85 protein-coding genes and 2 tRNA genes (2 of these 87 running past the window's edge) are annotated in these 115343 nt (G+C 64.3%); 46 read left to right on the forward strand and 41 right to left on the reverse strand.

Annotated elements, in window-relative coordinates; genetic code table 11:
- Positions 1-247, reverse strand: the 5' portion of a protein-coding gene (locus tag SR858_RS22995; protein ID WP_019923236.1) for an amidohydrolase. The gene continues 1433 nt to the left of window position 1, outside the view; the window shows 247 of its 1680 coding nt (coding positions 1-247); it begins with the start codon at positions 245-247; its stop codon lies beyond the left edge, outside the window.
- 96 nt (positions 248-343) lie between these two features.
- Here SR858_RS22995 and msbA point away from each other — a divergent pair, with 96 nt between their 5' ends.
- Positions 344-2191: a lipid A export permease/ATP-binding protein MsbA gene (gene msbA, locus SR858_RS23000; RefSeq protein ID WP_019923237.1), complete on the forward strand. Its 1848-nt coding sequence runs from the start codon at positions 344-346 to the stop codon at positions 2189-2191.
- On the opposite strand, the gene SR858_RS23005 is transcribed toward msbA, so the two are convergent.
- Positions 2176-2991 carry a 2OG-Fe(II) oxygenase gene (locus tag SR858_RS23005; protein WP_019923238.1) on the reverse strand — a complete coding sequence of 272 codons (816 nt, stop codon included), beginning with the start codon at positions 2989-2991 and terminating at the stop codon, positions 2176-2178. The genes msbA and SR858_RS23005 overlap by 16 nt on opposite strands.
- A 6-nt stretch (positions 2992-2997) precedes the next feature.
- Positions 2998-4095 (reverse strand): bifunctional DNA-binding transcriptional regulator/O6-methylguanine-DNA methyltransferase Ada, encoded by a 1098-nt coding sequence (ada, locus tag SR858_RS23010; protein WP_019923239.1) that lies wholly within the window; start codon positions 4093-4095, stop codon positions 2998-3000.
- Positions 4096-4225: 130 nt separating this feature from the next.
- Between ada and hutC the strand changes: the two genes are divergently transcribed.
- From hutC to SR858_RS23040, 6 genes are all read left to right on the forward strand, one after another.
- Positions 4226-4957, forward strand: a complete 732-nt coding sequence (gene hutC, locus SR858_RS23015; protein ID WP_019923240.1) for a histidine utilization repressor — start codon at positions 4226-4228, stop codon at positions 4955-4957.
- 219 nt (positions 4958-5176) lie between these two features.
- Complete coding sequence (locus SR858_RS23020) at positions 5177-9472, forward strand: PAS domain S-box protein (protein WP_019923241.1); 4296 nt, start codon at positions 5177-5179, stop codon at positions 9470-9472.
- A gap of 199 nt (positions 9473-9671) precedes the next feature.
- Positions 9672-9998 carry a thioredoxin TrxA gene (trxA, locus tag SR858_RS23025; RefSeq protein ID WP_019923242.1) on the forward strand — a complete coding sequence of 109 codons (327 nt, stop codon included), beginning with the start codon at positions 9672-9674 and terminating at the stop codon, positions 9996-9998.
- A gap of 171 nt (positions 9999-10169) precedes the next feature.
- Positions 10170-11432, forward strand: a complete 1263-nt coding sequence (rho, locus tag SR858_RS23030) for a transcription termination factor Rho (RefSeq protein WP_026637540.1) — start codon at positions 10170-10172, stop codon at positions 11430-11432.
- A gap of 168 nt (positions 11433-11600) precedes the next feature.
- A complete protein-coding gene (locus SR858_RS23035; RefSeq protein ID WP_019923244.1) occupies positions 11601-11870 on the forward strand; it encodes a type B 50S ribosomal protein L31 in 270 nt (89 codons plus the stop codon).
- A 115-nt stretch (positions 11871-11985) separates the two neighbouring features.
- Positions 11986-13710: an ArnT family glycosyltransferase gene (locus SR858_RS23040; RefSeq protein WP_019923245.1), complete on the forward strand. Its 1725-nt coding sequence runs from the start codon at positions 11986-11988 to the stop codon at positions 13708-13710.
- A gap of 45 nt (positions 13711-13755) precedes the next feature.
- On the opposite strand, the gene SR858_RS23045 is transcribed toward SR858_RS23040, so the two are convergent.
- Positions 13756-14148, reverse strand: coding sequence for a hypothetical protein (locus SR858_RS23045; RefSeq protein ID WP_019923246.1), 393 nt, complete (start codon positions 14146-14148; stop codon positions 13756-13758).
- Between the two features lie 497 nt (positions 14149-14645).
- Here SR858_RS23045 and SR858_RS23050 point away from each other — a divergent pair, with 497 nt between their 5' ends.
- From SR858_RS23050 to SR858_RS27795, 3 genes are all read left to right on the forward strand, one after another.
- On the forward strand, positions 14646-16565 hold the full coding sequence (locus SR858_RS23050) for an AAA family ATPase (protein ID WP_019923247.1): 1920 nt from the start codon (positions 14646-14648) through the stop codon (positions 16563-16565).
- 79 nt (positions 16566-16644) lie between these two features.
- Positions 16645-16729 (forward strand) — tRNA-Leu (locus SR858_RS23055).
- Between the two features lie 176 nt (positions 16730-16905).
- Positions 16906-17019 carry a hypothetical protein gene (locus SR858_RS27795; protein ID WP_407654683.1) on the forward strand — a complete coding sequence of 38 codons (114 nt, stop codon included), beginning with the start codon at positions 16906-16908 and terminating at the stop codon, positions 17017-17019.
- Here the strand turns inward: SR858_RS27795 and SR858_RS23060 are convergent.
- Genes SR858_RS23060 through nhaR form a run of 3 tightly spaced genes read right to left on the reverse strand, consistent with a single transcriptional unit; the run spans position 16999 to position 19192 of the window.
- Positions 16999-18042 (reverse strand): hypothetical protein, encoded by a 1044-nt coding sequence (locus SR858_RS23060; RefSeq protein ID WP_019923248.1) that lies wholly within the window; start codon positions 18040-18042, stop codon positions 16999-17001. The genes SR858_RS27795 and SR858_RS23060 overlap by 21 nt on opposite strands.
- Before the next feature lie 26 nt (positions 18043-18068).
- Complete coding sequence (locus SR858_RS23065; RefSeq protein WP_322534007.1) at positions 18069-18254, reverse strand: hypothetical protein; 186 nt, start codon at positions 18252-18254, stop codon at positions 18069-18071.
- Positions 18255-18271: 17 nt separating this feature from the next.
- On the reverse strand, positions 18272-19192 hold the full coding sequence (nhaR, locus tag SR858_RS23070) for a transcriptional activator NhaR (RefSeq protein WP_019923250.1): 921 nt from the start codon (positions 19190-19192) through the stop codon (positions 18272-18274).
- Between the two features lie 142 nt (positions 19193-19334).
- Between nhaR and SR858_RS23075 the strand changes: the two genes are divergently transcribed.
- Both SR858_RS23075 and SR858_RS23080 read left to right on the forward strand, forming a co-directional pair.
- On the forward strand, positions 19335-20291 hold the full coding sequence (locus tag SR858_RS23075) for a TerC family protein (RefSeq protein ID WP_026637541.1): 957 nt from the start codon (positions 19335-19337) through the stop codon (positions 20289-20291).
- Between the two features lie 55 nt (positions 20292-20346).
- Positions 20347-20757, forward strand: a complete 411-nt coding sequence (locus tag SR858_RS23080) for a TerB family tellurite resistance protein (RefSeq protein WP_019923252.1) — start codon at positions 20347-20349, stop codon at positions 20755-20757.
- A 16-nt stretch (positions 20758-20773) separates the two neighbouring features.
- Here the strand turns inward: SR858_RS23080 and SR858_RS23085 are convergent, their stop codons facing one another.
- Positions 20774-23539 carry a M16 family metallopeptidase gene (locus SR858_RS23085; RefSeq protein WP_019923253.1) on the reverse strand — a complete coding sequence of 922 codons (2766 nt, stop codon included), beginning with the start codon at positions 23537-23539 and terminating at the stop codon, positions 20774-20776.
- A gap of 102 nt (positions 23540-23641) precedes the next feature.
- A complete protein-coding gene (locus SR858_RS23090; protein WP_154820032.1) occupies positions 23642-25258 on the reverse strand; it encodes a M28 family metallopeptidase in 1617 nt (538 codons plus the stop codon).
- Positions 25259-25454: 196 nt separating this feature from the next.
- Between SR858_RS23090 and SR858_RS23095 the strand changes: the two genes are divergently transcribed.
- Positions 25455-26258 (forward strand): DNA-formamidopyrimidine glycosylase family protein, encoded by an 804-nt coding sequence (locus SR858_RS23095; RefSeq protein ID WP_019923255.1) that lies wholly within the window; start codon positions 25455-25457, stop codon positions 26256-26258.
- On the opposite strand, the gene SR858_RS23100 is transcribed toward SR858_RS23095, so the two are convergent.
- Positions 26200-27612, reverse strand: coding sequence for a GntP family permease (locus SR858_RS23100; protein ID WP_019923256.1), 1413 nt, complete (start codon positions 27610-27612; stop codon positions 26200-26202). The genes SR858_RS23095 and SR858_RS23100 overlap by 59 nt on opposite strands.
- 194 nt (positions 27613-27806) lie before the next feature.
- Between SR858_RS23100 and SR858_RS23105 the strand changes: the two genes are divergently transcribed.
- Entirely contained in the window at positions 27807-28964 is a 1158-nt protein-coding gene (locus tag SR858_RS23105; protein ID WP_019923257.1) for a branched-chain amino acid ABC transporter substrate-binding protein, read from the forward strand.
- A 76-nt stretch (positions 28965-29040) separates the two neighbouring features.
- Here the strand turns inward: SR858_RS23105 and SR858_RS23110 are convergent, their stop codons facing one another.
- Positions 29041-31056: an acyltransferase family protein gene (locus tag SR858_RS23110; RefSeq protein WP_019923258.1), complete on the reverse strand. Its 2016-nt coding sequence runs from the start codon at positions 31054-31056 to the stop codon at positions 29041-29043.
- Positions 31057-31206: 150 nt separating this feature from the next.
- On the opposite strand from SR858_RS23110, the gene SR858_RS23115 reads away from it, so the two are divergent.
- Both SR858_RS23115 and SR858_RS23120 read left to right on the forward strand, forming a co-directional pair.
- The gene (locus SR858_RS23115; protein ID WP_026637542.1) at positions 31207-32217 is read left to right on the forward strand and encodes a hypothetical protein; all 1011 of its coding nucleotides are present in this window, start codon (positions 31207-31209) and stop codon (positions 32215-32217) included.
- Between the two features lie 22 nt (positions 32218-32239).
- Positions 32240-32695: a hypothetical protein gene (locus tag SR858_RS23120; protein ID WP_019923260.1), complete on the forward strand. Its 456-nt coding sequence runs from the start codon at positions 32240-32242 to the stop codon at positions 32693-32695.
- A 119-nt stretch (positions 32696-32814) separates the two neighbouring features.
- Here SR858_RS23120 and SR858_RS23125 read toward each other — a convergent pair whose 3' ends face one another.
- The 4 genes from SR858_RS23125 to SR858_RS23140 all read right to left on the reverse strand — a co-directional run bounded on the left by SR858_RS23125 (position 32815) and on the right by SR858_RS23140 (position 42050).
- On the reverse strand, positions 32815-35964 hold the full coding sequence (locus SR858_RS23125) for a S8 family peptidase (RefSeq protein WP_019923261.1): 3150 nt from the start codon (positions 35962-35964) through the stop codon (positions 32815-32817).
- 15 nt (positions 35965-35979) lie between these two features.
- Positions 35980-36765 (reverse strand): NF038120 family PEP-CTERM protein, encoded by a 786-nt coding sequence (locus SR858_RS23130; protein WP_019923262.1) that lies wholly within the window; start codon positions 36763-36765, stop codon positions 35980-35982.
- A gap of 421 nt (positions 36766-37186) precedes the next feature.
- The gene (gene pepN, locus SR858_RS23135) at positions 37187-39823 is read right to left on the reverse strand and encodes an aminopeptidase N (protein ID WP_040378024.1); all 2637 of its coding nucleotides are present in this window, start codon (positions 39821-39823) and stop codon (positions 37187-37189) included.
- A 169-nt stretch (positions 39824-39992) separates the two neighbouring features.
- Positions 39993-42050 (reverse strand): S9 family peptidase, encoded by a 2058-nt coding sequence (locus SR858_RS23140; RefSeq protein WP_026637543.1) that lies wholly within the window; start codon positions 42048-42050, stop codon positions 39993-39995.
- 440 nt (positions 42051-42490) lie between these two features.
- Here SR858_RS23140 and SR858_RS23145 point away from each other — a divergent pair, with 440 nt between their 5' ends.
- The 3 genes from SR858_RS23145 (at position 42491) to SR858_RS23155 (ending at position 47104) form a co-directional block, all read left to right on the forward strand.
- Positions 42491-43075, forward strand: a complete 585-nt coding sequence (locus SR858_RS23145; RefSeq protein ID WP_019923265.1) for a hypothetical protein — start codon at positions 42491-42493, stop codon at positions 43073-43075.
- A 96-nt stretch (positions 43076-43171) separates the two neighbouring features.
- Positions 43172-44584, forward strand: coding sequence for an MFS transporter (locus SR858_RS23150; protein ID WP_019923266.1), 1413 nt, complete (start codon positions 43172-43174; stop codon positions 44582-44584).
- A 120-nt stretch (positions 44585-44704) separates the two neighbouring features.
- Positions 44705-47104: a S9 family peptidase gene (locus tag SR858_RS23155; RefSeq protein WP_019923267.1), complete on the forward strand. Its 2400-nt coding sequence runs from the start codon at positions 44705-44707 to the stop codon at positions 47102-47104.
- A 32-nt stretch (positions 47105-47136) separates the two neighbouring features.
- On the opposite strand, the gene SR858_RS23160 is transcribed toward SR858_RS23155, so the two are convergent.
- Positions 47137-47682: a DUF2058 domain-containing protein gene (locus SR858_RS23160; protein WP_019923268.1), complete on the reverse strand. Its 546-nt coding sequence runs from the start codon at positions 47680-47682 to the stop codon at positions 47137-47139.
- A gap of 147 nt (positions 47683-47829) precedes the next feature.
- Between SR858_RS23160 and SR858_RS23165 the strand changes: the two genes are divergently transcribed.
- Positions 47830-47905, forward strand: a tRNA-Phe gene (locus tag SR858_RS23165).
- A gap of 190 nt (positions 47906-48095) precedes the next feature.
- Positions 48096-48563 (forward strand): DUF2846 domain-containing protein, encoded by a 468-nt coding sequence (locus SR858_RS23170; protein WP_019923269.1) that lies wholly within the window; start codon positions 48096-48098, stop codon positions 48561-48563.
- Between the two features lie 21 nt (positions 48564-48584).
- Here SR858_RS23170 and SR858_RS23175 read toward each other — a convergent pair whose 3' ends face one another.
- The 3 genes from SR858_RS23175 to SR858_RS23185 all read right to left on the reverse strand — a co-directional run bounded on the left by SR858_RS23175 (position 48585) and on the right by SR858_RS23185 (position 50056).
- A complete protein-coding gene (locus SR858_RS23175; RefSeq protein WP_084670086.1) occupies positions 48585-48800 on the reverse strand; it encodes a GSU2403 family nucleotidyltransferase fold protein in 216 nt (71 codons plus the stop codon).
- A 189-nt stretch (positions 48801-48989) separates the two neighbouring features.
- Entirely contained in the window at positions 48990-49169 is a 180-nt protein-coding gene (locus tag SR858_RS23180; protein WP_322534010.1) for a hypothetical protein, read from the reverse strand.
- Positions 49170-49222: 53 nt separating this feature from the next.
- A complete protein-coding gene (locus tag SR858_RS23185) occupies positions 49223-50056 on the reverse strand; it encodes a hypothetical protein (RefSeq protein ID WP_154820012.1) in 834 nt (277 codons plus the stop codon).
- A gap of 149 nt (positions 50057-50205) precedes the next feature.
- On the opposite strand from SR858_RS23185, the gene SR858_RS23190 reads away from it, so the two are divergent.
- Entirely contained in the window at positions 50206-51861 is a 1656-nt protein-coding gene (locus tag SR858_RS23190) for a methyl-accepting chemotaxis protein (protein ID WP_019923272.1), read from the forward strand.
- Here the strand turns inward: SR858_RS23190 and SR858_RS23195 are convergent.
- From SR858_RS23195 to SR858_RS23205, 3 genes are all read right to left on the reverse strand, one after another.
- On the reverse strand, positions 51851-52495 hold the full coding sequence (locus SR858_RS23195; protein WP_019923273.1) for an NADPH-dependent F420 reductase: 645 nt from the start codon (positions 52493-52495) through the stop codon (positions 51851-51853). The genes SR858_RS23190 and SR858_RS23195 overlap by 11 nt on opposite strands.
- 75 nt (positions 52496-52570) lie before the next feature.
- Positions 52571-53017, reverse strand: coding sequence for an Rrf2 family transcriptional regulator (locus tag SR858_RS23200; protein ID WP_019923274.1), 447 nt, complete (start codon positions 53015-53017; stop codon positions 52571-52573).
- A 34-nt stretch (positions 53018-53051) separates the two neighbouring features.
- Positions 53052-53981 (reverse strand): LysR family transcriptional regulator, encoded by a 930-nt coding sequence (locus SR858_RS23205; RefSeq protein WP_019923275.1) that lies wholly within the window; start codon positions 53979-53981, stop codon positions 53052-53054.
- Positions 53982-54092: 111 nt separating this feature from the next.
- Here SR858_RS23205 and SR858_RS23210 point away from each other — a divergent pair, with 111 nt between their 5' ends.
- Positions 54093-54935 carry a pirin family protein gene (locus SR858_RS23210; RefSeq protein ID WP_019923276.1) on the forward strand — a complete coding sequence of 281 codons (843 nt, stop codon included), beginning with the start codon at positions 54093-54095 and terminating at the stop codon, positions 54933-54935.
- A gap of 20 nt (positions 54936-54955) precedes the next feature.
- On the opposite strand, the gene SR858_RS23215 is transcribed toward SR858_RS23210, so the two are convergent.
- Positions 54956-56422, reverse strand: a complete 1467-nt coding sequence (locus SR858_RS23215) for a Fic family protein (RefSeq protein WP_019923277.1) — start codon at positions 56420-56422, stop codon at positions 54956-54958.
- Between the two features lie 259 nt (positions 56423-56681).
- Here SR858_RS23215 and SR858_RS23220 point away from each other — a divergent pair, with 259 nt between their 5' ends.
- Together SR858_RS23220 and SR858_RS23225 are read left to right on the forward strand one after the other, a co-directional pair.
- Positions 56682-57938, forward strand: a complete 1257-nt coding sequence (locus SR858_RS23220) for a cupin domain-containing protein (RefSeq protein ID WP_019923278.1) — start codon at positions 56682-56684, stop codon at positions 57936-57938.
- 16 nt (positions 57939-57954) lie between these two features.
- Positions 57955-59226 carry an Nramp family divalent metal transporter gene (locus SR858_RS23225; protein ID WP_019923279.1) on the forward strand — a complete coding sequence of 424 codons (1272 nt, stop codon included), beginning with the start codon at positions 57955-57957 and terminating at the stop codon, positions 59224-59226.
- On the opposite strand, the gene SR858_RS23230 is transcribed toward SR858_RS23225, so the two are convergent.
- Together SR858_RS23230 and SR858_RS23235 are read right to left on the reverse strand one after the other, a co-directional pair.
- Positions 59189-60160 carry a LysR family transcriptional regulator gene (locus SR858_RS23230; RefSeq protein ID WP_019923280.1) on the reverse strand — a complete coding sequence of 324 codons (972 nt, stop codon included), beginning with the start codon at positions 60158-60160 and terminating at the stop codon, positions 59189-59191. The two genes, SR858_RS23225 and SR858_RS23230, sit on opposite strands and share 38 nt — an antisense overlap.
- 102 nt (positions 60161-60262) lie before the next feature.
- Positions 60263-61897 (reverse strand): methyl-accepting chemotaxis protein, encoded by a 1635-nt coding sequence (locus SR858_RS23235; protein ID WP_019923281.1) that lies wholly within the window; start codon positions 61895-61897, stop codon positions 60263-60265.
- Positions 61898-62220: 323 nt separating this feature from the next.
- On the opposite strand from SR858_RS23235, the gene SR858_RS23240 reads away from it, so the two are divergent.
- The gene (locus tag SR858_RS23240) at positions 62221-64281 is read left to right on the forward strand and encodes a S9 family peptidase (RefSeq protein WP_019923282.1); all 2061 of its coding nucleotides are present in this window, start codon (positions 62221-62223) and stop codon (positions 64279-64281) included.
- A 106-nt stretch (positions 64282-64387) separates the two neighbouring features.
- Positions 64388-65905 carry a BCCT family transporter gene (locus tag SR858_RS23245; protein WP_019923283.1) on the forward strand — a complete coding sequence of 506 codons (1518 nt, stop codon included), beginning with the start codon at positions 64388-64390 and terminating at the stop codon, positions 65903-65905.
- Here SR858_RS23245 and SR858_RS23250 read toward each other — a convergent pair whose 3' ends face one another.
- Both SR858_RS23250 and SR858_RS23255 read right to left on the reverse strand, forming a co-directional pair.
- Positions 65906-67783, reverse strand: a complete 1878-nt coding sequence (locus tag SR858_RS23250) for a glycoside hydrolase family 2 protein (protein ID WP_019923284.1) — start codon at positions 67781-67783, stop codon at positions 65906-65908.
- 26 nt (positions 67784-67809) lie between these two features.
- The gene (locus tag SR858_RS23255) at positions 67810-70560 is read right to left on the reverse strand and encodes an exo-rhamnogalacturonan lyase family protein (RefSeq protein WP_019923285.1); all 2751 of its coding nucleotides are present in this window, start codon (positions 70558-70560) and stop codon (positions 67810-67812) included.
- A 322-nt stretch (positions 70561-70882) separates the two neighbouring features.
- Between SR858_RS23255 and SR858_RS23260 the strand changes: the two genes are divergently transcribed.
- From SR858_RS23260 to SR858_RS23280, 5 genes are all read left to right on the forward strand, one after another.
- On the forward strand, positions 70883-73432 hold the full coding sequence (locus SR858_RS23260) for a S9 family peptidase (protein ID WP_019923286.1): 2550 nt from the start codon (positions 70883-70885) through the stop codon (positions 73430-73432).
- A gap of 306 nt (positions 73433-73738) precedes the next feature.
- Entirely contained in the window at positions 73739-74146 is a 408-nt protein-coding gene (rnk, locus tag SR858_RS23265) for a nucleoside diphosphate kinase regulator (protein ID WP_019923287.1), read from the forward strand.
- A 53-nt stretch (positions 74147-74199) separates the two neighbouring features.
- Positions 74200-74820 carry a TetR/AcrR family transcriptional regulator gene (locus SR858_RS23270; RefSeq protein WP_019923288.1) on the forward strand — a complete coding sequence of 207 codons (621 nt, stop codon included), beginning with the start codon at positions 74200-74202 and terminating at the stop codon, positions 74818-74820.
- Between the two features lie 62 nt (positions 74821-74882).
- On the forward strand, positions 74883-76040 hold the full coding sequence (locus SR858_RS23275) for an iron-containing alcohol dehydrogenase (protein WP_019923289.1): 1158 nt from the start codon (positions 74883-74885) through the stop codon (positions 76038-76040).
- A gap of 37 nt (positions 76041-76077) precedes the next feature.
- A complete protein-coding gene (locus SR858_RS23280; protein WP_026637546.1) occupies positions 76078-76755 on the forward strand; it encodes a type 1 glutamine amidotransferase domain-containing protein in 678 nt (225 codons plus the stop codon).
- Here the strand turns inward: SR858_RS23280 and SR858_RS23285 are convergent, their stop codons facing one another.
- The gene (locus tag SR858_RS23285) at positions 76756-77730 is read right to left on the reverse strand and encodes a glycoside hydrolase family 43 protein (protein ID WP_019923291.1); all 975 of its coding nucleotides are present in this window, start codon (positions 77728-77730) and stop codon (positions 76756-76758) included.
- A 195-nt stretch (positions 77731-77925) separates the two neighbouring features.
- Here SR858_RS23285 and SR858_RS23290 point away from each other — a divergent pair, with 195 nt between their 5' ends.
- Together SR858_RS23290 and SR858_RS23295 are read left to right on the forward strand one after the other, a co-directional pair.
- Positions 77926-78228, forward strand: coding sequence for a PsiF family protein (locus tag SR858_RS23290; RefSeq protein WP_019923292.1), 303 nt, complete (start codon positions 77926-77928; stop codon positions 78226-78228).
- Between the two features lie 162 nt (positions 78229-78390).
- The gene (locus tag SR858_RS23295; protein WP_019923293.1) at positions 78391-80937 is read left to right on the forward strand and encodes a chemotaxis protein CheW; all 2547 of its coding nucleotides are present in this window, start codon (positions 78391-78393) and stop codon (positions 80935-80937) included.
- On the opposite strand, the gene tcuC is transcribed toward SR858_RS23295, so the two are convergent.
- Positions 80914-82227, reverse strand: a complete 1314-nt coding sequence (gene tcuC / locus SR858_RS23300) for an MFS transporter (RefSeq protein ID WP_051120358.1) — start codon at positions 82225-82227, stop codon at positions 80914-80916. The two genes, SR858_RS23295 and tcuC, sit on opposite strands and share 24 nt — an antisense overlap.
- A gap of 222 nt (positions 82228-82449) precedes the next feature.
- Here tcuC and SR858_RS23305 point away from each other — a divergent pair, with 222 nt between their 5' ends.
- On the forward strand, positions 82450-83088 hold the full coding sequence (locus SR858_RS23305) for a head GIN domain-containing protein (RefSeq protein WP_026637548.1): 639 nt from the start codon (positions 82450-82452) through the stop codon (positions 83086-83088).
- 29 nt (positions 83089-83117) lie between these two features.
- On the forward strand, positions 83118-85016 hold the full coding sequence (locus SR858_RS23310) for a putative bifunctional diguanylate cyclase/phosphodiesterase (RefSeq protein ID WP_040377998.1): 1899 nt from the start codon (positions 83118-83120) through the stop codon (positions 85014-85016).
- Here SR858_RS23310 and SR858_RS23315 read toward each other — a convergent pair.
- Positions 85000-85872, reverse strand: coding sequence for a head GIN domain-containing protein (locus SR858_RS23315; RefSeq protein WP_019923296.1), 873 nt, complete (start codon positions 85870-85872; stop codon positions 85000-85002). The genes SR858_RS23310 and SR858_RS23315 overlap by 17 nt on opposite strands.
- 136 nt (positions 85873-86008) lie before the next feature.
- Between SR858_RS23315 and SR858_RS23320 the strand changes: the two genes are divergently transcribed.
- Positions 86009-86335: a nucleotide pyrophosphohydrolase gene (locus SR858_RS23320; protein ID WP_154820011.1), complete on the forward strand. Its 327-nt coding sequence runs from the start codon at positions 86009-86011 to the stop codon at positions 86333-86335.
- 66 nt (positions 86336-86401) lie between these two features.
- On the opposite strand, the gene SR858_RS23325 is transcribed toward SR858_RS23320, so the two are convergent.
- From SR858_RS23325 to SR858_RS23360, 8 genes are all read right to left on the reverse strand, one after another.
- Positions 86402-87283 carry an alpha/beta hydrolase gene (locus tag SR858_RS23325; protein ID WP_019923298.1) on the reverse strand — a complete coding sequence of 294 codons (882 nt, stop codon included), beginning with the start codon at positions 87281-87283 and terminating at the stop codon, positions 86402-86404.
- Positions 87284-87388: 105 nt separating this feature from the next.
- Positions 87389-89875, reverse strand: coding sequence for a TonB-dependent receptor plug domain-containing protein (locus tag SR858_RS23330; protein WP_019923299.1), 2487 nt, complete (start codon positions 89873-89875; stop codon positions 87389-87391).
- 53 nt (positions 89876-89928) lie between these two features.
- Positions 89929-90426, reverse strand: a complete 498-nt coding sequence (locus SR858_RS23335; protein WP_019923300.1) for a RidA family protein — start codon at positions 90424-90426, stop codon at positions 89929-89931.
- A 19-nt stretch (positions 90427-90445) separates the two neighbouring features.
- Complete coding sequence (locus SR858_RS23340) at positions 90446-90904, reverse strand: c-type cytochrome (protein WP_322534019.1); 459 nt, start codon at positions 90902-90904, stop codon at positions 90446-90448.
- The gene (locus SR858_RS23345) at positions 90862-92469 is read right to left on the reverse strand and encodes a flavin monoamine oxidase family protein (protein WP_019923302.1); all 1608 of its coding nucleotides are present in this window, start codon (positions 92467-92469) and stop codon (positions 90862-90864) included. The genes SR858_RS23340 and SR858_RS23345 overlap by 43 nt, the downstream gene beginning before the upstream one ends.
- Positions 92470-92817: 348 nt before the next feature.
- Positions 92818-94824 carry a Mu transposase C-terminal domain-containing protein gene (locus SR858_RS23350; protein ID WP_019923303.1) on the reverse strand — a complete coding sequence of 669 codons (2007 nt, stop codon included), beginning with the start codon at positions 94822-94824 and terminating at the stop codon, positions 92818-92820.
- Positions 94824-94961 carry a hypothetical protein gene (locus SR858_RS23355; RefSeq protein WP_019923304.1) on the reverse strand — a complete coding sequence of 46 codons (138 nt, stop codon included), beginning with the start codon at positions 94959-94961 and terminating at the stop codon, positions 94824-94826. The genes SR858_RS23350 and SR858_RS23355 overlap by 1 nt, the downstream gene beginning before the upstream one ends.
- Before the next feature lie 274 nt (positions 94962-95235).
- Complete coding sequence (locus SR858_RS23360; RefSeq protein ID WP_019923305.1) at positions 95236-97509, reverse strand: DEAD/DEAH box helicase; 2274 nt, start codon at positions 97507-97509, stop codon at positions 95236-95238.
- Between the two features lie 180 nt (positions 97510-97689).
- Here SR858_RS23360 and SR858_RS23365 point away from each other — a divergent pair, with 180 nt between their 5' ends.
- Positions 97690-98703 (forward strand): alpha/beta fold hydrolase, encoded by a 1014-nt coding sequence (locus tag SR858_RS23365; RefSeq protein ID WP_019923306.1) that lies wholly within the window; start codon positions 97690-97692, stop codon positions 98701-98703.
- A gap of 92 nt (positions 98704-98795) precedes the next feature.
- Here the strand turns inward: SR858_RS23365 and SR858_RS23370 are convergent, their stop codons facing one another.
- On the reverse strand, positions 98796-99098 hold the full coding sequence (locus tag SR858_RS23370; RefSeq protein WP_084670088.1) for a hypothetical protein: 303 nt from the start codon (positions 99096-99098) through the stop codon (positions 98796-98798).
- Positions 99099-99312: 214 nt separating this feature from the next.
- Here SR858_RS23370 and SR858_RS23375 point away from each other — a divergent pair, with 214 nt between their 5' ends.
- From SR858_RS23375 to SR858_RS23390, 4 genes are all read left to right on the forward strand, one after another.
- Positions 99313-100956 carry a M28 family peptidase gene (locus tag SR858_RS23375; protein WP_019923307.1) on the forward strand — a complete coding sequence of 548 codons (1644 nt, stop codon included), beginning with the start codon at positions 99313-99315 and terminating at the stop codon, positions 100954-100956.
- A gap of 80 nt (positions 100957-101036) precedes the next feature.
- Positions 101037-104390: a polymer-forming cytoskeletal protein gene (locus SR858_RS23380; protein WP_019923308.1), complete on the forward strand. Its 3354-nt coding sequence runs from the start codon at positions 101037-101039 to the stop codon at positions 104388-104390.
- A gap of 203 nt (positions 104391-104593) precedes the next feature.
- The gene (locus SR858_RS23385) at positions 104594-105295 is read left to right on the forward strand and encodes a dienelactone hydrolase family protein (protein ID WP_019923309.1); all 702 of its coding nucleotides are present in this window, start codon (positions 104594-104596) and stop codon (positions 105293-105295) included.
- Between the two features lie 8 nt (positions 105296-105303).
- Positions 105304-105747 carry a thioesterase family protein gene (locus tag SR858_RS23390; RefSeq protein WP_019923310.1) on the forward strand — a complete coding sequence of 148 codons (444 nt, stop codon included), beginning with the start codon at positions 105304-105306 and terminating at the stop codon, positions 105745-105747.
- Between the two features lie 135 nt (positions 105748-105882).
- Here the strand turns inward: SR858_RS23390 and SR858_RS23395 are convergent, their stop codons facing one another.
- On the reverse strand, positions 105883-106380 hold the full coding sequence (locus SR858_RS23395; protein ID WP_019923311.1) for a DUF3016 domain-containing protein: 498 nt from the start codon (positions 106378-106380) through the stop codon (positions 105883-105885).
- A gap of 213 nt (positions 106381-106593) precedes the next feature.
- On the opposite strand from SR858_RS23395, the gene SR858_RS23400 reads away from it, so the two are divergent.
- The 4 genes from SR858_RS23400 (at position 106594) to SR858_RS23415 (ending at position 113824) form a co-directional block, all read left to right on the forward strand.
- A complete protein-coding gene (locus SR858_RS23400) occupies positions 106594-108516 on the forward strand; it encodes a PhoX family protein (RefSeq protein WP_019923312.1) in 1923 nt (640 codons plus the stop codon).
- Positions 108517-108685: 169 nt separating this feature from the next.
- Positions 108686-110191 carry an HD domain-containing phosphohydrolase gene (locus tag SR858_RS23405; protein WP_026637550.1) on the forward strand — a complete coding sequence of 502 codons (1506 nt, stop codon included), beginning with the start codon at positions 108686-108688 and terminating at the stop codon, positions 110189-110191.
- A gap of 189 nt (positions 110192-110380) precedes the next feature.
- On the forward strand, positions 110381-112888 hold the full coding sequence (locus SR858_RS23410) for a TonB-dependent receptor plug domain-containing protein (RefSeq protein ID WP_019923314.1): 2508 nt from the start codon (positions 110381-110383) through the stop codon (positions 112886-112888).
- Positions 112889-112897: 9 nt separating this feature from the next.
- Positions 112898-113824 (forward strand): SAM hydrolase/SAM-dependent halogenase family protein, encoded by a 927-nt coding sequence (locus SR858_RS23415; RefSeq protein ID WP_019923315.1) that lies wholly within the window; start codon positions 112898-112900, stop codon positions 113822-113824.
- A 3-nt stretch (positions 113825-113827) separates the two neighbouring features.
- Here the strand turns inward: SR858_RS23415 and SR858_RS23420 are convergent, their stop codons facing one another.
- Positions 113828-115343, reverse strand: partial view of a PAS domain-containing hybrid sensor histidine kinase/response regulator gene (locus SR858_RS23420; protein WP_019923316.1) — the 3' portion only. Its footprint extends 626 nt past the window's final position; only the last 1516 of its 2142 coding nucleotides appear in the window; the start codon falls outside the window, past its right edge — the gene reads right to left on this strand; the stop codon is at positions 113828-113830.

Genomic DNA, 115343 nt, shown 5'->3' on the forward strand with positions numbered 1-115343 from the left:
CCTGGGCATCGACGTGCTTGGCGCCCGGCAGTGCGGCCGCTGTCTGCGCCTCGCTGCCGGCCACCACTACCTTGCCCTGGGCGTCGAACGCCAGCGACGTAAAGCGCTGCAAGGCGCCGGCCGCCGTCAGCGTGTAGCCGTTGGCGTGGTCGATGATGGTTTGGGCGTGAGCGGCCGGGGCCAGGGCGGTGAAGGCAAGCGCCAGGGCGGCGGCCAGCGGCAGGCGCCGCTTGAGGGTGGTGCGCATCGTTTTCTCCATTCGGTACCAGGCTGCCAGTGTAGCGAAGTTTGCAGATCGACAGGACGGGTACAATGGCGGTTTCGCCGAAATCACCACACCCCAGTGAACAGCCGCCAACTCTATCACCGCCTGCTCAACGAATTCCGCCCTTACCTGTGGATCGGGTTCTTTACCCTGTTCGCGGTGGGCCTGGCCGCCGCCACCGATGTGCTCCTGATCCGCCAGCTGCAAACCGTGATCGATGCGCTGGCGCCCTCGCACGTGGTCGGCGCCGTGCGCCCGCCTGCCACCGGCATGCTGGCCGTGGCGCAGCAATGGCTGACCGACATCCTGCCCAGGAATACTGCCGACGCGGCGATGTGGAGCATCCCCGCCGTGATTTTCGGACTGGCCGTGATGCGCATGGTGTCGAGTTTCATCGGCGAATACGGCGCTGCATGGCTCAGCAGCCGGGTGCAGGCCAACCTGCGCGAAGCCATGTTCGCCCGCATCATGCGCCTGCCCAACGGCTTTTTCGACCAGTCGTCCACCGGCACCACCCTTTCGCGCGTGGCGTTCGACGCCGCCCAGGTGGCGCAAGCCGGCCTCACGGTGGTCAACGTGGCGGTGCGCGATTCGGTGCTCACCATCGGCTACCTGATCACCATGTTCGTCTCGGACTGGCAACTGGCGCTGTTCTGCCTGATCCTGATGCCGCTGGTCGCCGCCGTGGTCACCTTTGCCGGGCGCCGCATGCGCCACCTGAGCAAGAGCGCGCAGGCGGCCATGGGCGAACTGACCAATGTGCTCGACGAGAGCATCAGCGGCCAGCGCGTGGTGAGAATTTTTGGCGGCCAGGAATACGAACAGACCCGCTTCGACCGCGTGGTCAAGCTCAATCGCCAACTGGCGGTCAAGCATGCGGCCACCTCCGCCCTGAACTCCGGCGTGATCATGCTGCTGATCGGGATTACGCTGTCGTCGGTGATCTATTTTTCGCTGCTGCGCCACCAGGCCGGCGCCCTCACGGCCGGCGACTTCGTCTCGTTCATCGTGGCGCTGATGGCGATGCAGTCGCCGATCAAGAACCTCACCAAGATCAACGAGCCGCTGCAACGGGGCCTGGCTGCCGCCGATTCGGTGTACAGCCTGATCGACACCGAAACGGAAGCCGACACCGGCCAACATACCACCACCCGCGCCCAGGGCCAGCTGTCGCTCAAGGACGTGAGTTTCCAGTACCTCGATGCCGACGGCAAGCCACTGGTGGCCGACGCCAGGCTGGCGCTCGATAATGTCTCGCTCGACATCCGCGCCGGCGAGACGGTGGCGCTGGTCGGCAGTTCGGGCAGCGGCAAGACCACGCTGGCGAGCCTGCTGCCGCGCTTTTACGATGTGAGCGGCGGATCCATCACGCTCGACGGCGTCGATCTGCGCGAGTATGCGCTCGCTTCGCTGCGCCGGCAGATCGCGCTGGTCAGCCAGGACGTGGTGCTGTTCAACGAAACGCTGGCCGCCAATATCGCCTACGGCGATCCGGCGCCGTCGCAGGAGCGCATCGAAGCGGCCGCGCGCGCGGCGCACGCGCACGAGTTCATCGTGCGCCAGCCGCAGGGTTATCAATCGCCGGTCGGAGAAAACGGCTTGCGCCTGTCGGGCGGCCAGCGCCAGCGCCTGGCGATCGCCCGCGCCATCTACAAGGATGCGCCGATCCTGATCCTGGACGAGGCCACCAGCGCGCTCGACACCGAATCGGAACGGCTGGTGCAGCAGGCGCTGGAGCGCCTGATGGAAGGCCGCACCACGGTGGTCATCGCCCACCGCCTGTCCACGATCGAGAACGCCGACCGCATCGTGGTGCTCGATGGCGGCAAAATCCGCGAAGCGGGCAGCCACGATGAACTACTGGCCAACGACGACATGTATGCGCGGCTGTACCACACGCAAAAAATCACTCAGGTCGCATCGTGAAAGATGATGCCCAGCGTATGGCGCGACCCGGCCCGTAGCCGGCTCACGCCGTGGCGCATGGCCACGCGATAGACATTGCCGCGTGCGCCCTGCACCGGCCGGTGGTTGACTGGGAAAATCACCAGGTCGCCGCGCTTGAGCGGCACCACCGCCACCCGCGACTGCATGCGCGGACGCTGCTCGGTCAGCACGAACTCGCCGCCGTCGAAATCGTCCCCGGGTTGACTGAGCAGCAGCGCCGCCTGCAACGGAAATACGTGTTCGCCATATAAATCCTGGTGCAGGCAGTTATAGTCGCCCGCGCCGTATTGCAGCAGCAATGGCGTGGGCCGCGTCTGCCCTGCCGCGTGGCAGCGCGCCAGGAAATCGGCATGGTCCTGAGGAAAGCGGGCGGCGATGTCGAGTACAGCGTGCCAGCGGTTGGCAATCGCCGCCAGCGGCCCGTAAAGCGACTGGCGCAGCGCAGCGACGACCGACGGCAGCGGATAACGAAAATACTGGTACTCGCCGGCGCCGAAGCCATGCTGCGCCATCACCACCCGGCTGCGAAACAGCTGCGGCTGCGCGTACTGGGCCGCCACGGCCGCGCATTCGGGCGCGGACAGCAGGCCGGGCACGATGGCGTAGCCATGCGCGGTGAGCTCGTCGGCGATGGCCTGCCAGTCCAGCGCCGCAACGTGCACCGCGATACCGGCCGCCGCGCCAACGCCCTGGCGACCGGCATCGAACGGTGCAGGCGCCACCTGGCGCGGCGCTCGCCCGGATTCACCTTCTTGAAAGTCGAATGTCCCGTTGGCCATGGCGCACTACTCCTGCCGTTCGCGGTCGAGCAGCGCCGCCTTGCGATCGACGCCCCAGCGGTAGCCGGAAATCGACCCGTCGTTGCGCACCACGCGGTGGCATGGAATCGCCACGGCCAGCGCATTGGCCGCGCACGCCCCGGCCACGGCGCGCGCGCCCTTGGGCAGGCCCACCAGGTCGGCCAGCTCGGCGTAGCTGACGGTGCGCCCGGCGGGAATCGCGCGCAGCGCCTGCCACACGCGCTGCTGGAACGCCGTGCCGCGCACATCGAGCGGCAGGTCCAGGCCCAGCTCCGGGCGCTCCACCATGCCCACCACGCGCGACACCACCTGCTCGTAGTCGGCCTCGGCGCCGATCAGCTCGGCGTTCGGAAAGCGGTCCTGCAGGTCGCGCACCAGGAAATCGGGATCGTCGTCGATCAGGATCGCGCAAATGCCGTGGTCCGTGCTGGCAACCAGGATCGCGCCCAGCGAGCACGCGGCAATCGCAAAGCGGATCTGCGCGCCCTGCCCGCCCGCGCGGAACGCCGACGGCGTCATGCCCAGCACCGCCGGCGCCTGCGCATAAAACCGGCCGCTGGAATTGAAGCCGGCCGCGTAGAGCGTGTCGGTGACGGAATCCTGCTGCGCCAGTCCCTGCTGCACCCGTCGTGCACGGCCGGCATTGGCGTAGGCCTTGGGCGTGATGCCGGTGGCCGCCTTGAAAATCCGATGAAAATGAAAACGGCTGACGCCGACCGCCGCCGCCAGCGCGTCGAGGTCGGGCAGGGCGTCGCCGGCCTGGGCGGCGGCATCGATCAGGGCGCAGGCACGCGCCGCGATGGCGGCCTGGCGCGCGGCCAGCGGCGGCTGGTCGGGCTTGCAGCGCATGCAGGGACGAAAGCCGGCCTGCTCCGCTTCTGCGCGGCTGGCGTGAAACGCGACGTTGCGGCGCAGCGCCGGGCGGGCCGCGCACGAGGGCCGGCAATACACGCCGGTGCTGCGCACCGAGTACCAGAACACGTCGTCGGCGCCGGCATCGCGCGCCTGCACGGCGGCCCAGCGCGCGGTATCGTCGGCATACGCCAGGTTGGACAAAGCTGAGTTACCCATCTCGACCTCCATGAATGAATGGCAATGCGGCCATGGTAGCCACCGGCGCCGGTACGCACACTCCGGCGCTTGCTTTCGAATTGTATGTCGATGCTAGAATGCCGGTCAGCCGCCTGCCCGGGGGCGCCTACGGAGACGCGGTTTGGACCAGCAAGCAAACAATCAACCATCTGACCATACCCCGATTTTCCAGCGGATCAAGGATTATTTACTGGCGCAGATCGGCGCCGGCGTGTGGAAAGAAGGCGACGTGATTCCGTCCGAGCAGGCGCTGGTCAAACAGTTTGGCGTCTCGCGCATGACCGTCAACCGCGCCGTGCGCGAACTGACCGCCGAACAGGTCCTCACGCGGCGCCAGGGTTCCGGCACCTACGTTGCTCAGCAAAAATACCAGTCCACGCTGCTGCAGATCAAGTCGATTGCCGAGGAAGTGCGCGCGCGCGGCCACGTCCACCGCAGCAGCCTGCAACACCTGGAACAGCTCAAGGCCAGCGACTTGATGGCCAAGCAGTTCGAACTGCCGTCCGGCCACCCGCTGTTCCACTCGGTGATCATCCATTTCGAGAACGGCGTGCCGATCCAGGTGGAAGACCGCTGGGTCAATCCCGACTGCGCGCCCGACTACATGGAACAGGACTTCGGCGCCATCACCCCCAACGAATACCTGATGCAGGCCGCGCCGCTGCAAGGCGCCAGCTACAGCATCGAAGCGCTGCCGGCGCCGCGCGAAATCGCCGACATGCTGGCCATCGAGGTGCGCCAGGCCTGCCTGGTGCTGCGCCGCCAGACCATGTCGGGCGGACGCATCGCCACCATTGCCACCATGTGGCACCCGGGACACCGCTACCAGTTCGCCGGCAGCTTTACCCAGTAGCCCAGCACAATAACTATCAAATAGTAAGTAACAGGTGCCCAAAAGCGCCTGGCGAATCTCACTCAATGTCACGAAAAACCGCAAAAATCCGGTCTTTCGCAACGGGCTTTTCACGTCCGCGCAACACATCTTGATCTGGATCATACGGCGGTAATTGCGGCCATTAAAGCTGATATAGTTGCCCGCAGACAGAATAATTCGCCCCCAGAAAGGCCTACCTTGTTCCGCACGCGCACCTGCATCGCTTCGCCATCGTGGCGCCAGATGGCGCGCCGGTGGGCCATATGCATGCTCATGGCGGCCGGCGCGCTCGCCGCCACCGGCGCGGTCGCAGCGGAAAAAGTGACAATCCAGCTCAAGTGGCAGCACCAGTTCCAGTTCGCCGGCTACTACGCGGCCCAGGACCAGGGCTACTACCGCGACGCCGGCCTCGAGGTGACGCTGCTCGAAGCGACCCCGGGCAACGACCCGGTGCAGGCCGTGGCCGAGGGCCGCGCCCAGTACGGCGTAGGCAACACCACGCTGCTGCTGGCGCGCGCGCTGGGCCAGCCCGTAGTGGTGCTGGCGTCGGTGTTCCAGCATTCCGGCGCGGCGCTGCTGGTGCGCCTGGGTCCCGACGGCAAGCCCCGCCCGTGGCCCGGCAGCCGCATCATGATGGCGCCCAACAACGAGGAACTGACCGCCTACCTGAAAAAGACCGGGGTGCGCTACGACAGCATGTACCAGCTGGCCCACACCTACAATTTCGACGACCTGATTGCCGGCCGGGTGGACGCGATGTCGTTCTACACCACCCAGGCGCCATTGGCGCTCGAACGCAGCGGGGTGCCGTTCGAGGTGCGCTCGCCGCGCAGCGCCGGCCTCGATTTCTACGGCGACGTGCTGTACACCACCGAGAGCGAGCTGCGCGAACATCCGGCGCGCGCCGAGGCGCTGCGCCAGGCCACCCTGCGCGGCTGGCATTACGCCATGGCCCATCCGGCCGAAATGGCCGACCTGATACGCGCGCGCTACCCCGCGCGCCACAGCCGCGAACAACTGATGTACGAAGCCGCGCAAATGGTGCCGCTGCTACAGCAGGACCTGGTGGAACTGGGCTACAGTAATCCGGAACGCTGGCAGGCCATTGCCCGGGCCTACCGGGAACAGGGCATGCTCCCGGCCGACTTCCGTCTCGACGGTTTCCTGTACCAGCCGCGCGTGGTGCACCCGCTGCTGCGCTACGGCTTGCCGATCGTCGGTGCGCTACTGCTGCTTGCGGCGGCCATCGCCGTGTGGCGCTTGCGCCGCCAGGCACAGGCGCTGCGGCGGGCGCGCCTGGAGCTGGCGCGCTCCGAGAGCATGGCCAGCCTGGCGCTGGAGGGCTCGGGTGAAGGCGTGTGGGAGTGGCAGATGGACACCGGCCAACTGGTCCTGTCGGCGCGCTCGCGCGAGCTGCTGGGACAGGACGAACATTACCCGGCCTCCATCGAACAATGGCGCGCCGACATCCATCCCGACGATATGGCGCGCGTGGACCGCAACGTGGCCGAATACCTGGCGGACAGCAGCGAGCACAACGCGCGTTTCATCGTCGAGCACCGCATGCGCTGCCGCGACGGCCGCTGGAAGTGGCTGCTGGCGCGCGGTACTGTCGTCGAGCGGGCAACGGACGGCCGCCCGCTGCGCGCCATGGGCACGTTTGCCGACATCACCGAGCGCGCCAACGACGAGGAGGCGCGCCTGTGCGCGGTGATCGCCGCCACACCCGGCGCCATGCTGATCGCCGACAAGGGTGGGCGCGTGCGCTACGCCAATCCGGCCTGCGCGCGCAGCTTCGGCGTCGAGGATAACCTGGCCGGGCGCAGTATGGACCAGCTGGCGCCCGACAGCATGCGCAGCACCGGTCGCGCGCGCGAGCTGTTCGCCCGTCCGGGGCTGCCGGGCCGGGTCATGAACGCCCACCGCGCCGACGGCAGCACCTTCCCCGCCATGGTGCATCTGGCGCCGCTGGACCTGGGCGGCCAGCAGCTGGTAGTGGTGACCCTGCGCGACATGACCCAGCGCCAGCGGGCCGAAGAAGCGATGCATGCCAGCTCCGAGCGCTACCGCCTGATCGTGCAGACCGCCGCCGAAGGCATCTGGATGACCGACGCCGACGACCGCACCACCTTCGTCAATCCCACCATGGCGGCCATGCTGGGCATGGACGTGGACCAGGTGATGGGCCACGGCATGACCGAGTTCATGGACGACGCCGGCCGCCTGCTGCTCAAGCAGCACCTGCAACGCCACCTGGCGGGCGAAGCGGTCCAGGGCGACATCCGCCTGCGCCGCGCCGACGGCAGCGCATTGTGGTGCCTGCTCTCGACCACCGTCATCAGCTCCGACGCGGGCCATTATGCGGGCACGCTGGCCATGCTCACCGATATCACGGCGCGGCGCGCCGCCGAGGATGCGCTGCGCCTGACGGGCCAGCGGCTCGCATCGATTTTCAACGCGGTCACCAACGGCCTGGTGATGGTCGATGGCGGCGGCGCCATCCTGGAGAGCAACGCCGCCGCCGCGCGCATGCTGGCACACGCGATGGAACTGGAGCGGCGCGGCGAATGCGACGGTTTGTGGTGCGGCGTGCGCGAGGACGGCAGCAGGTTTGACCGCGTCAGCCACCCGGTGCGCCTGGCCATCGTCACAGGCCTGCCGGTACGCGACGTGGTCATGGGCATCACCCAGCCCGACGGCGCCATGCGCTGGCTGTCGATCAACGCCGAACCGATTCTCGATCCTACCGGCGCCGTGCCGCTGGTGGTGGTCAGCCTGACCGACATCAGCGACCGCAAGCGCGGCGCCGACGAGCTGCGCGAGTGGAACGAGCATCTTGAAGAACGGGTGATGATGCGCACCCGCGAGCTGGAACAGGCGCGCCACCAGGCCGAGGAAGCGAGCCAGTACAAGGGCCAGTTCCTGGCCCACATGAGCCACGAGATCCGCACCCCGATGAACGGCGTGATCGGCATGGCGTACCTGGCGCTCAAGACCGACCTCGATCCGCGCCAGCGCGACTACCTGGAAAAGATCCGCTTCGCCGGCGAACACCTGCTGGGCATCATCGACGACATCCTCGACATTTCGAAGATCGAGGCCGGCAAGCTCGATATCGAGCAGGTCGATTTCGCGCTCGACCATGTGATCCAGACCCTGACCACGGTGGTGGCGCCCAGAGCGGTCAGCCGCGAACTGGAACTGGTGTTCGAACTCGACCCGGCGTTGCCGCGCGTGCTGCGCGGCGATCCGCTGCGCCTGGGCCAGGTACTGATCAACTACACCAACAACGCCATCAAGTTCAGCGAAAAGGGCCGCATCGACGTGCGCGTGCGCCAGGTGGTGGCCGACGCCAGCAGTTGCCTGCTGCGCTTCGAGGTGAGCGACTGCGGCATCGGCCTGTCGGAGCTGGAAATCGACCGCCTGTTCCAGTCGTTCCAGCAGGCCGACACCTCCACCACGCGCGAGCATGGCGGCACCGGCCTCGGCCTGGCCATCTGCAAGCAGCTGGCGCAGCTGATGGGCGGCGAGGTGGGCGTGCGCAGCGCGCCGGGGGTGGGCAGCACGTTCTGGTTCACCGCGCGGCTGGGCATTTCCGACGCCAGTGTGCCGCAGGTGATCGAGCGGGTGCAGGATGCCGCCGCCGAACTGCTGGCTTCCACCCAGACCGCCGCCGTCATCACCACGCTCAAGGACGCCCGCATCCTGCTGGTGGAAGACAACACCTTCAACCAGCAGATCGCGCTCGAGATGCTGGAAGACGTGGGCGCGTCGGTGTGCCTGGCGGCCAACGGCCAGGAAGCGCTCGACCTGCTGCGCCAGACCGCCTTCGATTGCGTGCTGATGGACGTGCAGATGCCGCTGATGGACGGCCTGGAGGCGACCCGCCGCATCCGCGCCGACCCGCGCCTGAACGGCCTGCGCGTGCTGGCCATGACCGCCACCGCCACCAGCGAGGACCGCGCCCGCTGCATCGCCGCCGGCATGGACGACTTCATCTCCAAGCCGATCCAGCCGGCGCTGATGTACCGCACCATCGCCAGCTGGCTGCCGGTGCACCGCCTGGGCCTCGCGCCCGAGCGCGAGCGGCCCGCCGTACGTCCCGCCTTCAAGCCCACCCTGGCCGGCGACCCGGCCGTGATCGACCTGTCGATCCTGGCCAAGCTGCTCGGCTACCACCCGGAAAAGGTGCGCAAGTTCGCCTTCAAGTTCCTGCACAATGCCCAGGAGGGACTGTCGGCGATGGAAGTGGCATTAAAGCGCGGCGACCTGGCCCAGGTGCGCGAACTGGGCCACCGCCTCAAGTCGCCGGCGCGCACGGTTGGAGCGCTGGGCATGGGTGAAATGTTCGCCAGCCTGGAACTGCTGCCGGCGAGCGCCAGCGACGCCGTCAACCTGGCCACCGCCCGCGCCAGCCTGGCCAGGCTATGGCCGCTGCTGGAGCAGATTACCGAGCAGATTATGAATAACACCACGTTTGCCGACGAAAATTGACGTCAAAACTCAATCTCCGCACATTTATAAAAAATGGGTTATGATTTGATCCATTCCCGCCTGCCGACCTTTGTTGCCTTCCCTATTCCAGACATTGAATTCGCGCACATAGTCGCCATGTATTCTCTGTAACTGGCTTAACGGCAACACTGGCATCATCCCCAGGCGTTATTGATCCCACACCTCGATTGAGGAAAATATGAGCGAAAATATCAAACACATCACCGATACTTCTTTTGATGCCGACGTACTGAAATCCGACCGCCCAGTGCTGGTCGACTTCTGGGCCGAATGGTGCGGTCCTTGCAAGAGCATCGCCCCGATCCTGGAAGAAGTCGCCAAGGAATACGACGGCAAGATCACCATCGCCAAGATGGACGTCGATTCGAACCAGGCAGTGCCTGCCAAATTCGGTATCCGTGGTATTCCTACCCTGATCCTGTTCAAGAACGGCGTGCCAGCGGCACAAAAAGTCGGCGCCATGGCCAAAGGTCAGTTGACTAGTTTCATCGACAGCAATATCTAAGTAAGATAGTATTGCGGACAGACGGCTGCTTCTGCGCCCGCAGAAACAGCCGCCTCAGATCCGGAAAACAGCGTACGGCCCGACCGCAACGCGTTTTATATAAATAAACAGACAACACCACGCAGTTCCCTCCCCTACCTTTACTTTCCCGTCACGGGACACTCAACACATATGCATCTATCTGAATTAAAGGCCTTACACGTCTCGGCGTTGCTGGAGATGGCCATCGGTCTTGATATCGACAACGCGGCCCGCTTGCGCAAGCAGGAGCTGATGTTCGCGATCCTGAAAAAGCGCGCCAAATCCGGCGAGCAGATTTTCGGCGACGGCGCCCTCGAAGTGCTGCCGGACGGCTTCGGCTTCCTGCGCTCGCCCGACGCCAGCTACATGGCTTCGACCGACGACATCTATATCTCGCCATCGCAGATCCGCCGCTTCAACCTGCACACCGGCGATTCGATCGAAGGCGAAGTGCGCACCCCGAAAGACGGCGAACGCTATTTCGCGCTGGTCAAGGTAGACAAGGTCAACGGCGAATCGCCGGAAGCCTCGAAACACCGCATACTGTTTGAGAACCTGACGCCGCTGCACCCGAACGAGCCGCTGCGCCTCGAGCGCGACATCAACGGCACCGAGAACATCACCGGCCGTATCGTCGACCTGATCGCGCCGATCGGCAAGGGCCAGCGCGGCCTGCTGGTCGCCTCGCCAAAGTCCGGCAAGTCCGTGATGCTGCAGCACATCGCCCACGCGATCACCTCGAACCACCCTGACGTTACCCTGATCGTGCTGCTGATCGACGAACGTCCGGAAGAAGTGACCGAGATGCAACGCTCGGTACGCGGCGAAGTGGTCGCATCGACCTTCGACGAACCGGCCACCCGCCACGTGCAGGTTGCCGAGATGGTGCTGGAAAAAGCCAAGCGCCTGGTCGAAATGAAAAAAGACGTGGTGATCCTGCTCGACTCGATCACCCGCCTGGCGCGCGCCTACAACACCGTGATCCCGGCGTCGGGCAAGGTGCTGACCGGTGGTGTGGACGCCAATGCGCTGCAACGCCCGAAACGCTTCTTCGGCGCCGCCCGTAACATCGAAGAAGGCGGTTCGCTGACCATCATCGCCACGGCGCTGATCGAAACCGGCTCGCGCATGGATGACGTGATCTACGAAGAATTCAAGGGTACCGGCAATATGGAGGTGCACCTGGAGCGCCGCCTGGCCGAGAAACGCGTGTACCCGGCGATCAACCTGAACAAATCGGGCACCCGCCGCGAAGAACTCCTGATCAAGCCGGACCAGCTGCAAAAAATCTGGATCCTGCGCAAGCTGCTGTACTCGATGGACGAGATCGAAGCGATGGAGTTCATCCTCGACAAGATGCGCGCCACGAAGACCAACACCGAGTTCTTCGACATGATGCGCCGCGGCGGTTAATTATCTCCGCCCCGACAGGCAACCCGAGTGGTTGCCTGTGTTCGTATACCGCTGTATAATCGGCGGTTGCACTATTTTTAATCACTGGCAAGTGATCAGCAATCGGGTCGAGAAGCAGTACAGACCGACGAAGTGCTGTTTGGCTACCAAACTCAACGAGGCTTCAAAATGAAAGCAAATACCCATCCAGATTACCGCGAAGTTGTTTTCCACGACCTGTCGTGCGACTTCAAATTCGTTACCCGTTCGACCATCGCCACCCGCGAAACGATCAACCACGACGGTAAAGACTACCCACTGGTCAAGATCGAGGTGTCGGCTGAATCGCACCCGTTCTACACCGGCAAACACAAAATCGTCGACACCGCTGGCCGCGTCGAGAAGTTCCGTCAGAAATTCGGTACCGTCGGTTCGAAAACCGCCGTTGCAGCTGGTTAATTCCCCCCGCTTCGATGCAAAAAGCAGCCTCTGGCTGCTTTTTTTATTTGTGGCTCCCTGCCGGGCGCCCGGTTTTCCTTCATACTCCCGTCTACCTCAATTTGCACTCTGATCGATGAAGCCAGTCCGTCTTCCCGCCGCCGCCACGCTGGCCCTGCCGCGCCTGGCCCTGTTTGCCCTGGGCCTGCTCTATATTCTGCCCGGACTGATCGGCCGCGAGCCGTGGAAGAATGACGACGCCGCCAGCTTCGGCATCATGTGGACCATGGCGCACGGCACCTGGCAAGACTGGCTGGTGCCGAATATCGCCGGCCTGGCAATTCCCGACGACGGCCCGCTGGCCTTCTGGATCGGTGCGCTCGGCATCAAGCTGTTCGGCTGGCTGCTGGGCGATGTGCTGGCCGCCAGGGTCGGCACGGTGGCCATCTTCCTGTTCGGCGTGCTGTCGCTGTGGTTTGCCACCTTCAACCTCGGCCGGCGCCAGGATGCGCAGCCGCTGCGCCTCGCCTTCGGCGGCCAGCCCGAACCCGACGATTTCGGCCGCACCCTGGCCGATGCCGCCGTCCTGATCTACCTCGGCTGCCTGGGCTTGCTGGTCCACAGCCACGAAACCACGGCCGACGCGCTGCGCGTCTCGCTCACGGCCTTCATGTTGTACCGCACCGTGCGCTACGTGGAAGCGCCGTCGCTGCGCAATGCCGCCCTCAGCGGCCTGGCCATCGGCCTGCTCACGCTCACCCATGGCTGGGTGACGCCGGTGTGCTTCATGCTGGCGGTGTTCGCCTGTACACGCTTGCTGGCCCAGCCCGTGGGGCGCGCGCTGCGCGACCTGGGCCTGGCGTTCCTGGTGGCCGCCGCCGTGACCGCGATCTGGATCGTGCCAGCGCACTTGCTGCAACCGTACAATCAGCACCCGGTGCAGGACTGGAGTGCGCTGCACCTGGCGCAGTTCGGCCTGCCGACGGTGGTGGCCTATAAATTCTTCTTCCGCGTGGGCGTGTGGTTCTTCTGGCCGGCCTGGCCGTTTGCCGGCTGGGCCATCTGGGCCTGGCGCCGCCAGCGCCTGGCGCTGCACATCGTGGTGCCGCTGGCGTTTGTCACCATGGGCGCCATCATGGCGCTGTGCGCCACCGCGCCCGAACAGGGACAACTATTGATCCTGCTGCCGCCGCTGGCGGTGATGGCCGCTTTTGGTTTGCTCACCATGAAGCGCGGCGCCATCAACGCCATCGACTGGTTCTCGGTGATGGCGCTGACCTTGTGCGCGGCCGTGATCTGGATCTTCTGGTTCGCCAAGCTGACCGGCTGGCCGGCGCAGGCGGCCAAGAACGCCCTGAAACTGGTACCGGGCTTTACGCCGGAAGTGGGCGCGGTCGCTTTCCCGGTGGCAGCGATTGCCACTGCCGGCTGGTTCGCGCTGGTGCACTGGCGCGTGGCGCGCCGGCCGACCGTGCTGTGGCGCGCAGTGGTGCTGTCGTCGGGTGGCCTGATCCTGATCTGGATTTTGCTGATGACGCTGTTCCTGCCCGATCTCAACTACAGCAAGAGCTACGCCGGCGTGGCGCGCCAGATCGCCGAGAAGCTGCCGCCAAACGCGGACTGCATCGAAACCAACGTGGGGCCGGCGCAGCGCGCCTCGTTCGCCTACTATGCGCAACTGCCGTTCACCGGCGTCGAAGGCGGGCGTTGCAGCCTGTTGCTGCTGCAGGAAAGCACGCGCGCGCGCGACAACCGCGACGTCGCGCCGCACCATCGTGGCAAGCAGTGGATACTGTTATGGGAAGGCCGGCGTCCGGCCGATCGGGATGAGCGTTTCCGCTTGTATCGGCGCGCTGACTGACAACTTACGCCAGGATCGGCGCGGCCGCCGATCCTGCGCGCCGCATCAACGGCGTGCCATGATGATGGTATTGGCCGGCAGGGCCTGCGCCATCGGCAGCTTTTCGAAATTGGTGATGCCCACTTCGTCGCCATAGTCGCGGAACACGATGCGGGCGCCTTCTTCGCTGATGAATTCTTTATTCGATACAGGTATGACCCGGACGCGACGGCCCTGGTCCACCTGGGTGTACAAGCGATCGCCGCTTAGGGTAAATCGCACGATCTGGCCATTGGTCAGCCGGTAAGCGTTGGCGTAATCGCCAAGCTCGCTCGGCGAAACATACAGATTGCTGCTCACTTTTACTTGCGGAATATTTTCCTGGATTTGCTGGGCGTGGGCGGCAGGCAGGGCGGAAAAAGCGAGGGCGGCGGCGAGGGCGATCAGGGTGGTTTTCATGGTGAGCTCCGTAAGTGGTTGAGGCAATCAAGGGATTTCGGCATCACCGCTGTGCTTCTTGTTTGCAGCGGCTGATGTAAGCACCTTAACAACCCCGGAGCATAAAATCCGGCGTTTGCGACCAGCCGCCAATCCGCCGGTATCAACTGCAAAATCGCGCGACGAATGGGAGCCTCCGGGAATTTCCAGGCAATGTCGACAAGTTGATAACACCGTCAACGCGCAACACGCCGAAATACTTGCAAGCCCTGCCACGAAAGGCGCCGTTGCTGTTGCGGGCGCCATTTTTTTTCGCCGCAGTGCGATACAAACGCCGGTAAGCCAGCTATAGTGCTGAACAGGACGAGTTGCCGCAGGGCATGTTATTTTCATAATATCCGTCCAGAAACGCACTTCCGGCAGCGCCACACCGCGCGCCGGCCCTTGGCGGCCTCGGCTGCTGCGCCCTACCCCCGCGCCCAGCCCGACACCAGCTGCCCACACTGGATAGCGCCCACATGTTTACACTGCATAAACTTCAAACTGCCTTACGCAACAACTACGTCCGTATTGCCCTGCTGATTGTCGCGATCGGGATCGCGGTGATCGTCGGCTGGCGCAAGGAAGTGCCGCAAGACACCAGCCCGCTGATGCGCACCCAGGACATATCGGTCATCACGGCGCTGGCCGGCCAGCGCAACAAGCTCGAGTACCTGCTGATCGCCGCACCGCTGTCCGAGGCGCCGCGCTACATCATCAAGCTCAAGGACGACCCGCTGCTGCGCGTGGTGAAAGTGCCCAGCACCTCGCACCTGAGCCTGGAGCGCGAAGTTCTGCTGCGTAATAACATCCCGTACGCCATCGCGCGCGAAGACTACCTGGCGTCGCACAAGGCCGTGCTGGTGGACGAGGAAGACAGCGCCATGGCGCGCGCCGGCGGCTTCCTCAAGCGCCACGCGATCGACATCCTGCTCGTCTGCGTGGTGCTGTTCCTGCTGCGCCACGGCTTGCCCGGCACCGGCGTCAACGCCACCGTACTCACCCCCGACCAGCTGACCGGCAGCATGGACGACCTGATCGGCATGGAAGACATCAAGCAGGAAGTGCTGCACCTGGAAGACATGATCCGCAACCGCGCCGTCTATCGCGAGCACGACATCGACAAGCCGTTCAACGTGATGCTGACCGGCCCGGCCGGCACCGGCAAGACCAAGCTGGCCGGCTACCTGGCCAAGCGGCTCGACATCCCGCTGATCCAGGCTTCGGGCTCGGCGCTGGAATCTGGCTATATCGGCGGCGGCTCCAAGGCGCTGCACGCGCTGCACCGCAAGGCATGCGCACGCGGCAGCTGCATCATCTTCCTCGACGAAGCACAGGGCCTGTTCATGCCACGCGGCCGCGGTGAAAAAAAATGGGAAGACGACACCGCCAACACGCTACTCGGTCTGCTCGACGGTGTGCGCAGCGACAAGGGCGCCGGCGTGATCTGGGTAGTGGCGTCCAATTTCGACGACGCTTCGACCAAGATGGACGAGGCGATGCTGCGCCGCTTCTCGGTCAAGATCAATTTCCGCCTGCCCAACAAGAACGAACGCAGCGAACTGCTGCGCTCGTTCCTGGCGCGCAAGGCCGACGGTTGCGTCGATTGGGACCACCTCAAGCTCGACCACGTGGCCGAGATCACTGCCAACCTCAGCCCGGCGTTGTTGCAAACGGTGGTCGAGCGCGCCAGCATGATCGCCATCCAGGAAAACAAGGTCATCGATACCGACCTGATGTTCCGCGCCTTCGAGCGCGCCACCATCGGCCTCACCGACCGCGCCACCACGGCCGAGAAGACCCGCCAGCGCGAGCGCGTGGCGCTGCACGAGCTCGGCCACTTCTTCATGCAGATCGACCCGTGGCTGCGCGAAGGCATGACCCTGGCCGAAGTGAAGGAACGCTCGCCGTTCCTCAAGATCAGCACCGAGTCGGTCTCCAAGCTGGGCGCGCTCGGCTATGTACTGTCGGCTTCGGACGACGTGGCGCTGCGTACGCTGGAAGAACTCGAGCGCGACGTGATCCAGCTATACGGCGGCGTGGCGGCGGAAGAACTGTTCTACGGCGCGCGCGGCATCTCGGTTGGTAGCCAGAATGACATCCAGAAGGCCACGTCGATGCTCGACATGATGGTGAACCAGCTCTCGATGTATTCTCGGTCCAAGCTCGATTACACCCAGTTCAAGCACAAGGACACCGACCTCGACCAGGTACAGGCCAAGTCGGACGAACTGTACACGTACACGCTGCAGGCAATCGCCGACTACCGCGAGCAGATCCTCGAACTGAAGGACGTGTTGATGGACCAGTACGTATTATCGAAAGACGCCATCTTCAGCCTGCTGGAAGAGCAGCAGCAGCGCCTGGCCCGCCAACCCGTCCTGGTTGCGCTAGCCTGATCGGTAAAATTTTCGAGCCACGAGCCTTGCGGCTAGGGGGGAAATGGGTGATAATATACATCGCATTGCATGCAGGCCTGCCTTGGTGGTGGAACTGGTAGACGCAGCGGACTCAAAATCCGCCGCCGAAAGGCGTGCCGGTTCGATTCCGGCCCGAGGCACCATTAGGTCGTAAGCAAGCGCAGCAGTAACAGTCAAAAACCCGCCCCTCTCCTCTGACGGCGGGTTTTTTTATGGCTCTGCTCGTCTCCCACTGCATCGCAGTCCCTTTGATTTTTGACGGTATATTTCGCGGTAGCAGGCGTTGTGCAAGACCAGCTTTCATTTGAAGGCGGCGTTCATGGCTAGCCATCAAAGCTACGGAAGTCGCCGACTGGTCACTGCGATGAAAAACCAAGGCTTTAAAATTGGTCGATACAAGGTGCGAACTGGACTAATGCAGGGCCTGCTTTAGTTCTTCGACGCGCTTGACAGTAGCGGCCATTTCAACGAGTGGAATGTCGACCGGGACGTTTCCATTTTCCTTTCCCGTCGTCAAAGTCAGGACGTCGTCGCTGCCCTCGACGTAGGTCGCCAGAATGGCTTTGAGCTGATCTTCAGGCAAGTCGAGTAGCAATTTCACAGTCGTGGCATCGTCCTCTTCACGCATGGTCGTGCTCTCCCTGGAGAGCCTGCGGCCAGTCAGGGTGATGAGGTTGCCGTTGAGTTGATAGGTCGCGTCGGCCGGTCGTACTGGTGCATGCCCTCCCAGTATCTGGCCAAGCGCACTGTCGATGGTTTTCAGTCTCCCCATCCGCTCATGGATTGTCGCGGTGGCGACAATCCTGTAGCTAGTGATACCCGTCTTGATGTCGGTGGTCGTGCTCATATAAGCGCGATTGGTGGTGACGTACTGTGGCGAGACATGCAGTAGCGGATACGCTGCATATGAGGTGAGGATCATTTTCTCGGCGGTTGATTCTTTGCTTTTGGAAAGCGCCGCAGCAACCTCTTCCACAGTTGACATACGAACGAAGCGGCCTAAGCGAGCTTTGCCATCGCGAACAAAAATGTGCAGCCCAACTAGCCCGTCCTTGGCCTCGCTTGAACCAATGCCCTTGCTCACTGCAAGCGGCAGGGAGCTTATATTCTCCATGCCCACCCGATCGATGCTGCCTTCTATCATTCGGAAGTGCTTGGTCTTGAAGGCAACCCCATAGGAAAGGGGGATCGTGAGAGGGCACTTACCAGCCGCATCCGTGATACAGCTGAAATTGATTTTGGTGTCTTTCTTTCCATCAAACAGGTAGAAGCCAAAAGTCGCGGCGGACCGGGTAAAGCTCGCTTCCAGTGGAATGTTCGGCACTGGTTGCATGTTTTCTCCGATCAGCACTAGCTCAATGGCTAACTGTTCCGGCATGGAGCTGGCAAAAGCTGGCCCGCTCAAGGACAGCGGAAGGAGTAAGGCGAGCGTGGCAAGGCAGGCGGAAACGCGCATGGGGTATTCCAAGAAAGAAACTCGCATTATATCAATGCAAGAAAATTAACTTCATTTTTTGCCCTGCCGAAGTGACTTATTTGGCATCGCCGATTTTCTGTTCCCTGGCCAGCATGCCTGTTGCCGCCGCCTTCCACAAGGCCAAACTCACGCAGCAAATCGGCCTCGGGGGCATTGCGTTTGGCGCGCAAAAATACGTGGTCTATCTTCATGAAACCTCCGTCCCTTTCTAGGAGGTGAGCGTCTGCCGCGCCGCCTGGCTGATCGCCTGCGTGGCCGGGTGGCTCAGTCGGCGCTCGGTCGTGATCGCATACACCTGCTCGCGCAGCGCCGGGATGGTGCCCACCAGCACCATGCCGGACTGGCCGTTGAACGCATCGGTCAAGGTCTCGGCAATGGCGACCGGGGCGAAGAACAGCCCCGCGCCCGACTCGCCGAAGGCCTTGATCATGGCGCTGTCGTCAAACTCGCCCACCACGTGCAGGCGCGGCACGTGGGTGTGCAGCCACTGCATCAGCTTGGCGCGTACGGCGAAGTCCTCGCCCGGCAGCAGCAGCGGCATATGGTTCAGGCAGGCGGGAAACTCGCCCGTCAGCGTGGCCGCCAGCGACGGCGCCGCGAACACCCCCAGTTCGCTCTCGCCCAGCAAGTGGTTGTAGCCGCGCACGCTCAGGTGGCTGGGCATGGGACGGTCGGCAATGATCATGTCGAGCCGGTGGATGGCCATGTCGGCCAGCAGCGCCGCCAGTCGCCCCTCGCGGCAAATCAGCCGGGTGGGTTCGGCCAGCGACAGCGCCGGCGCCACCAGCCGGCACGCCACGGCTTTCGAGACCGAATCGGACACCCCCACTCGGAAGCTGCCCACCTTGGTGGCGGACTGGTCGCGCACCACGTCGAGCAAGGCGTCGCCAGCGCTGAAGATGTCTTCGGCATGGCGCAGCACGCGGTTGCCGGTCTCGGTCAGTTCCAGCCGCCGGCCCACGCGGCGAAACAATTCCACCCCCAAGGTATCGGCAAATTCCGTCAACTGGCCCGAGATCGACTGCGGCGTCAGGTGCAGTTGTTCGGCCGCCTTGGCGATGCTGCCGCTGCGCGCCACCATCCAGAAATAGCGTAAATGCTTGTAGTTGAGTGCCGATACCGTCGCCATAGATTCCTCCGATTTTTCGATACATCGATATTTTCGATCAATTCATAAAGTATATTCGAATTGCACGAACAATCGTGCGCTCTTATGATGACTTCGGGTTAATCGAAAACATTCATCTATTTTCATGCAAGGAGGACCGTCAATGACAGGATTAGAAAATATTGCCACGGCGCCCATGTGGGCCGGGTTCGTGGCGTTCGTGCTGGTGATGCTGGCGCTGGACCTGTGGGTCTTCGGCGGCAACAAGGCGCACAAGGTGTCGATCAAGGAAGCGGGCGCGTGGTCGCTGGGCTGGTTCAGCCTGGCGCTGCTGTTCAATGCGGGCCTGTGGTACTACCTGAAAGGCACGGTCGGCCCGGAGATCGCCGAGCAAAAGTCGCTCGAGTTCCTGTCCGGCTACCTGATCGAGAAAGCGCTGTCGGTCGATAACGTGTTTATCTTCCTGCTGATCTTTACCGCGTTCGGCGTCAAGCCCGAATACCAGCGCCGCGTGCTGATCTACGGCGTGCTCGGTGCGATCGTGATGCGGGCCGTGATGATCCTGGCAGGCGCCTGGGTGGTCAACGAGTTCAAGTGGATACTGTACCTGTTCGGCGCGTTCCTGCTGTTCACCGGCCTGAAAATGCTCAAGGCGGTCGATGAAGAACCGGACGTCAAAAACAACCCGGTGCTCAAGTGGGCGCGCAAGCTGTTGCCGGTGTCGGAAGGCGACCACGGCGAGAAGTTCATCGTCAGCAAGGATGGCAAGCGCTACGTGACCACGCTGTTCCTGGTGCTGATCCTGATCGAAGTGACCGACCTGATCTTCGCAGTGGATTCGATCCCGGCGATCTTCGCGATCACCTCCGATCCGTTCATCGTGTTCACGTCGAACATGTTTGCGATCCTGGGCTTGCGGGCGCTGTACTTCCTGCTGGCAGACGTGGCTGACCGTTTCCACCTGCTCAAATATGGCCTCGCCCTGGTGCTCTGCTTCATCGGTCTGAAAATGCTGCTGCTGCCGTGGATCCACATTCCGGTGCACATTTCGCTGACCGTGGTGGCATCGCTGATCGCTGGTAGCGTCATCGCCAGCCTGTACGCCACTCGTAAGAAGTAACCATTGAAACATGCCGGGCAAGCCCGCTTGCCCGGCAAACCAAAAGGAAAAGACTATGCGACATTATGAAGAAAACACTGCCAGCGCCGCTGGCCGTATCGTGGCCCTGGCCATGGTGGTCGATGGCGCACTGGCGCCGTCCGAGCTGCGCGCCCTCACCCGCACCCGCCTGCTCGAGCACATCGACATCGATATCGACACCTTCCACGGCCTGCTGGAAGACCTGTGCAACGATTTGCTCACCAGCTCGGTCAAGCAGGGCCACGTGGAACTGGCACCGGCCACCATCGACAGCCTGCTCGGCGAAGTCACCGACCCGGACCTGCGCCGCCGCCTGTTGCGGGCCATGTGGGCGATCGCCGACGCCGACGGCGTGCTGGCCGACGCCGAAGCGACCCTGCTGGCCCGCGCCTGCGCCATGTGGTCGGCGGAGTCGCGGTTCATCAAGGAAAGCGTCGACGCCTGACGCTTACAGCTGGTCGTTACTGGACGTTGCCATCCGCATCGACTTTGCGCACTTCGCCCAGGTTGAGCTCGCGCACGCCGGCTTCGATCTTCTTCACATCGCCCACCACTACCCACACCAGCTTGCCCGGCTCGATCACGCGCTTGGCCAGTGCGTTGGCATCGGCTGGCGTCATGGCCGTGATCTTGTTGGTGAAAGTGTTGTAGTAGTCTTCCGGCAGCTGGTATTGCAGGATGGTGCTGTACGCGCCGCCCAGCTGGCCGGCGGTCTCGAACGAACCCGGCAGCGACAAGGTCGAGTTGTCCTGCGCTTCCTTCAATTCGGCTTCGGTGATCGGCTTGGCGCCGGCGATGTCGCCATACTCGCGCACCAGCTCCTGCAACGCTTCCTTGGTCTTGTCGGCTTGCACCGGCGACGTGCTCAGGTACAGGCCCTGGCTGCGCGCCGGCAGCACGCTCGAACGCACGCCGTATGACCAGTGCTTGTCCTCGCGCAGGTTCATATTGATGCGCGAACCGAAATTGCCGCCAAAGATGTTGTTGACCACGCCCAGCTGCACCGCTTCCGGCGCGTTGCGCGGCGGCGCCAGTTGTACCGCGTAAATCGTGCTTTGCTGCGCGCCCGGCTTGTCCATCAGGTACACGCTGGTTTTCTCCGGTTGCGCCACTTGCGCGATGTTTTTCTTCGGCACGTCGCCGGCCTTCCAGCCGCCGAACGCTTTTTCCAGCTGCGGCACCACCTCGGCCAGGGTGGTGTCGCCCACCACCAGCAAGGTCGCGTTATTCGGTTTGAACCAGCTCTGGTGATACTTGACCAGGTCGTCGCGGGTGATACGCAGCACCGATTGTTCGTTGCCGCTGCCCGACAGCGGCAAGCCGTAGGCGTGCTGCTTGCCATAGATCAGGCCCGGAATCACGCGCAGCGCCATGGCCGACGGATTGGTCTTTTCACGCGCGATGGCGGCGAGCTGGTCCTTGCGCAGGCGGTCCAGTTCCTTCTGCTCGAAGGCCGGATGCAGCACCACGTCGGCGTACACGTTCAGCGCTTGCGGCAAGGTGGCCTTGAGCGCGTTGAGCTGCACGAACGAACCGTCAAGGTTGTTGTAGCTGGAAATCTGCGCGCCCAGCGATTCGACTTCCTCGCTGATTTTCGCGGCGTTGCGCTTTTGCGTGCCTTCGTCCAGCATCGCCAGGGTCAGGCTGGCCACGCCGGGCAGCTCGTGCGAGTCGGACGAATAGCCGGCATCGACGATCAGCGACAGGTTCACCACCGGCGCCGCATGGCGCTCGGCCAGCACCACTTTCAGGCCGTTCGACAAGGTCGCCTTTTGCATCGCCGGCAGGTTCAGGGACTCGGCCTTGCCCAGCGCTGGCGGCTTGCTGCGGTCAAACTTGGCGGTGGTGGCGTAGTTGGTCGGGAACGGCTGCACGTCGAGCACGAAGTCGCCGTCGGCCAGCCAGGCGTTCATGGCCTGCTTGACCGATGCCGGCGTGGCCGCCTTGACCGCCTTCAGGTAGTCCTTGTAGCAGTCGGGATTGCCGGTGAAGGTCTGGCAGCTGGCCAGCAGATCGCTCTTGCCGCCAAAGCCGCCCACGCGTTCGACGATGCGCGTGTATTGCGCCAGGATCTTGGTCTTGGCAATCTCCAGTTCGGCAGCGGTGGGGCCGTTTTTGAGCAGCCCCTGCAGTTCCTCGTCGGCCTGGCGTTCCATTTTTCCGGAGTCGGCGCCAGGACGGGCCGTGAGCACCATGTAGAACTGGCCGGCGATCTCGGAAGTCGAATTGCTGGTGGCCACGCTGGTGGCCAGTTGTTCCTTGTACACCAGGCGCTTGTACAGGCGCGAGGTCTTGCCTTCGCCCAGCACGTAGGCGCCCAGGTCCAGCAGCGGTTCCGTGGCGCTCTTGGCGCCGGGCACGTTCCACACGCGGTAAATGCGCGCCTGCGGCACGCGGTCCTGCACCGTGCTGCGGTGGGTGCCGGTGCGCTTGGCGATCCACTCGCTGTGCTTGGCCAGCGGCGGCCCGGCCGGGATATCGCCGTAGTACTGCTCGACTTTTTTCAGTGCCTCTTCCGGCGTGATGTCGCCCGACAGCACCAGCGTGGTGTTATTCGGACCGTAGTTGGTCTTGAACCAGTCGGTGACGTCGGCCATGGACGCCGCGTCGAGGTCGGCCATCGAGCCGATCGTGGTCCACGAGTACGGGTGGCCGACCGGCCAGGTATTCTCGGTGAGCAGCTGGCGCGTCACGCCGTACGGCTGGTTCTCGCCCTGGCGTTTTTCGTTTTGCACCACGCCGCGTTGCAGGTCGAGCTTCTTCTGGTCGAGCACGCCGAGCAGGTGGCCCATGCGGTCGCTCTCGGCAAACAGCGCGTAGTCGAGCATCGAAGTCGGCACGTTCTGGAAGTAATTGGTGCGGTCGGGATTGGTGGTGCCGTTGAGGTCGGTCGCGCCGATGCGCTGCAAGGCGTTCAGGTACGTCTGGTTAAAATTGTCGCTGCCGCTGAACATCAGGTGTTCGAACAGGTGGGCGAAGCCGGTCTTGCCCGGTTTTTCATTCTTGGAGCCGACGTGGTACCAGGTGTTGATCGCCACCACCGGCGTCTTGTGGTCTTCATGCACCAGCAAGGTCAGCCCGTTCTTGAGCACGAATTTTTTGTACGCGATATCGGGGATGGCGATATCGGCCTTGGCCACCGGCTTGACGTCGGCCGCATAGGCCGAGGCAGCGGAGAAAACGGCGATGGACGCCGCAAGGATGGTGCGGCGAAGCGAAATGGTCATGCACAAGCTCCTGAAAGAAAAAGCGCACCGGCATCAGTGCCGGCGCGCTTTTATTTTATTGCAAATCGGAAAAAGTTAGAAATAATATAAACGATAGAACGATTATTTTCTATCTGACGCGCTCTTATCGCGCGCCGCGCGGAACTCGGCATCGCTGGCCCAGTTGGGCCACGACTTGCCATCGGCCAGGTCGCGGCCCAGCGAATACAGCATGCCCAGGTCGTGCGCCATGCCGGTGAATTGCCACTTGGCGCTCCACTCGTCCGACGGCTGGTGGTAGTTGTCGGTAGTGTAGGCCTGCTCGCTTTTCTTGCCAGCTGCGATGCCGCCGTCCACCCAGTCGTTACCCGAACCGTAAGAGAACGCCGGCACGCCGCGCTTGGCGAACGGGAAATGGTCGGAACGGAAGAAGTAGCCGGCTTCCGGTTTCGGATCGGGCGAATACGCCAGGTTCCACTGCCTGGCCTTGGCCACCAGCTGGTCGAGCAAGTCGAGCTTGGCGCTGCCGGAGATGGTGAAGTTGCGCGAGACGCCGTATGGGCTGAGCGCATCCATATTGATCACGCCCACCGTGGTGGCCAGCGGATACAGCGGGTACGACGCGTAGTATTCGGAGCCGAGCAGGCCCTTCTCTTCTGCCGTTACCGCCAGGAACAGCACGCTGCGCGCCGGCTTCGGCGCCTTGCCGTAGGCGCGCGCCAGTTCCAGCATGGCGGCCAGTCCGGTACCGTTGTCCACCGCGCCGTTGTAGATCTTGTCGCCTTTCGCATCGGGCAAGCCGACGCCCAGGTGGTCCCAGTGGCCGCTATAGATCACGGTGTCGTCGGGACGGCTGGCGCCCACCACGCGCGCGGCCACGTTTTTCGAGGTGATCACTTGCGCGTCCACCGCGTACTTGCCCGACAGCGTGACGTCCTTCAGTTGCACCGGCTTGAAGTCGCGCGTTTGCGCCAGTTTTTTCAGCGCCTCGAAATCCTGGCCGCCGCGCTTGAACAGGTCCGCCGCCAGGTCGCGCTGTATCCAGGCTTCCACCGGTGCATGGGCTTCGGCCGGATTCTTGCGCACGATGTCGTACATGACGTTGGTATTCGAATTTTTCACCGTGGCCCAGCCGTACGAGGCCGGCGCGGTTTCGTGGACGATGATGGTGCCCAGCGCACCGCGGCGCGCCATTTCCTCGAACTTGTAGGTCCAGCGGCCGTAATAGGTCATGGCCTTGCCGCCGAATTCGCCCTGGCCGGTTTCGAAATCGGGATCGTTGATCAGCACCACGGCCAGCTTGCCCTTCAAGTCCACGCCTTTGAAGTCGTCCCACTTGCGTTCGGGCGCGGTCACGCCATAGCCCACGAACACCAGCGGCGCATCCTTGAAGTCCACCAGCTTGCTGCCGCTCATCGACGCGCGCACGGCCAGGTCGTCGCCCTGTCTGAGCGCATGGGTACCCTTGGCGTCGCGCACCGACAGCGCGACGGGTCCCTTGATCTCGAAGCGGCCCAGCGGCACGTCCTGCGTCCAGCTGCGCTCGCCCGGCTTGCCCTTGACGGGATCGCCGCCAGGCTGCAGGCCGGCCGCCTTGAACTGCTGCACCAGGTAGTCGACGGTGAGGGTCTCGCCAGCGGTATTGGGGCCACGTCCTTCGAACTTGTCGGACGAGAGTACCTTGACGTCCTGCGACAGGCGCTTGGCGTCGAACTCGGGACCGGTGGCGGCGTGCACCATGCCTGCCGACAGCAGTGCGGCGATAATCAGCGTGTGTTTCAAATCTGGCTCCTCGGTAGTTTGCAACGAACAACGAATATGACATGATTTACTTGTGGTCGCAATGGCGGGGCGAATCGGCCTAGGTGACCCAGCGTACAGCCCGCGTGGCGCGCGCGGTCCACACTCGACGGCATACCGCCAGTGGAGACCCCCCATGCCCGAAGGACCATCGATCGTCATCCTGCGCGAACAGGTCGCAGACTTTGAAGGCCGCACCATTGTGCGCGCGGAAGGCAGCAGCAAGGATGTCGCGATGGACGAGCTGGCCGGCCAGCCCATCCTGGCGCTACGTACCTTCGGCAAGCATTTCTTGATACGCCTGGCCGACCGCGCGCTGCGCATCCACCTGCTGATGTTCGGCACGTACCTGATCAACGAAACCAAGGAGGCCGGCCGCGCCAAGCCGCGCCTGAGCCTGTTCTTCGACGACGACAGCGCGCTGCATTTTTATACGTGCTCGATCAAGACCCTCTCCGACGACCTGGACAGCGAATACGACTGGCGCGGCGACGTCATGAGCGACGCCTGGTCGCCGGCGCTGGCGCTGAAAAAACTGCGCGCCCAGCCCGACCTGCTGGCCTGCGACGCTCTGCTCGATCAAGCCATCTTTGCCGGCGTGGGCAACATCATCAAGAACGAGGTGCTGTTCCGCGTGCGCCTCCACCCACTCTCCAGGATGGGCGATATCCCGGCAGCGAAGCTGCGCGCACTGGTGGCGCAGGCGCGCGCGTACAGCTTCGATTTTCTGGCATGGAAAAAAGAGGGAACGCTCAAGCAGCACTGGCTGGCGCACACCAAGAAAATCTGCCCGCGCTGCAATATCTCGTTCCTGCGCGGGCACCTGGGCAAGACCGCGCGGCGCAGCTTTTATTGCGCGCGCTGCCAGCTGCAATATCCGCTTACACCAGCCCGGTCAGGTAATACACAGCGATCACGAAAAACACCGCCAGCGTCTTGATCACGGTGATGCCGAAGATCTCGCCGTACGACTGCTTGTGCGTCAGGCCCGTCACCGCCAGCAGGGTGATGACGGCGCCGTTGTGCGGCAAGGTATCCATGCCGCCGCTGGCCATCGACACCACGCGGTGCAGCACTTCGAGCGGAATCTGCGCGCTTTCTGCTGCACGGATGAACTGGTCCGACATGGCAGCGAGCGCAATGCTCATGCCGCCCGAGGCCGATCCGGTGATGCCGGCCAGCGTGGTCACGGAAACGGCCGCGTTGATCAGCGGATCGGGCACGCTTTTGAGTGCGCTGCTCACCGCCAGGAAACCCGGCAACGCCGCGATCACGCCGCCGAAGCCGTACTCGGACGCGGTATTCATCGCCGCCAGCAAGGCGCCGCCGACCGCCGCCTTGGTGCCTTCGGCAAACGCGGCGCGCACGCGGCCGAACGCGGTCACCACCACGAACACGATGCCAAGCAGCAGCGCGCCTTCTACGGCCCAGATACCGATCACGCCCTTGATGGGCAGGTTGATGGCGCTGTGCAGGCCGGGCAAGGCGTCGGCCGTGAGCGCGTAGTTGTCGCCGTACCAGTGCGGGATCATCTTGGTCAGCGCGAAGTTGACCACGCCGACCAGCACCAGCGGCGCGATCGACAGCAGCGGGTGCGGCAGCCCGCTGCGGGCAGCCTTCGGCTGGTGATCCGCATTGGCTTCGGCGGCGCTGCCGCCATAGCCTTCGCCGGTGGCCATCACGGTGCGGCGGCGCCATTCGAGGTAAATCAGGCCGGCGGTCAGCATGGCGACACTGCCGATCACACCGAGCCACGGCGCGGCCCAGCCGGTGGTCTTGAAGAACGTGGTGGGGATGATGTTCTGGATTTGCGGGGTGCCGGGCAAGGTGTCCATGGTGAACGAAAACGCCCCGAGCGCAATTGCCCCGGGCATCAGCCGCTTGGGGATATTGCTTTGCCGGTAAAGCTCGGCTGCGAACGGGTACACCGCGAACACCACCACGAACAGCGACACGCCGCCGTAGGTGAGCAGCGCGCACACCAGCACGATCACGGCATTGGCGCGGGTGCGGCCGATGTAGCGGATCGCCGCCACCACGATCGATTCGGAAAAGCCGGAAATTTCGATCAGCTTGCCGAACACCGCGCCCAGTAAGAACACCGGGAAATACAGTTTGACGAAGCCGACCAGCTTTTCCATGAAGATCCCGGAAAACACCGGCGCCACCGCGCCCGGGTCGGTCAGCAATACCGCGCCGAGGGCGGCAATCGGCGCAAACAGGATCACGCTGTAGCCGCGATACGCAGCCAACATCAAAAAGGCCAACGCTGCAAGAACAATGACGAACGACATGCCGACTCCATTGGGTATTGATCTGGGGATATTGTAGTCGTAAAAGCAACGGCCTCATCGGTGCACGGCGCCAGCCATGCAATAATTGAACATCAGCCGACCACCAAACAACACCGGCGGCTACCAGCGAGCACCGATGCGCGTGCGCCAGTACCGCCAGCCGTAAAACCGCCATAGACCGCTACAGGAACCTCATGCGCCTGCCCCTCCTCCTCCTGCTCTCCAGCCTGAACGCCGCAGCCCAAAACCAGTCCCACGGCAAGCCCCAACCGCAAGTGCCGCAAGTGCGCATCGGCGTTGTCGCGCCCTTGTCCGGCGCCAGCGCCCATCTCGGCAAGGACATCGAAAACGGCGCCCGCATGGCAATCGACGACCTCAACGCCACCGGCCCGCAGATCGGCGGGCGCAACGTGCAGTTCGTGTTGCAGGTCGAGGATGACGCCGGCGATCCCAAGCAGGGCACGGCCGTGGCGCAAAAACTGGTCGATGCCGAGGTGGCCGGCGTGGTCGGCCACCTCAATTCCGGCACCAGCGTGCCGGCCTCGCGCATCTACGCGGCGGCCGGCATTGCGCAGATCACACCGGCCGCCACCACGCCGCTGTACACGCGCCAGGGTTTCCAGACCGCGTTCCGGCTGGTGGCCAACGACAACAAGATCGGTGAAGTGCTGGGCCGCTACGCGGTGCACACGCTCAAGGCGCGCCGCATCGCCGTGATCGACGACCGCACCGCGTTCGGCCAGGGCCTGGCCGATGCCTTCCTCAAGGGCGTGCGCGCGCAGGGCACGGCGGCGGACGCCGTCAGCCGCCAGTACACCACTGACCGCGCCACCGACTTCAACGCCATCCTCACCCAGATCAAGGCGCGCCAGCCCGACCTGATCTTCTTTGGCGGCATGGATGCGGTAGCCGGCCCCATGCTCAAGCAGATGAAGACGCTGGGCCTGGACGTGCGGCTGCTGAGCGGCGATGGCATCTGCGCCGAACGCCTGCCGCAGCTGGCCGGCGATGCCCTGGCCGACAACCAGGTCACCTGCGCCGTGGCCGGCGGCGTGACCGGCAACTACGACGCCGGCTACCGCGCCTTCGTGGACCGCTACCAGCAACGTTTCAAGCTGCCGCTGCAAACCTATGCGCCGTACGCCTACGATGCGGTGATGCTGCTGGCCAAGTCGATGCAGGCGGCCGGCACCGCCGTGCCGAAACAGTATCTGCCCGAACTGGCCAAGATCAAGTACCAGGGCGTGACCGGCGCCATCGGCTTCGACCGCTACGGCGACCTGGCCAACCCGGCCGTGACGCTGTACACCTATCGCGGCGGGCGCAAGACCCGCATCGACATCCTGCACTAGAACCGAAAACAGTACGGCTGATCGGCCCCGCTGCCGAGGCGCGCAGGCAGCGCCTCATTCCCGGCCGGGACAGATTCTAGGGAAGTTCTGCCAGCGCCTGCTCGATCTCGCCCGGATGGCGCGCGCGATAGGCGCCGTAGTATATGGCGCTGCCGCCGGCGCCCAGGTGGCCGCGATCGTTATGTGCATACAGGCCGGTACCGGCCATGCTGGCGTGGCAACGCTGCGCATCGCACGGCACGTCATAGGTATGCAGCGTGGCGGTGCGCGGAAAGCGCGCGCGCATGTCGGCAAGGATGGCGTCGATGTCGCGATAGCGCGCATCGGCCTCGGCGCGCGGAAAGCTGCACTCGTCGTGCGCGCGGCCGGGCAGGTACACCCGATTCGAGACGCAGTTTTCCAGTCTGGCAGGCAAGAGCGGCAGGTCTTCGAGGAATACCACGCGCTTGCCTGCCGCTTCCAGCTTGCCGATGGTGCGCGCCAGCGCGGTATTGATCTGGCCAGGCAGGAAACCGTGGCCGGTCGGTTGCACGCCAGCGCCGGTGCCGGTGTTCTGATACAGGTCCCACACTGCCGACATGAACACCACCGATATCTCCGGCCGCGACAATACCCAGGCAATGGTGTTGCGGCCATGCGCGCGGCACTCCTGCGCGTGCTGCTGGAAGCCGGGGTCGCCGGCGCGCTCGGGACTGTCCTCGATCGGCGCACACATGGTGAAGGTCATGTCGTGGATGGCCAGACCATGTTCCTTGCCGAGTTGATCGATAAAATCGATCAGGTGGTAAGCATGGCTATCTCCAAGCAACACCGCCTTGCGCGGCGACGCGGCATCGCCCACCGTGCACAGCGCGTTCGGAGTCACCTCGACCTGGCTCCAGCACTGTTTGGCGCGCGGCCGGTCGAACACGGTACTGCCGGCATCGGCATTGTCCTGCTGGTAGTGCGCCGGATACCAGGCCATGAAATTGTCGGTCTTGCGGGCCACCTGCAGCAGCGCCAGCACCGTCAGCACCGGCAGCAGGAACAGCAGCGCGGCGGTTTTTACCGGCGACCAGCACGCGCGACGCAACGGGTTTTCCACGAAGTAGTGGGTGGCCACGGCCAGCGCCAACGACAGCCCCAGCGCGGCGGACATCGCACCCGCCGATTGCCAGCCCATGCGACCGAACGCGAAAATCACCGGCCAGTGCCATAGGTACAGCACGTACGAGATCTTGCCCAGGAAGACAGCCACGCGGTTGCTCAGCAAAACCCTGCAGTAATGCGCCCCCTCGATGCCGACGATTACCAGCACGGCGCCAAGGCACGGCCATAAGGCATTTATGCCCGGCATCGGCGTACCCGCGTTGTAGCGCAATCCGCACACCACGATCACGGCCAGTCCCGCCAGCAACATGGCGTCGTACCACACCCGCCTGGCCGTGACGGGAAAACGGTGCAAGGCAAATACCAGCACCACGCCGCACAGCAATTCGAACAGCCGTCCTTGCAGGAAAAAGTATGCGCCGGGCGCAGCGCGGCTCACGTCGTACCACGACCAGGCCAGGGCAGCAGCCCACAGCCCCGCCACCAGGGCCAGCGTGTAACCGGCGCGCAGCCTGGCCACCATCAGCAACAGCAGCGGCACGACCAGGTAGAACTGCTCCTCGACCGACAGCGACCAGGTGTGTAACAACGGGTGCTTATCGGCCTGCAAGTCGAAGTAGCCGGTCTGCCTGGCCAGGAAGATATTCGCATTCAATAACAATACAGCGCGGATACTTTTGAGCAGCGTGAGGTTGCTACCCGGGAAGTTGTACACCAGGCAGAACGCCACGGTTGCCGCCATCACCAGCAGCAGCGCCGGCGCCAGCCGCTTGAGCCGCCGCGTATAAAATTGCTTGAGGCTGAAGGTGCCGGCCTGCTGGCCGGCCAGTATCGAACGGCAGACCACGTAGCCGGAAATGACGAAGAACACATCCACGCCGATGTACCCGCCAGCCACCGCACTGAACCTGGCGTGGCATAACAGCACCAGCAACACGGCCAGGGCACGCAGGCCATCGATTTCAGGGAGGTAACGATTCGGCGCTGGCGCTGTGGCGGTCATCTGATGAAGCGTGTGGGCCGTAGCGCCAATTGCTTATTAAAATAAAGGCAGCATTATAGACTTGCTAATAGAAAAATTGCCAACAACAGAAGACGTGCGCCACGCCCGCCCGGGTGGGCCTATCCTGTCTTCATGTCTTGGAGGAACCCGATGCCTGTCGTCCGTTGCCTGATCGCGTGCATGACCTGGTGCTGCCTCGCCACCCCTGCGTTGGCCGCCAGCGACGAGCCCGCGCGCGTCACCATCGCCACCACCCGCGACCCGGTGGACAAGTCCTACCGCAAGATGGTCGCAGGCATGGACCGCTTCGAACGCCTGCATGCGCTGGCGCCGCAGGCCACCTTGCGCTTCCAGCTGCTGCCGCGCCTGTCCACCACTGAACTCGACGGCATCACCTTGCGCGTGGCCGGCGACAGCGTCTCGCTGCCGGTCACGGTCGCGCCCGATCACACCTTCACGCTGCCGCGCGACGCCCGCGCGCTGGCGCAGGACGCCGCCCTCGTGGCCAGCCGCAAGACCAGCACCCTCACCTGGCGCGCCCAGGTGCGCAGTCCCGGCGTACCGGCCGGCATGCGCCGCCTGGGCGACCTGCGCCTGGAATGCCAGGTGGGTGTGGCTGCCGGCCTGCTGTCGAACAATTCCGAGATGTTCGCCTGGCTGGGCGACCTGCTGACCGATGCCGACAGCATCTGCGGCGCTCCCGACGGCAACTACGTGTTCTTTGCCGAGCGCCCGATTTTCGGCGTCACCGCGCGCCATGGTGCGCGCAGCACCGCCCTGCCGTTCGACCTGCTGTATGCGGGCGGCACGCAAACCCCGGAGTCGCTGCCCTACTGCGACTGCCAGGTCCTGCTCGACCGCAGCTTTTATGCGCCGCTGTGGGACAAGTCCTGGCCCGACGACACCCTGCTGGCCTTCGAATACATGGACGACCCGCCCACCACCCTGCTTGCGCCCGGCTACGACACCACGGCCGCCGTGCGCGCCAGGCTGGGGCCAGCCACCGCGCTGCAATTCGACACCGGCATGCAAGTGTGGCGCTACCGCTACCCGCAGGCGGCCGGCAAGGGCAGCGACGGCCAGCCGGCGTATGCCGAGTTCGTTATTTTGTTCGGCCCGGATGGCGCGGCCCGCAAGGCGCGCCTGACCGAGCCGCTGTAGTTCCCCTACCCGGAGCGCCACCATGAAACTGTCCTCGTCCCTGTTTCTCTCCACGCGCCTGGCTGCGGCCGGCCTGCTGTTGCTGGTGACCAGCGCCTGCGCCAGTCCACCTCCGTCTGCACCGCCTGCCGCTCCTGCCGCCGCCACAGCGCCAGCCGCAGCCAGCAGCCTGTGGCAGCAGATCCAGGCCGCCAGCGCCAACCCGGTGTGCGACAACGACAGCCAATGCCACACGGTCGGCGTGGGCGCCAAGGCGTGCGGCGGGCCGCAGAGCTACCTGCCGTGGTCCAGCAAGCAGGACGATGGCGCAACCCTTAAACAACTGGTGGAACGCCACGCCGCCGTTCTGCGCGCCCAGGATGCGCGCGAGGCGATGATGTCCACTTGCTCGGTGGTAGCGGACCCAGGCGCCAGTTGCCGCGCCAACCGCTGCGTGCTCAATCCGGCCAGCGCCGGCGGCCAGCCCAACGTGCGCTAAGCCCGCGTCGTCCCCCGCCTTGGCGTGCGGGGCACCAAACGAAAAAAGGCCTGCGGCGCCGAATGGCTGCCGCAGGCCTTTTAATGCAGTAATTACTGCTTAGTAGGGCTTAGTAAGGCTTAGTAAGCCAGTTTGCCCTTGTCCGACGAGCTCTTGAACAGCGGCAGTGGATCGGTGGTATCCACATCGATCACCGTGGTGCCCTGCCGGACGCCGCCCACCAGGTAGTCCACCGCACCGACGTAGCGTTTGCCCACGTCCAGGTTGCTCCAGCTCATGCCGACCGACGCCGTGCCGCCCAGGGTGGCCGAGCTTGGCGACATCACCTTGAAGTTACCAGCGGTCGAGGTTGGCTGTACCAGCCAGCTCGACAGCTTGTAGGTGGCCTGGCCGCCAGCCGGGGCGTAACCGATCACGCACAGGGTGTAATTGCCTGCCGCCGGTGACACCAGCTCGATGCGCTCGTTCGACGTCAGTTCGCCGCTCTGGCCCACCAGGGTGTTGCCGCGCAACAGGATCAGGTCGAGATCGGAGTCGCCGGCGCCCGTGCCGGTGTTGTCCGAGTCGAACAGTGCGAAGCGCGCCACCAGCGTGCCAGCCGGCACGGTGAAGTTGTGCACGTTCACGCCGGCCGAAGCGCCGTTCAGGCACAGCGTCGCATTGTCCGCGCCGCCGGCCTGGCCGATGGTGCGGGTGGTTTGCGTTGCCGGCAGCAAGCCCTTGGCGGTGCTGAAGGCGCCGGCAAAACCGGTGCCCACGGTAAGCACCTTGGCGCCTGACGTGTTTTCGCTGTACACGTTGGCAGCTGCGGCAATGCCGGTGCCGCGCGCGGTCAGCGGGCTGCGTACCGTGTGCACGCCGTCGCTCCAGACCAGCGAACCGTAGGACCAGGTATCGCGTGCCGCAGTGGTGCGGGTGAGGCGGGCCGTGAAGGTGGCCTTGGCGCCCGGCGCCAGCGTCAGCGTGGCCGGCGAGATCGCCACCGTGAAGCCCGGCAGTGTGGCCGTGGCGTTATAGGTGGCGGTGGTGTCGCCAACATTGGTGACGGTGCGGGTGAGCGTTTGCGCGCCCAGCACGTTGGAGGCGGTAAGCGACGCCAGGTTCAGGTTGTAGGCTGCGATGCCGCCGCCGAACGCGGTGCACTGCGCCGCGCTGTACACCAGGCCCTGGCCACACAGGAAGCGTGCGTACTCGACCGGAGCGATGTCGTACACCAGGCCGGGATCGGCCGCCGTCGTCGGCGCAATGTGGCCGGCGCCCTGGCCGAACGGACGCATGCCCGCGTAGGTGGCCGAGGTGTCCCATGGCACTTTGGCGCTCTGGCCGTCGTTGAAGGTGTTGTAGGCGGTGGTCATCAGCGCCGACTTGATGGCAGCCGGGCTCCAGGTCGGATGGCGCTGCTTGAGCAGCGCGGCCACGCCAGCCACGTGCGGCGACGCCATCGAGGTACCCGACAGGAAGCCGAACTCGACCGTTTGCGCCGGGTTGCCGGCGGCGATCGCGTCGCGCTGGGCCTGGGTCAGGTCGGGCGTGAGCGCGGCCAGGATGTCGGTGCCTGGCGCGGTCATGTCCGGTTTCAGGATGTTGGCGTTGGCCACGTTCGGGCCGCGCGAGGACGAGCCGCTCATCACCGGCGCGACCACGGTGGTATCGACGGTAGGCTTCAGATTGCCCAGCGCAGCCGTGGCGCCGGTATTGCCCGCCATATAGCTTTTCAGGATAGCGCCGTTTTCCTTGGTGATGTGCACGGTGGACAGCGAGTGCGCCTGGTTCAGGATGGTGACTGCACCGTTCTCGACGTTGGCGATGATCGCGCCGACCGCACCGGCGGTCTTGGCGTTGGCGCTCTTGTTAACCAATACGTTGTTGCCACGGTCGCAGACCAGGATCTTGCCGGTTACCTTGGCCGGGTCGAGCAGGGCTGCCACGCTGTCGGCCGGGCCGAAGCACTGGAGCAGCGACGCCTGCTGGGCCGGCGTGAGGCCGGCCAGGCCTGCATCCCTGGCCAGGATCAGCGGCGACGAAGGGGTGTTGGCGTTGCTCGAAGCGCCAGTCAGCTTGACGCCGGTAGGCAGGATTACGTCGCCGACGTACAGGCGGTTGTGGGTGGAGTTGCCGACCGTGGACAGCCACGGGCTGATGTGGCTTACTGGCGCCGGCGCGGTGGCGGTCGGGCCCGAGTTGCCGCCCGAGGCGGCAACGAACACGCCGGCTGCCGCCGCACCCAGGAAGGCCTGCTCGGTGGCCTCGTCGAAGGAGCCGCCGCCGGCCGACGGGCCGATCGAGAAGTTGATCACGTTGACGCCGTCCTTGACGGCCTGGTTGATCGCCGAGACGCTGTTGGATGTGGCGCAGCCGTTGCGGCGGGTGGGATCGGTCCAGCACACCTTGTACGAGGCAATGCGGGCGCGCGGCGCCATGCCGGAAATCTTGCCCAGGTTGACGCCGTTGATGATGGCGCTGGTGCCGCCATTGCCGGCAGCGGTGGTGGACGTGTGGCTGCCGTGGCCGCCCTCGCCGACCGAGCCGCCGATCGAGTCGCGCGGCGAGGCGAATTCGGTCCAGTGCAGTTGCTGGTTGGCGGTCTTGTAGGCACGCGCGCCGATCAGCTTGTTGTTGCAATTGGCGACGGTAAAACCTTCGCCGGTATCGCAGCCGCCCTTCCAGCTGGCAGGCGGCGCATCGTAGGCCAGCGTACCGCCGCTGTGGGTGGGATTGCCGTTCTCGTCCACGCGGTCGGCGTAGCTGGGATTTTCCGGCCAGATACCGCTATCGACGATGCCGACGATGATGTCTTCGCCCGCGAGCTTTTGGCCGCCCAGTTGCGACCACAGGCCGCCCGGCTGGTCGAGGCCCAGGAAGGTCGGCGTGTAGCTGGTGTCGAGGATCATTTCGGAGTCGGCCGTGATGGCGGCCACGCCGGCGTTTTTCTTCAGTGCGCGCACTTCGGCGTCGGTCAGCAGCGCCGCAAAGCCATTGAACACCACGTCGTATTTGTGGGTGATCTCGGCAGCGCTGACGGTTTTGATGACGTCGTTCTGTTTGGCGTCGAGGTAGCTGATATAAGCCTGCACATTGCCCGCATCGACATTGAGGCGCTGGCCTGCAGCCGGCTGGGTGGCAGCCAGGCCGGCGACTTGGCCGGTGTAGGTGGCGACCGGCTTGTCGACCAGTTGCACGATGTAGGAGCGGCGCAGCTGTTCGGCGTGGGCGGCGCCCGACAGTGCAGCCAGCAGGACGATGGCGGAGCAGATAGGACGAAGTTTCATGGACGGGTTCCTCGATCAGGCGGCGATGGTGTTGGCAACGATGTTGGTGCGGGCAGCGCTGGCGGCACGCGAACGGCGGCGCGACATCCAGCCCACCAGGCCCAGGCCCAGTCCCATCAGGGCGTAGGTTTCCGGCTCGGGCACGGGCGTCACTTGCAGGTTGTCGATGGCGAATTGCGACTGGTTCTCGGCGCCCGCCAGCGGGCTGGCGCAACCGCCGTTACCGTCGAACAGGCACGAACCGATGGTCACGCTGCTGAAATAGTTGCCACCGAACGCAGTCAACGACAAGGTTTCGAACGGCGAATAACCGAGGCTGTCGAGTACCGGGAAATCGTAGGCATATGACACCTTAGTACCGTTTGACAACTCGCCCACCAGGGTCAGCTGGCCGTAGGTGTAGCCCCCCAGTCCCCCCACCGGCGCCAGGAACGCGTAGTCGAGACCAGTAAGCTGGAACAGGTGGTTGTCGGTGCGGGTGACCCTCAGGCTGCCATCGTTGACGCCGAGGTAGAACTGGCTTGCATTGCCGGTGGGACAAGCGGCCACCGTGCACAGGAACGGATCGCTGCCATCGCCGATGGCGCCGGCAAAACCGGTGCCGCCAGGACCGGCGGCAGGAGTATCGATCACGGTCAGGCTGTAGCCGGATTGGGTGATGACTTCGGTGCCGCCATAGATGTTCGGCGCGACCGACTCGAAATCGATCACCCCCGCCAGCGCCGGCGTGGCGGACATCACGGCAAGCGCGCCCACGGTGGCGGCAGTCAGTTGGCGCAGTTTCGATTGGAAGAATGTCATTTTCTGTTGCCCTTGTGGTTAAGTGGTGAGCGCGGGTCGCCGGGCGGGTTGCCTGTCGGCCCCATGTTCTACTTTTTTGGAAAGTAACAATGAATATAAACAAACAACTCTCGGTGCAGTAACATATTATTACAATTTATTATTCTTTTTATATTGATAAAGACTGAACAATATACTGATTCCTCTATGAAAGTATCAGATTTTCCAGACGCCAGACTTCGCTCAGATGAGACTGCTTTGCGTTGTATGCAAACAAACTTCCCATTTAGAAATTTAACATTCTCGTCGAAAATATCGCACCATTTTCGGCCTTTACCCGGGCAATGCCATGCCATCGTCGCGGTTCATGACGGTTTGATGACATGCATAAAAAAAGCCGGCGCAAGCGCCGGCTTTAACCCTACTACCAACAGGGAATAGATTATTCTGTGATCGCTTTCTTGATAGCAACGCAGCGCTCATCTTCCTGGTGCGTGACCAGCAGCGCACGGCGGGTGCCGGCCGACAAGCCGGTCTGCGACGCCACCGCCGCTTGCAGGCGCGCCACGCTGGCCGGCGTGCACGCGGCCGGTATCAGGGCTGCCGCGTAAGCGCGCATGTAGACCGGGCCGGCCGCTTGATCCACCTGCGCCAGGCTGTCCAGGCGCGCACCGGCGCTCTGTTCGGCCAGCGCGCCCTGCTCGGCCGGATACAGTCCGAACATGGCGGTGCGGATGCGCGAGAACGGCAGCTTGGTCTGCAGGTCGCCGATGGTGGCCAGCCATTCGGCCTTGACCTTGGCGTCCGGACGGGCCACGGTGGCGGCCAGTGCGGCGGCCTGTCCGCTGTCGGACTTGTCGCGCGCCTGCTCGGCGGTCAGCAGCGCGGCGCTGCCACGGACGTCGTAACGGTTCAGGCGGGCAACGATGTCCCAGCGCGCGTCCTGGCTCACGTTCAGGCCCGGCACCACCAGCTTGCCATCGAGGATGTCGGCCAGGCGCTTGAGCGCGGCCGGGCTGCTGGCCAGGTTGACATAGGTGGTGAACCAGCGGCGCTGGAAGTTGCTGTCGCCGCCGGCCGCGACCGTGGCCTTGAACGCCATGTCTTCCAGCTGCACGCCCACCTTGCTGCGGTACTTGGCGGCGGACGGGCCCATCTTGTCGAGGTAATACTTCGATTGACCGATCTTGCCGACGATATCGCCCAGCAGCGTGTAATCCTTCTCGGCCGGCGCGTTGGCCAGCACGGTTTTCAGGAAACTGTTGAGCGGCAGTTTGCCGTCGCGCACGCTATCCCACAAGCTCTGCCACAGCATCGCGCGCAGCAGCGGATCGTCCACCTTGCCCAGCGACGCCTGCGCAGTGGCAAACGATTTCTGGTCCAGCGCCACCTTGGCAAAACCCCAGTCCTGGTAGTTCGGATAGACCAGGTCCGGGCAGGCCGCGCCCACCAGCTCCGGCACTGGCGTCTCGGCGCCCTTGTAGGTGACCGCGACGTTCTGGCTCAGCGCCATGCCATCCTTGCCCTGCTTGAACAGCGCCACTTGCACGCGCTGTTCGCGCAGGGTCGGCATGTCCTTGCTTGGCGCGCTTTGCAGCAGTTTAAAACTGTTGACCTTGCCGCCGGCACAGCTGAGCGACGCCTCGATGGTGTTGACGCCCGGCTCGTACAACCATTCCTTCGTCCAGCCGTTCAGGTCGCGGTTGGCGGCCTCGCCCAGGCTGCCGATGAAGTCTTTCAGTTCGGCATTCTGGTACGAATACTTGACCAGGTAGTTATGTACGCCCTTGCGGAACACTTCCGCACCCAGCAGGTGGCGCAGTTGCATCAGGGTGGAGGCGCCCTTCGAGTAGGTGATCGCGTCGATATTGTCGAAGGCGTTGGCAGTCGAAGGCACCGGCGTTTCGATCGGGTGCGTGGTCACGCGCTCGTCCATGACGTACGCAGCCTGCTTGCCGCTCGAATAAAAGCTCTGCCAGGCGTTCTTGAACTCGGTGGCTTCGGCCGTACCCAGCGTGCCCATGAAGGACGCGAAACTTTCGTTCAACCACAGGCCGTTCCACCACTTCATGGTGACCAGGTCGCCGAACCACTGGTGCGCCATCTCGTGCATGATCACCGACGCCAGGCTCTGGCGCTGGGCGGCGGTCATGGTTTCCTTGTGCAGGAAGCGCCCTTCGGCAAAGGTGATGGCGCCGGCGTTTTCCATGGCGCCGTACAGGAAGTCCGGCACCAGGAGCTGGTCGTACTTGGCAAACTGGTACGGCACACCGAAGTACTCGTCGAAGAATTTCAGGCCCTGCGACGTGTACGTGAACCAGTCCTTGGGCGACACTTGCGCTGCCACCGACTGCCGTGCGAACAGGCGCATCGGGTACGGACCGCTGTTGTCTTCCCATACCTTATACGGACCGGCGTGCATCGAGAAGTTGTACGGGCTCAGTTTCTTGGTGCGCGGGAAGGTCCATTCTTTCGCACCAGCCACATCCTTGACGCCGCTCTCGCGCATGGTGGACACCGCCACCCAGTCGGCCGGCGTGGTAACGGTGACCTGGTACGTGCCTTTCAGGTCGGGCTGGTCGAACAGCGCGAACATCTGGTGCGCGGCGGCCGGCTCGAAGTGCGAATACGTGTACACGCGGCCATCGACCGGATCGACCATGCGGTGCAAGCCCTCGCCGTTAGTGCTGTGCAGGCGCTCGTAGGCGATGGTGACGCTGTTGCGGCCCACTTTCAGGTCTTGCGGCGCAATGGTGATGAACCACTGGTTGTACTGGGGCGCGACGGCCTTGCCGTTGACGACGAGCTTGCCAATGGTCGCCTTGTCGAGGTCGATGGTCAGCGACTGCTCGGTGTCTTTCAGGTCGAATTCCAGCGTGGTGGTGCCGGAGAAGGTTTCCTTGCCGGTCAGCGTGAATTGCAGCGTGTAATCGACGTTGGAGACGCGGGCCGAGCGCGCCATGGCGTCTTCCTGCGACAGGTAGGCGTTTTCGGCGCGCGGGGCCGGGGTAGCAGCAAACGCGGGATGGGCGGCGCCAAAGGCCAGCACCAGGGCGGCGGCGATCAGATGTTGTTTCATGGTGGTCCTTGATGTGGAAACGCCCGCGCGGCGGCGGGCGAGGATAAAGCTGGCGCCGTCATCCTCGCGCACGCGGGGATCCATGGACCGTTGGTGTCGCCAACTCAGCATGGATTCCCGCCTTCGCGGGAACGACGGCGCTTCGGCTAACGATGCCTATTTCTTCAACTTATTTCTTCAAATACGTATCGAGCCAGCCGATCACCTCGTGATGCCACAGCACCGAGTTGGCAGGCTTCAGCACCCAGTGGTTCTCATCCGGGAACATCAGCAATTTGCTCGGGATGCCGCGCCGTTGCAGCGCGGTGAACGTACCGAGGCCTTGCGCGGTCGGGATGCGGAAGTCGAGGTCGCCCTGCACCACCAGCATCGGGGTTTTCCAGTTTTTCACGAACAGCGCCGGGTTGAATTTTTCGTGCGCCTCCGGGTTGTCGTAGTAGGTGCCGCCGCTTTCCCATTCGGTGAACCACAGTTCTTCGGTCGAATAGGCCATGCCGCGCGTGTCGAACACGCCGTCGTGGTTGACGATGCACTTGAAGCCGTCGGACCAGTGACCCTCGATCCAGTTCATCATGAAGCCGCCGTACGATGCGCCCAGCGCGCAGCTCTTCTCGCGGTCGAGCCACGGGAATTTCTGCACGGCTGCCGCCAGACCTTTTTGCAGGTCTTCCAGCGGCTTGCCGCCCCAGTCGCCGCTGATCGAGTCGGTGAACTTCTGGCCGTAGCCGGTCGAACCGTGGAAGTCGATGAACACGGTGGCGTAGCCGGCGCCGGCATACACCTGCGGATTCCAGCGGTAGCTCCACGAGTTGCCGAAGCTGCCTTGCGGGCCGCCGTGCACCAGGAACGCGATCGGATATTTCACGCCCGGTTTCGCATCCCAGGGTTTCATCACGTGGCCGTAGACGGTTTCGCCGTTGGCGCCGGCGAACGAGAACTGCTCGTACTCGCCGAATTTCACGTCGGCCAGTGCGGCTTCATTGACGTTGGTCAGTTGCGTGGCTTTCTCGCCCGAGCCACCCAGCTTGAACTGGTACAGCTGCGCGCCTGATGCCAGGTTGGCTTGGGCGATGACGACGGTGTCTTTCACCACGTCGAAGCCGCTGACGTAACCGTTGCCGGTCAGCTTGCGCACCTTGCCGCTGGCAGCGTCGATGGCAAACAGCGGGTGCTGGCCGATGTCGTCGGCAGTGGCCAGGAGCGTCTTGCTGTCCGGCGTCCAGCGGTAGTCGGCGATCGAGCGGTCCCAGTGGTCGGCCACCGTGCGTTTTTTACCGGTGGCCACATCGACCAGCACCAGGTGGAAGCGGTCCGCTTCGAACGTGGGCTTGTCCATCGCCAGGTAGGCCAGCGTGCGGCCGTCCGGCGAATAGATGGCCTTGGTGTCCCAGGCCAGGTTGTCGGCGGTCAGGTTCTTCGGCTCGCCGCCGGTGGCCGGCACCGTGTACACGTCGAAGTTGGTGGACCACGCTTCGGTCTTGCCGGCGATGCGGGCGGAGAACACCACGGTCTTGCCGTCCGGGCTGAAGTGGTACTCGCCGTTGTCGCCGAACGGTTTCGATGGCACGTCGCCATCGAGCGTGCCCGACAGGGCTACCGGTTCGGCGCTGACCTTGCCGGCGGTGTCGATCGGTGCCGCGTACAGCACGTTGGTGCGGCCGTCGGCCCAGGTATCCCAGTGGCGCACGAACAGCTTGTCGTAGACCTTGCCGCTGGCCTTGTTTTTACCCTGCTCGTCGAGACGCTTCTTGGTGCAAGCCAGGTCCACGCAGTCGCGGAACACCGCCACGCTCAGCGCCAGGCGGTCGCCCTGCGGCGACAGGCGGAAGTTCTCGACGTCGAGCGGCAGGCTGGTGACCTTGGCGGCTTCACCGCCGGCCAGCGGCAGGCGCCAGACCTGCGACGAACCGCTGCGCCCGGACAGGAAATAAATGGCGTCGCCCTTGGGCGACCAGGTGGGTTCGCTGCTGCTGGCGTCCGCTTGCGTCAGGCGCACCGGTGCGGCCTTGGGGCTGCGCAGGTCGAGCAGGTAGAGCTGGGTATTGCCCCGGTTCTTGTCCATGTCGGTGGTGCGCACGGTGTACACCACGCGGGTGGCGTCGGGCGACAACACGGGCGCGCCCACGCGCTCCATCTTGACCATGTCTTCTACGGTAAAGCCGCGCGGCGCGGCCATGGCGCTCGAGGCCGCAACCGCGGCGCCCAGCATCAGCACAGGTAATCTCATTCGGGGATCTCCGACTGTTAACAAAAAGTACCGGCTGGTGGCCGGTCGTCGAACATCATACCAAGATCAGATAGTGCAAAGGGCAAATGTTACTTTACGCTACTTAAGGATATGACTGAAGGACATGAGCTGACCGGGAAAATATATTTCGATGACAAGCGTTTTACCGGTTCCACAGCGCTAAAAATGGGCGCATAATTTCCCACTCACCAGTTCAACCTTCCATGACTACCACCGGCATGTCATGTGAACAACGCGCTTTCCTGGCCGGTAAATGAACAGCACACAACATTGCAGTCTGAACAGTTGTGAACAAGTGTAAATCGGCGTTGAACGAGGCCAACCCGGCGCTAAGGTTATCCGACCGCCGCGCTGGACGCCCCCTCTGAACGCCACCCGCGCAGCCTCGTCTTACGATCCAGTCAGAAACGGGAAACGCTATGCTTACTGCCACCTATGTCATTCTTTCGCTGTCGGTAGAACAAAAGAAAGAACGCCAGTTCATTTCGCGCCTGCTGCAAACCGTGCAATCGGTCCGGCGCCGCCCGCAGGAAATCGATCCTGCCACCATCGAATCGCAACTCAAGCAACTGACCTCGTTTGCCGAGGCCCGCCACCAGCGCAAGGTGGAAGCGTGCCTGATGCCGGCCGTTTGCGCGGCCGCGCGCGCCACCGACCGCAACTGCGATGCACTGATCAACGATCTCGAATCGTTGAGCCGCCACGGCAGCGTCACCCTCAACGCCGTCAACAAGTGCATGCGGCGGGCCATGCGGCGCAGCGCCAGCCAGTGCCAGTTCCTGTGCCGCACCATCGACCTGTACTGCTACAACCTGCTCAAGCGGCTCGACCGAGAAGAACAGGACTTGCTGCCGCTGGCGCAAAAAGTCATTTCCAGCGCCGAGTGGTTCGAGATCGGCCGCGAATTGCTGGCGCAGGAAGACAGCGGCGCCGCCAACCAGCCATCGCTGCGTCCGCGCCATGCCGCCACCTACGCCGGCCGCCCGGTGGATATCCGCATCTGACGTTGTTGTTTTCGGCAAGGTACCGCCGGGAATGCTTGCCTAAGAAATTAGGCAAGGCTAATATCGACTCATGCCCACCAAGCTTGCCACCTCACCATGAGTCAAGGCGCCACCCTTCTGCACCTGCGCGGCGCGGCCGGCATGGATGCGATTTATCGCAAGATCAGCTGGCGCCTGCTGCCACTGCTCATGCTGTGCTGCGCGGTCGCTTACCTCGATCGCGTCAACGTCGATTTTGTCGCGCGCCACATCGGCGCCAGCCTGGCCTTCCGCGACCATGTGCACAGCTGGGGCATGGCCGCATTTTTCATCGGCTACTGCATGTTCGCCGTGCCGAGCAACCTGCTGCTCGAACACCTGGGCACGCGCAAGATGCTGCTGCGGATGATGCTGGGCTGGGCGGCATGCTGCGCCGCCAGCGCGTTCGTGCGTGCGCCGATCGAGTTCTACCTGATCCGCTTTTTGCTGGGCGTGTTCGAAGCTGGCTTCTTCCCCGGCGTGATTCTTTACCTCACCTGGTGGTTCCCGTCCGGACGGCGCGCACGCGCCATCGCCGTGTTTGCCGCCAGCACGCTGGCGGCCGTCATGCTGGCCACGCCGCTGTCAAGCGCCATGCTGCAGGCGCTCACGACGCTGGACCTGTTCGATGGCTGGCAGTGGCTGCTGCTGGCCCAGGCCGCGCCGCCGCTGGTACTGGGCGTGTTCGCCTGGTGGTATCTCGACGACCGGCCGGGTGATGCCGAGTGGCTGTCCAGCTTCGAGCAGCAAATGGTGGCGCAAGACCTGGCCCGCGACGAGGCGCGCCGCCACGGCGGCAGCGACAAGGATGTCGATATGGGCGATGCCGATGCACCGTCGGCGCTGGCCGTGCTGTGGGGCCTGCTGCGCGACCGCACCATGGTGCTGCTGGGCGCGGCCAACCTGCTGCTCACCGGCGCCAGCTTTGCCATCGTCCACTGGTCGCCGGCGCTGCTGCAGCGCTGGACCGCCAGCGATCCTGCGCACCTGGCGCTGCTGTCGCTGGTGCCCGGACTGGCCGGCATCGTCGGCATGCTGGCCATCGGCTACGACTCCGACCGAAGGCGCGAGCGGCGCGGCCACTTTGTCGCCAGCACCGTGCTGGCGGCCGGCGGCCTGGGACTGGCCATCGCTGCCGACGGCATGCTGGCCTGGTCGCTGGCAGGACTGGCGCTGGCCACTGTCGGCATCGCCGCAGCCACGCCGTTGCTGCTGGCGATCGCCACCGACCTGCTCACGCGCGGGCAGATGGCGATCGGTATCGCTGTTGTGACCAGCATGGGCGTGCTGGGCGGCGCTTTCGGCCCCGCGCTGGGCGCCCGCCTGCTGGCCTGGGGCGATACCGCCGCCATGCTGGCGGCGCTGGTCGGCACGTATCTCGCGGCCGGCCTGGTCCTGCTGCTGGCGCTGCGCCTCGCCTCCCGGCGCGGCGGACCGGCCTCGCAAAGCGGCCAGAACGACAAGCTGGCGCGCAATTCGGACCAGCGTTAAATCCGTGAGTTGGATGGCAGGTTGGACGATCGGTCTAAACTGTTAGGCTAGAATACCGTGCGCCGGTTGGTTACCCCGCGACCGGCGCTTCCGTCCACCCAACTTCAAAGCGAACCATCCATGCGTTTTGTCTTGCCTACTTCAACGCTGGCCGCCATCCTGGCCACCGCGCTTGCCAGCGGCCACGCCGCCGCTGCTGCCACCTCCCCCACCCCGATCACGCTGGACCAGGCCATGGCCAATCCGGACTGGATCGGCACGCCCGTCGAATCGGCCTGGTGGGGCTGGGACAGCCGCCAGGTTTATTACAAGCAAAAGCGCGCCGGCTCGCCGCTGCGCGACACGTTCCTGGTCAACGGCGGCGCCGCCAAACAGGTCGATGACAAGCAACTGGCCAACCTCGACACCGCCAACCCGGTGTACAACCGCGAGCACACGCGCGCCATCGTGCTGCGCAACGGCGACCTGTTCGAGCGCGATCTGAAGTCCGGCGCGCTGACGCAAATCGTGCGCGGCACCGCTGCCGCTGCCGATCCGCAGTACGCGGCCGACGGCAAGCATGTGCAATTCCGCATCGGTAACGACTGGTTCAGCTGGAGCCGCAGCGAGCGCCTGGTGACGCCGGTGGCCGTGCTGCGCACCGCCAAGGACCCGGACGCCAAGCCCGAGACCGATGCGCTGCGCGACCTGCAACTGCGCCTGATCTCCACCCTGGCCCGCGTCAAGGAAGAGCGCGACGCCACCCGCGCCCAGCGCGATGCAGAGCGCAGCGCCGACGCCACCCGCGCGCCGAAACCGGTGTACCTGGGCGAGAAGGTCGTGATCGCGTCGAGCGCATTGTCACCAAGCGGGCGCTACCTGCTGGTGGTCACCAGCGCCAAGGATGCCGACAAGCGCCGCGTGGGCAAGATGCCGCGCTACGTGACCGAATCCGGGTACGAGGAAACCGACGACGAACGCCCGCGCGTGAGCGACGCCGGCCCCGTGCCGCACCAGTTGAAACTGCTGGAAATCGCCACCGGCAAGGTGACCGACCTGTCCTTCGATACCCTGCCCGGCATCGCCACCGATCCGCTGGCCGACCTGCGCGCAGCGCAAAAGCTGGCCGCGCTCAAGGGCAACCGCCCGGTACGTTTCGAACACAGCGCCGAATCGATCCGCTGGAGCGACGACGGTGCGCGCGTGGCAGTGATGGCGCAATCGATCGACAACAAGGACCGCTGGATCGCCACCGTCGACCTGGCCGGCGCCACCTTGCAACCGCTGCACCGCTTGAGCGACCAGGCCTGGGTGAACAATCGTGGCAACGACTTCGGCTGGCAGCCGGACAACAGCACGCTGTGGTTCCAGTCGGAGGAAAGCGGCTACGCCCACCTCTACCTGAAAAACGCCCGGACGCCCGATGCGGCGCCGCGCGCGATCACCTCGGGCAAATGGGAAGCGAGCGACGTCACCTGGTCGGCCGACGGCAAGATTGCCTACTTCCTGTGCAATCCGAAGCTGCCGGGCACCTATGAAGTCTGCGCCAGCAACACCACCGACGCCAAGGTAAAGGAACTGACCACGCTTGGCGGCGTGGAGAGTTTCACCGTGTCGCCGGACGGCCGCAAGCTGCTGGTGCGCTACTCGACCTCGTACATGCCGGCGCAAATCGCCACCGTGCCTGCCACCGGCGGCGCGGCCACCCAGCTGACCGACACCCGCAGCGCCGATTACAAGGCCCGCAACTGGGTCGCACCGCAAATCGTGGCCGTGCCATCGACGCATGGCGCCGACCCGGTATGGGCCAAGCTGTACCGCCCGGCCACCCTGGAACCCGGTAAAAAATACCCGGTCGTGATGTTCGTGCACGGCGCCGGCTACCTGCAAAACGTGACCCAGCGCTTCCCCGTGTACTTCCGCGAGCAAATGTTCCACAACCTGCTGGTACAGCAGGGCTACATCGTGCTGGACATGGACTACCGCGCTTCGCTCGGCTACGGCCGCAACTGGCGCACGGCTATCTACCGCCAGATGGGCCACCCGGAACTGGACGACTACATCGACGGCCTGAACTGGCTGGTGGCCAACCACCAGGGCGACGCTAAAAACGTTGGCATCTATGGCGGCAGCTACGGCGGCTTCATGACCTTCATGGCGCTGCTGCGCGCACCGGACCAGTTCAAGGCCGGCGCCGCGCTGCGTCCGGTCACCGACTGGACCACGTACAACCACGAGTACACGTCCAACATCCTCAACACGCCGGAGCTGGACCCGCGAGCGTACAAGGTCTCGTCGCCAATCGAATACGCCGACAAGCTCAAGGGCCACATCCTGATCGCCCACGGCATGGTGGACGACAACGTGTTCTACCAGGACTCGGTGCGCATGGCGCAGCGCTTCATCGAACTGAAAAAGGACAACTGGGAACTGGCCTCGTACCCGCTGGAACGCCACGCGTACGTGCATGCGGAAAGCTGGTACGACCAGTACCGCCGGATTTACCAGCTGTTCGAGCGCACACTCAAAACCAAGGAGTAAAAAATGGCGGAACCTCGGTTCCGCCATTTTTTTCACCACATCAAATCATCGGGAATCTGGAACGCCGCGTACGGATCGTCCTCGTCCACCACCGCAGCGGACTGCTTGACGCGCACGACCAGCGACGCATCGCGTTCTTCGATCTTGTCGGCGATTACGCGCGGCACCAGTTCCACCGTCGCGCCCAGCACCACGATCACCAGCCGCCCCGCCACCAGGTGCTCGCGCACCGCCGGCGACACGTAGATCCGTTCGATCCTGGTGCCGTGGGTGAAGTTGTAGGCGATATCATCCTTGCCGTTCTTGGTCTTGTCCTGGCGATTTTGCTGCACCATCTGCACGATCTGCGCCATGATGGCTTTTTGCTGGGCGGCCGCGTCGCGCAAGGCATTCGCTTCGCGCGCCTTGTCGGCGTTCTTGCGCTGGATTTCCTGCGCCGCCAGGCGCGCTTCATCGACCGATTGCTCGCCAGTGCGGCGCTCGATTTTCTTCTGCTTGCTCTTTTCCTGGTTGGCCAGTTTGGCCTTGGTCTTGTCGACCAGGCCTGCTTTTAAAAACTGCTCTTGTAAGGAAACCATGTCCTTTGCTCCGTGTGGGGGGATTGCCGGCCGCGCCAGCGTCAAGCCGGTAGCATAGCAAAGTCGAGCGATGGGCCGACAGGAAATCTGGCCACCGCCAGCAAACATTTGGCAATTTCAAATCGGGCTGCTATAATTGCGCGCCTTGGCCTGGTAGCTCAGTTGGTAGAGCAGAGGATTGAAAATCCTTGTGTCGGTGGTTCGATTCCGCCCCGGGCCACCAAGAACATCGCTCAGTACGTCTTGAGCAGTCTAAGAAACCGCATTCTTCCCAGGAGATTGCGGTTTTTTTACGTCCCGAGGAATCCCGCAGAGTCCGCCTTTAGCCCACCATGCAATTTTAGTTGCCCAAAAAACATATTGTGTATAGGATGAGTACGCTTTATTTCATCCACCTTCGGACTCTCACCCTAATGAAAATCTTTTCCTTCCTCGCCATCGCTACCGCTTTCCTCGTCACAGGTTGTGCTTCGGTGAACATGGCGCCAAAAGAAGACTCGGCCAAAGCCAAGCAATTCAGCCCACCGGCTACCGCCAGCAATGCCGGCCTCTACGTGTACCGCAACAGCTTCGTAGGCCAGGCGCTGAAAAAAGATATCTGGATCGACGGTAAATGTCTGGGCGAAAGCGCGCCTGATGTATTTTTCTACACTGAAGTCCCAGGCGGAAAAGACATCAAGGTATCGACCGAGTCCGAATTTTCGCCCAACGACCTGGTCGTAAAAGTCGATGCAGGGAAAAATTACTTCGTCCGTCAATACATCAAGGTCGGTGCGTTTGTCGGTGGCGCCGGCGTCGAGGCGGTGTCCGAGGCTGTCGGCAAGAACGATATCGCCAAACTTGAAATGGCCAAGCCGGGCAATTGCAGCGGCGCCAGATAAATACGCCTGATATTTTTGTATTCAGTCCTGCGCCCACTGCGGCAGGTACTCTTGCACCACTTCCTCAACGGCCTCCGCCGGCAACGCATCACGCCGACGTTTGAGCGGGTCCCGTCGAGGTAGTGTGCTCATCCAGCGCTTAAAGCGGACAAACGCCATCGGCTCGAGAGTGGTCATACGGGCCATATCGCCATTGGTAGCTACGATAACAGCTGAAAATTGGGGCGCGTCCAGCAACTCCCGCGCATGAGGCGCCTGCGCCCCAAAAAATCTTCTTCGTTATCAACTGGATGGAATGCGCCGATTCGTACGCGTAGAACGCATGCGTGCCAACCACGTGAAAGTGCGGACCGAGGTTGGTGGCAGCCAGCCGATTCAAAATCTCCACGATAATCGGTGCCACTCGTCCAACCCGAAGCGCTCGGTTCATCCACAGGATGCACTGGTGCGCACCAGGCAGGCATTTTCAGGAGCAGCAGCGGGTCCCTTGTGCCAATACATGCCGCCACGCACCTTGGAAGCCTCTGCGAGCGCTTCCTCATATGCCTCATCAGTGGCCACTGAGTCGATATACTGCCGCGTGGCATCGGCTTGGCGCTCCAGCATAAAAATCTCTTGGTATGTTTTAGTGGTTTTAAATTTTATACCGAAAAACGCAACTATTCCCCCACCCGCTGCAACCTGCACCAGGCAACACCCCAGCTTGCCTCTGCATGGTAGTGCAACGCCGATTCGTACATGCCCGGTTGCAGCCACAGCAACGCGCCACTGGCGCCGGTCGCCATATCGAGTAATTGCCCGGGAAGTGACGGCGTCGCATCGGCTGCACTGATCGGTGCCGAGAGATCGCGGATGCTGTTGGGCGACCAGGCCGCCACGACCGGACCGGCGGTCACCCGGTAACGCTGGCCCGGAGCGGCGCTGCGCCAGTCGGCCTCCAGCGCGTGCCGGTGCGCGCCAAGCGCGTCGGCCTCGTCGTTGGCAAACTCGACCTGTGAGAGCACCAGGAAATCGCGCTGGTCGTCGACGCTGATGCGCACCATTCCTGGCGCCGCACTCCACAAGTATCCCATCGCATCGCCCTGGAAACCGTGCAGCGCCTCTTCGCCCAGGCTGCGGATGGCGCGGTCGTATTCGCTGTCGGGCGCCAAGGCGGCGTTCAATATCCGTCCATCCGGGCGGATGGCGCGCCATGTCGCTTCACTGCGATCAATCGTGGCGCCGGGCCACAATTCGAGCACGACCGACATCAGCGCTGCGCGCGCCGCCGACGGGTTGGCGCTGGCCAGGTACTGATGGCCGGTGGGTCCGGCCGGGCGCCAGATCTCGGGCAACTCTGCAGCAAACGGCGACCAGTGATGCAGCTCGGTGGCTTGGGATGCATCGTACGGCTCGCTGCCATACCAGCGGCTGAAATCAGCGAGGTTGGCAACGATCACGGGACCGCCTTCACAACCGATGTCTGCGCTCCAGGCGATATTTTTTGTGTTCATGGGATCAGTGACAGGGACAAGGTGGTGGGTATGTTACCTGCCTAACGAACGCAATTCAAAACCCCCACTAAGATATATCCATAGGGAAATACAAATATCTTTAATTCACTATTATTTCATCCTCACCGTCGTCTACCCCAGGAGCTTCCATGCGTTTGTCCAATCTGAAAATCGGTGTGCGCCTCTACATGGCGTTCGGTTTAATCGTTGCCATGCTGGCGACGCTGGTCGTTGTGGCCGAGGTCAATTTCAGCCGACTCGGCACGGCCAACAGCTGGAACGTGCACACCTACGAGGTGCTGGCTGAAGCCAACGCGCTGCAGGAAAACCTGATCAACATGGAAACCGGCCAGCGCGGCTTTTCGCTGACCGGTAACGATGCCTCGCTCGAACCCTTCGTCGCCGGCAAGGCCGCTTTCACCAACAACCTAGCAAAGATTGCCGAACTCACCAGCGACAACCCGGTCCAGCAGCAGCGGCTGAAGGACCTGGCGGCGGCTGAACAACAGTGGCTGCGCGAGGCGGTGGAACCTGCCATCGCACTGCGCCGCAGCGGTGGCGACCAGCCCGAGACCATGGCGGCGGTGGTGCAGCTGGCGCAGTCGAACAAGGGCAAAGCGGCCATGGATGCCATGCGCGCCCAACTTGCCGTGATCCGGGACGGCGAGCAGGTACTGTTGACACAACGCTCGGCCGACCTCGCCGCCCAGCGCACCCGCACCGACATCCTCTTGATCGGCGGCGGCATCCTGGCGACGGTGATCGCGGCGGTACTGGCGCTGCTGCTGACCCGCAATATCACAGTGCCGCTGCAAGGCGCGGTGGCGCTGGCCCAGCGCGTTGCCAAGGGCGACCTGAGCAGCCATGTGGTCGTGGCCAGCAAGGATGAAACGGGCGAACTGATGCAGGCGCTCAGCGACATGAATGCGGCGCTCTACAACATCGTGCAGGAAGTACGCAGCGGTACCGACACCATCGCCACCGCCTCGGCCGAAATTTCTGCCGGCAATATGGACCTGTCCTCGCGCACCGAGCAGCAAGCCGGCTCGCTGGAAGAAACCGCGTCGTCGATGGAAGAACTGACCGCCACCGTCAAGCAGAATGCCGACAACGCCCGCGAAGCGCGCGATCTGGCCAGCTCGGCTTCCAGCGTGGCCGTGCGCGGCGGCGCCATGGTGGCGGAAGTGGTCACGACGATGGGTTCGATCAACGATTCCGCGCACAAGATCGTCGACATCATCGGCGTGATCGACAGCATCGCGTTCCAGACCAATATCCTGGCCTTGAATGCAGCAGTGGAAGCAGCGCGCGCCGGTGAACAGGGACGCGGCTTCGCGGTCGTCGCCACCGAGGTGCGCAACCTGGCGCAACGCTCGGCCAGCGCGGCCAAGGAAATCAAGGTGCTGATCGACGATTCGGTCAGCAAGGTGGACGCGGGCAGCAAACTGGTGGACCGCGCCGGTGCGACCATGCAGGAAGTGGTGGACAGCGTGCAGCGGGTCAATCACATCATCAGCGATATCGCCGCCGCCAGCGCCGAGCAGCGCCAGGGCATCGAGCAGGTCAACGACGCCATCACCCAGATGGACCAGGTCACGCAGCAAAACGCCGCGCTGGTGGAAGAAGCTGCAGCCGCGTCGAACGCGATGCAGGAACAGGCCGCAGCGCTGGCGCACGCGGTCAGCGTGTTCCAGCTCGAACCTGCCCACCCTGCGCCGGCGGTTCGTCAAGACCGCCATCCGGTGCGCGAGCCGCACGCCCGCCCTGCGCGGCCGGCGGGCGGCATGGCCATGCTCAGCGCTTGATGAAGTTGCTGGCCGACAGCGCGCCAAACGGCAGCTGGGTCAGCGGGCCGCCGACATCAAGCGCGCCCAGGTCCACCGCGAAGAAGCCGGCCGCCTCGAGCAGCTGGCGCACTTCGGCCTTGGCGGCGGCGTCGTCGCCCGAGTAGAACAGGGTGCGCTGGCCCCCCGCTTCTTTCGGTTCGAGCAGCAGCTTGACGTCGAGGTGGTTGAGCGCCTTGACCACCCGGGCGCCCGGCGCGAGCTGGCTGAAGATCGCGCTCGAATGCTGGCTGCCGAGGTCGATGGCCTTGATGCCGTAGGCGGCTAGCGGGTTGGTCGGGTCCTTGGCGTCATCCGAATCGGGATCGAGGAACAGGACCGGGTTGGTGCCATCGACCACGATGCGGTTGTTCCAGGCCGGCAGTTGCGGCATCAGTTCTTCCAGGGTTTCCCAGCGCACGGCAACGAACACGATGTCGGCGCTGGCAGCCTGCTCGACGGTGCCGGCAGTAATGCTGGGGCCGGTTTCGGCCAGCAGCGGCGCCAGCGCAGCCGGACCCGATCTGTTGGCGATGACCGCCGAAAAGCCGGCGCCAGCCAGAATGCGCGCGATATTGCCACCAAGGGCGCCCGAACCAATGATTCCGATAGACATACTATTCTCCTGAGTAGGAACTGCATTAAATACTGTGTGACATACACAGTTACATTTAAGATGTAAAAAAAGCCGCTACCACACCAGCGGAATTGAAAACTTGCCGATCCGCGCCACCTCGGCCGCCATGTCGGCAATCGTCACCTTGGCCAGTTCCGCTTCAAACGCGGACTGGGCGCTGGCCAACGATGGCGCGATCGCCGCCTGGATATTGCCGCCAACGGCACAGTTTTCACAAGGCGGCGTGCGGTGCAAAGTGAACATCTCGGTGTCTTCCACCGCCCGGTACACGTCGAGCAGGCGAATCTGCGCTGCCGGCTTGGCCAGCAAGGCCCCACCGCCCGCCCCCAGTTGCGACGTGGTCAGTCCGGCGTCGCTCAACATCGACAACAACCGCCGTATCACCGCTGCCCCCGTATTGGCCGAGTACGCCACATCTTCCGACCGCACCGGCTTGCCACCCATTACTTCGATGGAGACCAGGGTGTGGATGGCAACGGCGAATCGGGAGCTGGTGGGCATACATTTCTTTTTTAGTAGTGTGTTAGCAACACTATCACACACTATTGTCGGGTGCGTCAATCTTTTTTTCGTGGATGGCATTGAGGCGATCGCGCACCAGGTCGATCAAGGCGGCCACCACCGCCGGCAAATGCTGGCGCGTGGGATACATCGCATGCAGGCCGAAGCTGGCGCTGCTGTACTGCGGCAGCACCGGCGCCAGCCGCCCGGCGTGCAGGTCGAGCCGCACCAGCGCGCCCGGCAGCAGCGCCACACCGAGTCCGGCCAGGGCGGCTTTGCGCTGCGCCTGCGCAGTGTTGGCGGCAAAGCGGCACGGCACGTGGACTTCCTGTTCGACGTTATCGGGACCGGCCAGGCGCCAGGTGGCCAAGCCGCTCGGATGGGCTACGCCGATGGCGTCGTGGCCGGCCAGATCCTGCAAGGAATTCGGTGCGCCGCGCGCGGCCAGGTAGGCGGGGCTGGCAACCAGATGGTTGCTGCCGGGCGCGAGGATTTCGCGGCTGACAAATCCCAGTTCCTGCGGCTGGCCGCCGCGGAACGCCACGTCGATCTGCTCGGTGATCATGTCGGCGCGGGTGTCGCTGAGCACGAAGTCGAGCCGGATGCCAGGGTAGCGCGCCATGAACTGCGCCAGCCACTGGGCGCGGAAGAAATCGAAGAAGTCGGCCGGCACCGCCACCCGCATCACGCCGCTGGGCTGCTCGCTGCCGATCATGCTGGCCTGGCTGGCGGCAGCGAGATCGTCCACCGCGCTCGCACAGCGCTGGTGAAAGGCCTGGCCGGCGCTGGTAAGGGTGAGCTTGCGCGTGGAGCGCAGCAGCAACCGCGTATTGAGCCGGGCTTCCAGTTGCTGGATGCGGCGGCTCACGGTATTCGGTGGCAGGCCCAGGCGGCGCGCCGCGCCGGCAAAGCTGCCACTGCGCACCACCTGGACAAACAGCGCGATATCGTTAAGATCGAGCACGTAATTCCCATTAAATCTGGATGAGTCAAATCCAATTATAGCGGCTAGTAAAGTAATCACCGGGGTCCTATTCTTCTTCCATTGCGATCTGAACCTGCCAAGGACATCACCATGAATACCGCCGCCGCCATCGTCGCGCCCCGCGCCATCATCCACCGTACCCGCGGCCGCGTGCACGGCCCGATCACCCGGCTTGCCAGCCCCGGCGACCTCGGCCATCATCTGAAACCGTTCGTGTTTCTCGACCTGTTCAAGCTCGACGATATGGCGCGCTTACCGAAGTTCGGCATGCATCCCCACTCCGGCATTGCCACGCTCACTTACCTGATCACCGGCGCGACCAGCTACGAGGACTCGACCGGCGAGGCTGGCGTGCTGTCCGCTGGCAGCGTCGAGTGGATGCAAGCCGGCAATGGCGTCTGGCACACGGGCGGCCCCGTCGGCACCGACCCGATGCTGGGCTTCCAGCTGTGGATCGCACTGCCGCCCGCACTGGAAAATGCCGCGCCCTACAGCATGTACATCGAACCAGGTGATATCCCGCAGCAGGGACCGGTGCGCGTGCTGCTGGGCAGTTACGGCGATCTGCACAGCCCGTTCCCGGCGCCGTCCGACATGTCCTATATCGCGGTCCACCTGCGCGACGGCGAGCACTGGCGCTATGATCCGCCCGCTGGCCACGATGTCGCCTGGCTGGCGCTCAATGCCGGCCGGCTCAATGGCGGTGTGCAGGCTGCCGCTGGCGAACTGGTGGTGTTCGAGGAGTCGGCACAAGCACTCGAGATGGTGGCCCGGGGCGAGACATCGTTCGTGCTCGGCTCAGCGGTCAAGCATCCGCACGACCTGGTGATGGGCAACTACTCGGTCCATACGAGCCGCGCGGCGCTGGTCAAGGGCGAGGCGGAGATTGAGCGGATCGGGGCGAGGTTGCAGGCGGAGGAACGGTTGCGGTAGCACAAACTGCCTCGACTTCCTCAATCGGCGCGATCGCGCTGACTGCGCCGGTATCTTTGCAACCGGCTCTGCGGCTTCTCCGGAACGGTCATTTCGATCAAGCCAGCATCGAGCGCTGGCTGCAAGTAATTGGCCCGAAAATGTTTATGGTCCTTTAAACCGAGCGCGCCTTGAATGTCCGTACGTTTCATTTCACCGTGCATGACCTCAAGTAACCGGCCGACTTCGGGGGTGACTTGGGGGGTGACTTGGGGGGTGACTTGGGGGGCGACTTGGGGGGCGACTTGGGGGGCGACTTGGGGGGTGACTTGGGGGGTGACCTCTTCGACAAACTGCCGCCTGATACGCACCACGAACTGGTTCGCTTCCACGTCATTGATCAGGTCGATGGAAGGCCAGTCCTGCAAAGCGCGTGGGATTCCGGTTCCCAAACCCCGATAAGGCAGTATATGCACCGCATGTTCGGTCAGCATGGGATTGCGACGATTGGTCGCCCCCCGGCGGATTGCCTCCGTGCTGAGGCTATCGGGCAGGTGGCCCGGACTGATAATTTCGATCCGATCCAAAAACAGCATCAAGCGGATGGAAGCGCTGGTGAAGTAGTCTCGATGAATCAATGCATTGACCAGTAACTCTTCCAGTGCCTGCTCTGGAATTTCCAGCACGCCCAGGGTATTGAATCCGCGCTGGTCCTGAATGTGCCGCAGGTTGCGACGCAGAAAAGCAAAGCTGCGCTGATATTGCTCCAGTAAAGGACCATCGATATCTTCACTGTCCAAATAACGCGTATCGTGCAACTCCTTGCCAGGAAAGGCGACCGCCTTGACTTCAAACGCGGGACGAAAATGCTGTGGATATCTGCCGAATAACAGAAGTCCTGCCAGGTTCAACTCCCGGCCGTCGCCCAGTCCAAGATTATGGAACAGTTGTTCCGGTGCTTGCCCTGAAAACTCGCTGCTCTGTCCATAGCGGCGATTGAAATACGTATTGAATGCCTTGTCGTCGATATCGGACGTCGAGCTTCCTGCAACCGGCACCACGTCGGCATAGACCAGTCCCGCACGCTGAAACATGCGCTGCAATTCCTCCCGGGACGTCACATGCCGTTTGTCGGCGCCATTTTTTACCCATACACGTCCTTGCAAATCCGTGTACGGCTTGTTCAGGCCATCGGGCACCGTCACCACCATCACGATGCCTTGCCCTACCTGGATGTTTTCAGTCAGGGGGTGAACCGGGGGACGAACATGCTGATTGGCAGCGTTGCTGAGCAACTGGTTGAGCCGCCTGATGGTTGTCGGATAAAGGGGTGCGAGACTGCCGTCATCTTCCACGCCGATAAACACCTGGCCGCCGCCGCTATTGGCAAACGCCGACAACTCGGCCGCTACGCCATCGGCGTTGGTCATATCGCGCTTGAACTGGTGACGGCTGTCCTCGCCGCGTGACAGCACATGCATTAGCTCATCCGGTGTCATGGGGTTCATACGATCTCCGTGTCCCGGATGATCATGCCATAGCCTCGAAACCATGTCGCCACCGTTCCCTGCCGCATCGCCTCCGCATACTACCCGTGCATCAGCCCCGCTTATAGATCACCCAAAGAAATCCTGAATATCCTTCCCGCGCATCGCGCCCTACTATTTCTCCATCGGAGTGCCTGCCGAAATTTACCGCCCGTGCAGCCGCTCCTGTGTTGAACCGCTGTCCGTCCCGAACAGCGGAAACTCTTCAAGGAGAATTAGTATGACCGACCTCAATCGTCGCGGAATCCTGGCCGGTGCGGCCGCCGGTGCGGTGGCGCTGGGCGCTGCTGCCGCTGCCAAGGCTGCCGAGTTCGGCAATCCCAACCGGCCGCTGCAAGGCGCCATCAATTCGTCGGCGCTCGCCAATGCCGATCCCGGTCCGCAAAATCCGGCGTTGCGCGATGTGCTGCCGTCGTTTGCCAATCCACCGGCGACCGACGTGGGCGGCATGCAGATCCCGTGGAACTCGTTCAACATGGCGCACAAGCGCATCCAGGATGGCGGCTGGGCGCGCGAGGTGACCACCAAGGCGTTCCCGATTTCGAAGGACATCGCCGGCGTCAACATGCGCCTGGGACCGGGCGGCGTGCGCGAACTGCACTGGCACCAGCAGGCCGAGTGGGCCATCGTCACCGTGGGCGGCATCCGCATCACCACCATCGACAGCCAGGGCCGCTCCGAGGTGGCCGACGTCGAGATGGGCGACATCTGGTACTTCCCGCCCGGCCTGCCGCACTCACTGCAAGGCATCGGCGCCAACGGCGGCGAGTTCGTGATCGCCTTCGACGACGGCGCCTCCGGCGAATTCAACACACTCATGCTCAGCGACTGGCTGGCCCACACGCCGCCCGACATCCTGGCGCAAAACTTCGGCGTGCCGGCCGCTCAATTCAAGAACATCCCGCTCGAGCAGCTGTGGATTTACCAGGGCGCGCAGGCCGGTCCGCTCAAGGCCGACCAGCTGTACGCGGCCTCCAGCCTCGGCCGCCCCGACCACCCGTTCATCTTCCGCATGGGTTCCATGAAACCCACGCTGACGCAGCCCGGGGGCGAAGTGCGCATTGTCGACAGCAACAATTTTCCGATGTCGAAAACCGTGGCGGCGGCGCTGGTGACCTTGCGCCCGGGCGGGCTGCGCGAAATGCACTGGCATCCGGACGCCGACGAATGGCAGTACTTCATCAAGGGCTCCGGACGCATGACGGTATTCAATACCGGGCCGGTGGCGCAAACGGTGGACTTCAACCCCGGCGACGTCGGCTACGTGCAGAAAAGCCTGGGCCACTACATCAAGAATACCGGCACCTCGGACCTGATTTTCCTCGAACTGTTCAAGTCCGACCACTTCGCGGAAGTCTCGCTGTCGCAGTGGCTGGCCAACACGCCGCGCCAGCTGGTCAAGGAGCACCTGCGGGTGGACGACGCCACGCTCGACGTCATCCACAAACTCAAGAACCGCCGCGACGTGATCGCGTGAAGTAGGGAGACCTTTCATGACAATCGCCGCCAATACCACCGCCACCGTCGCCACCATGCGCGACGCCCTCGACCACCAGCGGCGCGGCCTGCGCTCGGTGTTGGCGTTTGCCGGACCGGCGGTGGTGGCGTCGGTGGCGTACATGGACCCCGGTAACTTCGCCACCAACCTGCAGGCGGGCTCCACCTACGGCTACCAGCTGCTGTGGGTGGTGCTGCTCGCGAGCCTGGTGGCGATGCTGTTCCAGGCCATGTCGGCCAAGCTGGGCATCGTCACCGGCCGCAGCCTGGCCGAGGTGTGCCGCGACGAGTTTTCGCGGCCGCTGGTGGTGGCGATGTGGATTGCCGCCGAAATCGGCGCCATCGCCACCGACCTGGCCGAATTCATGGGCGGCGCCATCGGCATCTCGCTGCTGTTCGACGTGCCGCTGGGCTGGGCGCTGGTGGTCACCGGCGTGGTGATATTCGCCATCCTGTCGCTGGACGCGCAGGGTTTCCGGCCGCTGGAAATCGTGATCGCCGCGCTGGTGGCGGTGATCGGCCTCAGTTACCTGGCCGAGCTGGTGATCGTGCCGCCCGACTGGCACGCGGCGCTGTTCCACACCTTTGTGCCGCAACTGCACGGCAAGGATGCGCTGATGCTGGCCGTGGGCATCGTCGGCGCGACCATCATGCCGCATTCGATCTACCTGCGTTCGGGCCTGACGCAGCACCGCGCGCCGGCCCGCAACGACGCCCAGCGCCGCCAGCTCGTGTCGTTCTCCAACCGCGAGGTGGCGGTCGCACTAGGCGCTGCCGCGCTGGTCAACATGGCGATGGTGGCGATGGCTGCCGCCGCCTTCAGCGAAACCGCACCCGGCCTGGCCGATATCGCCACCGCCTACCACACGCTGGTGCCGGCGCTGGGCACGGGTGCCGGCGTGCTGTTCCTGATTTCGCTGCTGGCGTCGGGCATATCGAGTTCGGTGGTGGGCACCATGGCCGGCCAGAACATCATGCAGGGCTTCGTTGGCTTTAAAATTCCGCTGATGGCGCGCCGCCTGGTCACCATGGTGCCGGCGTTTATCGTATGCGCCACCATGAATCCGATGACGGCCATGATCGACAGCCAGATCGTGTTAAGCCTGGTGCTGCCGGTGCCGCTGATCGCGCTGGTGGTGCTGTCGTCGCGCCACTCGGTGATGCAGGGTTTTACGGCCGGCCGCAGGCTGACCGTGATGGCGGCGGTGGCTGCCGCCGCCATCGTGCTGCTCAATGTGGCGCTGCTGTGGCAGGCATTGGCTGGGTGAGTGATAAATGATCGAGCCGCGCCGCGCCCTCGTCGAGCAGGAACCGGTAAAAGTCGCGCGCCGCGCCCGGCAGCCCATGTTCGCCACGGTGCACTGCATGCCACTGCTGCATCACAGGAAAACCCTGCACATCGAGCACGCACAACTGGCCACTGCGCACATCGGCCTGCACTTCGCGCGCGGACAGCAGGCCGATGCCCATGCCGGCAATGACCGACTGGCGGATCGCCTCGCTGCAACCGAGTTCCATGAAGCGCGGTTCGGTGTCAAAACCGATGGCGGCGCGGCCCAGCAGGGTGTCGTCCGCTACCTGGCGCGTATCGGTACCATGCTCGCGCACGATCAGGCATTCGTGCGCCAGGTGCGCGACCGGCACCTGCGGCGCGCCGGCCAGCGGGTGATCGGGCGGCGCCACCAGCACGAACGGATTGTCGGCAAACGGCGTGGCATCGACCCCGCGCAGTTCGGGCGGATGCAGCATCACCGCCAGGTCGAGCGTATCGCAGCGCAGCATGGCAACCAGCTGGTCGCGGCTGCGCACGGTCATGTCGAGGTCGATGTGGTCATGGTCCTGCAAGAAGGCGCGGATCAGGTGCGGGAAGCAGCAACTGCCCGACGTGATCAGGCCCACGCGCAGTCGCTGGCGCGGCTGTTCGGCAGCAACGGTCAGCAGGCTGGCCAGCGATTGCTCGGCGGCGCGCAGGTCGGCCAGGATCACCTGGCAGTGGCGCAGCACTACGCGGCCGCCGTCGGTGAGCGCGATGCGCTTGCCGGTCTGGCGAAACAGCGGCAGTCCGGCCAGGCCTTCCATCTGCTTGATCTGCATCGAGACGGCGGGCTGGGTCAGGTGCAGGTCTTCGGCCGCGCGCGAAAAGCTCAGGTTGCGCGCCACGCTCTCAAAGATGCGGAACTGGCGCAGGGTGATGTTTTTCATCGGGTGGACTCTCCGTCACGTGGAAAACGTACCACCCGAGTCTAGCCTATGTGCTTCACCGCCAAGCTTACCGTTTGGCAGGGAAAGCACCGCGCCGCACGGTCAGGCCGGCAGCGCTACCCGCGACGATGCGGCCACGCGGCCCGCGCTCCTGGCGCCACCTACCCCACCCGTGCCAGCCGGCCGGCCAGCATCGTCGAGCTGGAACTGGCTGACGATCTGCGCCAGCTCGCGCGCCTGTTCCTGCATCGATTCGGCCGCGGCTGCCGCTTCTTCCACCAGCGCGGCGTTTTGCTGGGTGACGGTGTCCATCTCGGTGACGGCCTGGTTGATCTGTTCGATGCCCTGGCCCTGCTCGGCGCTGGCGGCCGCAATGTCGGCCATGATGACGGTGACATCGCGAATGCTGTCCACCACCTCGGTCATGGTCTGGCCGGCCTTTTCCACCAGCGCGCTGCCCTCACCCACCTGCTGCACCGAGGCGTTGATCAGCGTGGTGATTTCCTTGGCGGCGGCGGCCGAGCGGTGCGCCAGGTTGCGCACTTCCGTGGCCACCACGGCAAAGCCGCGGCCCTGCTCGCCGGCGCGCGCCGCTTCCACGGCCGCGTTCAGGGCCAGGATGTTGGTCTGGAAGGCGATGCCGTCGATCACGCTGATGATGTCGGCCACCTTGCCCGACGACGTGCGGATCGATTGCATGGTATCGACCACGCTGGCGACCACGGCGCCGCCCTTCACCGCCACGTCGGACGCGGTCTGCGCCTTGCTGCGCGCCTCCTGGGCATTGTCGGCATTGTGGCGCACGGTGGACGTGAGTTCTTCCATCGACGACGCGGTTTCTTCCAGCACGCTGGCCTGCTGCTCGGTGCGGGCCGACAGGTCCTGGTTGCCGCTGGCGATCTGCGACGACGCCGAGGCGATGGTTTCAGTGCCGCCGCGCACGCGGCCGACAATCTGCTGCAGGCTGCCGCTCATGGTGTGCAGCGCGTGCAGCAGCTGGCCGGTTTCGTCGCGCGTGGGCTGGTAGTGGCGCGTGCGCAGGTCACCGGCAGCCACCGCCTCGGCCAGGGTCACGGCCGCGCCGATGGGGCGGGTGACCGAACGCGTGATCAGCCAGGCGCCGGCGCTGCCGCATACCAGTGCCAGCACGGACAACAGGATGGTGGTCAGGCGGGTGGACGCGATGCGCGCAGCGATGTCGTCCATGGCGCTGGCCGCAATCGCCTTTTGCAGCTTGGCCAAACCGCCAATGGTCGCTTGGAGGGCGTCGAGTGCGGGCAGCGTAGTGCCCAGCAGCGCGGCGGTTGCCTCGTCGCGCTTGCCCTCGGCCAGCAAGGCGCTCACTTTGGAAAACGCCTGTACATAGGTGGCGCGGTCGGTCTTGAACTGCGCCAGCAGGGCCTTGCCTTCCGGGCGCGTGATCATGGCGTCGAGCACGGCCACGGCATCGGTGATGGTCTTCTTGTTGGCGTCGATCCGGCCGCGCACGCGGTCGGCGTAAGCCTGGTCCGGCGCCATGAACAGTTCCATCGTGTAGCGCGCGTTGGCGCGGGTGGTGGCGTCGATCAGCGCCACGGCATCGGCCTTGGCCATGTCTTCGTGGACGATCTGCTCGCTGCGCGCGCCGATCCCGTTGATCTGGGCGATCGACACCACCGACTGCACGGCCATCATCAACAGTACTGCCGCGAAGCACAAACCCAGCCGCGTGCCGATTTTTAGATCCTGGATACGCATACCTTCTCCCTGCACGATCTGGTTTTATGGTGAATCTCCGGCGATTTTTGGGACAGAGACTAGCAGTGACAGCACACGACAACCAGTGGTGTCACGCAAACGATGTTAACCATTTAATTTACCTGGCGCAATGAATGCGGAGTCAATCCCGGTGATTATTTTGCATCGCAACAACGCTATCGCGTTCCCGGAATTCTGCCATCCATGCCGCGCCGTCTGCCGTCCATCGCATGGATTCCCCGAAACGGGCGATTGCCGCTACCATCATCGGGCACATGCAAACCTGGCATGTTTGACCGTTTCATCACTTCGACGAGGTATCCATGAATCGTATCGCCCTGAAAGTCCTGCCTGCGCTGCTCCCGGTTCTGCTTCCTACCATGCTGCTGGCCAGCGCCCTGCCCGCCCATGCCCAATCCGCCCCCGCTGCCACCGCAGTCAACGACGTGCCGCTGATCGAACGCGCCAAGATCTTCGGCAACGCCAGCAAATCCGGCGCCAACATCAGCCCGGACGGCAAGTGGCTGTCGTGGATCGCGCCGCGCGACGGCGTGCTCAATGTGTGGGTGGCGCCGAGCAGTGATTTAACGAAGGCGAAGCCGCTCACCGACGAAAAATCGCGGCCGATTCGCAGCAGCTTCTGGGCGCCGGACTCGAACACGGTGCTGTTCATCCAGGATAAGGGCGGCGATGAAAACTTCCTGCTGTACGGCGTCGATGTCGTCTCGGGCAAGCAGACCAACTACACGCCGTTCGAGAAAACCCGGGTGCAGATCGTCAATATCAGCAGCAAGGTCAAGGACCGCATCCTGATCGGCGTCAACAACCGCGATCCGAAATGGCACGACGTCCACAGCCTCGACCTGAAGACCGGCAAACTGACGCTGGTGCAGCAGAACGACGGCTACGCCGGCTTCCTGGCCGACGAACAGCTCAAACTGCGCCTCACCATCAAGGCGCGCGCCGACGGCGGCGCCACCTATTACCGCATCGTCGATGGCAAGATCGAGACCACGCCGGTGACCGAGGTGGGACTCGACGATTCGCAGACCACGGCGCCGCTGGGCTTCACCACCGATGGCAAGACCTTGTACTGGACCGACTCGCGCAACCGCAATACGTCGGCGCTGCTGGCCCAGGACGTTGCCAGCGGCAAGACCACCGTGGTGGCCGAAGATCCGCGCGCCGACATCTCCAACGCCCTGCTCGACAAGCGCACCGGCCGCGTGCTGGCCTACGGCGTCGATTACCTGAAGCAGGAATACGTGCCGCTCACCGATGCACTGAAGGCCGACCTGGCGTACCTGAAGAAAAACATCGAGGGCCAGTTCTTCGTCAGCTCCCGCAACGAGGCCGACGACAAGTGGCTGATCACGGTCGATCCGGTCACCGCCCCCTCGTCCACCTGGCTGTACGACCGCAAGGCCAAAAAGCTCAGCAAATTGTATGTGAGCCGGCCCGAACTCGAAGGCGCGCCGCTGGCCGCCATGCATCCGCAGGAAATCAAGGCGCGCGACGGCCTCACGCTGGTCTCGTACCTGACCCTGCCCAAGTCGGTCGATGCCAGCGGCACCGGCCGCGCCGGCAAACCGGTGCCGCTGGTACTGATGGTGCATGGCGGCCCGTGGGCCCGCGACCGCTACGGCTACAACAGCTACCACCAGTGGCTGGCCAATCGCGGCTACGCGGTGCTGTCGGTGAACTACCGCGGCTCGACCGGCTTCGGCAAGAATTTCATCTCGGCGGCCGACCTGCAGTGGGGCCGCAAGATGCACGATGACTTGCTCGACGCGGTGGACTGGGCGGTCAAGAGCGGCATCACCACCAGCGACAAGGTGGCCATCATGGGCGGCTCGTACGGCGGCTATGCCACCCTCGCCGGACTGGCGTTCACGCCCACCACGTTTGCCTGCGGCGTCGATATCGTGGGGCCGTCGAACCTGTTTACGCTGCTGCAAACCATCCCGCCGTACTGGGAAGCGGGCAAGCAGCAGTTCTACAAGCGCATGGGAGATCCCACCACCGAGGAAGGCAAAGCACTGCTCAAGGAACGCTCGCCGCTCAACTTCGCCGCCGACATCGTGCGTCCGCTGCTGATCGGCCAGGGCGCCAACGACCCGCGCGTGAACGTACGCGAGTCGGTGCAGATCGTCGATGCGATGAAGGCGAAAAATATCCCGGTGACGTACGTGGAGTTCCCGGACGAAGGCCACGGCTTTGCACGCCCGGTCAACAACATCGCCTTCAACGCGGTGACCGAAAACTTCCTCGGCAAGTGCCTGGGCGGACGCGCCGAACCGATTGGCGGCACCATCAAGGCGTCCACCGCGCAGGTGAAATATGGCGCCGAGTTTGCGCCGGGGCTGGTGGAGGCGCTGAAATAAATAGTTACGAAACAGTTAATTCATGCGGAAAAGCAAGGGAAATTTGTTGCATGTAGAATAACTGGAGAGGCATCCGCGTGGATGCCGGTGCTCCACGGAGAAACGCATGCAAACCTTGTTTTCCGCAGGATTTATCCTGTGCGTGGTGCTGTGGGGCGTGCTCGCCCCCGACCACATGGCGGCGGTGTTCGACACCCTGCTCGCTGCCGTCACCCGCAACTTCGGCTGGCTGTATTTATGGGTGGTGCTGGGCCTGGTGATTTTCGCCGTGTGCACCGCCTTCAGCCGCTATGGCAACCTCAAACTCGGCGGCGAAGATGAAGAGCCCGAGTTTTCCGTGGTCAGCTGGTTCTCGATGCTGTTTGCCGCCGGCATGGGCATCGGCCTGGTGTTCTGGGGCGTGGCCGAGCCGATCTCGCATTACAGCTCGGCGCCGCCGGGCGTGGTATCCGGCACCCCGGAAGCGGCCAACGCCGCCATGCGCTACGTGTTCTTCCACTGGGGCGTGCACCCGTGGGCGGTGTACGCCATCGTCGCGCTGTCGATCGCCTTTTTCCAGTACCGCCGCAACGGCACCGCGTTGATCAGCACCGTCACCGAGGCGCTGCCGTGGCGCTTCGTCAAGCGTCTGTCACCATTGGTCAACGGCATCGCCGTGGTGGCCACGGCATTTGGCGTGGCCGCGTCGCTGGGCGTGGGCGCGCTGCAGATCAACAGCGGCATGCACGCGGTGTTCGGCTTCGACATCAGCGACCGCAACCAGGTGCTGATCATCATCGTCACCTCGTGCATGTTCATCGCCTCGGCCGTGAGCGGCGTCGAAAAAGGCGTCAAGCTGCTCTCGAACGCCAACATGATCATGGCTGGCGTACTGGCGCTGGCCGTGTTCATCCTCGGTCCCACCGTGGCCATCATCGACACGCTCACCAACTCGCTGGGCAGCTATGTCAACGATATCGTGCGCATGAGCTTGCGCGCCACGCCGTTCCGCGACAGCAGCTGGGTGGGCACCTGGACCATCTTTTACTGGGCCTGGTGGATTTCATGGTCCCCGTTCGTCGGCCTGTTCATCGCGCGCGTGTCGCGCGGGCGCACCATCCGCGAATTCATCCTTGGCACCGTGCTGGCGCCGTCGCTCGCTGCGTTCATCTGGTTCTCGATCTTCGGCGGCACCGCGCTGTACATGGAAATCTGGCAGCACGTGCCGCTGGCGCAGGCGGTCAAGGACGATATGTCCACCGCGCTGTTTACCATGTTTAACGCCATGCCGTTCGGCGCCATCATGTCGGTGGTGGCCACCGCGCTGGTGGTGATTTTCTTCGTCACGTCCGGCGACTCGGCGGTGCTGGTCCTGGGCATGATGAGCGCCGGGGGCGATCCGAATCCCACCGCCCGCAGCAAGGTGATGTGGGGCGTGCTGGTGGCGGGCATCGCCATCAGCCTGCTGCTCGCCGGCGGCCTGAAGGCGGTGCAAACGGCCACCATCCTGTTCGCGCTGCCGTTCTCGCTGGTGATCGTCATGATGGCGGTATCACTGTACCGCGCCATGCGCGAGGACTGGATCGCCGAAGACCGGCGCGAGAAGGAATTGCGGCGCAAGGTGCGGCAGATGGTGTCCAAATAATTATTTGGTACCTGCTTTGCGGTTGTAGTAATCAGCCAGCACGCCAAACGCCTGCTTGCGCACGCCGGTTTCCGACATCAGGCCCTTGCGGTTCCAGCCGTTCTGGAACACCGGGTGTTCGCGCCGTGGCGACTGGAAGTCTTTCAGGATCCACGGCGACAGCCCGCGCAGGGTTGGCAGCTTTTCGGCCAGCGCCAGCGTCTGGCGGTAGTACTCGGCCTGGTACTCTTCGGTGAATTTCTTCATACCGTCGTTGCGGTAGCCGGCCAGCGCATCGGCGCCGAATTCGGACAGGATCAGCGGCCGGTCGGTGGGCAGCTTCCATTTCAGGTTGGGCAGCGCATCGAGCGTGTCGCCGCCGTACCAGCCGGCGTAGGTGTTTACGGCCAGCACGTCGAGCTTGTCGGCCAGCGGGTCCTGGATTTCGGTCACTTCTTCGCCGTTGACCTTGTGGCGCTCCACCAGCAGCGCGGCGCTGACCAGGCGCGTTGGATCGAGTGCGCGCACGTTATCGGCCATGGCGCTATGGAAGGCGGTGCGCGCCGGCGACACTGGGGTCTCGTTACCCACGCTCCACATCACGACAGCGGCGCGGTTGCGGTCGCGATAAATCGTTTCGGCCTGCATCACCAGGGCCTTGTGCAGCACGGCCGGGTTTTCCCAATCGACGGTCCAGTACACGGGAATTTCGCTCCAGACCAGCAAGCCGATTTCGTCGGCCAGGCGCAGCGTGGTTTCCGAGTGCGGGTAGTGCGACAGGCGCACGTAGTTGCCATTCAAGCCGTGCTTGATTTCGCTGAGCAGCGCGCGCGACGCCTGTTCGGTCATGTTGCGCGCCGGGTTAGATCCGAACTCCTCTTCGTGCAGCGAGATACCGCGCAGGAAGATCGGTTTGCCGTTGAGCAGAATCTCGTTGCCCTTGACGGCGATGGTCCGGAAACCGATGCGGTCGCGGATGGCATCGGTCGCGGTGGAAAAGCGCACGTCGTACAGTTTCGGGCTGTCGGGCGACCAGCGTTGCAGCTTGCCCGGTGCGGCCAGCGCAAACACGGCGCGGCCGTTGGCATCGGTGGTGGCGCTGGCGGTGGCCAGGTCGCCAATCGCCACTTTGACCAGTTGCCCGGCCGCTTGCGCACCTTGCAGCTGCACGGCGCCGGTGATGCGGCCGTCCTGGCCCAGGCTCACGGTGGCGTCGTCGATAAAGGTGGCGGGCGTGGTAATCAGGCGCACCGGGCGCGTGATGCCGCCGTACAGGTCCCAGTCGGTGATCGGGGTGGGAATGGTTTGCGCGTCGTGGGTGGAATCGACGCCGACCGTCAGGCGGTTGTCGCCGGCGCGCAGGGCGTCGGTCACTTCCAGCACGAACGGCGTGAAGCCGCCTTCGTGGCGGCCGATTTCCTTGCCGTTCAAGTACACGTAGGCGCGGTAGTTGACCGCCTCGAAGCGCAGGAAGGCGCGCTTGCCCTGCTCCTTGCGCGCATTGAACTTGCGCTGGAACCAGACCAGGCCATCATAGTAGCGCAAGGTGGGCGTGGCCGCGTTCCAGGCGCCGGGAATGTTCATCTGCGCGCTGCGATCAAGGTCGAATTCGAAGAACTCGACGCCGCCCTTGGCTTCCTGGGCGGCGATGTCGATGTCGCGGTAGCGCTGCATGCGCGACTTGGCCACCCAGCCGTTGATGTCGTTCAGACCGGTGCGATACAGGTCTTTCGAATAGGTCCACTGGCCCGATAAATCGACGCTGTCGCGCGACTGCGAGGCGGTCAGCAGTACGGCCGGGCGCAGGTCGGCGTGGGTGGTGGGCGGCGTTACGGTGGCAGCAGCATCGGCCGGTCCGAAGTGGAGTACCAGGCACAGGGCGATAAAGATTTTTTTCATGGTCGTCAAATAAATCTGGTTAATCGTTAGCGTAACAGGCCGGCCGCGCGCGCCGCTTCGTCGAGGCTGTCGCCGACCAGCGCCATGTTCTGGATCGCGGCCAGTCCCCATTGCGCCGAGCCGTTGGTGCTGATGTTGGGCTGCTCGTTGAGCGGGCGCAGGGTGGCAGTGCCGTCGATGCGGCGCGGCGCGTCGCGGGCGGCGTTCCTGGCGAAGTCGTTGCCGAAGAATTCGCGCCAGGTGCGCAGCGCCAGCGCGCGGTCGCGCTCGTGGTAGGCGGCGTAGGCGGTCATGCGCGAATTGGTGTTGGTCATGCCGCGCCCGCCCGGATCGCGGCCCAGCAGCGCCACCAGGTCTTCCTTCGGCGCGTTGTAGGCGCGGCAGTAAGCGAGCCAGGTCTTGCGGTAGGCCGGCACGTCCACCAGCGCCAGCAGTTCCGAATTCATTTCCACCACGCCGAACACGCCGTTCAGGTTCGAGAACTGGAAGTAGTCGCCGGCGCCGCCGAACTTGCCGGTTTTCGCGTCGTAGGGGGCGGCCGACGCGAACCAGCCGCGTTTGAGGCCGCCGATGGTCTGCATGCCGTTGACGATCTTGTCGCGCCAGCGCGTATCGCCGGTGCGCTCCCACTCGGCCAGCCAGGCCGCGATCAGCGAACCCCACACGGTGCCGAACGACGCATTGATCATGCCGTCCGGTGCGGCGCGCGCGGCATTGGGCGCCAGCTTGCGCGAGATATCGACCTTGTGCAGGTCGGCGTCGGAATCGAGCAGTTCGCGCATCAGGTCACCGGCGCGTTCGTCGGCGGTGAGGAAATAATAGATGCGGCGGTAAGCGGCATTCGACACCCTCGGCTGCTTCGACGAATCGGACCAGTGCTGCACGCCGTGGCGCGTGCCGAAGCCCTTGAAGGGGCCCAGGTGATACACATCGACCTCGCCGGTGTGGCGCGTCATCGCCTCGGCCATGCGGAACAGGTCGGCGCGGCCGGTGCGCAGGTAGCTGTACCACAGCCACAGGTCGGTGGACAGTTCCGAGTTGTCCCAGGCGTAGCCGCCGATATCATAGCGCCACATGTGGCGGTCGTTGTCGTAGGCGTGCATCACGTCGCCGTAATTCCAGAAGCCGTACCAGCGGTGCTGTTCCACTTCGCGCAGGTACTGGTCCAGCTGCGCGGACAGTTTGTCTTCGAGCAGGCGCCGGCCCGGCGTGCCGGTATCAACCACGTCCCAGTCGCCGAACACGGCGCACTGGTGGATGCGTTCGGGCGCCAGCACCAGGCGCGCCGGATTGGCCACCTGCTCGGCCATGTGCGAAAACGCATCGTGCGATGGCGTGGCGCTCAAGGCCCACAGTTGCAGCTCGCTGGTGCGGGCCACGCCGGTGGCCGAGTCCCAGCCTTCTTCGTAATCCTCGTAGATGATGTTCAGGCCGGCGATCTGCTTGTCGTGCGTGTCCATGCCGTTGACGGCGCGGTACGGGCGCATGTCGAGCGCCGGCGCCGACGGCGAATACAGCCAGGCGGTGATGTCGGCCATGTCGCCGGCAGCGTTGCGTACATCGAGGCGGGTGGTGGCGCGCTGCCAGAAGTCGCGCAGGCCCAGCGCCACGCCGCCTGCGGCGCCGCCCACGTAGGCCAGGCCCTTGCTGCACGTGCCGCCATTGACATCGATCCAGGCCTGGCCGGCAGCCGTGCGCTTGCGCAGGATAAAACCGTCGGCGCTGAGCTGCGTGAGCGAAAAATCGTTCCATTGCGGGATCCACTGCATGCCATCCTGCACCGGCTTGGCCATGCCGGCCAGCGGCGGCAGCGCCTGGCCGGCCACCTGCGCGGCGCGGTACGCCTCGCCGGGATCGCGGCGCAGGCCGGTGACGGGCCGCACGGCCTCGCCCCATACGCCGATGCCCTCGCCGGCGTAGCGGATGTGGCGGTCGTAGGCGGGGTCCGTCATCGGCACCCTGGCGGTCATGGCCAGGCCGGCGATGAAGTCCTGCTTGGCGTTGCCGTCGAAGATGAAGGTGTGGACGATGCGCACGTTCTCGGCGCCGGCATAAAAATACAGGCGGACCGAGAATGGCAGCCAGTCGCGCCCGTTACCGCTGTGCTTGCCGTCGAGCTTGAGCGTGGCGCGCACCGGGCCGCTCTGCTCGACCGTCACCTGCTCCACCCGGCTGGTATAGCGCTGGCGGGTCACTGTTCCGGTTTCGTCGGGTTCCGGCCCGTCCTGGCGCAGCGCCAGCAGTTTGACGTCCTGCACGATAGTGCGCCCGCCCCGGGTGGCGGAGGCGATCAGGTGTTCGCCGCTGGTGGGAATGGTCCAGACGGTGGGGCCGACGGTGACGGTGATCAGCGCGGTGGTCTGCCTGACCGCTACCGCGCCGGACACCGCTGCCGGTGCGCCGGCTTCCAGGCGCCAGGCCTCGGCAGCACTGCCGGCCGCCACCGCGTGCGCGGTCCATTTCAGCGAACCATCGGGCCAGTAAGCCAGTGGCCACGATTGCACGGCCGGTGCGTTCGCGCCAGCCAGGCGCAGTTGCAACGCCCCCTTGGCGGGCACGCGCAGGGCGCCGCGCGGCCACGGCACGCCCAGCGTTGCGCCGTCGAACCGGGCCGGCGCCGCGCCGTCCAGCCAGCGCAGCACGGTGTCGGCCACCGGCTGCGGCTTGCCGCCATCGTTGGCGGTGGCAGCCAGCGCCAGCGACGGCAAGGTGGACAACACGGCGGCACTGGCGGCCGACTGCATGAACTGCCGGCGCGACGTAATGAAGGTCGTCATGGAACGTGTCTCGCTGAAATATTAGTATTAAAGCGAGTATAGGGCTGTGGTGCCGACGGTGATCATGACACCGCCAAATAATCACAAGCTTGCACACTTTTAGTCACCCGGCAGATGTAGGACGTTAAAGCGTTGCTGGAGTGCTACCTCCAAGAGGAGATTTGTAGCAAAAGATTTCTCACGGAGATTTGATATTGCCGATGAAATATTTTCATGGCCTAATGTTCCGCTGCACATGCGAAGGCGGCGATCCTGCCGGCGCATCGAGGCAGTTCGACGATTCAGTTCGTTAAATAAGTTCGATAAAAAATGGAGAAACACCATGCAGGGTAAATACTTGTTGCGCGGCCTCGTGAGCACCACGCTCGCAGTCGGCATGACCTCGGGCGCGCTGGCAGCGCCCACCACCGCCACGCCAGCCAGCGCTGCCACCGCGTCGGCTTACAACCAGCCGCCGAAGGAAATCCTCGATGTCATGCGCGCGCCGCCACCGCCGGTGCCATCGCTGAGCCCCACCCGCGACAAGCTGATGCTCGTCACCATGCAGGACTTCCCGTCGATCGCCAAGGTGGCCACACCGTTCCTGCGCCTGGCCGGCGTGCGTATCGAGCCGGGCAACCACAGCCAGCACGATACCCCGGGCGGCTACGGGATTCCACCGTGCGTGAGCGCGATCGATCTGGTGCAGGTTGCCGACGGCAAGCAAACCGCCGTCAAACTGCCGGCCGACGCCTGCCCGCGCCGCCCTGTCTGGAGCGCCGACGGCCAGCGCTTTGCCTTTGAAAACATCACCACCGCAGCGGTCGAGCTGTGGGTGGGCGACGCCAAAACCGGCGCCGTGCGCCGCCTGCCCGGCGTACGCCTGAACCAGATGTTCGGCGACCAGATGCAATGGATGCCCGACCAGAAAACCCTGCTGGTCAAACTGGTCACCGGCAACAAGGCCCCACCGGTGGAAGCTCCCGGCTCGGCCGGCCCCGGCATCCAGGAATCGATCGGCGGCACCGGTCAAAGCAGCACCTATGAAAACCGCGACACGCTGCGCAACCGCTACGACGAATCGCTGTTCAACTACTACGGCACCTCGCAACTGGCGCTGGTCGATGCCGCCTCCGGCAAGATCACCAATGTCGGCAAACCGGGCCTGTATGAAGAGCTGAGCGTGGCTCCGGACAGCCGCCACGTGGTGGTGACCGAAATCCGTCCGCCGTACTCGTACGTGACCACCTTCGACCGCTTCCCCAAGCAGATCGACCTGTGGGACCTGCGTGGCGTAAAACCAGGCGCCAACCCGGTCGTGCGTGAAATCGCCGCGCTGCCGCTGGCCGACCGCGTACCGAATCGCGGTGTGCCGACCGGCCCGCGCAGCTTCACCTGGCGTCCGACCGACGCGGCCACGCTGGTGTGGGCCGAGGCGCTCGATGGCGGCGATCCGAAAGTGAAAGCGGCCGAGCGCGACAAGCTGGTCATGCTGAAGGCGCCGTTCACCGGCGCGCCAGTGGAAATCACCCGCACCGAGCAGCGTTACGCCGGCCTGTCCTGGAGCGAAAACGCCGGCACCGCGCTGCTGAGCGACTACGACGTCAACCGCAAATGGCGCCGCACCTGGCAGCTCAATGTCGATGACGCGAAAAACTCGCGCCGCCTGGTGTGGGATATGTCGGCCGACGAAAAATATGCCAACCCGGGCAACCCGGTGCGCCGCCAACTGGCCAACGGTTCGTGGGTCATCCGCCAGGACGGCGACACCATCTACCTGTCGGGCATGGGTTCGTCGCCCGATGGCGACCGCCCGTTCCTCGACAAATTCAGCCTGGGCACGCAGCAGTCGGAGCGCCTGTTCCGCAGCGGCAAAACCTCGTATGAACAGTTCATCGGCTTTGCCGGCAACGACACCCGTCGCCTGCTGACCTGGTACCAGTCCACCACCGACACCCCGAACGCGCTGCTGCGCACCGTGGGCGCACCGGCGGCCGGCGCGGTCAAGGGCGAAGCGGCGTTCGATTCGTCGAGCGCACCACTGACGCACCTGAAGGACACCGCGCCGCAAGTGCGCGAGATCCAGAAGCGCCTGGTGAAGTACAAGCGCGCCGATGGCGTGGACCTGTCGTTCACGCTGTACACGCCGCCCGGCTACAAGGAAGGCACGCGCCTGCCGACCATCCTCAATGCCTACCCGCTCGACTACGCGGACGCGTCGCAGGCCGGCCAGACCACCGGTTCGCAAGCGACGTTCACCCGCCTGCGCCAGTACCGCCTGCTGCTGCTCTCGGGCTACGCCATCATCGACAGCGCCGCCTTCCCGATCGTGGGCGACCCGCGCAAGGCGTACGACACGTACACCGAGCAGCTGGTAGCCAACGCCAAGGCGGCGGTGGACGAAGCAGTGCGCCTGGGCGTGACCGATCCGGCGCGCGTGGGCGTAACCGGCCATAGCCACGGCGCCCTGATGACGGCCAACCTGCTGGCGCACTCGGACCTGTTCCGCGCCGGCGCGGCCACCAGCGGTTCGTACAACAAGTCGCTCACGCCATTCGGTTTCCAGAACGAGCGCCGCTCGGTATGGGAGGCGCCGGACGTGTACACCAAGGTCTCGACCTTCTTCTACGCCGACAAGCTCAAAACGCCACTGTTGATCGTGCACGGCGGCGACGACGCCAACCCGGGTACCACCCCGCTGCAATCGACCAAGCTGTACGAGGCGATCCGCGGCAACGGCGGCGTCACCCGCCTGGTGATGCTGCCACACGAGCCGCACTGGTACGCGGCGCGCGAGTCGAACGAACAGCTGGTGTATGAAATGCTGCGCTGGTTCGACAAGTACGTGAAGAACGCACCGGCGCCTGCACCTGCCAGCGTCGCAGCCAACTAAGGTTTGCGGCAAATCCCGTCCCGGTTCATCCGGGGCGGGAAACGGTATATACTCTTCCCATGTTCACCCCGCGCCTCCCTGTCCACTGCAACCGCACGTCTCCGTCCCGGAGTGCGTTGCCTGCGGCCGCACGCTTTGCCGTGCCGGCCAGGGACCTCGCCCGCCTTTTCGTCGCTCGGTAAGCAAGAACCTTCCGGTTCACCTGCCTGCCGAGCCACCTCACCGCCCACGCTCGACCGCAAGACCGCCCGTGGACACAGGTCCGCCGGATTACCCACGCACGCCCCTTAATACACTGGAGCCATCATGCATCCTCAGATTACCGTCTCGTCGCTCGACATCGAACGCCTGGAAGCGTTGTTCGACGCCCTGCCCATCGCCACCGCCAATGCCAACGCCCGCCTGCTGGCGGAACTGGGCCGCGCCAGGGTCGTGGAACCGGAGCAGATGCCACCGAACGTGGTCACCATGCGCTCGCAGGTGCGGTTCGACATCGAACAGCCACCGCAGCAACTGTGCCTGACCCTGGCGTACCCGAAGGACATGGCCGAACTCGACGACGGCATCTCGATCCTGACCCCGATCGGTACCGCGCTGCTGGGCCTGTCCGTGGGCGATCGCATCGACTGGCCCCTGGCCGACGGTCAAACCACCAGCCTGCGCATCGTCGACATCCCCTACCAGCCGGAGCGCGCCGGCGAAATCTTCCGCTGAAGTGCGCCAAAAAAATACTAGACGACTGGTCTAATTGTGCTAGACTCCGTTTCATGAAAGCCGAATACACCGACATCCGCCAGCACATCCTCGACCAGGGCAAGGCCATCATTACCCGCAAGGGTTTTGCCGGCGTGGGTCTCAACGAGATCCTGACGGCGGCCGCTGTGCCCAAGGGCTCCTTCTACCATTACTTCAAGTCGAAGGAATTATTTGGCGAGGCGCTGCTGGCCGATTACGTGGCGCAGTACCTGGTGCACATGGATGGCCTGCTCGGGCAAGCCGGCAAGCCGGCGGCGCAGTGCCTGATGGCCTACTGGGACAGCTGGTTCAGCGACGCCACCGAGAGTGCCCATAGCTGTAACTGCCGCTGCCTGGTGGTCAAGCTCAGCAGCGAAGTGGCCGATATGTCCGAGCCGATGCGGGTCGCCCTGCGCGACGGCACCGACCACATCATCGCCCGCCTGGCGGTTGCCATCGAGCATGGCGTGGCGGACGGTTCGCTGCCAGTCGTGCAAAACGCAGCGCAGACGGCGCAAACGCTGTACCAGCTGTGGCTGGGCGCGGCCATGCTCACCAAGCTGCGGCGCGAGCCGAGTGCATTGAATTCGGCCTGGCACGCCACGCTGGACCTGCTGCACCTGGCGCCAGCATCGTATCCCCTGCGCGGATGATGTCATCCGCGTTTTTTTGACACAGATTCTAGACGACCAGTCTAATAAAAAGGAGCTATTCCATGAAAAATTTTGAATTCCAGAACCCGACCAAGATCGTCTTCGGCGCCGACACCGTCGGCAAGCTCGCCACCCTGGTCCCCGCTGATGCCCGCGTGCTGATCCTGTTCGGCGGCGCCAGCGCCGAAAAAACCGGCACCCTGGCCGAAGTGCGCACCGCCCTGGGCGAACGCACCGTGCGCGAGTTCGGCGGCATCGAACCGAACCCCAGCTACGAAACCCTGATGCGCGCAGTCCACGTGGTGCGCGAGGAAAAGATCGACTTCCTGCTGGCAGTCGGTGGCGGTTCCGTCATCGACGGCACCAAGTTCGTGGCCGCCGCTGCCTTGTTCGACGGCGAGCCATGGGATATCGCCCGGCAAGGCGGCGCCAACGTGCAACGCGCCCTGCCTTTCGGTTCGGTATTGACCTTGCCGGCCACCGGTTCCGAGATGAACAACGGCGGCGTGGTCACCCACAAGGCCACCCAGTCCAAGCTGGCCTTCCGCCATGCGCTGCTGTTCCCGGCGTTTTCCATCCTCGACCCGCGCAAGACGTTCACGCTGCCAACGAGCCAGGTCGCCAACGGCCTGGTCGATGCGTTCGTCCACACCACCGAGCAATACCTGACCTACCCGGTCAATGCCAAAGTGCAGGATCGCTTTGCCGAAGGCTTGCTGCAAACCCTGGTGGAAATCGCCCCGCAGGCGGTGGCCACCCCGGACGACTACGAAACCCGCGCCAACCTGATGTGGACCGCCACCCTGGCGCTGAACGGCTTGATCGGGGCCGGCGTACCGCAGGACTGGGCCACCCACATGATCGGCCACGAATTGACCGCCCTGTACGACATCGACCACGCCCGCACCCTGGCCCTGGTGCTGCCCGCCCTGCTCGATGTACAGCGCGAGCAAAAGCGCGGCAAGCTGCTACAGTTTGGCGAACGCGTGTGGGGCATTACCGACGGCACCGACGACCAGCGCATCGACGCCGCCATCGCCCGCACCCGCGCCTTCTTCGAGGGCCTGGGCATTCCTACCCGCCTGTCCGCCTACCAGCTGGGCGACGACGCCGTGGAAGCGGTCCTGAAACAATTGCAGGCGCACGGCATGACCGCGCTGGGCGAGCACCGCGATATCGACCTGGCGCGCAGCCGCCAGATTTTGCAAGCAGCACTCTGAACCACCCCACCAACCCATTCACGACCAAGGACACACAATGAACATTCTGATGGTACTGACCTCGCACGACCAACTGGGCAACACCGGCAAAAAAACCGGTTTCTGGCTGGAAGAATTCGCCGCACCTTATTACACGCTGAAACACGCCGGCGCCAGGCTGACGGTAGTGTCACCAGCCGGCGGCCAGCCGCCGCTCGATCCGAAAAGCGACGAACCCGATGCGCAAACGGCAGCGACCAAGCGCTTCAAGGCCGACCCGGAGGCGCAAGCCGTACTCGCCAACACCGGCAAGCTGGCTGACGTGAAAGCGGAAGATTTCGACGCCGTGTTCTACCCGGGCGGCCACGGCCCGCTGTGGGACCTGGCCGAAAGCCGCGATTCGATCGCGCTGATCGAAGCCATGATCGCCGCCGGCAAACCGGTCGCCACCGTGTGCCATGCACCGGGCGTGCTGCGCCACGTGAAGGCAGCCGACGGCTCGCCGCTGGTCAAGGGCAAGAAAGTCACCGGCTTTACCAACACCGAGGAAGAAGCGGTGGGCCTGACCCATATCGTGCCGTTCCTGGTGGAAGACATGCTCAAACAAAACGGCGGCGAATACTCGAAGCTGGGCGACTGGCAGCCGTACGCGATCACCGATGGCCTGTTGATCACCGGCCAGAATCCGGCTTCGTCGGAAGCGGCCGCCGAGGCGCTGCTCAAGCTGCTGGCCTGATCACCCTTGCCTGGCCTGAGCCGAAGCCTGCGGCTTGCACGCCGCTGTCGGATTGGCGGCGGGGCCGGCGGTGGTTTGCGCAATGAACGGAATCGTGCCGTCGGCGTTATACGTAAATTCTTCGACCGCGACCGAGCGGCGGTACTCGCCGCCGCTCGGCAATTCGGCGTTGTGATAGACGATGTAGGACTTGCCGTTGAACTCCACGAACGCGTGGTGCACGGTGCCGGTCTTGAGATTCTTGTCCATGATCTTGCCGCGATAGCGCCACGGTCCGGTGATCTTGTCGCTGGTGGAATACACGGTATATTCGGGCCAGTCGCGCGAGTATGACAGATAGTAGATGCCGTTGCGCTTGTGGACATACGGCGCCTCGGTGAACTGCGGCAGGCCATCGGTGTAAATCTGGCTGTCGAGTTCGATCATATTGCGCTTGATCTTCGCGTATTTCAGCACCTGGTTACCCCAGAACATCCACGCCTGGCCATCGTCGTCGATGAACACGCCGGGGTCGATGTCATCCCAGCCGATATCGGTCTGCAAGGTCATGCTGTTGGTAATCAACGGCTTGCCGATGGCGTCGCGGAACGGCCCCAGCGGGCTGTCGGCCACGGCCACGCCGATCGCCTTGGCCTTGGCGCTGCGCTCGGTCACGGTGGCAAAGAACCAGTACTTGCCGTCGCGCTTGATGATGTCGCTGGCCCAGGCCGACCCGCCCGCCCACGCGAACACGTCGTAGCGCAGCGCGGTGCCGTGCGCGGTCCAGTTCTGCATGTCGCAGGTGGAATACACGAGCCACTCGTTCATCACGTACTTGGTGCCCTCGGGCGGCGGCAGCGCCTCGTCGCGGCCCGCGTACAGGTACACGCGGCCGTTATCGACCAGCGTGGCCGGATCGGCCGTGAACTTGTCGGTCACCAGCGGGTTGCCCGCCTGCGCGGCGGCACTGCCCAGGACCATCAGTACGGCCAGCATGCATTTCTTCATCAATTTACGTCTCCCGTGTGTGGATATCAGCGCAACCGCAAGTTACCACGTGCACAGCACCGGAAATACTCATCCGGCTGAGCGTTGTCCGGACACGCATAATGTTTTGCCACGCATAAACAACCGGCGTATAGTGATCTGGCTGCATCCTCCCGTTGCTTCCCTTTTTGAGCGAGGTCACCCATGAAAAAGCTGTTCGTTGCCGGCATGCTGCTGGCGTTTGGCGGCGCGGCGTTTGCCGCCGAGCCTACCGCCCAGCAAAACAAGATGAAAACCTGTAACGCCGAAGCCACGGGCAAGAAAGGCGATGAGCGCAAGGCTTTCATGAAGCAGTGCCTGAGCGCCAAGCCGGCGCCGGTCGTCGCGGCCGAACCGGAAATCCCGCTCACCCAGCAAAACAAGATGAAAAAGTGCAATAACGACGCCGTCGGCAAAAAAGGCGACGAACGCAAGGTGTTCATGAAAGCCTGTTTGAGCGCCAAGTAAGCGCGCATTTTCCCATGAGGTTCGAGACGCCACCCGGTGCAACCAGCACCGGGTGGCGTTTTTTTGCACTTGAAATTGCCTTGCTGGCACGAAAATTGCTCAGGATATACTTTTTGTGATCAGCCAAAAGTAATGAACGCAAATCCTTTACCGCGTTCGGACATGTTTTTACCCTACATGCCGGACGTTGCGCGCTGCGAGCTGTCGCTGCGCGAACTCAATCAGATGTGGCAACTTATCGAGTCGTCCGCCAAGATGAACTGCCCGGCCGAGGCGCGCCTGCTGCTGCCCGCCATGGTGGCCACGCGCACCGGTTTTGCGCACCTGGAACAGGCGCTGATCGCCAACCTGGTGCAGGAGAAGGTCAACCAGGTGCTGGCCAACCTTGGCACCCAGGCCCGGTACGCCATCGACATCCTGGTGCGCAACCTGTTCGAGCGCACCGCCGATGTCGGCTTCCTGGCCACCGACGCCGACCTGTGCACCTTTGTCGCGGACTTTGCCGACGACAGCGACCATGACCACCATCGCGCCAGCCTCGACGCCGCGCGCCGGCGCCTGGCCGCCTACCGCGACAAGTACACGGTGTACGATGAAATCCTGCTGCTCGATACCGGCGGCCGGGTGCTGGTGCAGGCCGACATGACCACGCCGGTAGCGCACAGCCTCGATCCGCTGCTGGCCGCCACCCTGGCCGCCGACGGCTACGTGGAAACCTTCCGCGCCACCGACCTGCGGCCGGCCAAATCGCGCGCGCTGGTGTACTCGCACCGCATGCGCGATCCGCGCAGCGGCGCGGTGGTCGGCGTGCTGTGCCTGTGCTTCAATTTCGAGCAGGAGATGGACGCCATCTTCAGCGCCTACCGCGATCCGTCGCACCGCGCCAACATGCTGCTGCTCGACGCCGACAACCGCGTGGTCAGCAGCGCCGATCCGCTGTGGATACCGGCCGGCGTGCAGGTCCCGGTCAACACGCAAGGCGCCGGCGGCGCGGCCCGGCCATTGCTGTTCGGCGGCCGCGAATACCTGGTGCAAACCTTCGGCTGCAACGACTACCAGGGCTACCCCGGCCCCACCGGCTGGAAGGCGCAATTGATGGTGCCGCTGGACCTGGCCTTCCGCGACAGCGGCGCCGACGTGATCGAAGGCGCCGATGCGCAACTGGTGCAGGGACTGCTGTCGCATGCACAAGCCTTCAGTCCGCCGCTGCACGAGTTGATGACCGCCGTCACACGCACCACCCGCACCATCGGCCGCATCGTCTGGAACGGCAAGGTGACCAGCCACGGCGACGGCAATGGCAATCGCCTCAACACCATCCTCGACCAGATCAGCGGCACCGGCGCGCGCAGCGATGCGCTGTTCTCGCGCTCGATCCGCGACCTGTACCAGACCGTGCTGGCGGCCAGCATCAGCCAGGCCGAACTGACCGCGCAATTGCTGGTCGATATGCTGGACCGCAACCTGTACGAGCGCGCCAACGACTGCCGCTGGTGGGCGCTCACCGCCCAATTGCGGCGCGGCCTAGCCGAAGGTGGCGACGACGACGCCATCAAAACGGTGCTGGCCCACATCAACCGCCTGTACACCGTGTATGCGCGGCTGTTCGTGTACGACCGCCAGGGCCGCATTGTCGCAGCCACCGGCGCCGGGCCGCTGCCATGCACCCACGTCGATGCCGACACCCTGGGCCGCGTCTGCGCACTGCGCAGCGAACTCGATCACCACGTGGAACGGTTCGCACCGTCGGCGTTGTACGGCGGCGCGCCCACCTTCATCTATCACGCCGCCATCCGCCACCCGGAGCAGGCGGCCAACGTGGTGGGCGGCATCGGCGTGGTCTTCGATGCGGGGCCGGAGCTGGCCAATATGCTGCACAGCGGCGTGGCGGGACGAAGCAATATGCACGCATACTTCATCACGCCGGAACGGCAGGTGCTGGCCAGCACCAACGCTGCCCACCCTCCGGGCGCCACGCTGGCGCTGCCGGCCACGCAACTGGCTGCACTGCTGGCGGCGGCCGACCGCAATGGCCGCAGCAGCGGCGCGCTGATGATGGAGCACGACGGCCAGTACGTGATCGCGGCCTGCTCGCGCGCGGCCGGCTACCGGGAATTCCGCCTTGGTGCAGGCGTGGAGCAGCCGGTGCTGGCACTGCTGCTCGAGTCGTTCGGGCCGGTGCGCGATGCGCGCGAACTGGCGGCGCTGGGCGCGCAGGCGGTGCAGGTGGAACCAATGGACGGCGCAGAAGCAGCAGGCACCGGGACCGGGACCGATTACGCCATCTTCCACGCCGGCGGCGCGCTGATGGCGCTCCCGGCGCGGACGGTCCAGGAAGCAGTGCCGTTTGCGCGCGTGCAGCGGGCGCCCGGCAACCACCGGGCGCGGGTGGGCATGCTCGACGTGGCGCCGGGCGGCGGCAGCAAGCAGTTCGTGTGGGTATTCGACCTGGCGCTGCTGGCCACCGGCCGCGCCGCCGTCATCACCGACAACAGCCAGGTGATGCTGGTCACATTCGGCGCGGGCGCCATCGGCCTGCTGGTGGACGACCTGCACTCGGTGCAGCAGTTTTCCGACGATGCCCTGACCGCCTCGCCCATGGGCGCCGGCGCCCAGGCGCTGGCGCCGCGCCTGATCATGGCTAACGGCGGCCACCTGCTGATCGAGGAGATCGACCTGGAGCGGCTAGCTTTGCGGCTGCGAACCTGACGCGCGGCGGCGGTACAGCATCAGCGTCGCCAGCAGGCCGCACACGGCGGCAAAGGTGAGCCACCAGCCGGGTGCACTCTTGTCGCCGGTCGCCTCGATCAGGCCGGTGGCTACCGCCGGCGTGAAGCCGCCGAAGATCGCGGTGGCCAGGCTGTAGGCCAGCGAGAAGCCGACGGTGCGCACCTCGACGGGCATGACCTCGGTGAGCGCCACCACCATGGCGCCGTTGTAGCTGGCGTACAGGAACGACAGCCACAGCTCCACTTCCAGCATGCGCGTAAAGCTCGGCGCCTGCACCAGCCAGTGCAGCGCCGGCCAGGCGGTGAGGATGGCCAGCACGGTGCAGCCGACCAGCAACGGACGACGGCCCACGCGGTCGGACAGCGCCCCCATCACCGGCAGCCAGATAAAGTTCGATACGCCCACGCACAGCGTGACCAGCAGCGCCGCGCTGGTACTCAGGTGCAGCACCGATTTACCGAACGTGGGCGTGTACACGGTGATCAGGTAGAACGACACGCTGGTCATCGACACCAGCATCATGCCCGAGACGATCAGGCCCCAGTTGGCCACCATCGAGCGGAAGATTTCGCGCAGCTCGGGGCGGTGCTTGCGGTTCCTGAATTCCTCGGTTTCCTGTAGCGAGCGGCGGATCATGAACAGCACCGGCACGATCATGCAGCCGACAAAGAACGGCAAACGCCAGCCCCACTCGGCGACCTGGGCGGGCGCCAGCAGTTGATTGAGGCCGAAGCCCAGCGCAGCGGCGACCACGATCGCCACCTGCTGGCTGGCCGACTGCCAGCTCACATAAAAGCCCTTGCGCCCCGGCGTGGCCATCTCCGCCAGGTACACCGATACCCCGCCAAGTTCCACGCCGGCCGAGAAGCCCTGCAACAGGCGGCCCGTGAGCACCAGCAGCGGCGCGGCATAGCCGATGGTGGCGTAGCCGGGCACGCAGGCGATCAGCAGCGTGCCGGCTGCCATCAGCGCCAGCGTGACGATCAGGCCCTTGCGGCGGCCCACGCGGTCGACGTAGGCGCCAAGGATGATGGCGCCCAGGGGCCGCATCAAAAAGCCGGCGCCGAAGGTCATGAAGGTCATCATCAGCGACGCCACCTCGTCGCCGGCCGGGAAGAAGGCGGCGGCAATGGCATTGGCATAAAAGCCGAACAGGAAAAAGTCGAACATCTCCATGAAGTTGCCGCTGACAACGCGGAACACGGTGCCCGCGCGCGATGGCACGGCAGGCGCCGGCGGAATGGGGAGACTGGAAGGAATGGCTGGCATGGCTACCTCGGGTTGACAATATATTGACGAACTTTGTCAGCCCATTATTAGGTATTTCATTAGTAAAGTAAATCGGTAGTTTCCCTGGCTTTTGCCAGGGTCGCTGGCCTATTTCGTATCCCCACTGCAACACATCGGGCCATTTACAACGATTTGTCGCCGCCGGTGCAGCGCGCCGGTAAAATCGACCATGTTAAAAAATGCAATCTGATCGAGGAACCCATGCGCCGCGTCCCGCTCGTCCCCTTATTTGCCACCTTATTTGCCGCCACCCTGCCCTGGTCGGCCAGCGCCGCCGAATCGATACGCACGGTAGCGCCGTTCATCGCAGTCGATGCCAGGGGCGCGTTTGCCATGACGGTCGAAGCGGGCAAGACGCAGACGGTCAAAATCTCCGGCGACGATGCATTCGTGGCCGCGCTGGAAACCCGCGTGGTGGACAACGAGCTGCAGATCACGGTCAACGGCAAGCAATACAAGAACAGCAAGGGCGATCCGCGCGTGACCATCACCCTGCCTTCGCTCAGCCGGGTCAAGGTGGAAGGCGCGGGCGAAACCATCATCACCGGCGTGACCAGCGACCGCCTCGACGTGGGCTACCGGGGCGCGGGCCGGCTCACCGCCAGCGGCAAGGTCAAATACCTGCGCCTGAATGCGAAAGGCGTGGGCGAAGTCGATACGAAAGGCCTGCATGCCGAGCGCGTGGACGTCAACTTCAGCGGCGTGGGCGATGTCAGCGTGTACGCCACCGACACCGTCAACGCGGTGGCCAAGGGCATGGGTTCGCTGACCTACTACGGCAAGCCGAAAACCATCAACAAGTCGGTCTCGGGCATCGGCAACGTCAGCGCCGGCGACTGACTTCCGCCAACCACCACACCGGGGGCAGCGTGGCTGAACCGAACGACATCGCCCATTGGCGCGCACGGATCTTCGAGCGGCTGCTGCAGATGGTATTCGTGCTCGGGCTGTTGACGGCGGTGCCCAGTTCCCTGCTGTCGATCAAGCTGGGACTGTGGTCGATCGTCGTCATGGACTGCGTTGCGATGACCTGGATCGGCGCCATCCTGCTGCTGCGGCGCGTGTCGTACACCATCCGCGTGGTCAACTTCCTGGTGGTGGCGTTCCTGGTGGGCGTGGGCCTGATGCTCACCGTGGGACCGGTCAGCCAGACCTACCTGATGGCCGTGCCAGTGCTGGCGGCGCTGCTGCTCGGCCTGTGGCCCGCGATCTGCTTCCTGCTGCTGGCCGGGCTGGCGGTGCTGCTGCTCAGTCTTGAAAAAACCTCGCCGATGAATATCGCCGCGCTGTCCGACTACGGTTTGCCCACGGCGACCGTCCTGGCGGTCAATTTCATGTTCATGACGGCCGTGCTCACGCTGTGCTGCGCGGTGCTGCTGCAACGGCTGGCGCGCTCGTTCAACGAGCTGCACCTGCATTCGCAGGACAACCACCGGCTGGCATTCTACGACGTGCTCACCGGCCTGCCCAACCGCCGCCTGCTGATGGACCGCATCGAACAGCTGCTGGCCAGCTCGCAGCGCGGCGCCACCTTCAGCGCCGTGATGTTCGTCGATCTCGACCGCTTCAAGACCATCAACGACGCCCGTGGCCACGCCATCGGCGACGCCGTGCTATGCAAGGTGGCCGCGCGGCTGGAACAGGCCGTGCGCAAGGCCGACACGGTGGCGCGCATCGGCGGCGACGAATTCGTGGTGCTGCTCGGCCACCTGGCGGATGACCTGGCCGGCGCCTCGCAGGCGGCGCTGGCCGTGGCCGATAAAATCCGCGCAGCCATCGGCCAGGATGTCGAGATCGACGGCCAGTTATACCGCTGCACGGCCAGCATCGGCGTCACCATGCTGCCGCGTGTCGGTGGCGCCGACCACAGCGCCCTCGACCTGCTGCGCGAAGCCGATACCGCGATGTACCGCGCCAAGTCCGGGGGCCGCAACGGCGTGGCCTTTTTCGAGGCGGCGATGCAGGCGGCGGTGCAACAGCGGCTGTCGATGGAACGCGAACTGGCGGCGGCGCTGGCCGGCGGCGCGCTGCGCATGCTGGTGCAGCCGCAGGTGGACCGCCACGGGCGCGTAATGGGCGCCGAAATGCTGATGTGCTGGCCGCAGCCCGACGGCGCCATGGTGCCGCCCAGCGTGTTCATCCCGGTGGCCGAAGAATCGGGCCTGATCCTGGCGCTGGGCGCGTGGGCCATGCGCCAGGCGTGCGAAAGCTTGTTGCTGCTGGAGCGCACCGGCGTGCCGCTGACGCTGTCGGTCAATGTCAGTCCCAGCCAGTTCAGCCAGCCCGATTTTGTGGAGCAGGTACGCGGCGTGCTGGCCGACACCGGCGCGCCGGCGTCGATGCTGGTGCTGGAGGTGACCGAAGGCGTGCTGGTTGACCGCATGGCCGACACCATCGACCGCATGACGCAACTGGCCGCGCTGGGCCTGCGTTTTTCGATCGACGATTTCGGCACCGGCTATTCGAGCCTGGCCTACCTGCGCCAGATGCCGCTGTACGAACTGAAAATCGACCGCAGCTTCATCGTCGATACGCCCGCGGATGCAGGCAGCGTGGCGCTGGTGCAGGCCATCCTGGCCATGGCCGGCCACCTGGGGCTGAAGGTGGTGGCCGAGGGCGTGGAAACCCGCGCGCAGGCGGATTTTTTGATCAGCCACGATTGCGCCTGCATGCAAGGCTACCTGTTCGGCCGCCCGATGCCGCTTGCCGAGCTGATCGCGCAGTTGCCGTCCGCTGCGGTGAAAGTCACTGTTACTGCACCACTGTAACGCGCTTGCCGCTGACGCTGCGCTGCGCCGGATTGCCGTAGACGGTGATGCTGCCCGAGCCATTGCTGCCGGCGACCAGCGCACCGCTGGCCCTGGCCGTGACGCTGCCCGAACCGTTGGTCGAAATGTCGGCATCGCGGCTCGACAGGCCGGCCAGGTCGGCATTACCCGAACCGCTCAGGCGCACCCGCAGCCGCTCGACGCTGCCGCTGGCGGTGGCGCGGCCGGAGCCGCGCAATTCGAGGCCCAGCGACTGGCCTTGCAAGCGGCCCAGTTGCAGCCGCCCGGAGCCGTTCAGGGTGGCGTCGGTGGTGGCGCTGTCGAGCGCCGTGGCATTCATGCTGCCCGAGCCATTGAGGCGCACGTCGAAACGCCCCACGCGGCCCGCGATCTCCACCTCGCGCGAACCGTTCAAGCGCAGGTCGAAGTCGCCGCCGTTCAAGCCCGTCACCTGCAGACGCCCGGAGCCATTGGCCTCGGCCTGGCGCAGCTGTGGCACGGTGAGCGTCACGCGCAGCGGATTGGACGTGCGCACGCCGCCCTCGGTCCACACCCGCAGGGTGCCGCCGCTGGCGTCGGTGCGCAGCAGCGGCAGCAGGTTGCTGTCGCCCTCCACCGTCAACGACGGCGCCTGCCCCACCCGCACCGTCACCAGCATCGAACCGTTGATGTCGATGCCATCGACACTGGCGCTGACCGCGCGCTGCTCGGTCACCACCTGGCCATTACCCTGCACCGCATTGCTGCTGAAGGCGGACTTGATCTGGGCATTGCCGTCTTCCGGCACCACGATCACGGCGCAGCCGGCGATCAGGGCAAGGACAAGGGCGGAAGAAGAAAAGGCGAGACGGCGCATGGTGAAATTCCTGGTCAGTGGTGATGTTGCCACTGTAGCCAGAACGGCGGCCGCCGGTGCGGTCGATGCGACGAACGGTGGAATTCGGGGCGTGAAACGCGTTTTACCGCCCTGCCGCAGTGCTACCATGACGGCCATGAACATTCCTCCCGACAGCCTGGCGCACCTGCGCACCCTCACCCGCCAGTTCGCGCAAGCGCGCGACTGGGCGCCGTTCCACACGCCGAAGAACCTGGCCATGGCCTTGTCGGTCGAGGTGGCCGAGCTGGTCGAGCATTTCCAGTGGCTGCCCACCGGCGCGGACGCCGAACTCGATGATGCCGCGCGCCTCGGCATTCGCCACGAACTGGCCGATGTGCTGCTCTACCTGGTGCAGCTGGCTGACAAGACAGGCGTGGACCTGCACGCGGCGGCGCTGGAAAAGATCGCGCTCAACGCGGCCAAGTACCCCGCAACTCGCTGACCGGTCGGACAGGGCGCCGGGCGGCCGTACGGCGGCGCGGTGCAGCTGTCCGACCGCGCCGCCCCCTTATTGCGCCGGCATGCCGAGCGCCTTGCGGATCTCGGCGCCGACGATGTGCCACGCGTGCGAGGTGCTTGAGACTTCGTCGTAGTGACTGGCCCCCGGCAGCACGATCACCTCCGCCTGGTCGCCGGCAGCACGCGCACGCCGCGCATAATCCTCGCCCGCGCGCAGCGGCGCGATGGTATCGAGCTCACCGTGGATCAGCACCGTGCGCACGCCGGCCGGCAGCAGTTCGGCCGGCGAGGTGTCCACATACACGTCGGGCCGGTCGGCACTCGGCAGGCCGGCCAGTTGCGCGGTGCTGCGGTCGCAACTGGTCTGGATCAGCGCAGCCTCGTTGCGCAGATCAGCCAGGCCGCCCAGGCTGATCACCACCGGCACCGGGAGCGGATTGGCCACGTACACGGGGCTCGATTTCGGCAGCCGCGCGCGCGAGCCGGCCCACTGCGCCAGGTGGCCGCCAGCCGAATGCCCGACCAGCACCACGCGCGCCAGGTCCAGCTGGTACTGCGGCGCCAGCGTGCGCAGGCGGTCCATCGCGGTGCCAATGTCCTGGTACATGCCGGGATAGCCGCCACCTTCCTCGTCGTAGCGGCGGTACTCGATATTCCACACCGCGATGCCCTGCGCGGCCAGCGCGCCGGCCATGTTGCGCATCTGGGTGATGCCGCCGAACTGTCTGGTCCAGCAACCGCCGTGGACGATGGCGGCCACCGGGTGCGGTCCCGGCCCGGCCGGTGCAAAAAACTCGGCAAACTGCGAGGGCGCGGCGCCATAGGCGACATGCGCGGTGGGCGCCGGGCCGTTCAAGGCCAGGTAGTTATCGAGCGACATCGGCGTGGTGACGATGGCGGCGGCCAGCAAGGTGGTAACGATGGTGCTCATGGGGGACATGCTCCGGATGGGAAGCGGCCATGCTACACGAAAAAAAGGCCGCCCCGGGCAAGCGGGCGGCCAACGAACTACTCCAAGGACAAACGACCGGAAAAACTAGAACTTGTAGTTGGCGCGCACGTAGTAGTAGCCGCCATTGATACCGAACGGCGAGAACGATGGCAGCACCGTGACGGCGGCGTTGTCGAGCGCCGCACGCTGGTCGGCCAGCAGCGCCGGGTTGATGCCGTTCGGGTAGACGTTGAACAGGTTGTTCGCGCCGATCGCCACCGACCACGCATTGTCGATCTTGTAGCCCACTTCCAGATCGGTGATGGCACGCATCTTGATCTCGTTCTTGTGGTACACGGCGCCGTCTTCACTGTCGTAGTTGTTCGACTTGCCGTAGATCGCTTCGCGCAGGTTGACGGTCCAGTTACCGATTTTCCACAGCGCGCCCAGGTTCACGCGCATTTTCGGCGAGGCCGTCTCCAGGTTGGAAATGGCGGTCTTGTCGAGCAGCGTTTGCGGCAGCAGCTGGGTTGGCGCCTGGTTAACCTGGGTCACTTCCACCTTGTTGTAGTTGGCGGCGATCGACCAGTCCACGCGGCCGTAGGTGCCATAGCTTTCGTTGAGGGTGGCCACGAACTCCATGCCCCGGCTGCGGGTGTTGACGGCGTTGGAGAAGATGTTGATACCGGTCTGGCTGACTTTGTTGTCGAGGACATTGCCGTTGGCCAGGATCGCCGACACCACGGCCGGCGAGTTGATCGCGCCGCCCGAACCGTACAAGGCGCCGGAACCGACGATACGGTCGCGGATCTTGATCTGGTACACGTCCACCGTGACATTGAGGTTGCTGGCGGGGTTGAACACCAGGCCGAAACTGAGGTTGTTCGACTTTTCCGGTTTCAGGCCGTTGACGCCCACCAGGCGGGCGCCCGGCGAATTGGGCGCCAGTTGCACGAAGGCGCTGGTCGGGCCGACGTTGGTGGCCGAGTAGTACGATTCGGCCAGGGTCGGCGCGCGGAAGCCGTTACTGATGGTGCCGCGCACGGCTGCCGTCGGCGTCATCTCGTAGCGCGACGTCAGCTTGCCCACGCGGGCGCTGCCGAAGTCGCTGAAATGCTCGTAACGGCCGGCCAGATCGATCGTCAGGTCCGGGATCGGATTACCGGCGAAGTTGATGTAGGCTGCCTTGTTGGTGCGGCGGTGCTTGCCGGCGTCGGTGAGCGAGAAGCCCGGATACGACTGCGATCCTTCCTTGTAGCGCGAGGCCGGATCGCCCGCCTGGATTTCGTACTGGTCCACGCGATATTCGAGGCCGGTGGCCAACGTCAGCGGTTTGCTCCAGCCCACATTGATCTCCCGGCTCGCTTCGAGCGTGGTGGTGGTCTGGGTGGCGACGAAGGCGCCAGCGGAGAACTCGGTCGGCGAGGCGCCGGTGTCCGCGTACAGCGAGGCATTGACCGAATCGGCCACGCCGATGCGCGACTTGTCGCGGCCATAGGTGGTGCTGATGTCGGTGTTCCAGTCGGCGATCTTGCCCTTGACGCCGATGGTCAGCGCCACGTCATCCTGCTTGATTTCTTCCTTCGGCGAGAAGCCTTGCGGGTACAGGCCCGGCACGCGGTTTGGCAGACGGTAGTTTTCGTAGGCGCTCGCTTCCTTGCGGCCGGCGGTCAGGATCGAATACAGCTGGCTGTTGGCGTCGATGTCCCAGCCGAAGTTGGCGGCCAGGACGTTGAGGTGATACGCAGCGTCGCCCTGGATCTTGTTCAGGTACGGGTAGCCGGAGATTTGCGTCATGCCGGGAATGTTGGCGACGTTGCGCGGATCGACCAGGCGCGGGTCGATGCCGCCACGGTCGCTGTGGCCGTGGTATTTCGAGTCCACGGTCACGCTCAGGAAGGCATTCTCGAACGGTTCCACGCCGAAGTTGACGGCGCCGCTGGCCGAGCGTCCGCCGCCGTCCCAGTAGCCGCCGCCGGAGACGGTCGCGTTGCCGCCGCGGTTGTTCGACTTGAGAATGATGTTGATCACGCCGGCAATGGCGTCGGAGCCGTACTGGGCCGCAGCGCCGTCCTGCAGCACTTCGATATGGTCGATGGCGGAGACAGGGATGTAGTTCAGGTCGGCCGCTGCGCCGCCCTGGTATGGGCCGCCCAGCACGGCCAGGTTGGCGGTGCCGTGGCGGCGTTTGCCGTTGATGAGCACCAGCGTGTTGTTCGGGGACAGGCCACGCAGGCGTGCCGACAGCGTCAGGTTGGCGGTGTCGCCGCCGAAGGCCTGGGCCGTGAACGACGGCAGGTTTTGCGCCAGCGCCTGGATCAGGTCCGGCTGGCCGGTGCGCTGCAGCGAGGCCGCATCCAGTACCTGGATCGGCGAGGCGCTGTTCTCGGCCTTCATGCCGCTCGAGCGGGTACCGGTAACGATGACCGAGGCGGTCGATGCGACTTCGGTCGGTGCGGCCGCCGCTGCCGCGACTTGTGCATCAGCGGCATCGGCTGCTTCCGCAGCCGGCGCCGCATAGGCCGAGGAGGCGCCGAACGCCAGGGTGGACAGGACGGCGGCAACGCCGATCTTGAGTGTGGTCTTGTGCATATTTTTACATCCCCATTTTTGGAAAAATTACAAAGTAAGACCTGCGATGACTATTATTTTTTTGCGGCGACTACTTCGATCTCGACCAGCCAGCCCGGGTTGCTCAGCCCCGCCACCTGGACCACGGCGCGAGCCGGCAGGTTCGGCTGGGCGCCGCCGAAGTACTGGGTATAACCTTCCATGAAGCCCTTGGTATCGGCCTTGCCGCCCTTGGCCGGATCGCCCACCAGGAACACCTGCATCTTGACCACGTCGGACATTTGCAGCTTCATGCCTTCGAGGATTTCCTTGATCTTCTTGAGCACCGTTTCGGTCTGGGTCTTGGTGTCGCCGAAGGCGGCCAGCGAGTCGCCGGCGGCTTCCTTGTTCACCACCGCCGGCACCTGGCCGCTGATGAAGTGGATGGTGGCGGTCGGCGGAATGGTCACGGCCAGCGCGATCGGAAAGTCCGAGTTCGGAATCTTGTGGCGAACGATGTCTGCCGCCTGGGCAGCGCCGCACAGCAGGCCGAAGGCAATCGGGGTCAACACGGTGGCAACGATTTTTTTCATGGTTCTCTCTCTCCAGGGTTTAATGTTTGTTCGACATTTCGGCCGTGCCGAATTGCGCCACGCCCAGCGCGGTGCGCAGCTTGTGAATTTCGTCTTCGGTCAGCGCATCGGCCTTGTTGCCCCATTCGCCGCGCACGTAGGTCAGGATGGCGGCCATGTCGCGGTCGTTGATGTTCTCGCTGAAGTCCGGCATGCCGCCACGTCCCTTGAGCAGCACGCCGGCCAGTTCGCCGTGGTCGCCGGTGACGAATTTGCTGCCGGCCAGCGCCGGGAATGCGCCCGGGATGCCCTTGCCGCTGGCCTGGTGGCAGGCCGCGCAGTTTTTCAGGAACAGCGCCTTGCCGTCCGGGCTTTGGGCCCGGGCCGGTGCGGCGGCCAGCAGCGCGGTGGCGGCCAGCGCGGCGGCGCTCATCAGGGCGGTGGTCAGGATTTGCTTCATGCGCTGGCCCTCGCGTGGATGCGGGCGATCTGCTGCCATGCCGATTCGATGGCGCCGGCCTGCCAGCCGGTCAGATAGCTCAGGTGTTCGCCGGCCAGCATGATGCGGCCCTCGCCTTCCACCAGCGTGGGATAGGCGGCGGCGCGGGTCTTGTCGGTCCACTCGGCCCAGCCGCCGAGGTTGTACTGCACCCGGTGCCACGCCACGGAGAATGCGTTCTCGTATTCCTTGCGGTATTGCGGGAAAATCTTCTCGCCGGCGGCCACCGCAAACTCGGCGCGTTCGGCCGGCGTCAGGGCGCTGACCTCGATGGCGGCGGTCTGGTACTGGTAGTAGCCGAGCACCACGCCTTTCTGCTTTTGCCAGTTCGACGACGGCAGCGAGATGGTGTTAATCCCGCGCAGGTCGGTCAGCACGTGGCCCCCGTAGATCTGGTCGTCCTCTTCCCAGAAGCGGCGTTTCATCTGCAGGCCGATCTTGCCCACCGGCGCGTAAGCCACGGTGGCCACGGCCTTCTTGAACTTGTCCGAGAAATCGGTATCGATCTGGCGCAGCACGGACAAGGGAATGGTGCACAGGCAGTAGTCGGCGGTGACGGTGCCGGCCTTGCCGCTGGCGGTGTCCTTGAAGGCGATGGTCACGCCCTTGTCGTTCTGGCGGATGGTCTGCACTTCGGCGCGGTAGCGGATCACTTTACCGAGGCGCTTTTCAAACGCTTTCGGAATCGCGTCCATGCCGCCCACCGGCTGGAACATGGTGGCCTGCATCGGGAAGTCGTGCACGGCGCTGTACACATTGCCCAGCTTCGATTCGAGCAGGTCCTTGAAACCGAGCGGATCGGACGCCTTGCCTGGTCCCGGCTCCATGCCGGCGCCGGGGTACACGGCATAACCGCGGCCCGGGCGGCCACGGTAAGCCAGGTCGGAGGCCGACAACTGGCCCTCGTGCACCAGGTAGTCGAGCAGCAGGCGCTGGTCGTCTGCGCTCAGGGATTGGTCGAGCTGCTTGTTCTTGATCGACTTGGCCAGCAATTCGTCGACGTGGCCGCGCATGTCGGCCTTGACCTCCTTGATGCGCATGCGCTTGCCTGCGAACGGACCGGCGTTTTCGGAGTATACATACGAGTGGTCGTTTTCATTGACCATCACTTCCAGCGGCACCTCGAACAGGCGCGTGTAGTGCAGCGTGGACTGGTGGTGCAGCGGAATGCGCCATGGGCCATGGTTGATGTACTGGCCGGCGTCGAAAGCGCAGGTCTGCTTTTCGCCACCGAGTTCGGTCAGCGAGAAACCCTTGCGGGCGGTCTGGCAGCGGCCACCGGCAAAGTCGCGCGCTTCGAGGATCTGGCATTGGTAACCCAGTTTGCCCAGTTCGTAGGCGGCGGTCAGGCCGGCCAGGCCGGCGCCCAGGATCACCACCTTCTTGCCCTTGCCGCTGCCGGTCAGTGCCGGCGGCGCCGACACGGTGGAGTTGATGCCCATGCCCCATGCGTTCATGGTGGTCAACAGCAAGCTGGTGCCGCCCACCGCTGCGGCCCGATACAGGAAGTCTCTGCGGGTAAAAGAGCTAAACGATTTAAACGGTTTTACTGTTTTGCTTTCCATCTGCTTTCCTCGACTTTTTGCTGAAAAAACCTTGAGGTGACTTGCTTCCCCATAGTCCCCTCCATAGCAAGCAACGTGCCATATTGGAAAGACGAATAAACATCGTTCATCATCGAAGCAGCCCTTTATCTGCAAGGCCTGCTTCAACGAACAAAGTTTTTTCGGCAGCGCGCTGCAGGTGCTTCCGGCACGCCGCAGAACGCCTCCAGCGATAAACTTTATTTACCTGAAACAGACTTTATTCATGGCGGCGCCGGACACCGCAACCACAGCGGCGCACAAGCGCACGCACCACCATATGGCGGTGGTGCATGGCGGTGCAGTGTGTGAAAATCGGGAGAGGAGGAATCAGCCGGCGAAGCTGACCAGGGCGGGAGTATTGGTGCGCACGGTGGCAAGCGCCGGCGCGGTCACAGCAACGGCGGCCGGCAGATACGCCATTTCCACCGCGCTCAGGTGGCGGCGCACGCCGCTGGCGTCGGCCAGGTGGCAGGCGTGGAACTGCATCGGCGCGGCCGCGTCGAGCAGGTAGATCGTGTCGAGGTTGGACGGGTCGTGCGCCACCTTCACTTGCCAGCCGCCGCGCTGGCGCGCCCGCTCGTACCAGCGCTCCTGGACCGCGCGCGCGCAGGTATAAATACTGTCGGCGAAATGGATGCCGTCGCAGCCCACGATGGCGGTGGCCACCGGCATCAGGCTGCAGCGCACCAGGTGCTCAGGATAGGTCTTGAGCGCGCCGCCCCGGTGCTCCACGCCCCAGTCCCACAATGCCGCCGGCGTGGCGGCGTCGGGCGCCGGCTGGCGGCTGTTGTAGTACAAAACGCAGTCGATGACGATGCGGGTGAACTGCGCCACATCGAGCACGCCGTCGAGCCGGCACGGTGCGCCGGCCGCATTGGCTGTCGCATTGACTACCGCGTTGACTGCATTACCCGCGCTGCCGGCGACGTCAGGCGCCAGCAGCCGGAAGCGCCGCGCCAGTACCTCCTGCCAGTCGCCGGCCCCCTGCTCGGCGGCGATGCAGCGCAGGTTGAAGTTGGTGCGCAGGGTGCCGCCATCGCCCCACTCGGCGCCGGCCAGCGCGGCCAGTGGCGCCGCCACGAACAGGAGGTCGGGCAAATGGCAGCCCGGCCACTGGGCCGCCTCGATGCGGCGGCCGTAATGCTGGCTGTAGCGTTGCTTGTCGGCGCCGCAATTGGCCAGCGCCAGCATCGCCTGCGACCAGCTGGCCGGTCCCAGTCCCACGTGGATCCCGGTAATCATGCGGCTGTAGGTATCCTGCACCACGTAGATGTGCGGGCGGCCGATGGCTTGCTCGCGGTCGGCGCGCGACACCAGTTGCACCTCGGCGCGCACGACGTCGAGCTGGTAGCTGGCGCCGGGACGGCCGGGGGCGGACGGCCATGGCGATGCCGGCACCGCACCGGCGCCGGCCGCTGCGGTGTTTGCTGCCGCGGGCATGTGCGTGGCCGAGACCGGGACCGGAACCGGGACCGCCGATGCGGCGCGCAGCGCCTGCGCCGCGCCGGCAATGGCGCCGGTCGCGGAGCCGGAACCGGAGCCGCTACTGCGGCGTGCCACTTCCGGCGGGCGGTCGTCGTCATGATCGAGCCAGTAATTGAACTGGCCAAAGGTGGGCAGCATGACCGCGCGGCGCTGCGGCGCCGCCTGTACCCGGCCGCTGGCGGGATCGATGCGGCGCTCGATGAAGAATTCATCGAGCATCTGCTGGTAGGCGCCCAGGCGCGAAAACTTGTCGTGGCTGGCCGCGTAGCGGGCGATCGCCACCCGGAAGATGCGGCGGATGTCTTCGTCCGCGTTCAGGCCGGGGCCGTCGTCGGCGCCGTTCTTGCGCGGCCGGCCGCGCTTGATGCCTTCCGACGATTGCCGCACCTTGCCCTTGCCGCCGGAATTGCAGTAGTCGGGCAGCAGCGCGTTGGGGGTTTGACCGCGCTGCCAGTAGCGGCGCAGGTAGCGATAAATGGTGGGGTGCGACACCTGGTGTTCGGCGGTGGCGCGGGCGATCATCTGGCCGCGCCGGCGCGCATCGTAGATGTCGGGTTCCTGCGCCACCAGCGCCGCGATGATTTCCCAGGCGCGCGCGCGCAGTTGCAGGTATTTGGGCGGCAGCATTTCCTGGCTGACCACCATCAGGTAGGGATCGGCCGGCAGCACGCTGGCGCGGCCATCCCGCAGGTCGGCAAGCAGCGCCGGTAACTGGACCAGTTCCACCTCGGCCGAGCGCGCCGCCACGTCATAGACGTAGGCATGGCGCTGGCCGGGGTCGATCCACAAAACACGGACGGTGCGCGCCGATGGCTGCGGGTAGTGCAGCAGATCGTTGCGCAGTAACATCAGCGCCCCTTCACCGAGAGGTGGAACGGCCGGGTGTCAACCACGATGGCGTGCCGCCCTGTATCGGCATTTTCACGCAACAGCGGCGGCTTGATCGCATCGACAAAAGTATTCCACAGCTTCCTGAATGGCGTCATGTCTAAGCTCCGGTTCAACGACTTGTCTCCAGGTTGAGGCGCGTCAAGCGCGCCATTTATCAGGTTTGTGCCAAGTCATAATGCAAAAACCGGGCCACCCCTCGTTCACCTATGAGAACACTTTGCCAACATCGGTCCAGGCACCACGTTTGCACTTTCACAAGCTTTTTCTTGGTGCAGCGCAGCACCGACTGTGTGCGAGACATGCGGAACATGCGGAAATAGAAAAAGGGCCTTGCGGCCCTTTTCATGGTGTTACTTGCTACGCAAACAATCAGTATTTCTTGCCCGGCGCCGGTTTCTTCTTCGGCGCAGCCGATTTCGGCGGCGTCGATTTGCCCGATTCCGGCGGCATGCGGTCCACCTGGCTGATCTTCAGCTGCGAACCACCGACCCAGACCTTGCCCAGGCTTTTGAACAGTTCGTTCGGCATGCCGTCCGGCAGTTCCAGCATCGAATACGTGTCGAATATCTCGATGCGGCCGATCAGGCGCGCTTCCAGGCCGGTTTCGTTGGCGATGGCGCCCACGATGTTGGCCGGGGTGACGGCGTTGACGCTGCCCACTTCCACGCGGAAGGCGCTCATCGGCAAGGTAGCCTTGGCCGGCTTGTCCTTTTTCTTTTTCGGTGCGTCGTCGTCGAACTCGTTGGCGGCAGCGGCCACGGTGCGCGACAGCGGCGAGGCAGCCGGACCGGCAGCGGCGGCCGGCGCAGGCTTGGCGGCGCGGACCGGGGTGGCACGCGCGGCCGCTGGTGCCGGTGCCGCTGGCGCCGCAGCAGGCGCAGGCGAAGCAGACGATGGTGCACCGCCGTTGTCACGGGTGATGCGCAGTTGCTGGCCGGCTACCTTGATGCCGGCCAGGTGCTCGAGCACGTCGCCGGCGAGGTCGTTCGGCATGTCCAGCACGCTGTAGTCGTCGTAGATTTCGATGCGGCCGATGTTCTTCGAGTCGATGCCGCCTTCGTTGGCGATGGCGCCCACGATATTGCCCGGCTTGACGCCGTGCTGGTAGCCGACTTCGATGCGGAAGGTTTCCATGCCGGCGTCCGGCGCGCGCACGATGCGTTCCTTTTTAGGGAAACGCTCGCTGCGGTCCGGGCGCTCGCCACGCTCGGGGCGGTCAAAGCGATCACCACGATCGCCACGGTCGAAGCGGTCGCCGCGCTCCGGGCGGTCGAAGGACGCACCGGCACGGGCCGGGCGCTCTTCCCACTGGGTGACCTGCTTCTTGTCGAGCAGCAGCGGCACGTCGCCACGGGCCATCTTGGCCAGGGCGGCGGCGATTTCGATCGCCGGCACGTTCTGTTCGCGCTCGAAGTCTTCGATCAGCGACTGGAACTGTTCCAGCTCGCCCTGGGCCAGGGTTTCCGAGATCTGCTGCTTGAATTTGGCGATACGCACGTCGTTGACCGCCTGGATGGTCGGCAGTTCGAGCATGCCGATCGGCTGGCGCGTGGCGCGCTCGATCATTTTCAGCAGGCCTTTTTCGCGCGGCGTGATGAACAGGATCGCCTCGCCGCTGCGGCCGGCGCGGCCGGTACGGCCGATACGGTGGGTATAGCTTTCCGGATCGTGCGGCACGTCGTAGTTGACCACGTGGCTGATGCGTTCCACGTCCAGGCCGCGTGCGGCGACGTCGGTGGCGACCAGGATGTCGATCTTGCCTTCCTTGAGCTGGGCAATGGTGCGCTCGCGCTGCGCCTGCTGGATGTCGCCGTTGATGGCGGCGGCCGAGAAGCCGCGCGCCTGCAGCTTCTGCGCCAGTTCCTCGGTACCGAGCTTGGTGCGCGAGAAGATGATCATGCCGTCGAAGTCTTCAGCTTCCAGGATGCGGGTCAGCGCGTCGAGCTTGTGCATGCCCGACACCAGCCAGTAACGCTGGCGGATGTTTTCGTTGGTGCCGGTCTTGGCGGCGACGGTCACTTCCTTCGGATTGCGCAGGTACGTGTTGGCGATGCGGCGGATGGCCGACGGCATGGTGGCCGAGAACAGCGCGGTCTGGCGCGTGGCCGGGGTCTCCTGCAGGATGCGTTCGACGTCGTCGATAAAGCCCATGCGCAGCATTTCGTCGGCTTCGTCGAGCACCAGGGTTTTGAGCTTGGAGATATCGAGCGAACCCTTGTCCAGGTGGTCGATCACGCGGCCGGGAGTACCGACCACCACGTGCACGCCGCGACGCAGCGCCGACAGTTGCGGGCCGTAACTCTGGCCGCCGTAAATCGGCAGCACGTGGAAGCCGGGAATGTGCGCGGCGTAGGTCTGGAACGCTTCGGCGACCTGGATCGCCAGTTCGCGGGTTGGGGCCAGCACCAGCGCCTGCGGCGACGTCTGGCGGATATCGATGCGCGACAAAATCGGCAGCGCGAAAGCGGCGGTCTTGCCGGTTCCGGTCTGGGCCTGGCCCAGCACGTCCTGGTTATCGAGCAGCAGCGGGATGGTGGCGGCCTGGATCGGCGACGGGGTTTCGTAGCCGACGTCCTTGAGCGACTGGATCAGCGGTTCGCTCAGGTTAAGGTCGGTAAAAAGGGTAATGGGGGTGTCAGACATGGCGTCACTCACAAGTATGTTCGAATCGCCTAATTGCGAAAGAAATTTGTGCGTAGTTTACTCTGTCTCAGCCATTCGAGCGTCAATTTGCTTGAAATCCACGCATTTAAGCGCTGTTTAAGGGTGAAAAACACCCTATCCGCCTATATTGTCCGCTGCCCACAATAGGAGATTGCCAACATGATCAATTCATCCACGCGCCGTGCACTGGCTTTTGCGGCCTTCAGCCTGCCATTGCTGGCCACTGCCCAAAACTACAGCTACGGCCCGCGCCTGGAGGGCTTTACCTATCCCCACCAGCTGCAGCAGTTCGATTTCACCTCGCAGGGCGTCAAGCTGCAAATGGCGTACATGGACGTGGCGCCCACCGCGCGTGGTCAGGGCGACGGCAAGACCGCCGTGCTCCTGCACGGTAAAAACTTTTGCGGCGCCACCTGGGAAGCGACCATCAAGTCCCTGACCGGCGCCGGCTACCGCGTGGTGGCGCCCGACCAGATCGGGTTTTGCGCGTCCAGCAAGCCGGAACACTACCAGTACAGCTTCCAGCAATTGGCGGCCAATACCGAGGCCCTGCTCAAGCACCTGGGCATCAAGCAGGCGATCATGATCGGCCACTCGACCGGCGGCATGCTGGCCACGCGCTATGCGCTGATGTACCCGCAGGCGACGGCAAAACTGGTGATGGTCAACCCGATCGGGCTGGAAGACTGGAAGGCGCTGGGCGTGCCGCCGCGCAGCGTGGACCAATGGCACGAACGCGAATTGAACACCACGGCCGACAGCATCCGCGCGTACGAAAGCAAGACTTATTACGGCGGCAAGTGGAAGCCCGAGTACGAACGCTGGGTGGACATGCTGGCCGGCCTGTCGAACGGCCCCGGCAAGCAGGTGGTGGCGTGGAACTCGGCGCTGATCTACGACATGATTTATACCCAGCCGGTGGTATACGAGTTCCCGCTGCTGAAAGTGCCCACGGTGCTCTTGATCGGCGACGCCGACACCACGGCCATCGGCGCCGACATCGCGCCGCCGGACATCAAGGCAAAGATCGGCAACTACAAGCTGCTGGGCAAGCAGGCTGCCAAAACGATCCCGGACAGCCGGCTGGTCGAGTTCCCGGGCAAGGGGCATGCGCCGCAGATGGAAGATCCGGCGATGTTCCACAAGGCGTTGCTGGAGGAATTGAACCGCTAATAGCCACTAACAGCCACTGAACACTTCTAAAACGGAAACGCCGCCCAGGCCGTAAGGTCCGGGGCGGCGCGTGCTGCTCTTGCTCGTTGTGCTTACTTGACTGGTGCTGCTGGTGCTGCCGGAGCGGCGGCTGGATGAGCCGGTGGTGCCGGTGGTGCCGGCGGCACTGGTGCGCCATCTTTTTCAACCGGGGCCTTGGCTGGTTTTACTTTCTTGGCATGCGCTTTCTTGACATGCTTGTCGGCGTGCCTGGCTTCAGGCGCCGGGGTGGCTGCCGGTGCGGCAGGAGCTGCCATCGGTGCTGGCGCAGGTGCAGCCGGTGCTGGCGGCGGGGTTTGGGCAAAAGCGGCGCCGGCGAACAGGGAGGCGATCAGGGTAGCGGTGATTTTCTTCATGATGTGAAATCCTTGAAAACGTAATATTGTTTATATAGTTTAGATAACTGACCCTGCTTTTTTCATGGCCGCTTGTTATGTCGGTCATGAGCAAAAAACGCCGCCGCCCTGCCCCGCGTTGACCACCATTACACTCGCTTACGCACACTTACACTTGCTTACAAGCGCCGCCGATTTACAGTAAGATGGTCCGCTTTCACGTTACGGAGTCTCCATGCGCCTTACCATGTTCGCCCTCGTCGCCGCCCTTGCTTGTCAATCAGCCGCACAAGCCCAGGCCGGGCTGCCGGTCGTCACCGAAGCGCCGCTGCGCGCCCACCTGTCCTTCCTGGCCGACGACCTGTTCGAAGGACGCGGTACCGGCCAGCGCGGCGGCTTGCTGGCGGTGCGCTACCTGGAAACGCAGGCGGCCGCCATCGGCCTGAAACCGCTGGCCGACGGCACCTACCGCCAGTCCGTGAAAATCGAAGGCACCAAGCTGCAACCGGGCAGCGCCCTCAATTTCGACATCGCCGGTAAAACCGTCACGCCCAAGGTCGGCGAAGAAATCCTGATCGGCACCATGAGCGGCAAACAGGAAGTGGCGATCGATGCGCCGCTGGTCTTCGTGGGCTACGGCGCCGAGGCGCCCGAGGAAAAATGGGACGACTACAAGGGTGTCGATGTCAAGGGCAAGGTCCTGGTCATGATGGTCAACGACCCGCAGCCGACGCTTGACGAACCGAACCGCTTTGCCGGCAAGGCCTACACGTATTACGGCCGCTGGCTGTACAAGTTCGAGGAAGCCGTGCGCCGGGGCGCTGCCGGCGTGCTGCTGATCCACACCACGCCATCGGCGTCATACCCGTGGAGCGTGCCGGCCAACGGTTTCGGCCACGAGCGCTTCCACTTGAAGGGCAAGGGCAATCCGGTGGAAGGCTGGCTGCAGGAAGAAACGGCGCGGTCGCTGTTTGCCGCCGCCGGCTTCGACCTCGACCAGCTGCGCGCTGCCGCCGAGCGCCGCGACTTCAAGCCGGTGGACCTGAAGACCCGTGTCCATGGCCAGATCCGCAGCACCGTGCGCCAGATCGAGGAATTCAACGTGGCCGGCATCGTGCCCGGCACCGACGCCAAGCTCAAGGAGCAGGCGGTGATTTATTCGGCGCACTGGGACCACATGGGCATGGACGAAGCCACCGCCGGCAAGACCGACAACGGCCAGCACGACCACATTTACAACGGCGCCATCGACAATGCCTCGGGCACCGCCGCCCTCTTGGTGATGGCCGCCGAAGCGGTCAAGCACCCGGCCAAGCGCACGCAAGTGTTCCTGTGGCCGGCCGCCGAAGAGCAAGGCTTGCTGGGCGCTGCCGCCTACGTGCAAAACCCGGCCTGGCCGCTCGATAAAACCACGGCCGATCTCAACCTCGACAGCATGAACTTCGTCGGCAAGACGTCCGACATCGGCGTCGCCGGCGCCGAGCGCAGCAGCCTGTACGAAGCATCGGGCGCGGTGGCCAAGAAAATGGGCCTGACCCTGGCGCCGGCCATTCCCGACCTGTCGGGCGCGTTCTTCCGGGCCGACCACTTCGTGTTTGCCAAGGCGGGCATCCCGGCCTTCAACGTCGGCTCGGCCGTGTTCTCGGGCGACGGCCACTTCACTTTCGTGAAAGACCTGGAGGCGTCGCGCGCCAAGCTGGTGGCCTTTAAAAAGGACTACCACCAGGTGACCGACGAGTACCGCCCGCAGTGGGACCTGTCGGGCATGGTGCAACAGGCGCAGTTCACGCTCAACCTCGGCTACTACGTCGCCAATGCGCCGGCAATGCAGACGTGGAAGGCGGGCGAGGCGTTCGGCAAGGTAAAACGCGGCAAGTAAACGTGTGTTATATGCCACACGGCAATTTCTCGAAGGTAAAGCGCCTATAATTCAGGCAGGCGTTTTACCTGAGAGAAATAATGTTGCGATACCTGTGGCTGGTTCTGACTACCCTGTTGCTGACCGGTCTGGCGCAGGCGGCGAACATCAATTTCAATGGCAATGTCGGCGGCTGCACCCGCGACGGCGACACTTATACCTGCGACCCCTCGTTCCTCGGCGCCAACGATACCGCCGTCATCGGCAATGGCAAAACGGTCATCGTCACCGGCGCCTTCCAGCTCGGCTACTTCCAGGGCCTGAAAATGTCCGGCACTGCGCGCCTGGAAACCACGGGCAGCAATGACATCAACCTCTCGGGCGCCCAGGTCGCCAATATCGACGTGAGCGGCGGCACCATACAGGCCGGCAATTTCGTGCGCGATGCCAACAACAACCTCGGTGGCGGCGGCAATTTCCTAATCAGTAACGGCCAGAGCGTGACCGCCAACGTGCTTGGCAATACAGTCAGTACCGACGGCTCGTCGGCCACCATCCGCGGCAATGTCACGGCGGTCACGGTGAATATGCGCTCGAGCGCCACTGTCACCGGCGCCCTGTACTGCTATAGCCTCACGACCGGGTCGAGCAATGTGATCGGCGGCGGCGCCACCGTGCGCGACCAGGCCAACCTCGGTTCCGGCATCAAGCTCAGCGGCGGTCTCAGCGCCGGCACCATCACGACCGGCTCTCCGGCCGAACTCAATGGTCCCGTGGTTTCCAAGGGCACGATCGCACTAGGCTCGGGCACGGTCGTCAACGGCAACCTCAGCGGCACCGAGATCACCACTACCTCGTCGGTCACCCTGACCGGCACGATTACGGCCACCAAGTCATTCAATCTTGCTTCGGGCAGCACCGTCAACGGCAATATCACCGCGCCCACGGTCGTGCTGGCGTCGTCCAGCTCAACCATCAAGGGCGATATCAGCGCCAGCACCAGCCTCGACATCGGCAGCAGCGTCGTGGTAACCGGCAAGGTGGACGCGGGCACCCTGGCCATGCGCGCCGAGGGCGCCAAGGTCAATGGCAATGTCACGCTGAAGGGCGACTTTTTGATGGAGTCCGGCACGACCATCAATGGCGACCTGGTGGCAGCAAGGGTCACCACAAAGTCCGGTAACGCCATCATCAACGGCAACGCAGCTGTCAACTACATTTACATTGACGGCAACAACGCCGTCAACAAGGTCATCACTTGCACCGGCCCCGGCGCGGTGGCCTGCAGTTGCGTGGAAAAGCCTTCCTGGTACAACTACAACCCCACCTGCGCGGCGGCCCCCGCCGCCGGAGCCCACCACTTCCAGATCACCCACACCGGCAGCGCCCTCACCTGCCAGCCGCAAACGGTCAAGGTCACCGCTTGCGCCAATGCGGCCTGCACCGCGCCGCATTTCACGGGCAGCAGCAGCGTTACCCTGCTCCCGGGCGGCAAGTCGTTCACGTTCACGGGTGAGACCAGCAGCGCCACCGTGGAGCAAACCACGGTCGGCGTCGCCACGCTGGCGGCCAGCGGCACGACTGGCACCACGTGCGTCAACAGCGCCAACACCTCGGCCAGCAACCAGTGCGCGATGTCGTTCGAAGACACCGGCCTGCAGGTGACCGTCGACAACCATATCGCCGCGACCACCGCCAACGTGCGCATCCAGGCGCTGGCAGCTTCCGCCAACAAGCAAAGCTGCGTGCCGCTGGTGGCCGGCAAATCCGAATACATCAACCTGTCCTGCGGCTTCGTCAACCCGGTGTCGGGCAAAGCCAGGGCCGGCGCCCAGGTCAACGTCAATGGCAACGGCCTCACGTGCGGCAACAGCCCCACCAGGTTGCAGCTGGCGTTCGACAGCGCCGGCATCGCCAACACCACGCTGACCTATCCGGAAGTGGGCGAGGTGGCGCTGGATGCCGCCTACGCCGGCAGCGCCGGCTACACGGCCAGGGGAAGCGGTAAATTCATTGCCGCTCCGGCCCGCTTCAACATCGAAGCCACCAGTGCCGGCAACAATAAAGTGGCCGCCGGCGCGGTGCCGGACGCCAACAGCGCCATCTTCGCCAAAGCCGGCGAAACGTTTACGGTCAAGATCAGCGCCGTCAACAACAAGGGCGAGGTGACCACCAATTTTGGCAAGGAAACGACGCCCGAAAACATGAAGCTCGCCGTACCAGCCGTCGATAACCCTGCCGACGCCGGCAACGCCGGCGACATCACGGCGGGCGCCATGAATGCGATCACCGATGGCGTCTCCAGCAGCAAGACCGACAGTACCGGCGCCTGGAGCTTTAGCGACGTCGGCATCATCCGCCTCGACGTGGGCCTCAATAGTGGCGCCGGTTATCTCGGCGCGGCCGGCGATCAATTCAAGACCGCCGGCACGCAAAAGATCGGCCGCTTCATCCCCGACCACTTCGATACGTCGCTGCCCATCTTTGCCACGCTGACCGGCTCGCGCACGCGCGAGATGGTGGCCCCAGGCCAGCTCGCCGGCATGACCATGCCGTGCAAGGCGACCTCCAACAGCTCGCCGCTGCTGGCGCCGTGCGACCCGGTGTTCATCTATTCGCACCAGCCGTTTTATGTGATCGTCAAAGCCTATAACAGCGCCAACGGCCTCACCATCAATTACCAGGGTGCGCTGGCCAAGCCCATCACCCTGTCGCCCGCAGCCACCCTGGGCGGGGCCACCCTGGTCGATACCAACGTGGGCGCCATGGGCGGCAGCATTGCCGGTACCGCGCCATCGTTCGCCTTCTTCAAAGGGCTGGGGAGAGTGGAGGACCCGAATTTCGACCTCCCATCCACGATCAGCATGCCGATGTTCCGCTTCAAGGCGCTGCCGTCGGCAGCCACCGGCAGCAACCCGGTCAGGTTTTTCGTGCGGGCGGTCGATACCGACGGCGCCACGTCCCGGCGCGCCACCGCCAGTGCCTCCGCCGAGACAGCGATCACCGCCGTCTCGGGCCGGCTGGTAGTGCCCAATATCGACGGTTCGCCGACGTCACCGATGCCGGTCACCGTGCAAGCCCAGTTTTATGACGCCAATCGCGGCTTCATGTTCAATCCCATGTACAACGCGCCGGCCAAGAGTGTGGCCGGTTACCTGCGCTTCGATCGTTGCGAAAAAGGCCTGGCCAGCGTGTGCGCCACGGCGGCGCAACTGCAGCCGGTCGCGCCCGGAACGGCCGCTTTCCAGTCCGGCAAGGCGGGGTTCCGGCTGACGCCGCCGTCCGGCCAGAACGGTCTCGGCTCCGTGGATTTCACGATGCAAAAGCCGTGCACGCCAACGCCGGCCTGCAACGCCGATGCGCAGTGGATTTATTACCTGCCCAGCACCACCGGCAAGCTGACCTTTGGTGTCTATCGCTCCGGCCCGGTGATCTATACCCGCGAAATTTATTGATTCAAGGGACATCAAGCAACCTACTGCGCGTCCCGCTATCGCCTATCCGTTGCCCAGCGTACCTCCGCGCGCTTCCGCTACTCAAGACGATATCGAGCCGCTCGCTACGGTTACTCGATGTCCGCCATATCCAAAGGTGTACGGCGATCAGGGCAAAAACACGGTACGATGGTTGTTTTCCCGATCACGGTACAAGGAGCACCATGGAAACGAATTCGCAATGGATCGATATCACCACCGAGGACGGCACGTTCGGCGCCTACCTGTCGCTGCCGCGCGGCGGCAAGGGTCCCGGCATCGTCTTGCTGCAAGAGATCTTCGGCGTCAACCAGCACATCCGTAACGTAGCCGACCAGTACGCCGCCGACGGCTACGTGGTGATTGCGCCCGACCTGTTCTGGCGCGACGGCGCCCGCATCGAGCTGACCTACGACGAAGCCGGCTGGAAGCGCGCAGTGGAACTGATGAACTCGCTCGATTTCGACAAGGCCCAGACCGACATCGCCGCCACCGTCAAGGCGCTGCGCGCGCACGAGAGTACCGCCGGCCAGAAGATCGCCTCGATCGGCTACTGCATGGGCGGCCTGCTGTCGTACCGCACCGCTGCCGACGGCCTGGTCGATACCGCCGTGGCCTACTACGGCGGCGGCATCCAGAACGGCCTCGATCGCGCAGACGAGATCAAGGTGCCGGTGCTGATGCACTTCGGCAGCGCCGACAGCCACATCCCGAACGAGGCAGTGAAAGCCATCGCCGAGCGCTTCGAGGGCGTGGAGTCGGTCGAGATCCACGTGTACCAGGGCGCCGAACACGGCTTCAACTGCAACCACCGCGATTCATACAACCAGCGCGCTGCCGCCGAAGCACACGGCCACACGCTGGTCTTCCTGAGCGAACAACTGTAAGGACCGCCATGGCCCGCCTCAAACTCGATTTTCCGGACGACCAGTACTATTTTTCGACGCAGCTCACCGTGCGCCACACCGACATCAATGCCGCCAATCACCTGGGCAACGATTCGATGGTGTCGATGATTTCGGAAGCGCGCGCGCAATTCCTGGCGGAATTCGGCGTGCAGGAAATGGATAGCAGCGGCGCCGGCATCATCGTCACCGACCTGGCAACGGCGTACCGCGCGGAAGCGCATGCACGCGACCATTTGCTGTTCGAGGTGGGGGTCATGGACTTCAACCGCTATGGCGGCGACATCACGTTCCGCGTCACGCGCCCGCGCGACTCGACCCTGGTGGCCATGGCCAAGTACGGCTTCGTGTTCTTCAATTACCGCACCGGCGAAGTCGCACCGATGCCGGCCACGTTTGCTGCCAAGTTCCCGCGCGTTAACCGGATTGGCTAGCCGTTCGGCTAGCCGTTCGGCTAGCCGTTCGGCTGCCTAGGCTGGTTCAAAAAGCCCGCAGCTTCGTTGCAGCGCCTTGCCGTGCCGACGCACCGTCTTCGGCGCTGCGCCTCGCTGCGGACATATTGAACCAGCCTAGTTGGCGGCGACTTTGGAGGTAATGGTCTTCTCGAACCAGTCATCGATCATCTGCTTTTCATAACGCATTGGATCGCTGTCGGACAGCCGCGTGGCGCGCTGCTGGTACATCATGTTCGACAGGTCGCTCTCGCCGCTGCGCAGTACCGCGCCGTTTTCTTCCAGCGTATAGCGCAGCTTCATGTGCGGCCAGTCGGCGCCGCCATTCATGACGCGGATATCGTCGCCACCGGACCGGCGCGGCCACAGCCGCCCCGCCAGGTCGATATCGAGCACCTCGATCTTGAGCTGCTGGCCGGCCGGCAGCTTCTTGTCGAAGGTCGAAAAATACTGGGTGAAATCCTTGAGCATGCGCTCGCGGTCAATCGGGCTGCGCGGCACATCAATGAACTCGTCGGGTTTGTCATAGCTGACGCTGACCTGGGCCCAGGCCGCGCCGGTGGTTGCGGCCAGCAATACCAGGGCCGCCAGGGAAGATTTGATCATCGGGCGCATGGCGCACTCCTCGTAACTCACTGCGAATGTAAACAATATAGCCCGTTTGCCGGCGCACGGCGCGGTTTGATGCGATTTGTTACCAATCGTCGCCGCATGTCATGGTGGCGTCATACAGGATCGCTACCATCTCGCCCGTCGGGATGCGCCACCATCCCGGATGATGCCGCGCCGCCGCCGGCACAAGTACATGGCTTATTTCCAGGAATGATTATGACCGAGTCGCCCGATCTGTCCCGCCGTCGCATTGTCCAACTGTTTGCCGGCATGCCGCTGCTGCCGCTGGCCGGCGGCGCCACCGCCGCGCTGCTGACCGCCTGTGGTGGCGGCAACGACAGCGCCGCGCCTGCTACCAAGCTGATGTCCGTCACCTTCACCGGCATGGCTGCGCCGTCCCTGGCCGATCCCGCCAAGATGGCCACCACCACCGTCGCCTCCGGCATGAACGCCACCTATTCGGACGGCAAGACCCAGGCCTATTCGCTCGCTTACCAGACCTTCTTCATCACCGGCGCCCTGGTGCCCAACGGCAGCGGCGGCACCACGCTCTCCGGTGGCTACTACGACATCAACAACCGTCCGATCATGGACACCAGCGGAACCACGCCGCGCCAGTTCTTCTCCGACTGCCCGGACGGCACCTCGCTGCTCAAGCTCGACGCGCCCACCGTGGCCGGCGTCAAGGGCAATACCGTGTTCGCGGTGGTGCAGTTCGAATACGCCACCAGCAATCTGGCCGGCAGCTCGATGTACGGCATGCTGCCGTCGCCGATCGCCGTGCTCACGCTGGACCAGGACAAGACCACCGGCGCGCTGACCCTGGTGAAGTACCACAACGTCGATACCAGCCCGGCCAACGGCCTGTGGATCACCTGCGGCGCCAGCCGCTCGCCGTGGAACACCCACCTGTCGAGCGAAGAGTACGAGCCGGACGCGACCACCATCGCCACCGACACCCAGTTCGCCGGTTTTTCGCGCAGCCTGTACGGCGACGCCACCCGCGCCAATCCTTACCACTACGGCCACATGCCGGAAATCACGGTCAACCCGGACGGCACCGGCAGCTGCAAGAAGCACTACTGCATGGGCCGCATCTCGCACGAGCTGGTGCAGGTAATGCCCGACGAGCGCACCGCGCTGATGGGCGACGACGCCACCAACGGCGGCCTGTTCATGTTCGTGGCCGACAAGGCGCGCGATCTGTCGAGCGGCACCCTGTACGTGGCCAAGTGGCAGCAGACGTCGGTGGACAACGGCGGCTCGGCCACGCTGCAATGGATCAAACTGGGCAAGGCCACCAGCGCTGAAATCAAGGCCCTGGCCGACACCCTGAAAGCGGCCGACATCATGGACGTGCGCACCGCCGATCCAAGCGACGCCTCGTTCACCAAGATCGCCTTCAACGGCCGCAGCAACTGGATCAAGATCAAGCCGGGCATGGAAAAGGCCGCCGCCTTCCTGGAAACCCACCGCTACGCCGGCTTCGCCGGCGGCAGCATGGGCTTTACCAAGATGGAAGGCACGACCGTCAATGCCAGGGACAAGATCGCCTACTCGGCCATCGCGGCCATCGGTTCGGCCATGACCAACGGCTCGGGCGGCATCTCGATCAAGGGCCCGAGCGCCGGCGCGGTCTACGCGCTGAACATGAAGGGCGCGCAGAAAGACAGCAGCGGCGCGGCCATCGACAGCGAATGGGTGCCGGTGGACATGGCTGCCGTGCCAGGCCTGCTGAGCGAAGACCTGGCCACGCCGGATGCGCTGGGCAACACCGCCAACGCCGAGAAAGTCGCCAACCCGGACAACATCAAATTCTCGGAAAAACTGCGCACCTTGTTCGTCGGTGAGGACAGCGGCACCCACGTGAATAACTTCCTGTGGGCGTATAACGTCGATACCAAGGTGCTCACGCGCCTGCTGTCCACGCCATCGGGCGCCGAATCGACCGGCCTGCACGCGGTCGACGACATGAATGGCTTCGCGTACATCATGAGTAACTTCCAACATGCTGGTGACTGGTCGAGCTCGCTGCACGGCAAAGTGCGCACCACGCTCGATCCGCTGATCCGCGCCAATTACCGCGACCGCTATGGCGCGGCAGTCGGCTATCTGACCGGTTTCCCTCTGCTCGGCTGACGCTTCCCCTCCTTCAGTTGTACTTTTACCCGCAGTGCGCAAGCCCTGCGGGTTTTTTTGTTACAGAAGTGTTGCGCGTTTTAACGCGTTCTTTTGTTGCCTGTTGTTAATAGCAATGAGTGGGACTACAATCGAAATCTTGTATGCGCCACCTTTTTGCGGAACGCCCATGTCTTTTCTGTCCTCTGCATCGCCAAAGTTAGCACCATGGAAAGTCTTGTTGGTCGATGACGAACCCGACATCCACGACATCACCAAGCTGACCCTGACCCGTTTCCGCCTCGACGGCCGCGCGCTGACATTTTTGCATGCGTACAGCGGCGCCGAAGCCAAGGAAGTGCTGGCGCGCGAGACCGATATCGCGCTGGTGTTCCTGGACGTGGTGATGGAAAAAGAGGACAGCGGCCTGGAAGTGGCGCGCTGGATGCGCGAAGACCTGGACAACCAGTTTACCCGCATCGTGCTGCGCACCGGCCAGCCGGGCCAGGCCCCCGAGGAGCGCGTGATCGTCAACTACGACATCAACGACTACAAGGAAAAGACCGAGCTCGATCGGACCAAACTGTTTACCACCACGTTTGCCGCGCTGCGCGCCTACCGCGACATCATGAAGGTGGAAGAAGCGCGCCTGCAGCAGCTGAATTACCGCGAAGGCCTCGAGCGCGTGATCGCCGCCTCGGCCCATATTTTCCAGCAACGCAATCTCAAAGATTTCGCCAACGGCCTGCTGCAGCAGGTGGTGGCCCTGCTGCGGCTCGAGCACAGCATGCTGCTGCGCCTGCGCGCGGCCACCGCCATCGGCGACGTCAACGATTACGAAATCCTGGCCCGGATCGGCGACGAGGACGGCACCCTGCTCAGTCCGGCAGTGCTGGCCCAGCTCGACGTGGCCAAGAGTAACAAGATCTCGCGGGTGGAGGGCGATACCTATATCGGCTACTTCCCCAACAGCAGCGGCAAGGCGTCGCTCTTGATCCTCAAGGGCGTGGACGAAATTTCCGAGATCGACACCAAGCTGCTGGAAGTGTTCTGTTCGGGCGTGGCGATCGCCTTCGACAATATCCTGCTGACCCAGGAAATCACCGACACCCAGGCCGAGCTGATCCTGCGCCTGGGCGACGTGGTGGAATCGCGCTCGCACGAGGCCGGCAACCACGTGCGCCGCATGGCCGAGGTATGCCACCTGCTGGCCACCGCCGCCGGCCTGCCCGACGACGAAACAGCGGTGCTGCGCCACGCCGCGCCGATGCACGACATCGGCAAGATCGCCACGCCGGACTCGGTGCTATTGAAACCGGGCAAGCTCGATCCGGCCGAGTGGGAAATCATGAAGCAGCACCCGACCATCGGCCTGTCGATCCTGGACGGTTCGCAGCGGCCGATCCTCAAAGCGGCCGCCGTGATCGCCCACCAGCACCACGAAAAATACGACGGCAGCGGCTACCCGCAGGGCCTCAAGGGCGAGAACATCCACCTGTACGCGCGCATCGTTGCCGTGGCCGACGTGTTCGACGCACTGATGCACAAGCGCTGCTACAAGGATGCCTGGCCGGTGGCGCAAGTGGTGCAACACCTGCGCGACGTGGCCGGCCATCACCTCGATCCCCATTATGTCGATCTGCTGGTGGCCAACATGGATCAGGCCCTGGCAATTAACGAACGCTTCCCTGACTAGAGCGCCTGACAACACCTCCATAGCGGCGTTGCAGCGCCTCGCCGTACTAGCGGTACTGTCTTCGTCGCTGCGCCTTGCTCTGAAGGTCTTGTCAGGCGCTCTGGATGGATAAGCATATAGACAATCGGTTGTTGGTGACACAATTCCTTGCAAGTAAGATTGTGGTTCAGATCATGCAAGGAAGCCACCATGTCCCACCACGCCCTCCCCTATCGCCTGCCTGCACTGCCGCTGCGCCGCAGCGTGCTGGCCTGCGCCCTGCTGCTGGCCGCGCTGCCTGCCGCGCAGGCACAATCCGCCGCCGACACGGAAGCCGGCGTTGCCGCCATCGACCAGGTCACCGTGGTCGGTTCGCGCGCGCGCAACCGCACCGTGTTCGATTCCGCCGTGCCGATCGACCGTTTCGGTACGCGCGAGGTCGAAAATGCGCTGGCTGGCGGCGACCTCGGCGCCGCCCTGCAAAACCTGTCGCCGTCGATTAACTTCCCGCGCATCGAATCGAGCGGCGCGGCCGACTCGGTACGCGGCATCCAGCTGCGCGGCCTGGCGCCCGACCAGGTGCTGGTGCTCATCAACGGCAAGCGCCGCCACGCCAGCGCCGTGCTCGACACGGAAAGCAGCTTTGCCGGCATCGTGCCGGTCGATGTCAATGCGATCCCGCCGGGCGCGATCGACCACATCGAAATCCTGCGCGACGGCGCTGGCGCCCAGTACGGCAGCGACGCCGTCGCCGGCGTGATCAACATCGTGCTGAAAAAGGCGCGCACCGGCGGCTCGGCCTCGGTCAGCTACGGCGCCAACCACACCGACTTCAAACCGACCGACGACCGCAAGACCGACGGCCAGACCACCATCGTCAACGCCGACTACGGCGTGCCGGTGGGCGACGTGGGCTACTTCCGCTTCGGCCTGGAAAGCCGCGACCGCAATCCGACCAACCGCGCCGGCGCCAGCGATGCCGGCTGGACCTCGTGGAATTCCACGCCAGCCGACCTGGCGCTCGACGGCAAGGTCGTGTTCAAGTCCGGCGACTCGCAGCAGCGCAACCACTACGCGTTCTACAACATGCTGGCGCCGATTGCCGACGGCGTCGATGCGTACTCGTTCGCCACCGTCAACCAGCGCAAGTCGGACGGCAGCGCCTACTTCCGCTACCCGGGCGATCCGTCCAACGTGCCGGCGCTGTACCCGAACGGCTACCGCCCCACCACCCGGGGCGATGCCACCGATGTCAGCGTGGTGGCCGGCCTGCGCATCACCCAGGGCGCCTGGAACTGGGACGTCAGCGCTCGCCACGGCGGCAACAAGTTCCGCTACGATCTTGCCAATTCGGCCAACGCGTCGCTGGGCGCGGCCAGCCCGACCAGCTTCCACCTGTCCACGTTCGACTTCGACCAGGATGCCGTCAACGCCGATGTCACGCGCGCGCTCGATCTCGGCATCGGCGCGCCGGGCAACCTGGCGCTGGGCGCTGAATACATGCGCGAGACCTATACCAGTTCGCCCGGTGATCCTGCTTCCTATTCAGCTGGAACTGCGGCGGCCGGCACGGTCCCCGATGCGCCGCCGGGCGCGCAGGCGGGCCCCGGACTGCGGCCGCAGGATACCTTCGATGGCCGCCGCTCGGTACGCTCGGTGTATCTCGATGTCGAGAGCGAGCTGACGGCGCGCCTGCTGCTGGGCGTGGCAGCGCGCTATTCCGACTACAGCGACTTTGGCAACGCCAGCACCGGCAAGCTGTCGGCGCGCTACAAGGTGGCCGACGGTTTCCTGTTGCGCGGTTCGCTGTCGAACAGCTTCCGCGCGCCGGCGCTGGTGCAGACCGGCTTCCGCTTCTCCACGCTGAACTTCAACAGCGACGGCACCGGCCTGCAGACGGCGTCGCTGCTGCCGGCGTCCGACAGCCTGGCCCGCGCGTTCGGCGCACAGAACCTGAAACCCGAAAAATCGACCAACCTGTCGCTGGGCGCCGCCTGGAAACCGCAGCGCAATACCAGCGTCACGGTGGACGCCTACCGCATCAAGCTGCGCGACCGCATCACCCGCACCAGCGACCTGCAAAGCGATGCCGCCACCGCCTACCTGGCGTCCATCGGCCGCACCGACATCGAGTCGGTGGCTTACCTGGCCAACCTGCTCGACACCACCACCACTGGCCTCGACCTGGTGGTCAACCACGACCTGCCGCTCGCTGGCGGCAAGCTGGACCTGAACGCCGCGCTCAACCTGAACAAGACGCGCATCGACAACGTCCATCAGAGCTCGGCCGCGCTGGCGCAAATCGATCCCGAGCTGACGCTGCTCACCGAGAACAACCTGTTCCGCATCCGCCATGCCTCGCCCAAGACCAAGCTGGTGCTGAGCGCCGACTGGCAGGCGGCGCAATGGGGCTGGCAGGCCCGCGCCACCCGCTTCGGCGCGCTGAAAGATTTTTCGTATGACGACGACGCCGAATTGATCGACGGCGTGCACGCCCAGCGCTTTGGCGCCGTGTGGTCCGTGGACCTCGAAGCGCAATACAAGCTGACCACGAAACTGACCGTCTCGGCCGGCGGCAACAACATCTTCGACCGCTACCCGGACCGCGTGCGTCAGACCAATAACGCCAGCTACGGCGGCGCGCTGCCGTACAATTTCATCAATCCGATCGGGCTGAACGGCGCATATTTTTATGGCCGCGTACGCTACACCTTCTAGAAAGAACCCATGAAACCGTCCAAACTGTTGATCTCCCTGTGCCTGGCGGCGGCGCTGGCCGGCCCGGCCCTGGCGGCGGAAACGCCCGCAAACAAGCATGCGCTGGTGCTGATGACCGACTTCGGCACGTCCGACGGCGCCGTCTCGGCCATGCGCGGCGTGGCGTTCGGCGTCGATCCGAACCTGTCGGTCTCGGACCTGACCCACAATATTCCCGACTACGACATCTGGCTCGGCGCCTACCGCCTGTACCAGACCGCCAACTACTGGCCGACCGGCAGCGTGTTCGTCAACGTGATCGATCCGGGCGTGGGCACGCAGCGCAAATCGGTGGTGCTCAAGACCCGCGAGGGCCGTTATTTCGTCGGCCCCGACAACGGCCTGTTCACCCTGATCGCCGAGCGCGACGGCGTGGCCGAATTGCGCGAGATCGATGAAAAGGTCAACCGCCTGGCGGGATCAAGCGAGTCGTACACCTTCCATGGCCGCGATGTGTATGCCTACGTGGGCGCGCGCCTGGCCTCGGGCGCGATCACCTTCGAGCAGGTGGGCCCGGTGCTGCCGAGCGAATCGGTGGTCAAGATTCCGTACCAGAAGGCAGTTCGCAATGGCGACGTGATCAAGGGCATCATCCCGGTGCTGGACGTCAAGTACGGCAACGTCTGGACCAATATTCCGAAATCGCTGTTCGACGAGCTGAACATCGGCCTGCACGACAAGGTGCAGGTGCGCATCCTGCACAAGGGCAAGCTGATCAACAAGGTGGTGGCGCCGTTCGAGCACACGTTTGGCGGCGTGGAAAAGGGCAAGCCGCTGGTTTATCTGAACAGCTTGCTGGACGTGGCGGTGGCGATCAGCCAGGGCAATTATGCGGCCAAGCACAAGATCGACTCGGGCGTCGATTGGGAAGTGGAAATCACCAAGGTAACGAAATAAACCTTAACCGCTGGCCGGCGCAGCACTGGCCAGCACAACCGCCACCTGGTCCGGCGAGGCCGGCTTGAGCAGGTGGTGGTCGAACCCCGCGGCCCCGGTGCGGGCGCGGTCGTCTTGCGCGCCCCAGCCGGTCAGCGCCACCAGTTTTACCCCTGCCAATGCCGGCAGCGCCCGCAGCGCGCGGGCCGCGCCATAGCCGTCCAGGCGCGGCATGCCGATATCGAGGAACACCAGGTCGGGATTGAACGCCGTGGCCGCCTTTACCGCCTGTTCGCCATCGTAAGTCACCTGCACCTGGCAGCCCATGGCCTGCAACAGGTCGCCGAGGGTGTCGGCAGCATCGACATTGTCGTCCGCGACCAGCACCCGCAGCGCCGGGTGCGCGGGCGCGGTGTGCGCCTGGTGCTCGTCGCCCTGCGCCTGCCCGGCCGCCGGCGCCGCCAGCGGCAGGCGGACGGTAAACGTGCTGCCCAGGCCGGGGCCGGGGCTGGCTGCCGTTACGCTGCCGCCGTGCAGCGTGACCAGGTGGCGCACCAGGCACAGGCCGATGCCCAGGCCGCCCTTGGAAATGCCGATGCTGTGCGGCGCCTGGGCGAACATCTCGAACACCTGTTCCAACGCCTCGGGCGCGATGCCGATGCCGGTGTCCGTCACCGCGATCACCGCCATGCCGTCGATGGTGGTGGCCGTGACGTGGATGCGGCCCGGCTGCGGCGTGTACTTGGCGGCGTTGGTCAGCAGGTTGCTCAGCACCTGGCTCAGGCGCACGGCGTCGCCGTCGAGCCAGACCGGCTCGCGCGGCAGGTCGAGCGCCAGTTCGTGCCCGGCCGCTTCCACCAGCGGCAGGCTGGTTTCCACCGCGCTGGCAGCCACCGACTGCAGCGAGACGCGCGCGCTTTGCAGCACCACCTTGCCGCTGCTGATCCTGGCAATGTCGAGCAGGTCGTCGATCAGGTGGACCATGTGGCCGACCTGTCGCTCCATGGTACCCAGCATGCGCTCCTTGAGGCCCGGCCGGTCGGCGCCGATGCGCAACAGCTCGAGCGCATTGCGGATCGGCGCCAGCGGGTTGCGCAGCTCGTGCGCCAGCGTGGCCAGGAATTCGGACTTGCGGCGGTCGGCCTCGCGCAGCGCCTCGGTCGAACGCACCCGCTCGATGTGGGCCCAGCAGCGGTCCACCACGGCTTCGACCAGCGCCACTTCGTCGCGGGTCCAGGTGCGCGGTTGCTGCTGGTGCACGGCCATCATCGCCACCAGCTTGCCCTGCTTGACCAGCGGGCAGCAGATGATGGCCTGGATGCCGATCTGGTTGAACATTTCGACACCGTCGCCGTGCGCCAGTTCGCGGTCCACGTCGTTGATCAAGAGCGTGCGCCCCACCCGCAGGTTGGACGTGGCGCGCGAGCCGAACAGGTCGAGCGAATATACGCCCGCCGTGCTGATCGCGCCCGGCACGCGCCAGTCGTGGCGGATGGTAAAACGGTCGTTGTCGGGTTCGAGGTCGGCATAGGCCACCCGG

Source organism: Duganella zoogloeoides (genome assembly GCF_034479515.1).
GTDB lineage: Bacteria > Pseudomonadota > Gammaproteobacteria > Burkholderiales > Burkholderiaceae_D > Rugamonas > Rugamonas zoogloeoides.

What these genes read in the sequence shown, in the direction of transcription:
- SR858_RS23005 (WP_019923238.1), bottom strand. Translation starts at nt 2,991, where the DNA reads ATGGCCAACGGGACATTCGACTTTCAAGAAGGTGAATCCGGGCGAGCG.
- ada (WP_019923239.1), bottom strand. Translation starts at nt 4,095, where the DNA reads ATGGAGGTCGAGATGGGTAACTCAGCTTTGTCCAACCTGGCGTATGCC.
- trxA (WP_019923242.1), top strand. Translation starts at nt 9,672, where the DNA reads ATGAGCGAAAATATCAAACACATCACCGATACTTCTTTTGATGCCGAC.
- rho (WP_026637540.1), top strand. Translation starts at nt 10,170, where the DNA reads ATGCATCTATCTGAATTAAAGGCCTTACACGTCTCGGCGTTGCTGGAG.
- SR858_RS23035 (WP_019923244.1), top strand. Translation starts at nt 11,601, where the DNA reads ATGAAAGCAAATACCCATCCAGATTACCGCGAAGTTGTTTTCCACGAC.
- SR858_RS23040 (WP_019923245.1), top strand. Translation starts at nt 11,986, where the DNA reads ATGAAGCCAGTCCGTCTTCCCGCCGCCGCCACGCTGGCCCTGCCGCGC.
- SR858_RS23045 (WP_019923246.1), bottom strand. Translation starts at nt 14,148, where the DNA reads ATGAAAACCACCCTGATCGCCCTCGCCGCCGCCCTCGCTTTTTCCGCC.
- SR858_RS23050 (WP_019923247.1), top strand. Translation starts at nt 14,646, where the DNA reads ATGTTTACACTGCATAAACTTCAAACTGCCTTACGCAACAACTACGTC.
- SR858_RS27795 (WP_407654683.1), top strand. Translation starts at nt 16,906, where the DNA reads ATGGCTAGCCATCAAAGCTACGGAAGTCGCCGACTGGTCACTGCGATG.
- SR858_RS23060 (WP_019923248.1), bottom strand. Translation starts at nt 18,042, where the DNA reads ATGCGCGTTTCCGCCTGCCTTGCCACGCTCGCCTTACTCCTTCCGCTG.
- SR858_RS23065 (WP_322534007.1), bottom strand. Translation starts at nt 18,254, where the DNA reads ATGAAGATAGACCACGTATTTTTGCGCGCCAAACGCAATGCCCCCGAG.
- nhaR (WP_019923250.1), bottom strand. Translation starts at nt 19,192, where the DNA reads ATGGCGACGGTATCGGCACTCAACTACAAGCATTTACGCTATTTCTGG.
- SR858_RS23075 (WP_026637541.1), top strand. Translation starts at nt 19,335, where the DNA reads ATGACAGGATTAGAAAATATTGCCACGGCGCCCATGTGGGCCGGGTTC.
- SR858_RS23080 (WP_019923252.1), top strand. Translation starts at nt 20,347, where the DNA reads ATGCGACATTATGAAGAAAACACTGCCAGCGCCGCTGGCCGTATCGTG.
- SR858_RS23085 (WP_019923253.1), bottom strand. Translation starts at nt 23,539, where the DNA reads ATGACCATTTCGCTTCGCCGCACCATCCTTGCGGCGTCCATCGCCGTT.
- SR858_RS23090 (WP_154820032.1), bottom strand. Translation starts at nt 25,258, where the DNA reads ATGGTGCACGCCGCCACCGGTCCCGAGTTCGACGCCAAGCGCCTGTCG.
- SR858_RS23095 (WP_019923255.1), top strand. Translation starts at nt 25,455, where the DNA reads ATGCCCGAAGGACCATCGATCGTCATCCTGCGCGAACAGGTCGCAGAC.
- SR858_RS23100 (WP_019923256.1), bottom strand. Translation starts at nt 27,612, where the DNA reads ATGTCGTTCGTCATTGTTCTTGCAGCGTTGGCCTTTTTGATGTTGGCT.
- SR858_RS23105 (WP_019923257.1), top strand. Translation starts at nt 27,807, where the DNA reads ATGCGCCTGCCCCTCCTCCTCCTGCTCTCCAGCCTGAACGCCGCAGCC.
- SR858_RS23110 (WP_019923258.1), bottom strand. Translation starts at nt 31,056, where the DNA reads ATGACCGCCACAGCGCCAGCGCCGAATCGTTACCTCCCTGAAATCGAT.
- SR858_RS23115 (WP_026637542.1), top strand. Translation starts at nt 31,207, where the DNA reads ATGCCTGTCGTCCGTTGCCTGATCGCGTGCATGACCTGGTGCTGCCTC.
- SR858_RS23120 (WP_019923260.1), top strand. Translation starts at nt 32,240, where the DNA reads ATGAAACTGTCCTCGTCCCTGTTTCTCTCCACGCGCCTGGCTGCGGCC.
- SR858_RS23125 (WP_019923261.1), bottom strand. Translation starts at nt 35,964, where the DNA reads ATGAAACTTCGTCCTATCTGCTCCGCCATCGTCCTGCTGGCTGCACTG.
- SR858_RS23130 (WP_019923262.1), bottom strand. Translation starts at nt 36,765, where the DNA reads ATGACATTCTTCCAATCGAAACTGCGCCAACTGACTGCCGCCACCGTG.
- pepN (WP_040378024.1), bottom strand. Translation starts at nt 39,823, where the DNA reads ATGAAACAACATCTGATCGCCGCCGCCCTGGTGCTGGCCTTTGGCGCC.
- SR858_RS23140 (WP_026637543.1), bottom strand. Translation starts at nt 42,050, where the DNA reads ATGAGATTACCTGTGCTGATGCTGGGCGCCGCGGTTGCGGCCTCGAGC.
- SR858_RS23145 (WP_019923265.1), top strand. Translation starts at nt 42,491, where the DNA reads ATGCTTACTGCCACCTATGTCATTCTTTCGCTGTCGGTAGAACAAAAG.
- SR858_RS23150 (WP_019923266.1), top strand. Translation starts at nt 43,172, where the DNA reads ATGAGTCAAGGCGCCACCCTTCTGCACCTGCGCGGCGCGGCCGGCATG.
- SR858_RS23155 (WP_019923267.1), top strand. Translation starts at nt 44,705, where the DNA reads ATGCGTTTTGTCTTGCCTACTTCAACGCTGGCCGCCATCCTGGCCACC.
- SR858_RS23160 (WP_019923268.1), bottom strand. Translation starts at nt 47,682, where the DNA reads ATGGTTTCCTTACAAGAGCAGTTTTTAAAAGCAGGCCTGGTCGACAAG.
- SR858_RS23170 (WP_019923269.1), top strand. Translation starts at nt 48,096, where the DNA reads ATGAAAATCTTTTCCTTCCTCGCCATCGCTACCGCTTTCCTCGTCACA.
- SR858_RS23180 (WP_322534010.1), bottom strand. Translation starts at nt 49,169, where the DNA reads ATGCTGGAGCGCCAAGCCGATGCCACGCGGCAGTATATCGACTCAGTG.
- SR858_RS23185 (WP_154820012.1), bottom strand. Translation starts at nt 50,056, where the DNA reads ATGAACACAAAAAATATCGCCTGGAGCGCAGACATCGGTTGTGAAGGC.
- SR858_RS23190 (WP_019923272.1), top strand. Translation starts at nt 50,206, where the DNA reads ATGCGTTTGTCCAATCTGAAAATCGGTGTGCGCCTCTACATGGCGTTC.
- SR858_RS23195 (WP_019923273.1), bottom strand. Translation starts at nt 52,495, where the DNA reads ATGTCTATCGGAATCATTGGTTCGGGCGCCCTTGGTGGCAATATCGCG.
- SR858_RS23200 (WP_019923274.1), bottom strand. Translation starts at nt 53,017, where the DNA reads ATGCCCACCAGCTCCCGATTCGCCGTTGCCATCCACACCCTGGTCTCC.
- SR858_RS23210 (WP_019923276.1), top strand. Translation starts at nt 54,093, where the DNA reads ATGAATACCGCCGCCGCCATCGTCGCGCCCCGCGCCATCATCCACCGT.
- SR858_RS23215 (WP_019923277.1), bottom strand. Translation starts at nt 56,422, where the DNA reads ATGAACCCCATGACACCGGATGAGCTAATGCATGTGCTGTCACGCGGC.
- SR858_RS23220 (WP_019923278.1), top strand. Translation starts at nt 56,682, where the DNA reads ATGACCGACCTCAATCGTCGCGGAATCCTGGCCGGTGCGGCCGCCGGT.
- SR858_RS23225 (WP_019923279.1), top strand. Translation starts at nt 57,955, where the DNA reads ATGACAATCGCCGCCAATACCACCGCCACCGTCGCCACCATGCGCGAC.
- SR858_RS23230 (WP_019923280.1), bottom strand. Translation starts at nt 60,160, where the DNA reads ATGAAAAACATCACCCTGCGCCAGTTCCGCATCTTTGAGAGCGTGGCG.
- SR858_RS23235 (WP_019923281.1), bottom strand. Translation starts at nt 61,897, where the DNA reads ATGCGTATCCAGGATCTAAAAATCGGCACGCGGCTGGGTTTGTGCTTC.
- SR858_RS23240 (WP_019923282.1), top strand. Translation starts at nt 62,221, where the DNA reads ATGAATCGTATCGCCCTGAAAGTCCTGCCTGCGCTGCTCCCGGTTCTG.
- SR858_RS23245 (WP_019923283.1), top strand. Translation starts at nt 64,388, where the DNA reads ATGCAAACCTTGTTTTCCGCAGGATTTATCCTGTGCGTGGTGCTGTGG.
- SR858_RS23250 (WP_019923284.1), bottom strand. Translation starts at nt 67,783, where the DNA reads ATGAAAAAAATCTTTATCGCCCTGTGCCTGGTACTCCACTTCGGACCG.
- SR858_RS23255 (WP_019923285.1), bottom strand. Translation starts at nt 70,560, where the DNA reads ATGACGACCTTCATTACGTCGCGCCGGCAGTTCATGCAGTCGGCCGCC.
- SR858_RS23260 (WP_019923286.1), top strand. Translation starts at nt 70,883, where the DNA reads ATGCAGGGTAAATACTTGTTGCGCGGCCTCGTGAGCACCACGCTCGCA.
- rnk (WP_019923287.1), top strand. Translation starts at nt 73,739, where the DNA reads ATGCATCCTCAGATTACCGTCTCGTCGCTCGACATCGAACGCCTGGAA.
- SR858_RS23270 (WP_019923288.1), top strand. Translation starts at nt 74,200, where the DNA reads ATGAAAGCCGAATACACCGACATCCGCCAGCACATCCTCGACCAGGGC.
- SR858_RS23275 (WP_019923289.1), top strand. Translation starts at nt 74,883, where the DNA reads ATGAAAAATTTTGAATTCCAGAACCCGACCAAGATCGTCTTCGGCGCC.
- SR858_RS23280 (WP_026637546.1), top strand. Translation starts at nt 76,078, where the DNA reads ATGAACATTCTGATGGTACTGACCTCGCACGACCAACTGGGCAACACC.
- SR858_RS23285 (WP_019923291.1), bottom strand. Translation starts at nt 77,730, where the DNA reads ATGCTGGCCGTACTGATGGTCCTGGGCAGTGCCGCCGCGCAGGCGGGC.
- SR858_RS23290 (WP_019923292.1), top strand. Translation starts at nt 77,926, where the DNA reads ATGAAAAAGCTGTTCGTTGCCGGCATGCTGCTGGCGTTTGGCGGCGCG.
- SR858_RS23295 (WP_019923293.1), top strand. Translation starts at nt 78,391, where the DNA reads ATGTTTTTACCCTACATGCCGGACGTTGCGCGCTGCGAGCTGTCGCTG.
- tcuC (WP_051120358.1), bottom strand. Translation starts at nt 82,227, where the DNA reads ATGCCAGCCATTCCTTCCAGTCTCCCCATTCCGCCGGCGCCTGCCGTG.
- SR858_RS23305 (WP_026637548.1), top strand. Translation starts at nt 82,450, where the DNA reads ATGCGCCGCGTCCCGCTCGTCCCCTTATTTGCCACCTTATTTGCCGCC.
- SR858_RS23315 (WP_019923296.1), bottom strand. Translation starts at nt 85,872, where the DNA reads ATGCGCCGTCTCGCCTTTTCTTCTTCCGCCCTTGTCCTTGCCCTGATC.
- SR858_RS23320 (WP_154820011.1), top strand. Translation starts at nt 86,009, where the DNA reads ATGAACATTCCTCCCGACAGCCTGGCGCACCTGCGCACCCTCACCCGC.
- SR858_RS23325 (WP_019923298.1), bottom strand. Translation starts at nt 87,283, where the DNA reads ATGAGCACCATCGTTACCACCTTGCTGGCCGCCGCCATCGTCACCACG.
- SR858_RS23330 (WP_019923299.1), bottom strand. Translation starts at nt 89,875, where the DNA reads ATGCACAAGACCACACTCAAGATCGGCGTTGCCGCCGTCCTGTCCACC.
- SR858_RS23335 (WP_019923300.1), bottom strand. Translation starts at nt 90,426, where the DNA reads ATGAAAAAAATCGTTGCCACCGTGTTGACCCCGATTGCCTTCGGCCTG.
- SR858_RS23340 (WP_322534019.1), bottom strand. Translation starts at nt 90,904, where the DNA reads ATGGCAGCAGATCGCCCGCATCCACGCGAGGGCCAGCGCATGAAGCAA.
- SR858_RS23345 (WP_019923302.1), bottom strand. Translation starts at nt 92,469, where the DNA reads ATGGAAAGCAAAACAGTAAAACCGTTTAAATCGTTTAGCTCTTTTACC.
- SR858_RS23350 (WP_019923303.1), bottom strand. Translation starts at nt 94,824, where the DNA reads ATGTTACTGCGCAACGATCTGCTGCACTACCCGCAGCCATCGGCGCGC.
- SR858_RS23355 (WP_019923304.1), bottom strand. Translation starts at nt 94,961, where the DNA reads ATGACGCCATTCAGGAAGCTGTGGAATACTTTTGTCGATGCGATCAAG.
- SR858_RS23360 (WP_019923305.1), bottom strand. Translation starts at nt 97,509, where the DNA reads ATGTCTGACACCCCCATTACCCTTTTTACCGACCTTAACCTGAGCGAA.
- SR858_RS23365 (WP_019923306.1), top strand. Translation starts at nt 97,690, where the DNA reads ATGATCAATTCATCCACGCGCCGTGCACTGGCTTTTGCGGCCTTCAGC.
- SR858_RS23370 (WP_084670088.1), bottom strand. Translation starts at nt 99,098, where the DNA reads ATGAAGAAAATCACCGCTACCCTGATCGCCTCCCTGTTCGCCGGCGCC.
- SR858_RS23375 (WP_019923307.1), top strand. Translation starts at nt 99,313, where the DNA reads ATGCGCCTTACCATGTTCGCCCTCGTCGCCGCCCTTGCTTGTCAATCA.
- SR858_RS23380 (WP_019923308.1), top strand. Translation starts at nt 101,037, where the DNA reads ATGTTGCGATACCTGTGGCTGGTTCTGACTACCCTGTTGCTGACCGGT.
- SR858_RS23385 (WP_019923309.1), top strand. Translation starts at nt 104,594, where the DNA reads ATGGAAACGAATTCGCAATGGATCGATATCACCACCGAGGACGGCACG.
- SR858_RS23390 (WP_019923310.1), top strand. Translation starts at nt 105,304, where the DNA reads ATGGCCCGCCTCAAACTCGATTTTCCGGACGACCAGTACTATTTTTCG.
- SR858_RS23395 (WP_019923311.1), bottom strand. Translation starts at nt 106,380, where the DNA reads ATGCGCCCGATGATCAAATCTTCCCTGGCGGCCCTGGTATTGCTGGCC.
- SR858_RS23400 (WP_019923312.1), top strand. Translation starts at nt 106,594, where the DNA reads ATGACCGAGTCGCCCGATCTGTCCCGCCGTCGCATTGTCCAACTGTTT.
- SR858_RS23405 (WP_026637550.1), top strand. Translation starts at nt 108,686, where the DNA reads ATGTCTTTTCTGTCCTCTGCATCGCCAAAGTTAGCACCATGGAAAGTC.
- SR858_RS23410 (WP_019923314.1), top strand. Translation starts at nt 110,381, where the DNA reads ATGTCCCACCACGCCCTCCCCTATCGCCTGCCTGCACTGCCGCTGCGC.
- SR858_RS23415 (WP_019923315.1), top strand. Translation starts at nt 112,898, where the DNA reads ATGAAACCGTCCAAACTGTTGATCTCCCTGTGCCTGGCGGCGGCGCTG.